Origin of the sequence: Pseudosporangium ferrugineum (assembly GCF_003002065.1) — a bacterium.
Lineage (GTDB): Bacteria > Actinomycetota > Actinomycetes > Mycobacteriales > Micromonosporaceae > Actinoplanes > Actinoplanes ferrugineus_A.
The window spans coordinates 1-113,223 of the sequence record NZ_PVZG01000015.1 but is presented as its reverse complement, the minus strand read 5'-3'; the positions used below and the strand labels follow the sequence as shown (position 1 = coordinate 113,223).

The following is a 113,223-nucleotide window of genomic DNA, read 5'->3' as shown; positions in this document are numbered from 1 at the left end:
CACCTGGCCATCGTCGAAGGCCAGCTCAGCCGCTTCCAGGCCCGGCGGGCCGTCCTGCGGACCGTCGTCCGGCAGGGCGGCACGACCGCGCAGGTGAGCCTCATGCACAAGTTGGTGTCCATGTCCGACGACGCCCGGCTCCAGCTCATCGAGGAATTCTGGACCGATGTCACCGCCGGCCTCGAAGCGCAGGATTTCTTCGCCGGCCACCTCCGCCCGTGGTGGCCCCGCCTGCCGCCCGAGCCGACCTCCGGCCAACTCGAGGCCTGGATCGAACTCGCCGACCTGGTCCAGGACGCCGACTTCCGGGAGGCCGTCCGCCGATTCCTCGCCGAGACCTTCGCCGGGTCCGCGGACCCCGAGCGGGAGACCCTGCTGACGGATGACGACGTCGAGCAACAGGTCGCCTTCCTCACGGAAGCCAGGGCAGCCGCCGAAGCCGGCGTACCGGTCGACTCGCCCCGGGCCCGCGACCTCGCCAACCGCTGGGTGACCTGGATGGCCGCGCGCGCCGGCAACCAGAACTTCGCCGAAGTCCGGCGCCGGCTCATCGACGCCGACCCGAACCCGCACCTGATCCGGCATGCCGAACTGCTCGGCAGATACAGCTCCTTGACCGCCACGGTCAACGGCGCCCTACCACCGCAACCAACCGCCGCCCCCGCCTCAACCTGGCTCCACGCCGCCGCCGCGGCCCTGCCCCGATGATCGTCACCAGCAAGGTCGCGGGGAAACGGCTGGGCCGGCGGTGCTTGATCAGCGCGGCGGTTGAGCCGCCGATGCTCGCCTGCGCCACTGCGGATGGCGCATTCTCGAGGCCGTAGCCGGATTCGAACCGGCGTCCACCGCTTTGCAGGCGGTCCCCTGACCAGACTCGGGCATACGACCGTGGTGCGTGCCCCCGGCCGGGATCGGACCAGCGGCCCCCGGATCCGGAATCCGGTGCGCTGTCCGCCCGGCTACGAGGGCAAGTGCGCGTCCCTGGTGCCGACCCAGGTCTGCCCGGAGGCGGCGGGTTTACAGCCCGCTGGACGTGCCGCCGTCCACGACGCGCGTGCGGGGGATGAGCATGACTGTTTGCGCGTGGACCCGGCCGGAGTCGAACCGGCCACCTCCGCTGTGCGAGAGCGGCGCTCTACCAGATGAGCTACGAGCCCGAGGGGTGGTGCTGCGTGCGTACCCGGAGCGCGATTCGAACGCGCACTGGCGCCGTCCTGAGCGGCGTGCCTCTGCCGTTGGGCTACCCGGGTGTAAAGCCGGCGGCGGACGTGGAAACCGCCGCGCCGGCACGTGCCCTCGGCGCGATTCGAACGCGCACTGGCGACGTCCTCAACGTCGTGCCTCTGCCCGTTGGGCTACGAGGGCAGGTGATGTGCCATCCGCTGTGGAGTTCTCGATGGACGGGCCGGTCCCGGGACGGAAAAGCCGCCCGTTCCCGGATGCGGGAGGGCGGCGCGACGATCGCTAGTGGAGAGTACTAGCTGCGCCACCGGCCCAGGTCACGGTGATAGTCACCGCCGGCCAGGAAGCCGGCGCACGCCACGGCGACCCCGCCGCGCGGCGTCAGCCGCTGCGCTGCGATCGAGGTGTGCCACAACATGGTTGGTCTCCTGACCGTGGTCGGTTCGTCTCGGTGCCGATCACTACGGTAGGCCGCCCCACCGCGTCGGCAAACCCATTTATGGGGCGGCGATCACCCAGCCTTGCGGAAAGCAGTCGTCACCGCGGCGAGATGGGTGGCGATCGCGTCGGCGGCGGCCGGGCCCGCGGTCGTCAGGGCGTTGTGGGCGGCGCCCGGCAGGGTGACCGACACGCCGCCGGCGAGGCGTGCCACCTCGGTACGCCAGGCGAGCGGCGCCACCGGGTCCCGATCCCCGCCGAGCACCAGGGTGGGGGCGGCCACCCGGCGCAGGTCCGCCTCGATCCGGTTGTGCACGGAGTGCCCGAGCGTCGCCCAGACCCGCCACGGCCGCGCGTCCCACACGTCGCGGGCCAGGATCGCCGCCTGCCGCGGATCCTCGGCGAGCAGGTCGGCGCACCACCGGCCGGCCAGGCCGCGGCGGCTGCGGGCGGCCGGGTCCGCGGTGGGACTCGCCAGCACCAGCGCGGCCACCGCGTCCGGGCGCAGCACGGCCAGGGCCGCCGCGACCTCGGCGCCGAACGAGTGGCCGGCGACCGCCACCCCGGAGAGGCCGTGGTGGTCCAGCCAGGCCGAGAGGAACCGGGCGTGCAGGGACACGTCGAAGGCGATCGGCGGCTTGCTGCTGAGCCCGAAACCCGGCAGATCGGGTACGAGCACGGGATGCCGGCCGGCCAGCGCGTCCGCCGTGGGCATCAGGTAGCGGTGCGACACCGCCAGCCCGTGCAGCATCAGTACGGGCAGGCCGGTCCCGGGCTCGGCGGGGACGCGGGTGTGCGTGCGTACCCGGGCGACCGTGGACCACCGGCTCACCCAGCCTCGGCGGGATACGGCAGGGTCCTGGCCCGGCCCCGCAGGCCGGAGCAGGGGTCTCGGCGCGGACAGGGCGAGCGGCAGCATGCGCCGCTATTACCCGGCGCGGGGCGGATCAGACGTCGGCCACGACCCGGTCGCGGCCCTCGCGCTTGGCCACGTACAGGTTGCGGTCCGCCAGCGAGAGCAGCGACGACGGCGACCCGCGGCCGTCGTCCGAGGTCGTCACGCCGATGCTGGTGGTCACCGGGAGCGCGCCGGTGATCGGCTCCCACGCGTGCGCCCGGATCCGCAGCCGCAGCCGCTCGCACCGCTCGGCCGCCTCGTCCGCGGTCAGCCCCGGCATGATCAGCAGGAACTCCTCGCCGCCCATCCGCGCGGCGATCATCGGCCCGTGCACCGCCTCGAGCAGCAGCTGGGCGATCTGCTGCAGCACCACGTCGCCGGTGTGGTGGGACAGGGTGTCGTTGACCCGCTTGAAGTGGTCCAGGTCGAGGATGGCGAGCGACATCGGCGTACGCCGGACCAGCGCCTCACCCAGCAGCGCGGGCAGCCGCTCGTTGACGTACCGGCGGTTGTAGAGGCCGGTCAGGGCGTCGCGGTGGGCCATCTCCCGGAAGTGTTCGCTCGCGCGGCGCGCCTCCGTCGCCTCGAACACCGCCTGCAGCGCCCGGGCGCGGGCCTCCCGCTGCGCCGAGTGCAGGGCCGTCGCCGCCTTGTGGAACGCGCGGTGCTCCTCGTAGGCCTCCCGGAACCGGCCCGTGGTGGCGTAGAGGGCCGCCTGCTCCTCGCGGGCCTGTGCCCGTACGCGATCAAGACCGCGCTCCTCCGCCCACCGGACCGCCGCGTCCAGGGCTTCCTGGGCCGCCGCGTAGCGGTGCCCCAGGCGCCGCGCCTCGGCCAGGGTGAGCAGGCACACGGCCGGCGCGTCACCCTCGTGCATGTCGACCGTCGACTGACCGACGTCCAGCATGACGTGCAGCGTCTCCTCGGCCGCGTCGTAGTGACCGCTCATCATCTCGATGCGCGCGATGGTGTCCAGCTCGAGCGCGCTGAAGTTGCGCGGCCCGCGGGCCTGCACCTCGCGCATGTGCGCGACCAGTGCACGGGCGCCGGGCTCGTCCTCGTTCTCGTACGCCGTGTACGCCATGTTGTTGAGGATGTTGATGGTCAGATCGAGGTCCCCGAGGGCGGTGGCGATGCTCAGCGCCTCCCGGAAGCGCCGATCGCCCTCCGCGGTGGACCCGCTCTCGTCCAGCGCGACGGCGAGGGTCATCAGGTGCCGGGCCCGGATGCCCGGCGGCTCGTCGTCGGTGAGGTGCGCGACGCCCTGCACGGCGTGGGTGAGTCCCTCGGAGATGTCACCGACCTGGCGGTAGAAGTTCGACAGGACCCGGTGCGCCCGCGCCAGCAGGAAGGGGTGCTCGTGCTCCTGGGCCCAGGCGAGCACGTGGTGCGCCCACTGGCCGCCGCGCTCGGACCGGCCCGCGCGCGTCAGCACGTCGGCGCGCATCAGCTTCGCGCGCATCGCCAGGTCGTCGAGGCCCAGCGCGCAGGCCCGGCGCTCGACCGCCGCGGCGGGCGCGGCCACGCTGCGGAACTTGGACGCGGGCCGGGACTCCAGCTCGGCGAGGGTGGCCTCCAGCTGGGCGCGCTCGTCCACGACCAGGGCAGGCTCGGTCCCGGCTGCCGCCTCGGTGGTCACAAGCGCCCCGCCTCTCCCCGTCGGCCCCGGCGGGGTCCTCTGGCATCCGTCCCCGATCGGGTGGTGGCCGGAAACATTGAGGTGTTGCCGGGTTGCAGCTTGGTTGCCCGCACTCAGCGCCGGTTCGTGCAGGCCGGCCGGGAGGCGGCCACCTTGTCGACGGTGTAGACCACGGCGACCGTGAAGCAGTAGTCGAGCCGCTCGTTCAGCCCGTACACGACGTAGTCGGTGGTGCCGGCCGGCAACTGCTGGAACGCCCGCTGCTCCTGCCCCTCGCGGCCGCCGGAGATCAGCACCGGGCCCTCGGAACCTTTCGGGTAACGCCAGGTCAGCGACACGCTGTCGCGGTTGTCGCGCAGTTTGACCCCGATCGGGGCCAGCGGGTCGACGCTCACCTCCGGACTCGGCGCGGCGGTCGCGGCGGAACCCTGCGCGGGGCTGGTGGCCGCGGCGGGCGGTCCGGCCACGCCGCCGGCCCGGTCACCGCGGGGCAGGGTCACCGCGACGACGGCCGCCGCGGCGGCGACCCCGGCCACGACCACGGCGGCCAGGATGAAGGGCTGCCGGCTCGCGGGCCGGTCAGGAGCCTCGACGGGTACGGGCGGACGCTCGACGACCGGGGCGCTCGCCCGGTCCACGGGCAGCCGGGGGCCGGGCGGATACGCGTCCGGCATCGACGCGGCGACCGGCACGGAGTCCGGCGGGTACGGCCCCGGCGGCTCGGCCTCCCGCGGCGCCGCGTGCCCGTGGCCGGCCGGGCCGTACTCCTCCGGCGCCGCGGTCCCGTAGCCGGCCGGGCCTTGGTCTCCCGACGCCACCGTCCCGTGGCCGGCCGGGTCGTGCTCCTCCGGCGCCGCCGTCGCGTGGCCGGCCAGGCTCTGGGCCACCTGCCCCCGGGCCGGCCATTCGGCGGGGGGCGTCGGCAGCGCGCTCTCCTGCGGCGGCGCGGATCGCTGCGCCGGGGGGAAGTACACCGTGCCGGCCTGCGGCTCCGGCTCCTCCGGGTCGGGCGGCGCGGGTGCGGGAGACGTCAGCGGGAGCGGGACCGGCGGCTCCGGCCGGGCATGCCGTCCGGTCAGGTCACCGGGCGCCAGGTCGTCCATCGGCGGCGGCGTGCCGGGCGCGCCCCGGCTCGCGGGCACCCAGGGCTGCGGCACCGCGGGTGCGGCCCCCGCCGCCGGGGCCGGCTCGCGGCTCACCCCGGCGGCGGGGCCGTCCGGCAGCGGGCCCGCCGAGCGCTGCACCCGGCCGCACTGGTGCCGCCCGGAGACGGGACCGGTGGCGAGCCGCGCGATCTGCTGGGCCAGCGAATGGTCCGCCGGCAGGTAGCGGGCGCACAGCTCCTGCGCCAGCGCCAGGTGCTCCCCCGCCTCCCCGTCCCGCGCGCACTCCCGCTCCATCGCCCCCAGCCGGGCCAGCATCTTGATGCCGGCCGCGGAGTCGTCGCCGTGCACCTCCCGGTGCCGGGTCCAGGCGTCGGCGAGCCGGGCCCGCGCGGCGGTGCAGTGCCCGGCGGCGTGCTCGGCGGTCGCCAGGTCGGCCTCGGCGGCCAGCACCCGCGTCGACAGCGGCCCGTCCAGCGCCGTCAGCTCGGCGACCAGATCGTGGTAGAGCTGGGCGGCCCGGCCGAAGTTGCCCACCCGGTGCAGGACGGCGGCGTGCGTCGCGGCGGCGGCGATCGTCCGCTCGTCGTGCGGGCCGTGCAGCCGCTCCTCGGCCGCGTGCGCGAAGCCGGCCCAGATCCGTGCGGCGTGCGCGTCGCCGAGCGCGATGAGGATCCTGGCGTGCAGGGCCGCGGCGAGGGCGAGGTCCGGCGAGGCGCGTTGCGGGTCGGTCTCGGCCGGATCGAGCACGCCGTCGAGCACGGCCCGGGCGCCGGCGAGGTCGCCCTCGGCCGTCAACGTCTGCGCCTGAGCGGTGAGCGCGGCGAGCTGAGGGGGCACGTGCCTCATAGTGTCTGCTCGGACACCGTAGGTACAAGTCCTACGCCGCGTACCCTTTGTGCCCTCGCACACGGTAGAACACCGATATGAGCGCCAACAGCGTCGCCGCGGTCAAACGCGAAATTCTCGTCCGCCATCTCGAGGCCTGGGCCCCGGCCGCCCTCCACCGGGCCCGCCGGGCCGTCTACGCCCACGGGTACGCCGAGAGCACCCGCGAGCTCGCAGAGGCGGCCCTGGGTGTCTTCACCGAGCAGTCCGACCTGGTCAGGGGGCGGGAGCTGGCCATGGTCACGGTCGGCGCCGAACTCCGCACCGACGGAGACGGTGGGCTCGCCGCCGGCCTCAGCGTGCTGGGAGTGCCGGGGCCGACCGAGGCCACGTGGGCGGCGGCGCTGGGGGCGGCGGGTGCTCTGCGCGTACCCGTGCTGGGTTTCCTGGATTGCAGCGCCGCCGGCGGACCGCCCGGCCCGGACCTGCTCGCCGTCCTGGCCCGCGGAAAGCCGGCGGAGGCGCTGCTCGCGCTGCCGGGCGCGGTGCCGGTGCCACCGACCCGGGCCGCGCTCGCGGAGGCCGGGTTCCCGCTGGTCGCCGCGGTCGAACTCGCCGACTCGGACGCGCCGGGCGAGACCGTCGTGTACGCGACGACCCACAGCAAGAACCTCGAGGCGTTCAAGGACCTGCTCTGGGCCGTCGACGAGTACGCGGGCGTGCGCTACCGCGACCCGGGCGACCCGGAACGCCACCTGATCGACATCTCGCTCAGCCCGCACCCGGGGCCGCTGCGCCGCGAACTGCTCGCCCACCTGGCCGAGGTGGGCGAGGCGACGGTGACGGAGCTGCGCACGTACGCGCTGACCGAGACGGTGTACCGGGCGGCGGACGCCACCCGGGTCCTGCACACCCTGCTGGACGCCGGGACGGTGACCCGGCGCCCGGAACACGGCCGCCTGGGCGGCGACGTGACGATCTCGACCTGACCGCGCCCCACCGGCCGGGCCCGGCGGGGCCGGGTCACTGAGCGGGCCGGCTTTGCGCCGGCCGGCTTTGTGCCGACCGGCCTTGTGCCGACCGGCCTTGTGCCGACCGGCTTCAGGGCTGTCGGAGGGCGGCCGGTCGGGTGACGGTCAGGAGCGGGAGCTGGACTTGTCCTGCTTCCACGACAGCGGGCCGGGCAGGTCGACGCGGTGCGCCTTCGCCTTCGAGTTCCAGGACCAGCGGCCGATCTTGATGGTCCAGGAGGAGAGGCCCCGCTGCGTGAAGTTCAGGATCAGCGGACCGAACTTCTTGCGGCTGCGGTACATGATGCCCATCGGGGGCTCCTTCCGTGGATACGCCAGATGATCCAGGGATTCCCGATGACCGATTTTCCGAAACTCACCGCGGCGGCCGGGCGTTCCCGGCCGGGGCCGCCGGGCGTTCTCGGCCGGGGCCGCCGGGCGTTCTCGGCCCGGGCCGCCGGGCGTTCTCAGCCCGGGACGCCGGGCGTTCTCAGCCCGGGACGCCGGGCGTTCTCAGCCCGGGACGCCGGGCGTTCTCAGCCCGGGCCGCCGGGCGTTCTCAGCGGGGCTGCCAGGCGTCGGGGCGGGTGGTCAGCTTGCGGACGTGGGCCGGCATCCGGCCGCTGATCAGCTCGGCGAGGCTCACCTCGTCGACCACTTCGCGCACGGCGGAGCGTACGGCGACCCACAGGTTGGGGAGGTTCTCCGCCGCGCCCGAATACTGGGTCTCCTCCGGTCGCAGGCCCCGGACCCCCGCCAGCGGCCCGTCCACGGCCCGCAGGATCTGACCGATGGTCACGTCACGAGGGGACTGTGACAGCGTGTAGCCGCCTTCGGCCCCCCGCTGGGCTCGCACCACACCGGCACGGCGAAGATCCGCCAGGACGGCCTCGAGGAACTTCCTGGGCATGTTCTGGTCCTGGGCGATGGCCTGGGCGGACATCAGGGCCGGGTAGGCGTTGGCCAAGCTCAGCGCCGCCCGTACCGCGTAGTCGCCGCGCGCGGAGATCTGCACCCCACCATCATGCCGCGTCCGTGCTCGTGTCCCTCGTCCACCCCGGGAAATATGGGAATTCGGGCATCACGGAGCGTCAGCGTACGGTGGCATTTTCAGTCTTCCGGGGGTTGCGGAGCCGATTCGCCGGACTTCGGCGACCCGCCGCAGGGGCAGGCCGGCCACGACGGCCCGGCTTCGCGGGGCGGGGGCGGCCCGCCGGAGGGGCGGGCGAGCCACGACGGCCTGGCTTCGCGGGGCGGTGGCGACCCGCGGCTTCGCGGGGCGGTGGCGGGTCAGTCGGCGGCGAGGCGCTGGGTCGGGACCCGGGCGCCGATGTCCGGGGCGTCGTCCGCGGCCTCGGCCGACATCGGGCCCGCCGCCTCCGCGCGGAAGGCGCCCGGGCTCATCCCGGCCTCGCGGTGGAAGAAGCGGCCGAAGTTCGTCGGCTCCCCGAAGCCCAGCCGCCGACCGATCTCGGCGACGGACAGGTCCGTGCAGGCCAGCAGGCGGCGTGCCTCCAGGGCGACCCGGTCGTCGACGACCTGTTTCGCCGTACGCCCGGTCAGCGCCAGGCTCGCCCGGGTGAGGGTGCGCACCGAGCAGCCGATCCGGGCGGCGTAGTCCTCGACCCGGCGGCTCTGCGGATGACCGCCCTCCAGGTCGTGCTGGAACCGCGCGAACGTGCGCGCCTCCGAACTCGAGGTGAGCCCCCGGTCCTCGGCGCTGATCAGGGAGATCCGGAGCAGCACGACCGCGAGCTGGTGCCGCAGCAGCCCGGCCGCCACGGCGCCCGACGTGTGCCGGGCGCAGTCCACACCGAGCTGCGCCACCTCGGTGATCACCGCGTCCTCGTCCTCGCCGGCCAGCTGCCAGCGGGTCGGACCGGGAAGATCGTCCACGGGTACGCCGCTGACCTCGGCCGCCGACAGCAGGTCCCGGCTCCAGGTGACCAGGGACGCGTCGAGTCCGGGCTCCACGCCGAAGCGGAGCGCCTGACCCGGCCTGATCCACAGCAGCGTGCCCGGCCGTACGCGATGGGCGGTGAAGTCGATCTCCACCGTCCCGTGTCCGGCGGTGGTCAGGGCGAGCAGGTGGTACGGCAGCCGTCGCGGCCTCGGATGCTCTGCGGCAAAGTCGGTGCCGGACAGCGTGCACGTGCCCACGCCGGCCCATTGCGGGGCGGGCGCCGACCGGGTGCGGTGGTGTCCGGAGGTGACCATCGAGGGCGACGGTATCCGGCCGTGACCAGCGATGCACGTGGGAGACCCGAGGTCAGCGGATATCCGCCAGACGATCGGGAAATCGAGCATTGAAACGGGCAAAATAGACTTCAATGCGGAACGAAAAAGCGACCCGCGCGGACCGGCAGTGTCCGCACGGGTCGCCCCGTGAATTCCGTTGTCGCTATCGACCGGCCAGCAGCCGGTTGACCGCCGCGTCCACGTCCAGATGATCGGACTCCCGGCCCCGCGGAACCACCACATAGGTGCGCCGCAGGAACCGGACCAGAACGCTGCGTGGTACTTCGAACAGCGCATTGCCGTCGGGTGACGACAACGCCAGGGCCACGAAGTCGCCCCGCGGCGTGGCCCACGGCCACACCCGGACGTCCCCGATACCCGCGGGCTCGTCGAGCCCGGTCACGAGGAGTTCCCGCGCGAAGGACCAGCTCACGGCTTCCCCACCGGCTGATTCTGCGTGGAACAACACGTGGACCGCGTACGGGTCGGCTGGGTCGTACCGCAGGCTGGCACGCACGGGCAGAGCCGTGGCATCAGGCGCTACGAGCCGCAGCGATGTTTCGACCTCGACGGTCGTTGGACGAATGGTACTCATGGACGAACTCCCCCCGGCACCGCTGCGAGGCTGGTGAACCCCGCGTTTCCCATACTCAGGTGATCCCTGTCATTACGCTCCGCCATACGCTGATCTCACCCAGTAGTGGGAAGACGGTTCCGATAAGCTCTCCGAACGAGCCGGTAAACGGTATCTTGTCCTGTTCTGCCCAAGTACTCGGTTCCGCCCGGCGTCGGGTGGTCCAGCAGTTGACTCACTCCGGTAACGTCCATTCCTCCCGGGTAGTGACGGGGGAACGGAACACTGGGGGATGAAATGACCGGGAGCTCGAGATCTTTGCCGGGAAAGTGAATGAGATGTCCCAATCCGACCCCATGACCGATTCCCGCCCGCCGGGAGCTTCCGGTCCTGCCGCCGGCCCGCCCGGCGTCGCCCCCTCGGGCGCCGTCTCCGCTTCGGCCGGCGCCCCGGATGCCGCTTCGGCCACGCCTGACGCTGCTCCGGCCACGCTGGCCGGCGGTCACGGCCGCGTCAGCGGCTACCTCGACCGGATCCGCGCCAACCCCACCGGCCGGCTGGCCCTGCGCGTAGGCATCGGCATCCTCGGCGGCCTCGTCGTGGCGATCGGCATCGTCCTGATCCCCTTCCCGGGACCAGGCTGGGCCATCGTCATCCTCGGCCTCGCCATCTGGGCGGTCGAATTCGTCTGGGCCCGCCACCTCCTCCACTTCACCAAACGCCACGTCCAGTCCTGGACCCACTGGGTGCTCCGGCAGTCACTGCCGCTGCGAGCCCTGATCGGCCTGGCCGGCTTCATCTTCATCTCGGCGGTGGTCTGGCTGTCCGTCAAACTCACCATGGGCATAGACCTGGCCGTGAAGATCCGCGACTTCCTGACCGGCTGATGACCCGCCGACCCCGGATTCGCCCCCACCCCGGGTGGTCCGGTACAGTCTGTCGCGGCAAGGGCGATTAGCTCAGCGGGAGAGCGCTCCGTTCACACCGGAGAGGTCACTGGTTCGATCCCAGTATCGCCCACGAGCTTGGGGCGCCCCTGTCCGCGGAAAGCGCGGACAGGGGCGCTCGTTTTGTTGGCTCCGGGGGCCGAGCCCCCGGAAGCCCCGCGGTGCGGGGGTTGCGGGGGCGGGTCGCGTTGCGGTGGGGTGCGCGAGCGCTTCGCGCCGCGCTGGTGCGGGGGTGCGCGAGCGCTTCGCGCCGCGGAACGCGGAAGTGCGCGAACACTTCACGCGAGCGCCTTGCGCCGCGGTGACACGGAAGCACGCGAACCCCTCGCGCCGCGGAACGCGGGAGCACGCGAACACTTCACGCGAGCGCCTTGCGCCGCGGTGACACGGAAGCACGCGAACCCCTCGCGCCGCGGAACGCGGGAGCACGCGAACACTTCACGCGAGCGCCTTGCGCCGCGGTGACACGGAAGCACGCGAACCCCTCGCGCCGCGGGACGCGGTGGCGCGTGGGCGCTTCAGGGGAGCGGTGCGGGGTGCGGGGGCGCGGGGTGGGCGGTGGGGGCTTATTAATGGTCGTCTCAGATTCGATCGATAGGAAGCAGGCATCTGATTGGCGATGTGATTCGTGTGTAGGAGGCTTGTTATGGCAGTCGACGCAGCGCCGCCTGGGGACGTGCAGGGCGGTCGGTTGGCGGGCCGGTGGGTGCCGTGGGTGGTGATCGGGCTGTGGTTGGCGTTGGCGGCGGTCATGGTGCCGCTGAGCGGGAAGTTGAGTTCGGTCACGACCGACAGCGCCGTGGACACTCTGCCGGCGAGTGCCGAGTCCACCAAGGTCGCGATGCTGGAGGACAGTCTCCCCGGTGGCGAGGACAACATGTTCGTCTTCGTGTATCACCGCGCCGGCGGTCTGACCGCCGCCGACCGCGCGACGGTTGAGCGCCACTTCGAGACCCTGACCAAGCGGTACCCGCCGAAGACGGCGGCGGCCGGCGACGAGGACGACGAGGGTCCGGCGACGAGGGCCTCCGCCGACGGCAAGGCGATGATGTTCACCCTCGACGTGAGCACGACCTACGGCCCGCCGGAGGAAATCGTCGGCCCGCTGCGGGACACCGCGAAGGACCGCCCCGCCGGTCTGGAACTGGAGGTGACCGGCCCGGCCGCGGTCGACGGCGACATGGACGCCATCTTCGACGGCATCGACCTGCAGGTCTTCCTCACCACCGTCCTCGTGGTCACGGTCCTGCTCATCCTCACCTACCGCAGCCCGCTGCTGTGGTTCATCCCGCTGGTGGTCGTGGGCGCGGCCGCGCTGACCTCGATGGCGACCGTCTACCTGCTCGTCAAGGGCTTCGGCATCGTGGTCAACGACCAGAACTCGGCGCTGCTGACGATCCTGGTGTTCGGCGTCGGCACGGACTACGCGCTGTTGCTCATCGCCCGGTACCGGGAATCGTTGCACCACCACGAGAACGTCCGGGTGGCGATGGTCCACGCGCTACGGAGCGCGGCGCCGGCCATCATCGCGTCCGCGGCCACCGTCGTCGCCGGCCTGCTCTGCCTGCTCGTCGCGGACCTCAACAGCACCAGCGGGCTGGGCCCGATCGGTGCCGCCGGCATCCTGTGCGCGCTGGTGGCCATGCTGACGCTGTTCCCGGCGGTGCTCGTCGTGCTCGGCAGGCGGATCTTCTGGCCGGCCATCCCGCGGTTCAGCACGGCCATGACGGAGAAGCCCGGTCTGTGGGGACGGCTCGGCACCGCCATCAGCCGCCGCCGGTGGGTGGCGACCATCGGCTCGTTCGGCGTCCTCGGTGTGCTCGCCCTCGGGTTGGCGGGCAACACCGGCGCCCTGCGGGAGCAGGACCAGTTCCTGTCCGCGCCGGAGTCGGTCACCGGCTTCACCGTTCTGCGCCAGCACTTCCCGGAGCTCGGCGGCCAGCCGATGACGATCTTCGCCCGGCCGGCGCACCAGGATCGGGTGCTCGCCGTCGTCAAGGACACCCGCGGCGTGGCCATGGCCGTCCCGGAGCAGACCAGCGGTGGCTGGGCCAACATCTCCGTGTTCCCGACGGACGCGCCGGACACCGTCGCGGAGTACGACACGATCAAGCGGGTGCGTGCCGCCGTGCACGCGGTGAGCGGGGCCGAGGCGATCGTCGGCGGGCCGAGTGCGGAGAACCTCGACACCGAGGTGACCACACGCCGCGACGAGAAGCTGGTGATCCCGCTGGTGCTCGCCGTCGTCCTGATCGTCCTCGGGCTGCTGCTGCGCGCGATCGTGGCCCCGCTGATCCTGATGGCCACCGTGATCGTCTCGTTCGCCGCGGCCTTCGGCGGCAGCGTGTTCGTCTTCGACACGATCCTCGGGTTCGAGGGCATCGACTATTCGGTGCCACTGCTGGCCTTCATGTTCCTGGTGGCGCTCGGCGTCGACTACAACATCTTCCTGGCCAGCCGGGCCCGGGAGGAGACCGTACGCCTCGGCACCAGGGAGGGCATGCTCAAGGCCCTCTCCGCCACCGGTGGCGTCATCACCTCGGCGGGCCTGGTCCTGGCGGCCACGTTCGCGGTCCTCGCCACGCTTCCGCTGGTGATGCTGGTCGAGGTCGGGTTCCTGGTCGCCTTCGGCGTGCTGCTCGACGCCCTGCTGGTGCGGTCGGTCCTGGTGCCCGCCCTCACCCTGCTGATCGGCCGGCGGATGTGGTGGCCGAGCCGGCTGTCCCGGCCCGCGGTGGAGCCGCCGACCGGACGGCACTCGCTCGCCGACCGGGAGGAGCCCGTCCTGCAACGGTGAGCACGGCAGCACGACGAGATCCGGTACGGGCCAGGCGCCCGTACCGGATTCTTCATGGGCTCGCCGGGGCCGCGGCCGGAAGGTCGAGCCGGAGCAGCGCGCCACCGCGTGCGGAGCGGGCGACGGTTGCCCGGCCGCCGTGGGCGTCGACGACCCGCTGCACGATCGACAGCCCGAGGCCGGATCCCGGCAACGCCCGGGCGCTGTCGGCACGGTAGAACCGGTCGAACACCCGCGGTACGTCGGCGGCGTCGATGCCCGGCCCGCCGTCGTCGACCTCGACCACCGCCGACGCGCCCTCGGCCCGGAGCCGTACCTGGACCGGCTGGTCCGCGGGGGACCACTTGCCGGCGTTGTCGATGAGGTTGAGCACCGCCCGCTGCAGCGCAGCGGGGCGCCCGCTCACCCACACGGAGGCCACGTCGATCGCGATCTCGATGTCGGGTACGCGGGAACGCGCGCGCGTCGCGGCGGCCAGCACCACGTCGGCGAGGTCGAACAGTTCGGTGCTCTCGTCGGTGACGTCGCCACGCGCCAGGTCCGTCAGCTCAGCGGCGAGGGTGCTCAGCTCGGCCACCTGGGCGCCGAGGTCGTTGAGCAGCCGGGTCCGGCTCTCCGCCGGCAGTGCGCTGTCCAGGGTGCCGCGCCGATCGAGCCGGATCAGCAGCTCGACGTTGAGGCGCAGGCTGGTGAGCGGGGTCTTGAGCTCGTGGGCGGCGTCCTCGGCGAGCAGCCGCTGGGCCCGCCGGGAGTCCCGGAGCGCGGCGAGCATGTCGTTGATCGCCTGGATCAGCCGGCGGATCTCCCCACCGCCCTCATCGGGGATGTCGGCGTCGAGGTCCCGGGTGCGAGCGACACGCACCGCGGCGGCGGTCAGCCGGTCGATCGGCGCCAGCCCGGTCCGTGCCACGGTCCGCCCGACGAGGGCGCCGCCGCCCGCGCAGAACAGCCCGATCAGCAGCATGCCGAACCCGAACTGGTTGATCGGGCCGTCGTCGGCGAGGTCGGCCACCTGGACCGCACCGTCGGCCGCCCGCAGCGTGTAGACGCGGTAGCCGTCGTCCCAGTCGGTCGACTCCAGCAGGTCGGCCGGCCCGCCCTGCGCCACGCGCCCGGCGCGCTCGCTGACGGAGGGCAGAGCGGGTTGGCCGGCCGGCGTCCGGGTCGAGCCGTCGGGCAGGATGATCCGCACCAGCCGGCCCGATCCGGGGTACGGCGGCAGCTCGACCCGCGCCAGGCCGGTGCGCTCCGCGGTCGTCGCCAGCACGCGGGCGTCGGCGCGCAACTGAGTCTCGGCGGTGTCCCGCAGCTTCCGGTCCATCAGCTCGCTGGCCACCTGGAAAGCCACGAACACGCTGGCCGCGATGGCCGTCGCCGCGATCACCGTCAGCCGGGTACGCAGGGACTGCCGGCGCCACCACCGGGTCAGCCGGCGCGGTTCCCGGCCGCCGGCCCGGCTCACGGAGGAGTCTCCCGCAACGTGTATCCCAGGCCGCGCAGCGTGTAGATCAATCGCGACTCCCCCTCGGCCTCCATCTTGCGGCGCAGGTAGCTCACGTACACCTGGAGGTTGTTGGCGGTGGCGCTCATGTCGAAGCCCCAGATCGCCTCGAACAGCGCGTCGCGGGTCAGGACCCGGGTCGCGTTGCGCATGAGGACCTGCAGGAGGGAGAACTCGGTCCGGGTCAGGCGCAGCGGCCGCCCGCCACGCCACGCCTCGAACCTGTCGGGATCGAGCCGGACGTCGGCGAACGAGAGGATCTGCGACTCCCCCTCGACCGGCGTACGCCGGCGCAGCAGGGCCCGCACCCGCGCCAGCAACTCCTCGGTGGCGAACGGCTTGGGCAGGTAGTCGTCGGCCCCCGCGTCCAGCCCCGCGACCCGGTCGGAGACCTGATCCCGGGCGGTCAGCATCAGCACCGGCAGGTCCCGCCCCGCGGCCCGCAACCGCCGGCAGGTCTCCAGCCCGCCGAGGCGGGGCATCATCACGTCGAGGATCAGCAGATCCAGCGCGTCACCGGCGGCCCCGTCGACCGCGTCGAGCACGGCGAGACCGTTGGCGACGGCGCTGGTGTCGTAACCCTCGACCTGAAGCACCCGCTCCAGCGACTCACGGATGGCCCCCTCGTCGTCCGCGATCATGATCCGCACGCCGGCCCGCTCCTTCCCCGTCGATGAATCAGCCGCCCATCGTCCCCGGTGAACCTGAGACCAGCATTAAAGCGTCGCCGCGCCGGTCCATCGGCGGACATCGGATCGCCAGCATCGCACGCGGCAACCGGACCCGAGATTCTTTGCGTGAGCGCACGACCGCTGGCGCTAGATCATGCGGCGTCGTACCCGCAGGACCACGACGGCGATCAGGATCGCCGCCACGGCGACGAACACGGCCGCCTCGATGAGCTGGAACGTCCAGAACCGGTCCGCCGGGTGGTAGACACCGAACTGCTGGATGCCGCGGGCGTGCAGGAACTGGTTGAGGTTGGTGCCGGCCCGGTCGGCGGCGGCCTCCAGCTCGGCGAACTCGGCCGAGGTCAGCCTGCGCCCGGTGGCGTCCGCGTACCCGTGTTCGATCGTCCAGTCGGCGAAGCCGGTCACGGGCCGGCGCCCCGCCTGGGCCTGCGAGCCGCCCGCGGGAACCGGCTCCATGGCGGTGAGCGGGGTGGCGTACGCGGGACGGGCCAGCAGCGCCACCGACATCCGGGCGGCGAGGAACGCCCCGAACGCGACGCCGAACGCGGGCAGGCCGCGGCGCAGGATCGCCCCGGCGGCGGTGGCGAGGCCGAACGCGAACAGCGCGTACGCCACCGGCACCAGCCCCTCCAGGTCGAAGGCGTCGTACTGGAACCGCCCCTCCCACGCGTCGAACGGCTGGCGGAACCAGGTGAGGACCGCGGTGAACACCCCGGTGAGCACGACGGTGACGCCGGCCAGCGCCGCCAGTTTGGCCGCCAGCCAGCGCATCCGTGGCACGGCCTGCGTCCAGGCGAGCTGCCAGGTGCCGTCCTCCAGTTCGCGGGCGAGGAGCGGGGCACCGAGGAACGCACCGATGACGACGGGGACCAGGTAAAAGGCCGCCAGGAGGTTCTCGACGTACCCGTAACCCTCGTCGAGCCGGCGGAAGGAGGCCGTGCAGGCGTCGCTGATGCCGGCCTCTCCCGCACACCGGGCGGGACCGCCGGGGAACAGCTCGTGGGCCTGCGTCCCGAGCGCGAGCAGGGCCGCGCCGAACAGGCCGACGAGCAGGCCGAGGGCGCAGACCTCGGTCCGGTGCTGGCGCCAGATCAACCACGTCATGCCTTCACCCCCGGCGCGACCGCGGCGCCCGGCCCGGGCGGCCGTCGCAGGTACGCCAGCACCAGGTCCTCCAGCGCGACCGGCCGGGCCTGCCACCCGGGCGCGGCCGGGAGAGCACCGTCGCGTACGAGCAGGGTCGTGTGCCGGTCGCTGTGGACGGCCTCCACGACGGTGCCGGCCCGGTCGAGGTCGGTGGCCGTACGCGGACCGACGAGCAGCCGGTGCTCGGCGAGGAGCGTGTCGATGTCGCCGGTGAGCGTGACCCGCCCCCGGTTGAGCACGACCAGGTGGTCGCAGACGCGCTCGAGCTCGTGCACGACGTGGGAGGAGAACAGGACGGTGACCCCGCCTTCGGCCACCGCGCCCATGAGGACCTGAAGGAACTCGTGCCGGGCCAGCGGGTCGAGGCTCGCCACCGGCTCGTCGAGCACGAGCAGGTCCGGCCGCTTCGCCAGGGCCAGGGCCAGCGCGACCTGCGCCTGCTGCCCGCCGGAGAGCGTGCCGGCCCTGCGGTCGAGCGGGATGCCCAGCCTCGCCAGCCGGTGCTCCGCCAGCTCCTGGTCGAACCGCAGGTTGCAGGCCCGGCCGAAGCGGAGCATCTCGGCGACGGTGAAGCGCTTGTACAGCGGGTGGTCCTGGGCCAGGAAGCCGATCCGGGAGAGGGTCTGCGGGGTGCTGGCGGTGACGTCGTGGCCGAGGACCTCCACCGTGCCGGTGCTCGGCGCCAGCAGCCCGACGATCAGGCGCAGCAGCGTGGTCTTGCCCGCGCCGTTCGGCCCGACCAGGGCGATCACGCCGCCCGCGGGCAGGGCCAGGGTGCAGTCGCGCAGGGCCCAGCCCTTCCGGTACCGCTTGCCCACACCGTCGGTGCGCAGCGCGAACCCGGCCGCTGTCACGCCACGTCCTCGTTCTTCGCCTGCTGGTGAACGGACGTGAACAGCGCCTCGATCGCCTGCTCGTCGAGGCCGGCCGCGTAGGCGCGGCGCAACCAGGTCGCCAGGCCGCGGCGCAGGGACGTGTACGTCGAGGCCGACATCGCGGCCGACTGCTGCTCGTCGACGAACGTGCCCTGCCCGGGCCGCCCGGTGACCAGGTTCTCCTGCTCCATCTGCCGGTACGCCTTGGCGACGGTGTTCGGATTGATCGCCAGGTCCTCGACCACCTCGCGGATGAGCGGAAGCCGGTCACCGGGTTGGAGAAAACCCAGCAGCACCGCCTGGCGGACCTGCTGGACGAGCTGCAGGTACGGCGGCACGCCGGAGTGGGTGTCGAGCCGGAACACGAACATGACGAAGCCTCTCTGCTTTCCTAGTAACATAGTAAAGCAGGGGCCGCTCAACGCGGTTTCGAGAGCTCCAGGTCGACCGCGAGGGGGTAGTGGTCCGAGGCCCACTCCGTCTCGTCGCCGCGGATCACCCGGGCCCGGGACGCGCGGGCGGCGAGTTCCGGGCGGGCCATCAGGTAGTCGAGGCGCATTCCGGCGTTGGAGAATTCGTGGCCGCCGCCGCGGGTGGTCGGCACGGTGAGGCCGTCGCCCTCTCCCGCCGTACGCCAGACGTCGACGAAGCCGGCCGCCCGCAGCGCGCCGATCGCCGCGGTGTCGGGGTGGCCGTCGCGGCCGAGGTGGCGGCGGCGGTAGGGCTCGGGGAGCCGGGCGAGGCGCTCGGCGTGGGCGGTGTCCGGGTCGAGCGCGTTCAGGTCGCCGGCGATCAGGGTGAGCGGCGCCCGGTAGCGGTGGGCCAGCCAGGAGGCCTCGCGCCGCCGGCGGTGCGGGCGGAACGGGTTGAGGTGGGTGCTGACCACGGTGAGCGGGCCGGCGCCGGTGGGCACCTCGGCGACGGCCGCCGCGTGGTGCAGGCGCCAGCGGACCGCCGCGCGGCGCGCGATGGTCAGCGGCGGGCGTACCAGGACGGCGACCGGCTGGCCGAAGACCGACGGCGCGAGGTGCGCGACCATGCCGAGGGTGTCCGCGACCTCGCGCATCCGGCGGCCGTCGTGGCGCTGGAAGTCACGCAGTTCCTGGAGGGCGGCGATGTCCGGGCGCTCGCGGGCCAGCAGGGACACGATCGCGTCGAGCCGGCCGCCGCCCCCGCCGGTTCTGATGTTCCAGGTCAGCAGCTTGAGGGTCATGCCGCCGGTCCCCGCGAGGGTTGGTCGTTCGGGCGGATCGCGAAGTACAGCGCGGTCAGCCAGGCGGCGGTGAGCACCCCCGCGCCCAGCATGTCGGTCGGGTGGTGCATGCCGCGGTACATCCGGGACACGGCCACGCCGAGCGGCATGATGACGGCGAGCGCCACGAAGATCCAGCGCCACCAGAACTGCCGCAGGCGCGGGACGAGCAGGATGGCGATGGCGACGTAGAGGCACATGGTCGCGGCGATGTGGCCGGACGGGAACGACGAGGTGGGCAGCTTGCCGTCGAGCTGTTCGACCGGGGGACGCGGGCGCCCGACGGCGGCGGCCGTGCACAGGAAGAGGGTCAGCTCGCCGAGCATGGCCAGGACGATGTAGAGCACCATCCGCCAGTGCCGCCAGACGGCCAGCGCGATCGGGCCGAAGACCAGGGAGACGAGCAGGATGGCGTGTGTGTCCCCGGCCTTGCTCCAGGCGTAGCTGACGTCGTCCCAGACCGGGGTGCGGAAGCCCTGCAGCCACCGCGGCACGCCGTCGTCGAGGTTCCGCAGCCCGGCGGGCAGGTGATGGGTCAGCGTCCAGCCCAGCGCGTACAGCACGCCGAAGGTGAGGGCCCAGCCGACCACGATCTGCATCGCGCCCGCCCACGGGTGGGGCAGCAGCCGCTCGGCCGGGTCGCCGGGCCGCACGTCGGCGGCGGCCTCCGGCTCCAGGCCCTCCTCCAGCGGCACGTCCGGCTTCCCGGTCTCGCGGCGCCAGACCCGGAAGGCGTACGCGGTGACGCCCAGCCACGCCGCGCCGAGCAGCCAGCCGGCCAGCACGTCGGACACGTAGTGCACGCCCAGCGCGATCCGGGTCAGCCCGATCGCGGCGACGAGCAGCGCCACCGCGCCGATGAACCATTTGCGGCGCCTCGCCGAGACGGCCGGGAGGAAGACGAGCAGCAGCGCGCCGTACACGATGGTCGAGCCGAGGGCGTGGCCGCTCGGGAAGCTGTTGCCCGGCGCCTGGGCCACCGGGAGGTCGACGACCGGGCGGACCCGGGCCACCAGCGCCTTGAGCGACGGGTCGAGCAGCAGCGCGCCCACGCCGGTGATCACCAGGTAGACGGCGAGCCGGATCCGGCGGCGGATGAGCAGCGCGACCACCGTGATGGTGACCAGGCCGAACATGATGGTCCGGCCGCCGAGGCGGGTGACCGACTCCAGCGCCGAGACCAGCCCCGGGCGCGGGGCGACCAGCCGGTTGAGGCCGTCGGCGACCCCGTGGTCGAGCCGTTCCAGCGGACCCCAGTTCAGGCGTACGAGCAGCAGGAGCACGCCGAAGCCGAGTCCCAGCGCGATGACCACGAGCAGGCCGGCCACGCTGCGCCCGGCGAAATGCGCGAGCGGGCGGCGTACGGGTGCCTCGGCGGCCGTTCTCTCCTGCTGCTCGATCACCATGCGGGGCTCCTGGAACTCGGGGGTGGGCCCGATTTACCCCGCGCGCTGCTCCGGTACACCGGCTTCCTTCTCGCCGGGCTCCCATTCGTCCTTGAGCGCCGGTCGGGTGACGCCCACCCGCTGCGCCTCCAACTGGGCGGCGAACGCCAGGCCGAGGAAGAGCGCGATGCCGGTGAGGTTGGCCCAGAGCAGCAGCGCCATCATCGCGGTGAGCGGCCCGTACGTGGCCCCGAAACCGTCGCTGACCAGCACGTAGCCGGCGAGCAGCAGGCTGGCGACCCACCACAGCACGGTGGACAGCGTGGCACCGAACAGCAGCCAGGTGAGGCCGGGCTGGCGGCGGCGCGGCGAGTGCCGGAACAGCAGCCCGACCGCGAAGACGATCAGCAGCAGGCTCACCGGCCAGCGCACGATGTCGAACGTGAGGTGGGCGCCGTACCCCCAGTCGAAGTGGCGGGCTATCGAGTTGCCGGTGGCGTGGCCGGCGACCAGCAGCAGGAAGCCGAAGAGGGCGGGCAGGCCGGCCACCACGGCGAGCACGGCGGCGCGGGCGTACTTCTCCAGGGCCTTGCGGTCGCGCTCGACGCCGTAGATGCGGTTGGCGCCGCGCTCGATCTGTGCCATCGCCGTGGTCAGCGCGAACAGCCCGGTGAGCAGGCCGAGCCCGAGGGCGAGCTCGCCGGCGTCCTCGGTGCGGTCGTCGTCCTGGAGCAGTTCCCGGACCAGCGGCTCGCTGGCGCCCGGGGTGAGCGCGAACACCGTGTCGGCCACGACCTGGCCGCCCTCCTCGACGCCGAGGTCGGTGGCGAGGCCGGAGAGGGCGATCATGAACGGCACGATCGCCAGGCACAGCTGCAGCGCGAGGGCGCGCGAGTGGCTGAAGCCGTCGCCGTAGCGGAACCGCACGAACGCGTCGCGCAGCAGGTGCCAGCGCCCGTAGTGCCGCAGGGCGAGGAACGCGTCGTCCGCGGAGAGCTCGTCCCCCGGCATCATCTTGGTCTCGGGGACCGGAGACGTGCTGCTCACTTCTTACCCTTCGCGGCGGCGCGCACCTCCTCGGCGGCCTTCTCGGCGGCGCCGCTGTCGTACGCGAGGTCGGGATCGCTGTCCGGCTGGGGCACGCACAGCAGCAGGGCCCGGTGCCGGACCCCGATCGACATGCTCGTACCCGGTGCGATGAGGTCGCCGTCGAGCTGGCGCGGCTGCGGCCGGATGCTGCGGATCTCGACGCGTTCCGCGGTGTACGTCTCCATCCGCGGCACCCGGTCCCGCCGCCGCAGCACGGCCCAGCCCAGCGCGGCCCAGTGGGCGAGGTTGCGCGGGCTCAGGATCGCGACGTCCAGGCGCCCGTCGGCCGGGTCGGCGTCGCTGAGCAGCCGTACGCCGCCCTGCAGGCGCCCCACGTTGCCGACGATGACCGTGCGCGGGCGGCGCCGCAGCGGCGGCTTGCCGTCCAGCGAGATCACCATCGGCATCGGCTTGTCCCGCAGGTGCTTGAGCGCGCCGCCCACGTACGCGATCCAGCCGATGTGTTTCTTCGCCGTCTCGGAGGTGCCCTCGAGCATCTGCGCGTCGAAGCCCATGCCGGCCATCACGGCGAAGCTCTGATCACCGCAGACGCCGACGTCGATGCGGCGCCGGCCACCCTCGAGGGCGACCTCGACGCCGGTGGCCGCGTCGCTGCTCAGGCCCAGGTTGGCGGCGAGCAGGTTGCCGGTGCCGGCCGGGATCACGGCGAGCGCGACGTCCGTGCCGGCGAGCGCGGAGATCACCGCCATGACGGTGCCGTCGCCGCCGCAGACGAACACCAGCTCGGCGCCGTTCTCCATGGCCTGCCGGGCCTGGCCCCGGCCCGCGTCCTCGGGCGTCGTCTCCAGCCACTCGGGCTCGGGCCAGCCGGCCGTGGCCAGGCCCTCGACGATGGTGCGCCGGAGCAGGTCGAGGTCGGGGACCTTGACGGGGTTCACGACAACGGCGGTACGGGGTCCTGTCACGGCGCCAGTGTGCCGGACACATCTCACATCGGCGACCCGGGCACGGACGGGTTACAGTGGGGGCCGCACTTGAACACGTTCAAAGACGGGGGATCGCCATGCGGGTGCTGGTCAACCTGCTCGTCGCGGTGGGCATGCTGGTCGTCGTCCCGGTGGGGCTGCGGCTGCTCGCCGATCCGGCCGTCGGGCTCGCCCGGCGGCTCTGGCCCTACGGCGCGGCGGCCGGGGCGGTCAGCCTGTGGCTGCCGCGCGGGACCGTCGCCACCGCGCTGGCCACCGGGTATGCGATGGCGGCGGCGGTGCTCTGCGCGTACGCGATCAGCAGACCGGTCCGCCCCCGCCGCGAGTGGCCCGCCGAGGCCGCGGTGCTGACCGCCCTGATCGGCCCGGCCGTCGCGGCGAGCGCCCTCGTCGCCGAGCGCAGCGGATACCACCTGTTCGGCTTCGAGCTCGGGGTGCTGACCCTGACCGTGGCGCACTTCCACTTCGCCGGCTTCGCCGCCGCCCTGATCGCCGGCCTGCAGACCCACGTGCGGCCCGGGCCTGCCGCCGACGCCGCCGCGCTGACCGTTCCGGCCGGCACCCTGCTGGTCCTGCTCGGCTACTTCACCGCCGAATGGGTGGAACTGGCCGGCGCGCTCGTGCTGACCGCCGGCATGTGGACCGCCGGGTGGCTGACCTGGCGGCACGCCCGCACCCGCAGCCTCGACCGGCTCACCGCCACTCTGCTCGGCGGCTCGGCCGTGGTCCTCGCCGGCTCGATGGTGCTGGCGGTGAGCTGGGCGCTCGGCGAGGCCACCGGGCTGCCGCACCCCTCGCTCGCCTGGATGGCCGCCACGCACGGGGTGGCGAACGCGCTCGGCTTCGCCCTGTGCGGCATGGTGGGCTGGCGCCGCGCCGGAGCACTCGTCTGAAGGGAAGAACGATGACCGCATTCACGTACGCCGAGGTCGGCGCGACCCGCCACGAACCGCTGCCGGCCGGCTACCGGCACCTTCGCTACCGCACGTACGTGGGCGGCTCCGAGGTGTTCGACCGCGCCGCCGAGGCGATCCTGACGTTCGGCATGCACCGCGCGACCGGCGCGACCATCCGGGCCACCGCCGGCCGGGCCGCGCCGGGCGTCGGGGTCACGGTCGGCCTGGGCCCGCTGCGCGTGCCCTGCGAGGTGGTCTGGAGCGCCGACGACCGGGACCGGGCCGGATTCGGGTACGGGACGCTGCCCGGTCACCAGGCCAGCGGCGAGGAGGCGTTCACCGTCGAGCGCGACGCCCGCGGCCGGGTGTGGTTCTCGGTGACCGCCTTCAGCCGGCCCGCCCGCCCGCTCATGCGGCTCGGCGGCCCGTTCGCGGTGGTCGCGCAGCACGCGTATGCCCGGATCTGCGGCCGAGCCCTCAAGAAGCTCTGTGCGTCGTCCCGTACGGTTGGTCCGTGAGCGACACGACCGTCACCTGGTGGGGGCACAGCACGATGTGGCTGGCCGACTCCGGGGTCACCCTGCTCACCGACCCGCTGCTCACCGACCGGCTGATCCACCTGCGCCGGATGGCCGGGCCCACGCCCGTGCTGCCCAGCGCCCCCGACGCGGTGCTGCTGTCGCACCTGCACGCCGACCACTTCCACCTGCCGTCGCTCAAGGCGGTGCCCGGCGAGCCGCTGCTGGTCGTGCCGCGCGGCGCCGCCGGGTTCGTCGCCAAGGGCCTCGGCCGCGCGTACGGCGACCGCTGCGTGGAACTGGTGCCGGGCGAGGAGACGCGCGTCGGCGGCGTGACGGTCCGGGCCGTGCCCGCGGCGCACGACGGCGGTCGCGGACCCTGGTCCCGCCTGCGCTCGGTGGCGATGGGCTTCGTCGTCGAGGGCGCCACCCGCACCTGGTACGGCGGCGACACCGGCCTGTTCGACGACATGGCGAGCCTCGGACCGCTCGACCTGGCCCTCGTGCCGGTCGGCGGCTGGGGTCCCACCCTGGCCGCGCACGGCCACCTCGACGCCGCCGACGGGGCCGAGGCGCTGCGCCGGGTCAAGGCCGCCTGGGCGGTGCCGGTGCACTACGGCACGTTCTGGCCGGCGGGCCTGGGCCGGGTCCGCAGCCACATGTTCCGCGAACCCGGCCCGGAGTTCGCCCGCCTCGCGGCGAGGACGTCCCCGGACACGCAGGTGCGCGTCCTGACCCACGGCGAGACCCTCACGATCGAGCCCCCCGCGTGATGCCGGAACTGGCCGCCCTGGGCTGGCTCTTCGTCGTGGTCTCCTTCGGCGCGATCGTGCCGATCGTCCCCACCGGCGCGGCGGTCAGCGGCGCGGCGGCCCTCGCCTTCCACGACAACCCGTTCCTCATCGTCCTGGTCATCGCCGCCGGCGCGGCCGGAGCCTACGCCGGCGACCTGGTCATGTACGCCATGTGCCGGGCGGGCGGCGAGCAGCTCGCCCGCCGCCTGCGCTGGCTGCGCGACGAGGAACACCTGGGCGCCGTCAAGGAACGCCTCCAGCGCACCCAGATCCCGGTGCTGCTGGTCTCCCGCCTGCTGCCCGGCGGCCGCGTGCCGGTCCTGCTGGCGGCGGCCTTCCTGGGCCTGAGCTGGCGCACGTTCGTGGTGGCCAACCTCCCGGCCTGCACCCTCTGGTCGGTCGTGTACGCCGGCATCGGCGTGGCGGGCGGCTCGATCTTCCCGGAGCCGTGGCAGGGCGTCGTCGCCGCGATCATCCTGGTCGTGGTGATCGGCCAGGTCGTCAGCCTGGTGAACAAGCGCCGCGCGGAACGCGCGGAACCGGGCGAGGCCTCCCCCTCCACCCCCGGCACCGGCGCCTCACCGGAAACATCGAGCTGATCGCCCAGGGGCCGGGACGAATTCTGACCCGAGGAGCGATGCTCCCCCGGCGCATCGAGGGCACGACCCCGCCGTAGCGGACTCCCCTCCGCCGGACCTGGCGCATCCTCGATGCCGCGCCTCCGGACCGGGCGACCGCCGCGGGTCAGTACTTGAGGTACTTGCGGGTGGCCTTGGCGACCTTCTCGACGAGCTTGATGCCCGCCTCCATCGAGGCGTTGTTGTGGGACAGGACGGCCACCGACACGTCCGCGCCGTCGCCGGTGGCGATGACCCGGCCGATGGTGTTGACCGCCCAGAGGCCGCCGTCCGCCGAGCGGGTGTCCCAGCCGTTCTTCACGGTGGCCTTCTCGGTGTCCAGGGCCACCGCCGGCACGCCCCAGTCCTGGCTCTGGTCGACCGTGCTCATCAGGGTGAAGGCCGTCTTGCGCGAGCCGGCGTCCAGCGGGCCCTTCGTGTCGACCAGCTCGGACAGCAGCTTCACCTGGTCGTTGACCGTCGTCCTGGTGAGGCCCCAGGCGGTGTTGACGGTGGTCTGGGTGAGGCCGAGGCGCTTGTTGCACCGGCCGATCGCGGTGCGGCCGCCGAGACGCTGGAACAGCGACGTGGTCGCGTTGTTGTCGCTGAGCCGGATCATCGGCTTGGCGAGGCTCATCTCGGACGCGCTCGGGTCGCGGCCGGCGTCCTGGCTCTTCAGCAGCATGCAGGCGAGGACCTGCACCTTCACGATGCTGGCCGTGTCGTAACGCTCGGTGCCGCGGTAGGAGTAACGCTCGCCGGTCTTCTTGTCGAGCACGGCGACGGAGAACTCGGGGGCGCTCGCGGCGATCTGCTTCAGCGCGGTGTCCAGTTTCTTGGCGCGGGCTGCCCGTTCGGCCCGGGCCAGCTCCTCGGGGCTGGGCCCGGTGGGCGACGGCGCGGCGGTCGCCTTGGGCTTGCCGCCACCGAAGGACAGGGCGAGGCCACCGCCGCTGCCACCGTCATCGTCGCCGCTCATGCCCAGGCCGATGAGGGTGCCGCCGCCGACGATGACGACTGCCGCGGACGCGAGGATCCAGAGCCGGGTTCTTCGCACCCATGCATAGTGCCGTGCTCGGCGCGAGATCCCAAACCGGTGAACTCTCGGCATGATCGCGTGCACGGTTCGTTACCCCCGATGTGGGCACAATGGTGGGCATGGCCCTGCTCCCCTCGCCCGCCGCCGTCGTCGAACTGTCCCGGTACGCCATCGGCCAGGTGGTCGAGACAGCCGCGACCGTGGCGACCGTCCCCTTCCGCCTGCTGGGCCTGCTCGGCCAGACGGAGCTGCTCGTCAGCCGGGTCTCCGTGCTCGCCGAACGCGCCGAGGGGCTGATCGACCGGGTGGAACGCGCGGTCGCCGAGGCCGAGTCGCTGATCGCCCGCGTGGGCGGCACCGCGAGCGAGGCGGACACGCTCGTCACACGGGTCGGCGCCACGGCCGGCGAGGCCGAGACCCTGGTCGCACGGGTGGGTGTCACCGCCGGGGAGGCCGAGACCCTCGTCGCGCGCGTCGGCGCCACCGCCGGGGAAGCCGGGAACCTGGTCGCGCGGGTCGGCGCCACGGCCGGCGAAGCCGAGACCCTGGTCGCACGGGTGGGTGTCACCGCCGGGGAGGCCGAGACCCTGGTCGCGCGGGTGGGTGTCACCGCCGGGGAGGCGGGGGCGTTGGTGGCCGGGGCCGGCGGGACCGTCGGGGACGCGGCCGAGGTCGTGCAGGAGACCCGGAAGATCCTCGCCGCGGTCGTGCTGGCGGTGGACGAGGTCGCCCGGGTCACGGGCGTGGCGACCGACGTGCTGACGCAGGCGAAGGACACCTCGGCGGACGCCAGGGAGCTGCTGGACGGCTACGCGCCGACGCTGCGCCGGGCGGCCCCGCTGGCGGCGCGGTTCGTCGAGGAGCTGACCCCCGAGGAGGTCACCGCGGCGATCAAGATGATCGACGAACTGCCGCGGCTGCGCGAGCACCTGACCAACGACGTCATGCCGCTGCTGGGCAAGCTCGACCAGGTCGGGCCGGACCTGCACGCGCTGCTCGAGGTCACCAACGATCTGCACCTGGCGATCGCCGGCCTGCCGGGGCTGCGGATGCTGCGCCGCCGCGGCGAGGAGCGCGTGGCCGAGGAGAACCTGCCCAACGCCCGCTGAGCGAGCGGGCACACGCCCGCAAGGGCGAGTAGGTCACGCCCGGGGGCGGGTAGGCCACGCCCAGGGGCGGGTAGGCCACGCCCGGGGGCGAGTGGGTGGACGGACACGGCACGCCGGGGCGAGCGGGTGGACAGCGGCCGCCCGCGGGGCTGGGGACGTCGCGGGCCGGGCGGGCACGTCGCGCAAATCGCGGCAAATCCGCCATGACCAGGTGCTATTCACACCTGTGAACATTGACGAAACAGATTGTGACGGCTAGCCTCACCGCACCGTGAGAGCGCTCTCACACCCCTCGCCGCGGTGTCCACCGCCGCGGCTCCGGGCGACCCCCGATTTCCCCCCGGAGGCACCTGACCATGCGTCCCCCGCTCCCCCGCCGCCGGCGCCGCCTCGCCGGTCTGTTCACCGCCGCCGCCGTCGCGCTCGGCGCCGGCGTTCTCGCCGTCACCGTCCCCGGTTCCGCCGGCGCCGCCACCGTGGGCGCCGGCAGCTACACCGAGACCCTTCCCGCCGGCGCCAAGCTCCCCTCCGGCTGCGGCTCCATCTCCACCAACCCGCGGCAGTACCTGACGTCCAACGCGCCCGCGGGCCCGGTGCCCACCAACGACTGGTGGTCGTCGCTGCTGTTCAAGAAGGGCGACGACTGCAACTTCTCGCAGCCGCTGTTCGCCGGGCCGGCCGCGTACCGGCCGGTGGCGGGCGGGCTGGGGCTCTCCTACCAGACCGACGCCGCGATCAGTGGGAGCGGCACCGGGCTGGGTGAGTACCACTACCCGTACGCGCAGCACGTGGTCGTCGGTGTCGCCGGCCTGAACGCGTCGCAGGCGCTGGTCGACGGGTGGAGCGACTGGACCGTCACCCCCTCGTGGAACGACGGCGCGCGCACCCTCAAGGCCACGATCGGGCACGGCCTGCCGATGTCCTACTACCAGGTGACCGGCGGCGACGCGCTGCTGACCGTCACCGGGCCGCCGACCGCGTGGCAGAACAGCGGCAACCGCATCGGGTTCTCGATCGGCGGCCACGACTACGTCGCGTACGGGCCCGCGGGTTCGACGTGGACGCTCAGCGGCACCACGATCCGGTCGAACCTGGCCGGCAAGGGCTACTTCTCGGTCGCCGTCCTGCCGACGCTGTCGAGTGCCGCCACGGCCGACAAGGTCGCGCTCGCCGACACCTTCGGCCAGTACGCGCAGAACCACGTCACCGGCACCCGCGTCGCGTACGCGTACCACCAGGCGGCGGGCACGGTGAACACGACGTACTCGTTCACCACGACGGCGCGGGAGGGCAGCGGCTCCGGCACGGTCATCGCGCTCTTCCCGCATCAGTGGCGCTACCTGACCGGCGCGACCCCGCTGTCGCGCACGTACGTCTCACCCCGCGGAGCGATGAAGATCGTCACGGGTACGTCGTTCAGCACGTCGATGAAGTACACGGGCGTGCTCCCGGAGATCCCGGCGGTCGCCGACTCCAGCGGCGCCGACCTGTCGCAGATCACCACGTTCCTCAACAACGAGTTGAACAACCCGGCCGACTTCCGCGGCGACGACACGTACTGGACGGGCAAGGGCCTGGGCCGCGCCGCCCGGATCGCGGAGATCGCCGACCAGCTCAACCTCACCGCCGTACGCGACTCCGCGCTCACCGTGATCCGCACGCGGATGACCGACTGGTTCACCGCCTCCGCCGGCAAGACGTCCCGGCTGTTCTACTACGACCGCAACTGGGGCACGCTGATCGGCTACCCGGCGTCGTACGCCTCGGACGAGGACCTCAACGACCACCACTTCCACTACGGCTACTTCGTCGCGGCGGCGGCCACCCTGGCCAAGTTCGACCCGGCCTGGGCGTCGAACAGCCGGTACGGCGGCATGGTCGACCTGCTGATCCGCGACGCGAACAACTACGACCGCACCGACACGCGCTTCCCGTACCTGCGGGACTTCGACATCTACGCGGGACACGACTGGGCGTCCGGCCACGGCGCGTTCGGGGCCGGCAACAACCAGGAGTCCTCGTCGGAGGGTCAGAACTTCGCCAACGCGCTGATCCAGTGGGGCCAGGCGACCGGCAACAACGCGGTCCGCGACGCCGGGATCTGGCTGCACACCACGCAGGCCGCGGCGATCAACGAGTACTGGTTCGACGTCCGCAACGAGAACTTCCCGGCGAGCTGGGGCCACAACTACACGGCGATCGTGTGGGGCTCGGGCGGCGCGTACGCGACCTGGTTCTCCGGTGAGCACGCCATGGTCGTGGGCATCAACATGCTGCCGATGACCGGCGGCCAGCTCTACCTCGGCGACTACCCGGCGGCGGTCCGGAGCACGTACGCCGAACTCGTCCGCAACAACGGCGGTGAGCCGACCACCTGGCGCGACATGCTGTGGCAGTACCTGGCCCTCGGCGACCCGGACGCGGCGCTCGCCAAGTTCCGGGCGAACAGCTCGTACACGTCGGAGGAGGGCGAGAGCAAGGCGCACACGTTCCACTGGATCCGCAACCTCGCCGCCCTCGGCCAGGTCGACACCGGGGTGACGGCCGACCACCCGCTCGCCAAGGTGTTCAGCAGGAACGGCGCGAAGACGTACGTGGCGTCGAACATCACCAACGCGGCGCTGACCGTGACGTTCTCCGACGGGAAGACGCTGAGCGTTCCGGCCGGCCGTACGGTGGCGAACGGCGCCGTGAACTGGACCGGCGGCAACGCGACCGGCGGCGGGGTCGGCCCGACGCCCACGGACCCCTGCACCGGCGGGTCCCTGATCTCGCAAGGGAAGGCCGCGACCTCCTCGTCGGTCGAGGCGGGCTACCCGGCGAACCTGGCCGTCGACGGCGACACCGGCACCCGCTGGTCCAGCGCCTTCGCCGACCCGCAGTGGCTGCAGGTGGACCTCGGTGCGGCGCAGGCGCTCGGCCGGGTGGAACTGAACTGGGAGGCCGCGTACGGGAAGACGTACCAGATCCAGACCAGCACCAACGGCACCACCTGGACCACCGCGGCGACGGTGACCGACGGCGCCGCGGGCGTGCGGAGCGTGCCGGTCTCCGGCACCGCGCGCTACGTCCGGATGAACGGCACGGAGCGCGGCACGCCCTACGGCTACTCGCTGTGGGAGTTCAGGGTGTACGCGAGCGGCTGCGGGTCCACCACCCCGCCGGCCACGACGCCACCGGCCACCACCCCGCCGACGACGACCCCGCCCACCACGACGCCGCCCACCACCACCCCGCCCAGCGGCACCGCCTGGGCGGCGAACACGGCGTACGCGACCGGCACGATCGTCACCTACGGCGGCGTGCGCTACCGCTGCCTGCAGGCGCACACCTCGCTGGTGGGCTGGGAGCCGCCGAACGTACCGGCACTGTGGACCGCCGCCTGATCACCTGAGCGACCCACGACGGCGGCCCTCCCGCGCGGGAGGGCCGCCGTTCTCACGCGCATTTGACGCGCGGACCGGCAGGGTGGCGGTCATGCGTGATCTTCTGACCCGGCGAACCCTGCTCACCGGCGGCGCGACGACGGCCGCCCTGCTCCTGCTCCCGAGCGCCGCGCACGCGAACTCCGGCCTGTCCGAGCTGGAGCGGGAGTACGACGCGCGCATCGGCGGGTTCGCCCTCGACACCGGCAACGGGCGTACGGTCCAGCACCGCGCCACCGAGCTGTTCCCGCTGCTGTCCACGTTCAAGGTGCTGGCCTCGGCCGCCGTGCTGCGCCGCGCCCGCACCTGCGACCCCGGCCTGCTCGACCGGGTGATCCACTACGACGCCGCCGACCTGGTCACGTACTCCCCGATCACCAGCCAACACGTCGAGGACGGCATGACCGTCGCGGCGCTGTGCGAGGCGGCGCTGACCTACAGCGACAACACGGCGGGGAACCTGCTGCTGCGCCTGCTCGGCGGCCCGCCCGCGGTGACCCGCTACGCCCGCGGCCTCGGCGACCCCGTCACCCGCCTCGACCGGTGGGAGACGGCCCTCAACGACTGGTCGCCCACCGAGCTGCGCGACACCACGAGCGCGAAGGCGATGGGCCGTAACCTCCAGGCGGTGACGCTGGGCCAGGCGCTGCACCCGGAGGACCGGGCCCGGCTGACCGGCTGGCTGCGGATGAACACCACCGGCGACGCCCGCATCCGCGCCGGGCTGCCCGCCGGGTGGGTGGTGGGCGACAAGACCGGATCCTCCGACGCGTACGGGGCCGCGAACGACATCGCCGTGGTGCAGCCGCCGTCCGGGGCGGCGATCGTCCTCGCCATCTACACCAACCGGAACGCCCCGGACGCCACCTACGACAACACCCTTGTCGCGCGTACGGCCACCGCGCTGGTCCGGGCCCTCGGGCGGCTCTGAGCCCGGCTCAGCCGACGGCCAGGCGCAGGTTCGTCAGCTCGTACGAGGCGATCTCGGGCCGGATGCCCACCGTCGGCGGCGTCACCATCCGCAGCCCCGGCATCGCGAACAGCCGGCGCAGGAAGACGTCGGTCTCCTGGATGGCGATGTACGCCCCCGGGCACCGGTGCGGCCCGTCGCCGAAGGACAGGGCCGCGTCGTGCACGCCGTCGGCGAGCGGCCGGGCCGGGCAGACCCGCCCGGCGTCCGGGCCGACGGCGCCGGGGTCGAGGTTCGCCGAGGCCACGCCGATGTCGACGCGGGCGCCGGCCGGCACGACCGCTCCCGGCACGCTGAGGTCCGCGGTGGCCCAGCGGGCGAGGTTGGCGACCACCGGCTCCAGCCGCAGGATCTCGTGCAGGATCGCCACCCGGTGCTTCTCCTCGCCTCCGAGATAGGCGGCCCGCAGCTCGTCATCGGTGAACAGGTGCCAGGCGGCGACCGTGATGAACTCCCGGGTCGTGACCATGCCGGCCGCCGCGAACGTCACGCACTCGCCGAGGATCTCGTCGTTGCGGCAGCCCTCGTCGAGCAGGTGGGAGATCAGGTCGTCGCGCCGCTCCCGCCGCCGGGCCCGGACGGCGGGGCGCACGTCGAGCCAGTAGAAGAAGCCGATGTTGGCGTTGCCCCGCGCCTCCCTGGCCAGCGCGACGAGGCGGTTGCCGGCGGCCTTCTCGGCGAAGAACAGTTCCAGCCGCTTCGCCATCCCCGGCCGGCGGCCGGTGAGGCCGATGACCTCGGCGGCGACCGCCACCGCCAGGGCGAAGGACAACCGCGACAGGTCCGCCTCGCCCCGGCGCCGCAGCTTCTCGCACTGCTCGTCGGCGAGACGTTCCATCAGCGCCCGGTACGCCGTGTCGACGCGCTTCGGCGTGAAGAAGCGGGCCGTCTGCCGCCGGTGCTCGCGATGCTCGGGCCCGTCCCGGAAGAGCACGGGCAGGCGCATCCGGCCCTGGAGCTTGACCGCGTTCTCGACGCCGAAGCCGGCCTGGCGGGTCTGCGTGCTGCGCAGCATCGCCCGGGCGGTGGCGAAGTCGCGGACGTGCCAGACCCCGTCGTCGTCCACGTACACCGGGCAGCCGGGCGCGGACTCGCCCCGCGGGATCTTGCGCTGGGATTCGACGGTCATCTTTCCATTCTCACCGATCGATGGCAGGCGGGAAGGCCCCGGCGCGGGCCGGGGCCTTCCTGTGGTGGTGGAGGGCTCAGTAGACGCTGACGCCGTAGGCGTTCAGCGCCTCGGTCACCGGCTGGAAGTAGGTCACGCCGCCGGAGGAGCAGTTGCCGCTGCCGCCCGAGGTCAGGCCCAGCGCGGTGCTGCCCGAGTACAGCGGGCCGCCGGAGTCGCCCGGCTCGGCGCAGACGGTGGTGCGGATCATGCCCGACACCGAGCCCTGCGGGTAGTTCACCGTGGTGTTGAGCGCGGTGACCCGGCCGGAGCGGGTGCCGGTGGTGCTGCCCCGGCGGTAGACGGTGGAGTTGACGGCCGGGGTGCCCGCGCCGGTGATGTCCTGCGAACCCACGCCGCCGGTCTTGGTGATCGAGGTGTTGGTGTACCGCACGATGCCGTAGTCGTTGCCGGGGAAGCTCGAGCCGGCCCGGGTGCCCAGCGTGGTGGAGCCGTTCGACCAGCTCGAACCGGCGTTCGTGCAGTGGCCGGCGGTCAGGAAGTAGTCGGTGCTGCCGCTGCGGACGTTGAAGCCGAGCGAGCACCGGGAGCCGCCGGTGTAGATGGCGTCGCCGCCGGAGATCGTGGTGCTCAGCGTGCCCGGCACCGATTCGAGGCGGGCCCGGTCGCCGAGCTTGGCCACGATCGCCTTGACCGCGGCGAGCCTGGCGCCGGTGACCGTGCTGTCCGCGGTGACCAGGATCTGGTTGCTCACCGGGTCGAGCCCGAACGAGGTGCCGGGCGTCTTGAGGGAGGCCTTGAGCGCCGAGTCGGCGGCGGCCAGGGCCGCGCCGCTGCGCTCGACGTAGCGGGGGGTGGCACCGGCGGCGGTCACGGCCTGCGCGGTGGCCGCGTCGGTCACGTTGACGACCAGCTTGCCGGCCTCGTCGACGTACGAACCGGCGGCCCTGTCACCCAGCCGGGTGTCGAGGCTGGTGGCGAGGGCGGAGGGGGCGAACGAGGGGTCGGCGGCGGGGGCGGCCGGGGCGGCGGACGCGGGTGACGCGAACACGCTGCCGGCGAGCAGGGCGGCGGCGAGGCCGACGATCGGTCGGCCGAGCTTGGAGCCGGGGTTACGCACGGAGGTCCTCCAGGGGGATGGGGAGGTACGCCGGGGGGCGTACCGGGGGGCGTGCCACCCGAAGTATTGAGAAGATTCAATATCGACTCAATACTCCCCGATCGCTGCGGTGCGTCACCTAGATAGCCGTCAAATCGCTCCTGACCTGGGGAAATTCCCCTTGCATATCATCGGGTTATCACTCAATCGGGATGTCTCACGCGGCGATCGGCACCGGGCGGGCCTGGAGGTCGGCGGCGAGGCGGCGCGCCTGCGCGCGAATCTCGGGCACCGCGGTCGTCTCCCACTGGGCACCCCGGCGCAGCGGCCCGATCACCCACAGCCGCTCGTGCGCCCGCCCGTCCGCCGCGACGACCCGCCCCGACGGGTCGATGTCCAGGCCGAGCCCGTGCGGGCCGACCCGGGCCAGCCCCGCGTCGAGCAGCCCGCCGACGAGCGGTCCCGCCGAACCGGGCAGCCGGCCCGGCCCCGCGCAGTTGACCACGGCGGCGTAGTCCGCCAGCCCCGGCCAGGCAGCCACGCCACCCCGGCGGATCTCCAGCAGACCGGCCTCGCGCAGCGCGACCACCCGGGCGGCGACCTCGGGCGCCATCCGGTGCCGGTGGCACTCCCAGGCGCGGGCCAGGTGCCGCAGGAACGCGTCCTGCTCGCCGGGGGTCAGGGCGGTCCAGAGCTTGTCCAGGTACGGCCGCATCCCGTCCACCACCGGCCGCCAGTCCCCCGCCTCGCCCGCGGCGGAACGCACCGCCCGGACCACGTCCCGCAACGTGGCGCAGTCGTCGAGCGCCGGGGCGGCGGGCGGCGCGGCCTCCGCGGTGTGGGTCAGCGGCAGCAGCCCGCGCCGGCTGACCGCGACCACCGGGGCCGTACGGCGACCGTCGGCGGTGAGGGTGAGGGCGACGTCGACGGCGGTCAGGCCGGTGCCGACGAGGAGCACGGGCCGGTCGGCGGGGAGCCCGTCCAGCACGCCGGGTGCCCACGGATCGTCGAGGTAGCGCGGGTGTTCCAGCCGCTGGCGGGCGGCGGAGGGGCCCCCGGTGGCCAGGACGACGTGGTCGGCGTGCACGGCCGTACCGTCGTCGAGGACCACCGTGCCGCCCTCCGCGCCCGGCACGATGCGGGTCGCCCGCGCGCGGCGCACGCCGGTCCGGCCCGGGTTCGCGGCGACCGCCTCGTCCAGCACCGTACGCAGGTAGCGGCCGTACTCGCGGCGCGGGCGGAACTCCGCGGGCGCCGCACCGGACCAGCGGACGAAGTGGCCGGGGTCGTCCGGATCGGCGCTCATCGCCCCGGCCCGCGAGTTCAGCACGTGCCAGGGCCGCGCGCCACCGTACGCGATCCCCCCGCCGAGCTCGCCGGGTTCGACGATGACGACCTCATCATCACTACATCGCAACAATTCCCGCGTCACCAGAACGCCGGAGCACCCGCCCCCGACCACCGCCACCGTGCGCCGCATGGCACCCCCTCATCTCCTACAAACACGATAGGCATAACAGGCTTGGAGAGCCAGGACCCGCACCGGTACGCGGGAAGGTATCTTCGGGGGCATGCAGAGGGTGACCCGGCGTTCCGCGCTCTGGCAGGCGGATCTCGACGCCGGCGTGTGCCCGGCCCCGGAGGAATGCGTGGAGGCGCTCCGCGTCCGCGAGCACGTCCCCCTCGTGCTGGAGCACCGCGAGCACGGCCTCACCCCCGTGCGCCTCGAGTTCGAGAGCACGCTGCGGCAGGACGTGGAGTGGCAGTTCGGCGGCATCGGGTGGCCGCCCGACCTGCGCCCGGGCGTCCTGGTCACGGTCGTGTGGCAGGCCGCCCGGGACGAGATCGTCGTGCGCACCGCGCCCCTGGACGAGCCGATGCGGGTGGACGGCGTCGACTACTTCCACGAGTACGACCCCAGGGTCGTCACCCGCGAGTTCGACGCCGGCGGGTCCAACCGGGCGAAGGTGCTGCACGCCGTCCGCAAGGCCGGCCGCATCTTCGAGGACGGCAGCGCGGTCCTGCCCGAGCCGGAACTCGCCGGCCACTGCGGCCTCGGCCGCGGCGCCCGCGGCGCGTTCCTCCTGCGCAACGCCGTCGACCAGCTCATCCGCGAGGGCTACCTCACGCGGGTGGACGGCAGCGTGGACAGCGCCGGCTACCCGTCCTACCCGGCGGTCGACGGCCAGAAGCCCGCGGAGATGCTCTTCTACGCCCCGCTGGTCGAGCCGGCGCCGTATCCGGGCGAGGAGGACGACGACGAGGACGGCCCCGACGGCGCGGACCGGCGCGAGCACTGGGTCCACGGCTTCGTCCGCCGGTTGCCGCCGGGCGCCCAGCCTTCGGAGCGCCAGGTCTCGCTGCACGAGCGGGCGATCGAGACCGAAGAGGTGACGGAGGGCCCGCTCGCGCCGGGCTACACCTTCGTCCGCAAGCACCACCGGCACGGCTGACCCACCGGCGCGGCGGGCCGGCCGCGCCGGGGCGAACTGTCAGGACTCGTTGATCGTGATGGTGGCCTCCTCGGCGAGGCGGTAGCCGACCCCGTAGACCGTGGTCACGATGTCCGGGTCGCCGAGCTTGGTGCGCAGCCGGCTCACGTGCACGTCGACCGTGCGGACCGTCGTGTGGGTGTGACCCCAGACGTGACCGAGCAGCTGGCTGCGGCTGAAGACCTGGCGCGGGTTGCGGGCCAGGAAGACCAGCAGCTCGTACTCGAGCCGGCTCAGGTCCAGGCTGCGGCCGTTCAGGGTGGCGCTGCGCGGGCGCACGTCGAGGCGCAGGCCCGCGGGGGCGTCCGCCGCGCGGGCCGCCGGAAGGTGCCGGGGCGCCTCCAGCGCCACGTCGGCGGCGGGGCCGGCGGCCTCGACCAGGTCGCGCAGCGCGGCCAGCACGCGGTCGCTCTCCTCCGAGCCGGGCGCCCCGAGCGTGATCGTGACCGTCACCGAGGTAGCCGGGCCCGCGACCGGTCGTAACCGGTTGACGCGGGGGCGGCCGGCCGGGCCGCGGCGGACGGGAGCGCTGCGGCTCAGGGACAGGTCGGCGACGGCGAGAACGGACATGTGGGCCTCCGGAGGGTGTCACCGCGGCCGGATCTCGGCGGCGGATGAACAATAGTTCTCCCATGTGCGGGATAGGTTTATAGGCGCATCGATGCGCGCGGGTTCACGCGAAAGAAGGAACGGCACCCGCCACCGGGGCGGCGGGCGGCCCGGTGGCCGCCCGGCTCCGGTCACTGCCGCCGGGGATCAACCCGCCGGGACGACCGTCAAGCGCAACACCGGGCACTCGCACACCGGAGGAGATCGATGGCGAGGCGGGACGTCAGTCGTACGTCGCGCAACCGCATGCCTCCGATCCTTCTCGGCGGGTCCACCCGGGTCAAAACAAATCCATTATGCGGGAGCATTTTCCACCAGAATTAAATGCGGCGAAAGGGTGACGACGCCCACAGATATTCATTCACGCGGCCGTCACCAACTCCGCCGCGTCGCGCCGGGCGATCTCCGCGCGGACCGCCGGGATCAGCTCCCGGCCGTAGTCGATCGCGTCGTCGAGCGGGTCGTAGCCCCGGATCAGGAACGTGGTGACGCCCAGGTCGTGATAGTCCAGCAGGGCCTGGGCGACGGTGTCCGGCGTGCCGACGAGGGCGGTGGAATTGCCCGCCGCGCCGCTGGCCTTCGCGGTGGCCGTCCACAGTGCCCGGTCGTGGCGGTCGCCGGCGGCTGCGGCGGCGAGCAGTCGCTGGGAGCCGACGTTGGCCGGGTCGTCACGGTCGCGGTTGCGGAAGAACCGGGGCGCGGTGACCGAGCCGATGCGGCCCAGAATGGCCTCGGCACGCTGCCACGCGAGCTCCTCGGTCGGCCCCAGGATCGGCCGGAACGACACCGAGAACCGCGGGGCCGGGCGGCCGGCGTCCGCGGCGGCCGAGCGTACGGCGGCGATCTGCTCCGCGATCTGGGCGAGCGGCTCGCCCCAGAACATGTACACGTCGGCGTGCTTGACCCCGGTGGCGTACGCGGCGGCCGAGGAACCGGAGAAGTAGAGCGGGATCGTGCCGCCGACCGGCCGGACCTGCGACACGAAGTCCTCGAAGCGGTAGAAGCGCCCGTCGAACGAGAACGGGGTGTCCGCGGTCCAGGCCCGGCGCAGCACGGTGAGGTACTCGTCGGTGCGGGCGTACCGCTCGTCCTTGGTGAGGTAGTCGCCGTCGCGGCGCTGCTCCACGTCGTGCCCGCCGGTGATGATGTTGAGGGTGACCCGGCCGCCGGTGAACTGGTCGAGGGTCGCGAAGGTCCGCGCGGCGAGCGTCGGCGCCACGAAGCCCGGGCGGTGGGCCACCAGGTACGTAAGCGTGGAGGTGTGCGCGGCCGCGTACGCCGCCACCTGCGCCCCGTCCGGGTACGCCGAGCTGTAGCCGAGCAGCACCTGATCGAACCCGGCGTCCTCGTGCGCGCGGGCGATCCGGGCCGTGTAGCGCGGATCGATCAGCGGGGTGGTCGCCGGGCTGCTCTCCGAGCCGTCCTGGGTGGCGATGAGGCCGATGAAGTCGACGGGCATGTCAGTCCTTCCGAAGCGAGGGCAGGTTGACGACGATGGCCTCCTGCGTGGTACGGGCGATGACGACGACGGCCTCGTGCTCCGGGTCGGGGTTCTCCTCGCGGTGCGGCACCCACGGCGGCACGAAGACGTAGTCGCCCGGCTCGGTCTCGATGCGCTTCTCCGCATCGGTCTCCGGGTCGTGGAAGACGAACACGGGATTGCCGCGTACGACGTAGATCGCGGTCTCGGACTCCCCGTGGTGATGGTTGTCGCTGGCGGTGGCCGCCGACACGTGGGTCTCCCCCATCCACAGGTCCCTGCTGCCCACGGTCCTGCCGCTGATCGCCTCGACCCGGGTCATGCCCGTGGTCTGCGCGGTGTCGCCGGAGAGGCCGGGCGGCGCGATGTGGTGCAGCCGCTGGTGGAAGTCGTCGGTCACGTGGTCTCCAGGGGTGGTTCGTAGGCGAGGACGGGTGGCACCGGCCCGGCATGCCGGGAGATCTCGACCCGGGCCAGCTGCCCGGTGCACCCCTGCGCCAGGCGGGACGTGCCGGCGTCTCGGGTCAGGACGTTCGGATTTCCGTGTACGCAGGAAGCGACGCCCGGCGCCGACGGGTCGAACCACGCGCCGGTGGACAGCTGCGCGACGCCCGGCATGCACGCGTCGGTGAGGCTCACGCCGGCGAGCAGGCTGCCGATGTCGTTGTGCACGCGGACCACGTCCCCGTCGGCGATGCCCCGCACCGCGGCGTCGGCCGGGTTCATCCGCAGCGGCTCGCGCCCGCGGATCTTCGACGCCGACGACACGGCACCCATGTCCAGCTGGGAGTGCAGGCGAGTGGCCGGCTGATTGCACACGAGCACGATCGGCGCGGGCTCCGGCGGGAAGTAGGTGGGCGAGCCGGGGCAGTCCGCGTACCCGAATCCGGCGACCGTCGCCGAGTGCAGCTCGATCCGGCCGCTCGGGGTGTCCAGCGGGCGGCCGGCGCGGAACCCGGCGAAGAGCACCGCGTCCTCGCGGCGGCCGGGCAGTGGCACCTCGCCGCGCGCCCGGAACTCGTCGTAGCCGGGCAGGCCGTGCGGCACCCGCCAGCCCTCGTAGAGGTGGCGCAGCCAATCCGCGGCGGTGCGGCCCTCGGTGAAGGCCTCGCGGTAGCCCAGCCGGCCGGCCAGATCGGCGAAGATGTCGTACTCGTCGCGGGCCTCGGCGTACGGGGTGTCGGCGGCCCGCATGGCGACGAGGTGGGTGTCGCCGCGGCCCACCCCGAGGTCGTCGCGTTCGAGGGTGGTGGTCACCGGCAGCACCACGTCGGCGTGCCGGGCCGTCGCCGTCCAGTACGGCTCGTGCACCACCACCGTGCGGGGCCGCCGGAACGCGCGGCGCAGCCGGTTCAGGTCCTGGTGGTGGTGGAACGGGTTGCCGCCGGCCCAGTAGACGAGCTCGATGTCCGGGAACGTGTGCCGGGCACCGTCGTAGTCGAATTCCTCCCCCGGGCGCAGCAGCAGGTCGGCGACGAGCGCGCACGGGACGAAGTCCGCGACCGGGTTGCGCACCTGTGGGAAGGCCGGCAGCCCGTACGGGACGGAACCGCCGCCGACGTCGCCCATCGAGCCGTACCCGTGCCCGAATCCCCCGCCCGGCAACCCGATCTGGCCGAGCGCGGCAGCGAGGGCGAGCCCCGCCCAGAGCGGCTGCTCGCCGTGCGGCGCGCGTTGCAGCGACCAGCTCACGGTGACGAGCGTGCGTCCCGCGGCCATCCGGTACGCCAGGTCCACGATGGACCCGGCGGGCAGCCCGCTCTCCCCGGCCGCCCACTCGGGCGTCCTGTCTCGCACGCCGGCGAGGAGGCGGTCGCCGCCGACGGTGTGCCGCCGCAGGAAGTCGAGGTCGGCCAGCCCTTCGGCCGCCAGCACGTGGATCAGGGCCAGCATCACCGCCACGTCGGTGCCGGGCCGGGTCGGCAGCCAGTCGCCGGCCAGCTCCGGCGACAGGTCGTCGCGCAGCGGCGAGACGGAGGCCACGCGCAGCCCGCGGGCGGTGGCCCGGCGCAGATGGCCGCGGAAGTCGTGGGTCGCCCGGCCGCCCGGCGTCACGTACGTGTTGGCGGTCCGGATGCCGCCGAACGCCACGATCAGGTCGGTGTGCCGGGCGATCACGGGCCAGTCGGTGCCGGCCCGGATCACGTCGTGGGCACCGCGCGCGCCGACCAGGTGCGGGAAGGCGACGAGCGACGCGCCGAGGCTGTAGCTGTTGCGGGAGGCCGTGTAGCCGCCGCCGAGGGCGAGGAAGCGGTGCAGCTGGGACTGGGCGTGATGGAAGCGGCCGGCGCTGGCCCAGCCGTACGAGCCGCCGAAGATGGCGCTGCGGTCGCGCACCGAGGACAGCGACTCGGCGACCGCGTCCAGGGCGGTGTCCCAGCCGACCTCCTCGAAGGAGTCGTACCCGCGCCCCGCCCGCGCCCGGCGCAGCGCGGGACGGGTGACCCGCGAGCGGTGCCGGTGCGCGGCGGGAATGTTGCCGAGCAGCGGCGACGGGTCCGGGTCGCCGGGGCGGGGTTCGACCCGCAGGCCGGTTCCCGCGCCGGAGACCCGGAACGCTCCCCAGTGCGAGCTGCTGGTGACCGTCATTGCTCGACGACACCCAGCTCGGCGAGCAGTTCCGCGCGCAGGGTCACGAACGCCGCGTCGCCGCGCGTCCGGGCCGCGGCGGAGACCCGGTGATCGGCGGCGATCCGGCCCTCGCGCATGGTCAGCACCCGGTCGGCCAGCAGGATCGCCTCGTCGACGTCGTGGGTGACCAGCAGCACGGCCGGCCGGTGCCGCGCGATCAGGTTCCGGACCAGGCCGTGCATCCGGATCCGGGTCAGCGCGTCCAGCGCCGCGAACGGCTCGTCGAGCAGCAGCAGCTCCGGCTCGCGGACCAGGGCCCGGGCGAGCGCGACGCGCTGCGCCTCGCCGCCCGACAGCGTCACCGGCCACGCCTCGGCGTGGTCGCCGAGGCCGACCTCCTCGAGCGCGGACCGGGCGCGGGCCCGGGCGGTGCCGCGCGGCAGGTTGATCGCGACGTTGCGCCAGACCTTCCACCACGGCAGGAGCCGGTGCTCCTGGAAGACCACCGTGGACGACGGCGGGACGGTCAGGTCGCCGCCGTCGAGGGCGTCCAGGCCGGCCAGCGTACGCAGCAGCGTCGTCTTGCCGCAGCCACTCTTGCCGATCAGGGCGACGAACTCCCCGCGCCGGATCTCCAGGTCCAGCTCGTGCAGGACGGTGCGGTCGCCGTATCGGCGGGTGACGGACCGGGCCCGGACCGCGGGCGCCTCGACCGCGGTGGTCACAGCTTCACCGAGTGCTCGGCGATGTCGATCTTCCCGCTGAGCACCTTGCGCTCGCTGAGCCAGTCCGCGCCGGCCTGGAGCTGGGCGATGCCGTCGTCGTTCATGAGGCTCCAGGAGATCTGCACGTTCTGGGCGACGATCTTGTCGACCACGGCCTGCGGATACTTCGACACCTCGTTGCCGATCTTCTGCGCCTCCGCCTGGTGGGCGTTGGCCCAGTCCGCCTCCGCCTTGTACGCGGCGATCACCTTGCGGATCGTGTCCGCCTCCTTCCTCGCGTAGTCCTCGCGGACCAGGTACGTGGAGAAGTCGATCTGGCGGTCGAGCTCGTCGCCGTCGGTGAAGATGCGCTTGGCGCCGTACTGCACCTCGGCCAGCTCCATCGGGCCGGACCAGATGCCCCACGCGTCCACCTTGCCGCTGCCGAAGGCCGGGGCGGCGTCCGGCGGGTTGAGGTACGTGAACGTCACCGAGTCGCGCGGTACGCCGTACTTCTCCAGCGCCGCGACGAGCAGGAACTCCCCCAACCCGGCCTTGTTGACGGCGACGTTGCTCCCGGCCAGGTCCTTGACCGAGGTGATGCCCGACTGCGGCCGGACGATGATCGAGGAGAGCCGGGGCTTGGACGACGCCCAGGCCACGTACGTGAGCTTGTTGCCGGACAGCAGCGCCTGGTCGGCCGGGGTGGAACTGCCGCCGAAGCTGAAGTCGGCGGTGCCGGTGGCCACGGCTTGCAGGGTCGGCGCGTGGTTCGGGAACGGCCCCACCCATTCCACGTCGATGCCCTGGTCGTTGAGGGTCTTCTCGAACACGCCGCGGGTCTTGGGCACCGAGATCGCCCCGTACGTGAGCCGGACCTTCTTGCGCCCGCCGGCCTCCGCCGCGTTGCCGCCGCAGGCCGCGAGCACGGGTAGGGAGAGTGCTGCTCCCAGCATCGAGCGACGGGACAGGGTCACTGGGATCCTCCGTGGTAATTGGGGTGCCAGGCCAGGAGGCGACGCTCCAGGAACCGGGCGAACAGGTCGGTGGTCAGGCCGATGAGCGCGTACAGGACGATGACCAGGACGATCACGTCGGTCTGCAGGAACTCACGGGCGTTGGTGGCCATGAAGCCGATGCCGGCGGGCGCGCCCACCGTCTCGGCGATCACCAGGGCCAGCCAGGCGTTGGTCAGCGCGAGCCGGACGCCCAGCAGGACGGACGGCAGCGCGCCGGGCAGGATCACCGTGCGGACCAGCCGCAGCTTCGGCAGGCCGACGACCCGGCCCATCTCCAGCAGCTTGGGGTCGACCTGGCGGATGCCGAGCACGGTGTTGAGGTAGATCGGGAAGAGCGTGCCGAGCGCGACCAGGAAGTAGCGCCCGCTCTCGCCGACCCCGAACCAGACCATCACCAGCGGCAGGATGGCCAGGAACGGGATGGCCCGGACGATCTGGATGTTGCGGTCCACGATGGCCTCGCCCAGCCGGGAGAAGCCGGTGAGGGTGCCGAGCACCAGCCCCAGGCTGCCGCCGATGGCGAGGCCGATCGCGGCGCGTTTGAGGCTCTCCCACAGGTGGGTGGGCAGCTCGCCGGTCTCGGTCAGCCGCCACGCCGTCGTCCCGACGGAACTGGGCGCGGGCAGCACGTTCGGCGCGATCACCCCGGCCCGGGCGAGCAGTTCCCAGGCGACGAGCAGGAGTACCGGGACGGTCCAGGAGATCACCTTGTACGGCAGCCCTCGGCGGCGCGGGGCGACGAGGGCCGGTGCGCCGGGATCCGCCGCCGGAGGGCTGACCGCGGCGGCGATGGTGGGGGTGGACATGGCGCCGACTCTCGCCGATGCAAGTTCCGCATGTCAACCGTATCCCATAGGTCTACTAGGATATGGGATCGGCATTGACATCTTCCCAGCAAGAGGCGCACGGTAGGGCTCATGCCCACCCCTTCGGCGAACGCTGAAGCTCTGCCCAAGACCCAATTATCCCAACTGGTGGACGTGACCGCCGCCCTCGCGGCCCACGCCGAGGAACACGACCGCAGCGCCGAGCTGCCGGCCGCGGGCCTCGCCCTGGTGCACGACGCGGGCCTGCTCACGCTCACCGTCGGCACCGGCCACGGCGGCCCGGGCGGCACCCTCGCCGACACCGTCCGGGTGCTGACCGCCCTCGGCCGGGGCGACCCCTCGGTGGCCCTGATCAGCGCGATGACCCTGTTCGCCCACGCCGCCCAGGCTCGGACCGGCGGCTGGCCCGCGGACCTCTACGCCGGGGTGCTCGCCGAGTCCGCCACCCGGCCGACCCTTATCAACGCCCTGCGCGTCGAGCCCGACCTCGGCACGCCGGCCCGCGGCGGCCTGCCCGCCACCACCGCCCGGCGCACCGCGGACGGCTGGGAGCTCACCGGCCACAAGATCTTCTCCACCGGGGCCGTGGGGCTGCGGTGGATGCAGGTCTGGGCCCGCACCGACGAGGATCCCGTACGCGCCGGGGCGTTCCTCGTGCGTACCGACTCGCCCGGCATCACCGTCGAGCGCACCTGGGACCACCTCGGGCTGCGGGCCTCGCGCAGCGACGACGTGACGTTCGACCGGGTGCGCGTACCGGAAGGTGCGGTGCTCGGGCTCGACGGCCGGGACGGCGGCGACCTGCGGGCCTGGAACGCGCTCGGGATCGCCGCCATCTACCTCGGGGTCGCGTACGCCGCCCGCGACTGGCTCGCCGGCTACCTGCGGGAACGCGTACCCACCAACCTCGGCAAACCGCTGGCCTCGCTGCCCCGCTTCCAGAACGAGGTCGGCGCGATCGAGGCCGCCCTGGCCTCCGCGCAGGCGTTCCTCACCGCCACGGCGGAGACCGGCGGCGTCACGGCCGCCGACCTGGCCAAGACGGTCGTGACGAACGCCGCGATCGACGCGGTGCAGCGGGGCGTCGCGCTCATCGGCAACGCCGCGCTGTCCCGCCGCAACCCGCTCGAACGGCACCTGCGCGACGTGCTGTGCGGCCGGATCCACACCCCGCAGGACGACGTGGTCCTCGGCTCCGCAGGTCGTTCCGTCCTGGAAGGGACCCACTGATGACCGTTGAGTTCGTCGGCATGATCGGCACGCGGGACGTGTCCGAGACCCGCGCCCCGTCCGGGCCGAGCGTCGACCCGGCCTACGTGCGCCGGTTCGCCCGCGCCCACGAGGACGCCGGCTTCGACCGCATCCTGATCGGGTACGGCTCGTCCACCCCGGACGGCACGCAGGTGGCCGCGTACGCCGCCGCGCACACGTCGAGCCTCGGGCTGCTCATCGCGCACCGCCCCGGCTTCGTCGCACCGACCACGGCGGCCCGCACGTTCGCCACCCTCGACCAACTCTCCGGCGGGCGCGTGGCGGTGCACACCATCACCGGCGGCTCCGACGCCGAGCAGCGCCGCGACGGCGACCACCTCACCAAGGACGAGCGGTACGACCGCACCGAGGAATACCTGCGCATCCTGCGCCGGGCCTGGTCCTCGCCCGAGCCGTTCTCGCACGAGGGCCGGTTCTACCGGTTCGAGGACTACTCGCTGCTCGCCCGGCCGGCGCACCGGATCCCGCTGTACTTCGGCGGATCGTCCGCGGCGGCGTACCGGGTCGGCGGCGCGGTGGCGGACGTCTTCGCCCTCTGGGGCGAGCCGCTGAAGGAGACCGCCGAGCAGATCGCCGCCGTCCAGGCGTCCGCCGCGGCGGCGGGCCGCGGACCGCTCGGCATCAGCGTGTCCTTCCGGCCGATCCTGGCCGCCACCGACGAGCTGGCCTGGGAACGGGCCGGGCGGATCCTGGCCACCATCGAGGCCAGCGCGGGCGGCAAGGGCTCCTTCACCGGCGACAAGACCCGGGTCCTCGGCGGGCCACAGCCGGAGAACGTCGGCTCGCAGCGCCTGCTCGCCGCCGCGGCGAAGGGCGACCGCCACGACCGGGCACTGTGGACCGCCACCGCACGCGCCAGCGGCGCCCAGGGCAACTCCACCGCGCTCGTCGGCTCGCCGGAGACGGTGGCCCGCGCCCTGCTCGACTACGTCGACCTCGGCGTCACCACCATCCTCATCCGCGGCTACGACCCGGTCGACGACGCCGTGGACTACGGCCGCCACCTCCTCCCGCTCGTCAAGCGGGAACTGGCCCACCGCTCGCTCGTCTCCGCCTGAAGGGGAACCATGACCGTCACCTCGCTCGTGGACGCCGACCTCTTCCGTACGCTGCTGCGGCGCCACGCCGCGGCCGTCGTCGTGATCACCGCGCCGGGCACCCCGCCGGCCGGCTTCACCGCCACCTCGTTCACCTCCGTCAGCCTCGACCCGCCGCTGGTCTCCTTCTGCCTCGCCCGGACCGCCTCGGCGTGGCCGGCGGTGCAGGCGGCGCGGACCATCGCCGTGCACGTGCTCACCCGCGAGCAGGAACACGTCGCGCGGACCTTCGCCGCCCGCGGCATCGACCGGTTCGCCGCGCACGGCGCCTGGCATCCCGGGCCGGACGGCGTGCCGCTGCTGGAGGGCGTCCTCGCCACCCTGGTCTGCCGGGTCACCCAGCAGGTCGAGGCGGGCGACCACACCATCGTGCTGGCCACACCGTCGTCCGGGGAGCACCACGCGGACGCCACGGTCACCCCGCTCGTCTACCACGACGGCAGCTACGCGCACCTGAAACGGACCGCGTAGATGCGGGTGCACTGGTTCCTGCCCACCGCCGGCGACAGCCACGGCATCACCAGCGGCGGGCAGGCCTCGGCCACGGTCACCACCGAGCGCCCGCCCGACCTCGGCTACCTGGCGCTGGTGGCCCGCACCGCCGAGCGGCTGGGCTTCACCGGGGTGCTCACCCCGACCGGCACGTTCTGCGAGGACTCGTGGATCACCACGGCCGCCCTGCTCGCCGAGACGTCGACCCTCAAGTTCCTGGTCGCGTTCCGGCCGGGGCTGATCTCGCCCACGCTGGCGGCGCAGATGGCCTCGACGTACCAGCGGATCTCGGGCGGCCGGCTGCTGCTCAACGTGGTGACCGGCGGCGAGTCCACCGAGCAGCGCCGCTTCGGCGACTGGCTGGACCACGACGAGCGGTACTCCCGCACCGCCGAGTTCCTCACCGTCCTCCGCGGCGCGTGGTCCGGCGAACCGTTCGACCACACCGGCGAGCACTACCGGGTGGCGGGCGCCACGACGCGGGCGCGGCCCGAGCCCGTACCCGAGGTGTTCTTCGGGGGTTCGTCCCCGCCGGCGCTGCGGGTGGCGGCCGAGCACGCCGACACGTACCTCACGTGGGGGGAGCCGCCGGACGCGGTCGCCGCGAAGCTGGCCGCCGTACGGGCCCTCGCCGAGGGTTACGGCCGCTCCCCGGCGTACGGAATCCGCCTGCACGTCATCGCCCGCGACACCGCCGCCGAGGCGTGGGCGGTGGCCCGGTTCCTGCTGGACCGGATCCCGCCCGCCGCGGTGACCGCCGCCCGCGAGCGCTTCGCCCGCACCGAGTCCGAGGGCCAGCGCCGGATGGCCGCCCTGAGCGCCGGCGACGACCTGGAGATCGCCCCGAACCTGTGGGCCGGCTTCGGCCTGGTCCGCCCCGGCGCGGGCACCGCGCTGGTCGGCAGCCACGCCGAGATCGCCGCACGCCTCACCGAATACCACGCGCTCGGTATCGACCACTTCATCCTGTCCGGGCAACCCCACCTCGAGGAGGCCTTCCGCTTCGGCGAGGGCGTCCTCCCCCTGCTGAACCTGGGAGCTGACACATGAGCGGAACCGTCGTCGTCTCCGGCAACCCGCGCGCCGGATCGCGAACCTCCACGCTGGCCGCGGCCGTCGGCGCCGCGCTCGGCGGGGCCTCCGCGGTGATCGAGGTCGGCGAACTCGGCGCCGGGCTGCTCACCCCGGGCGACGAGGCGACCGCCGCCGCGACCGCCGCGGTGCAGGACGCCGACGTGCTGGTGATCGCCACCCCCACGTACAAGGGCAGCTACACCGGCGTGCTCAAGGTGCTGCTCGACCGGCTGCCCGCGAACGCGCTCGCCGGCAAGCGCGCCGTACCCGTGGTGACCGCCGGGGTGGCCGCCCAGGCCGAGGCCGCCGCGGCGCTGCTGGCCCAGCTGCTGCGCGAGCTCGGCGCCACCGTCCTGCCGCCGCTGCCGGTGGTGGAGGCGGACCTCCCCGAATCGCAATCCATCGCCCACAAGTACGCGGCATCGCTGGCCGGCTGATACCTCCCGGCCCCGGAATCTGCGACGCGGGCACCGTACGCCGGGACGCGGTCGTCGACGGCGTCGAGCAGGTGAATCTGACCGTCAGTATCAGAAGCCGCACACGTTTCGCACGTCCTGGCGGATGACAATGCCGTCAGGCAGGTACATACCGCCCGATGTGTCAAGGCGATTCCAGAACGCCGGGTCGTTCAGAATATTCTGCGCCGCCCTCGGCACCTCGTGCTGCGTGTCCCCGTGCGACACCAATGTCCGCAGGTTCTCCCAGGTGGTCTGACCGTCGAGAAGCTCGAATGCCTTCGGGGCATCGAAGGTATCGAAGTGATTCGCCATCACGCGGCCGTCGGCCGGGCAGTCGGCGGCGGAGGCCGAAGGAGCCATGGCCATTCCGCCGACCACGGTGGCCGCAGCAGCGGCCGAAACGGCCAGCACTGTGGAGATCCGGCGAGTGTTCACGATGATTCCCCTCTCGATGTGACCGTCGGCTCGGCAACGGTCACGCGACGTTCCGGACTCGCCCTTCCTGTTCGAGGGCAACTCAGCTAATCGCAGATCATCGATTCACACCAAGGCATCCGCTCGCGCTTGGATTTGACGGGCACAAAGTCGGTCCGTGCGTCACAATTTCTGAACCATGTCGAATCCGATCACATATCGGGAGGAAATGGCTGGCGCTAGAGTCCGAGCTGGGTTCGCATCGTCAGCTTCCCCGGGCCGCCGGGCCCCGGCCCCGGTCGTCGACGGCGTCGAGCACTGGCTGCGGGACCAGGGCCTGTAGCGCCGCTCCGGCCGCCGGGTGGCCATACTGTCCGGCGTGAACGAGGTCGTGTTTCCCCGCGGTGCGGACGGTCGGCGCAGCAGTTCGGACCTGGGCCGCGAGGTGGTCGCCGACGCGCTGCGCGCCGCCGATCCGGCCGCCGCCGACGCCGCGTCCGCCGAGCGGGACTGGCGCACGGGCTATCTGCGGCACTTCCGGGCCCTGGTGGAGGCCGGTGACGGGTACGCGGTCGCCGAGGCAGGCCTGGCCTCGGTGCGCGCCCGGATGCGGGTGGACCGCGACGACGCCGGCGACGCGCCCCTGACCGGCATTTTCGCCGCGGACAGCCGCGCGCCCGGCACGGTCACGGCAGCCGGCCCCGGCGCGGACAGCCGGCCGCCCGGCACGGTCACGGTCGTCGGCTCCGGCGCGGACAGCCGGCCGCTCGGCACGGTCACGGTCGCCGGCGGGGAGAAGCCCGAACGGGAGCTCACCGTGCCGTACCGGGGCGAGCTCCTGCGCGGCGACGCCCTGCACCGGCAGCTCGACGCGTGGGTCGCCGCCGGCACCATCGAGGAGTCCTGCGCGGAGATGGTCCGGGCCGTCGCCGCCGAGCCCGGCTGGCTCGACCTCTCCGACCAGCGCCTCGTCGTCCTCGGCGCGGGCAGCGAGATGGGCCCGCTGCCCGCGGTGCTCGGCTGGGGCGGCACGGTCCTCGGCGTCGATCTGCCCCGGCCCGACCTGTGGGCGAGGATCGCCGCGACGGCCCGCCGCGGCGCCGGCACGCTCCTCGCGCCCGGGACGTCCGTGGAGACGGCGGGCGCCGACCTGCTGACCGGGCTGCCCGAGGTCGCCCGGTGGCTGCTCGGCGTCGAGGGGCGCCTGGTCCTCGGCAATTACGTGTACGCACCCGGCGCGGCGTACGCCCGCCTCTCCGCGGCCGTGGACGCGCTGTGCACCCACGTCATCGAGGCCCGGCCGGACACCGCGCTGGCGTTTCTGGCCACGCCGACGGACGTGTTCGCCGTACCCGGGGACGTCGTGACCCAGGCGACCGAGCGCTACCGCCACCGGTCCCGCCGCGCCCGCCTCGGCCACCTGCTCTCCGCGGAGCGGCTCCTGACCCCGAACTATCCGCCGGGCGCGAACCCCGGCATCGCCGACAGCCTGGTGCCGCAGCAGGGCCCGAACTACGCCCTCGCCAAGCGGATCCAGCGCTGGCGCGCGTCGGCCGCCCGCCGCGCCGGCACCACCGTGAGCTTCTCGGTGGCGCCGCCCACCCGCACCCGCTCGGTGACCGCCAACCGCCTCCTCGCGGCGGCGTACGCGGGCGCCCACCTCTTCGACGTGGAAATCTTCGAACCGGCAACCAGCAACAAACTGATGGCGGCGCTGCTCGTCCACCAACTCCGCAACCCCCGCCCGGCAGCGGCCGAAGCATGGCGCGACGAGGCGAGGGGCGCGGCCCACGGCGGCTTCTGGCGAACCCCGTACCAGCCGCGCAGCGTCCTCGGCCTGGCCGCCCTCCGCGGCCTGCCCACCACGCTCCGTTAACCCGGCCGTCGGCCGTGTCTGTCGGGCCGGCGGGCACGGATCCATTCCTCGACGTCGTCCCGCAGCCACACCTTTCCGTGACCGAGGACGGCGACAGGTTCCGGGAAGCTGCTGTGGTGGGTGAACCGGTAGGCGTCCCGCCTGCCGACGCCGAGCCGCACGCGGATCTCGTGCGCGCCCATGAGCTCGATGCGAGCGGCCGGCTGTCCCGTTTCAGCGGTCACTGGACTCTCCTTTGCGGGCCACCGCGCCATACGCGACGGCATGCTCGGCACTGATCTGTGGTCGCGGATGCCTGCGGCCGGGATTCGTCGATCCCTCCGCCGGGAGGTGGCGGGCGCTTCACGCTCAGAAGGCCGCGGTGGCCAGGTCACCGACGGCATCGCGGACGCCGCGGGCGAGCTCCGGTACGCCTGCCAGCGGCGCGCCGGGCCCGATGCGCGCCGGGATGCGCCCGGTGATCCCGGACAGGATCGCGTCGGCTTCGCCCGGCGTGTACGGCGTGAGAAGGGCGCGGTGGATGTTGAGTGCCCAGACCAGTGCGCACAGGCAGTCGGTGCCCGGGTCGGATTGCCGGCGGTGGTAGACGAGCCGGTGGTTGAACTGGCTCCGATGACGGGCGATCGTGTCCGGTTCGCAGAGCCGGTACCGCGTGGGTCTCAGCGTCCGGCGGTGCTCGATCAGGACGCCCGCGGCGACGAGCGTCGCCCGGGTGCGCGAGTAGAGCCGCAAGTAGGGATTGAACCGGGCGCTGACGGCGTCGGCGCGCGCTCCACGCAGGATCTCGCTCAACCGGCAGGGGCCCTCGGCACGGATTGCGGTCAGAATGCCCGAGGCGATCAGGTCCCCGGCCGGATCCGGGCCACGGCCGATGGCGTGAACGCGTCCTTCATGGACGGCTGCCATCCCTTGCAGCAGCAGGTCGGTCAGGGATGCGGCCACCAGGCCGATGCTCAGCGCGCGAACATCCAGATGGGGGCGGAGGCCCGTCTCGTCACCGTCGTCGTGGGCCAGGAGCCACAAGCGCTCCCGTACGCCACGAGCCGCCGGGAGCATCATCGGCGCACCTCGACGGCGCGCAGGCGGCGGTGGGCTCCGAGGTACGGCTGCGCCCCACCGAGCAGTTCCTTGTCGATGGCGGCGGCGATCGTGTAGTTCTCGTCCACGACGTTGCCGACATGCGCACGCCCCGCCTGGGAGACCAGCTGGTAGGCATCGAGAGCATCGAGGCCGGTCATCGCCGACACGTGCTCGACCAGGTCGCGATGCGCCGCCCGATACGTGTCCTCCAGCGGCCGTGCCACCCCGATCGACATGATCGCGGTGTCCGTCTCCAGGCGTGGGGTCAGGGTGGTCACGCCGGACAGCACCTCCACCGCGAGGGTGACGTCCATGGCGACTTCCACCGCCACACCACACAACTCGCCGTCGCCCTGGCGCGCGTGGCCGTCCCCGACCGCCAGCAGGGCACCGCCCCGGCCGACCGGCAGGTACAGCGTGGTGCCCGCCCGCATGAGGGGGGTGTCGAGGTTCCCCCCGTGCACACCCGGCACGACGGAGGGCCGGACTTCACCGTGGGCGGGCGCGACCCCGACGGTGCCCAGCATCGGCACCATCGGCAGATCGGCGGTGAACGCTGACTTCCGGGCCGTGTAGCGCACCGTCTGCCCCCGGTGGTCGAGCGCGTACTCCCAGACGCGTTCCTCCAGCGGCGGATGCAGCATCGCCGTGGCGGCTGTGCCGGTCAGCGCCCCGAAGTGCGGGAACGTGGACGAGAAGCCGACCTCGCCGACGGGCGTCAACGCGATCAGGTGCACCGCCAGGGTGTCACCGGCCTCGGCGCCCACCACGTGCAGCGGCCCGGTCACCGGGTTGAGGAAGGGAAACCGGCACACCCGGCTCGGCAGATCCGCCGTGGAGGTGACCCTGCCACCGAAGCAGTCCCGCGTGCGGAGCCGGACCGGCTCGCCCGGTCTGATCCGTGCGATCGGCTCACGGCCGCCGAACGTGTAGCCGATCGTCGCCTCGGTGGCGTCGAGGACCGTCAAGTCAGCCACGGTGACCTGCCAGGTGATCCGCATCCGCACCGGCGCCGCCGATCCCCGACAGCCGCGGGGCACGCCCGGTCGCCGCGAGCCAGGCAAGGACCAGCACGCCCACACCGAGCCACACGAACCCGACCGTCTGCGCGAGCGCGTTGGCATTCACGATGACGGCCACCAGGATCACCACCCCCGCCACCGGCAGAGCCCAGCAGCGGAACCATCCGGCAACCCTCGGCCGGTCCTTGCGCAGGCCACGAGCCAGCACCGACAGATGCACCACGATGAACGACAGCAGCGCCCCGAAGTTCACGAGGCTGGCGAGCACGGTGATGCCGTCCGCGCGTACGGCCATGGACAAGCCGAGCACCAGGGACACCGCCGCGGTGAGCAGGATGCCGTTGACCGGCACGGATCGGCTGACCGACACCTTCGCCAGGAACCCGGGCAGCTGCCGGTCGCGGGCCATCGCGTACAACAGCCGGGACGTCGCCACCTGGGCCACCATGTTGTTCGACAGCCCCCACGCGAGCGCGGTCGCCAGAGCGGTCACCGTGGCCAGCCACGGCCCGGCGGCGACCCGGGCCGCGTCGTAGAACGCCGTTCCGCCCGGGTCGCCGTCCGCGATCAGGGCATCGGGAGCCGGCACCAGCAGCGCCGCCAGGAAAGACTGCACGACGAACAGCACCCCGATGATCCCGAGCGCGGCGATCATGCCCCGGCTGACCTGCCGGGGGCCGCCCTTGACGTCCTCGGCCAGCGTCGACATCGCATCGAAGCCCAGGAAGCTGAGCATGCAGACCGACATCGCCGTCAGGATGGTGCCGGCTCTGAACTGCGTACCGGAAAAGAGCGGTTCCCACGAGAACCCTCGGCCCGCACCGGAGGCCAGCGCCATGACCGCCGCGACGATGAACAACCCGAGAACCGCGAGGGCGCCGACCAGGGCGATCGTGTTCGTCCGGCGGGTGGACCTGATCCCGGTCAGGTTGATCCCGGCATTGACCACCACGAAGACGACGATCCACACCCAGACCGGCACCGAGGGCACCACCGCCGTCATCGACACCGCCGCGACCAGCGACAACAACCCCGGAATCAGGGTGTAATCCAGCAGAATCGTCCATCCCGACAAGAACCCGAACCATGGAGCGATGGCCCGCCCGGCATAGGAGTAGACCGAGCCGGCCGTCGGATACGCGCGGACCATCACCCCGTACGACGACGCCGTCACCATCATCGCGGCCATTCCCAGCAGATACGCCAGCGCGACCATCCCGGAGGCAGCCTGGAACACACTGCCGAAGATCCCGAACGGTGCGATGGGCACCATGAAGATCAGCCCATAGGTGACCAGATCACGAAAGCTCAGCGAGCGCTGCAACTCCTGCCGATAACCGAACCGCTCCACACCAGCAGAGCGATCGAGGGCGTGCGTAGTCACCAGACCGACCTTTCATTTGTCCAGGGCAATGAGACGTCCGGCCTCAAGACCGGGTGCAGCCCCGATGAGCGGGGCGCAGACCGTTTCCGTTACCTCGGATTCTCGCGGTCGGAGCCGCCCGGAAGTGACACAGATCAGTGTCACCCTTTGATGCGGCCGGTCCGCACCGCCTGCCGGTTGCAGGGCGCGCGATGCACTACGGTTGAGTCTTCGTCCTCACTGGACAATGATCCTCGGCGAGGATGGGAGATCGAGACGTGTACGTGGTCGGTGGTCACGGTTATGTCGGTTCTCGCACTGTCGCGTACGCGAAGGAGAACGGGAACGAGGCAGTGGTGGTGAGCCGGGGTGGAGACACTCGCAACGGCGTGCCGAGCTTGGCGTGGGATGACTTCCTGAATGATCTACGGCATGGCGTCGGCGGCTCCATCTCCGTCGTCTGGATCCTCGACGGTGCCAAGCACGGCGAGTTGGAGCACCTCGACGCGCTCCTGAAGGTTGTCGATGAGTCGACCTACATAGTCGGGGTGTCATCGTGCACCGTCTACGGCGATCGGCATGGCGGGATGTGCGATGAACTCACTCCGCTGAGCCTGGTGACCTCCAACGCCAAACTGAAGGCGGCCTGCGAGGAGGCGCTCGGAGCAGCCCCGGTTGCCCGCGGCGTTCTCAGGCTCGGTGCGCTCTACGGGATCGATGATCGCGGCGTTCGCACCGACCGGATAGAGAGGTGGGTTGCCGAAGCGGCCCGAGCCGGAACGGTGACGGTTCCGGAACCCAGCCACTGGCGCGGATGGTTGCATCGCGACCAAGCGGCTCGGGCACTCTTCCGCGCCGCCCGGGACAGAGTCGACGGCACTTTCAATGTCACATCCTCGAACTACCGATTCGGTGACGCGGCATCCTTCGCTGCTATCCCGTTCGGCGCAACGGTGAAAGGCAACGGAAAGGAAGATCCGATGGATTATCGGATCGACTCGTCGCTTGCCGTCGAGCAGCACCTTCTCGATCAGCGGGATGGCGAGGATCTGCCCTCTGCCGTCGCCTCCTTCGCCGCGAATTACAGGGAAGGACGACGGATCCGGTGAAGAGATGATGGACCACGACGACGATTTCGGAATCGGTCGGCGAATCTCCGAGGCGCGCAAGATCCGTCGGATGAGTCAATATGAACTTGCCGCCAGGATCCCCTTCAGCCTGTCGATGCTCAGGAAGGTCGAGCAGGGAAAAAGGGACGCTACTCCGGCATTCACCGCGGCCGTGGCGAAGTGCCTCGCCACGGATGTCACCACTCTCACCGGTCAGCCTTACGACCAGCGCGGCAGAAGCCGCGACCGCATTCACACCGCGATGCCGGGCCTTCGGCAGGCGCTGACGTACTGGGACCTCAGTCCTCAACTCGACAGACCGATCGGATCCTGGGCCGCGCTTCGTGCCCAGACGGTGATGGCGGCCGAGCTACGCCGCACCGCCCAGCATCTCAAGCTGGTGCAGACACTTCCGGACCTGCTGCTGGAGGTCACGGCAGCCGCGCACGAGAGCCCCGAGGCAAAGAAAGCACGCTATTTCGAGCTGCTGGCGATTCTGCTCTTCGCCGCCCACTCCGTGACCTACAAGACGGGATATCTCGATCTGTCGAGCGTCGTGGAGGATCGGATCACCTGGGTCGCCTCACGATCGTCCGATCCGCTCATGGGTGCGCTCGCAGCCTGGGCACGCACCACCTCCATGCTTCAGAACGGCTCGTACCGTATCGGCTTGCAGCTGCTGGATCGCATGCAGGCGGAGATCCGCCCGACCCGTACCGACCAGGAGAAGACGACACTGCCGGTGTCAGGTTCCCTGCACCTACGTTCGGGCATGCTCGCCGCCCGCGCCGGTGACGACGAGACTGCCAACGCGCACCTGCGGGAAGCCGGTCACATTGCCGCACACCTCGGCGGCGATGATCACGACGGGGGTTGGCATCAACTCTCGTTCGGGCCTGCGAACGTCAGCATTCACGAGGTTGCGGCTCGGATCGAACTCGGCGACGGCGCCGGCGCGGTGTCATTGGCGCGGGATCTGAGGATTCCGCCGAGTTTGCCCCCGATCCGGGCGGGGCACCACTTCGTCGACCTTTCCAGGGCTCAGCTTTGGGAGGGCGAACCGGAGGCCGCTCTCAAGAGCCTCTACCAGGCCAGAAGGCTCGCACCTCAGCAGACACGGCACCTGCCGACCACGCGCGAAGTCCTGCGGATGCTGGTGAGAACGCACCGGCGAAGCAGCGAGCCGCTCGCGAAGATGGTCAACTGGATCGGCGGAGATCTGTAGGTCACGGGGGGTCGGGCTTGCCCCGATCCGGAGCCGACGGCTCCGCGTCCTGCAATGCGGCACGCAGAAGTTGCGCCTGGTAGGCGACCATCAGGCGTTCGACGATCGGGCCCGCCTCGGCCGGGTCGCCGTTTCCCACGCGGGAGAGCCAGGCCGCGACGCAGGTGAGGAGCAGGTCGCGCAGGCGGGCGACCATGCCGGTCACGATCTCCCGTAGCGCCGGGTCCGTCGTCGCCGCGCCCCAGGTTTGTACGCCGACCCGGGCGTAGGCCGGGTCGATGGTCGTGACCAGGCGGGCGAGCAGCTCGTCCGGGTTCGGTGGGGGGCTCTCGGCGGCGTACGCGCTCAGGGTTGCCGCGTGGCGGTCCAGGACCGCGCGCGCCACGGCCTGGAGGAGGTCTGCCTTGTTGCGGTAGTGGGCGTAGATCGAGCCGGCCGAGAGTCCCGATTCCGCGGTGATGTCGGCGATCGAGGTCTGGTCGAGGCCGCGCCGGCTGAAGCAGCGTACGGCGGCTTCGATGATCTGGGTCCGTCGCAGGTCACGACGGGCATCGGTGAGCCGGGGCACGGGCACAGCGTACAAGCGGGGGATCGATCCGGTTGACTCGCTCAAACAGAATGTCTATTTTGTTTGCGACATCGGACATCGAACCTCATTTCTGGAGAGTCATGCGGCCCCTGCCCTTTCCTGTCCTGGCGATTCTGCCGCTGATCTTCTTCATCCCGCCGGTCGTCAGCTTCGCGGTCGATCCTGGCGGGGTCTGGGCCGAGTATCCCGGCATCCTGTTCCACCTCGCGATGCTGCTGCTCATCTCGCGCATGAGGGCCCCGGAGTGGGCGCGGGCCGCGGGGTACGGCTGGATCACCATCGACGTGCTCACCGGCGTACTGGTGATCAATGCGGTGTCCGACGATCTGACCTGGGCCGTCCGGCTCGGCGGGCACGTGCTCGCCGGGGTCTGGATCGTGACCGCCGCGCTGCTGACCCGGTGGCTGCCGATCCGCATCGTGGGCGCGCTGTGCGGCAGCTTCCTGGCGCTCTACAGCTTCGGCAGCGCCTTCCTGCCCGAGCAGGTGCTCTACCCGGCCAGCCCGCTCATGCTCACCTGGCTGGCCCTGCTGGCGATCCGCCCGCAGGACGGCGGCAGCCAGGACAGCAGCAGCCAGGACAGCAGCAGCCAGGACGGCGGCGGCCAGGACGGCGGGTCGTCAGTCGGCCAGGTCCGGGTGGCCGAACAGGCCCGGTAGCCCGCCCGTGTGCAGGAAGACCACCTTGCCGTCCGGCGGGTTGGCGCGCAGCCCCGCCAGCGCCCGGCCCGTGTAGGTCGGGTCGAGGAACAGGCCCTCGGTGCGGGCCGCGAGGACCAGCGCCGAGCGGACCGGGTCGGTCAGGGCCGCGTACCCGGCGCCGACGTGCGACTCGTCGATCAGCAGCGCGGCCGGGTCCACCGTGACACCCATGCCGGCGAGCAGGTCCGTCACCGTCGCCCGCGGATCCGGGAGGGCGCCGACGTTCACGCCGTACACGCGTTGCGGGCCGAGGTGGGCGACCAGGCCGGCCATCGTGCCGCCGGAGCCGAGCGCGACCACCACCGTGGCCAGGTCCGGCAGCTGGGTGAGCAGTTCGCGGGCGCAGTCGACGTAGCCGAGGGCCGAGACCGGCGTCGTGCCGCCGAGCGGGATCAGGTAGCCGTCCTGGGCGGCGGCGACCTCGTCGAGCGGGGCGTCGCCGGCCCAGACGACGGACGCGCCGGCCAGCTCGTCCAGGATCAGGTTGCCGCGCGGGGACTTCGGCGGGTCGCCGCGGAGCACGAGCGTGCACTCCAGGCCGAGCCGGGCGGCGGCAGCGGCGGTGAGGCGCGCGTGGTTGGACTGCGCGGCGCCCGTGGTCACCAGCCGGGTCGCGCCCGCCCGGAGCGCCTGGGCGCAGGTGTACTGCAGCTTGCGGACCTTGTTGCCGCCCCCGCCCAGCCCGGTGAGGTCGTCGCGTTTGATCCACAGCTCGTCCAGCCCGAGCGCCGCGGCCAGCCGCGGCGCCGGCTCGAGCGGGGTCGGCCAGCTGCCCAGGGGTATCGGCGTGACATCCACGGTGCCGAGCATAGGATGCCGGCCGTGCGACTGCGCGGTGTCCTTCTCGACCTGGACGGCACGCTGGTGGACCACGCCGCGGCCGCCGACGCCGGCCTGCGGGCCTGGCTGCCGACGATCGGCCTGGCCGCGACCGACGCCGCGGTCGCCCGATGGACCGAACTCCAGGAACCCCACCTCGCGGCCTGGCGGGCGGGCACGATCAGTTTCGCGGAGCAGCGCCGTCGCCGGTTACGCGATTTTCTCGGTACGGACGCAGCAGACCCGAGCCTCGACGAGACCTTCGCCGGTTACCTGCGGCACTACGAGGCTGCCTGGCGGGCGTACGACGACGTCACCGACGCACTGGAGATCATCGCCGCCGCCGGGCTGGCCACCGCGGTACTGACGAACGGGTCGAGGGTCCAGCAGCACAGGAAGCTCGCGCGTACGGGCCTCGCCGGGCGGGTCGGCCCGGTGTTCACCGTCGACGACCTCGGCGTCGCGAAGCCGGACCCGCGGGCGTACCGGCTGGTGTGCGAGCGCTGGGGCCACAATGCGTCCGAGGTACTGAGCGTGGGCGACGATCACGAGCTCGACGTGGCCGGGGCGCGCGCCGCCGGGCTGCACGCGGCCCACCTGGACCGGCCGGGCACCGGACCGGCGGACGAGGCGGTGCGCCTCACCTCCCTGCGCGACCTCGGACCGCTCCTCGCCGGCGGCCGGTGAGGCGCTGGACGAGCAGGGTCAGCACCCCCGCGGTCACGATCGCGGCGACGTTGACGAGCAGTTGGAGGGCCGAGCCGGCGGCCTCGTTCGTCACCCCGTACGCGAGGGCGACCGCCGCGTTGGCAGCGGCCGGCACCGTCGTCACCGAGATCAGCACGCCGACCAGCGTGCCGGACTTCGCCGAGGTCAGCGAGAGCATCCCGGCGATGCCGGCGAGGAAGCCGACGACCCAGCTGAGCGCGTCCGGCTGCCAGATGAAGCTGGTCAGCGGCCGGTCGTCCAGCAGCATCGACCTGTTCACCAGGCCGAGGGCGTCGAGCAGCCAGGTGGTGGCGACGGTGACCAGCATGCCCACCGCGAAGCCGACCAGCAGCGCGGTGCCGGCCCGGCGCACCAGCCAGGGGCGGCGGCGGACGACGCCCACGCAGAGCGCGGCGAGCGGGCCGAACTCGGGACCCACCACCATCGCGCCGACGATGAGGATCGGCTGGTCGAGCAGGACGCCGATGCCGGCGATCACGGTGGCGACGATCATGAAGGCGAGGAACGCACCGGAGATCTCGCTCTCCGCCGCGGTGGTGTGCTCGACCTCCTCCCAGACGACGGCGTCGACGCCGAGGCCCGGTACGCGCTTCTCCGCGCGCGTGGCGGCGGCCGACAGCGCGGTGTCCACCCGCTCCAGCATGATCGAGCCGTCCCGCTCGATGCCCAGGTCGCGCAGCCGGGCGATGAGGTCGCTGGCGCCCTCCCGGACGACGTCGCAGAGCACGAGGTCGCCGACCGGGTCGCGGGCCGAGCCGGGCAGCACGACCACGTGGGTGACCGCGTCGGCGCCGGTCAGCAGCCGCTCGACGGCCGGCGTGGTGTCCGGTGGCGAGATGATCCGCAGGTGCAGCACCCGGCCATCAGATCATCCCCCGGCCGTCGGCGGGCACGTCGAGGTCGGCGTCGTCCGCCACGTCGCCGACCTCGACGACCCGCACCTGGCCGGCGTGCGCACGCAGGTAGTCGCGGGCGCCGCGGTCGCCGGTCGCGGCGGCGGCCACCCCGGCCCAGTGGTCGCGACCGAGCAGGACGGGGTGCGAGCGGCGGCCGGCGTACCCGCCCATGGCCAGGGCGTCCGGGGCGGCGAGCGCGGCCACCCGGCGTACGGCGGCGGGGGTGACGCCGGGCATGTCGACCAGCAGGACCACCGCCGCGGTCGCCGTCGTTCCCGCCAGCGCGGCGAGGCCGGCGCGCAGCGACGAGCCCATGCCGCTCGCCCAGTCCCCGTTCTCGGTGCAGGTGAGGGCGGGCGCCGCCGCGCGGACCCGGCCGGCCTCGGCGCCGACCACGACGAGCGTCCGGGTCAGCCCGGCCCGGGCCGCCGTCTCCGCGGCACGCTCGACCAGCAGGCCCCCCTGCCACCGCACCAGCGCCTTCGGCATCCCGTAACGGCGGCCCGCGCCCGCGGCGAGGACGAGCCCGGCTATTTCCATGGCGGCAAGCGTAGGCGACCTGATTAGGTGCCGGAATGTCCTCCGTACGCATTCTGCCGCGGTCGGCGCCCACCGCGTCGCGGGCGGTGAACGCCCTGCTCGACCGGCTCGAGGCGCGGTCGCTCGAGTGTCACTCCCTCATGGTCGTGCGGCACGGTCACGTCGTGGCCGAGGGCTGGTGGGCGCCGTACTCGGCCGGGCGAGCGCACCTGCTCTACTCGCTGACCAAGTCGTTCACCTCGATCGCCGTGGGGCTGGCGATCGCCGACGGGCTCCTCTCGCTGGACGACCGGGTGGTGGACGTCCTCCCCGGGCACGTGCCGGCCGAGGTCCCGGAGCGGGCCCGCCGGGTCACCGTCCACCACCTGCTGTCGATGACCACCGGGCACCGGACGGACAGCCTCGGCGAGGCGTGGGAGCTGGAGCCGGGCGACCTGGTGAAGGGCTTCCTGCGGGTGCCGTTCCCCGAGGAGCCGGGGACCCGGCACGCGTACGACAACGCGGCCACCGGCGTCCTGGCCCGGCTGGTGGAGCGGGTGACCGGCCGGGGTCTGCCGGAGCTGCTCGACGAGCGCCTGTTCGCGCCGATGGGCATCGACCACGCTGACTGGGACAGGCTCGGCAGCGGCGACGTCTTCGGCTTCCACGGGCTGCATCTCACCACCGAGGCCGTCGCCGCGTTCGGCGAGCTGCTGCTGCGCGAGGGGCGGTGGGGCGACCGGCAACTCGTGCCGCGCGATTGGGTGCGGCTCGCGACCCGGCGGCACATCGGCACCCTGCCCGCGCAGGTCGGTGGCGGCGGCGCCGACTACCTCACCGGGTACGGGTACCAGTTCTGGATCTCCCGCCACGGCTACTTCGGGGAGGGCAACAACGGTCAGATGTGCGTGGTCGTACCCGGGCACGACCTGGTGGTCGCCGTGACCGCGGCGCTGATCGACTCCCAGGCGGTGCTGGACGCGATCTGGGAGTGCCTGCTGCCCCGCCTCGACGAGGCAGGCGGCCCCGGCGACGACGCGGCTCTCGCCGAGCGGCTGCGACGGCTGACGCTGGCGCCGGTGCCGGGCGGTGCCGGCCCGCCGCACCCGGTCGGGGCGACGGTCGCCGCCGCCGCGGATCCGCCGCTGCCCGACGGCACGGCCGTGTCCGTCGCACCGGCGGACGGCGGCTGGCTCCTGCGGCTCGGCACGTCGCTCACCGTGGCGGCCGGCCACGGCGGGTGGCGGGAGAGCGCGCCGCTCGGCCGCCCGGTCGTCGCCGCCGGAGCCTGGCAGGGTGACACGTTCACCGCCGACCTCTACGTCATCACCGGCCCGCACCGGGTCCGCCTGGTGGTCGACGCCGCCACCGGGACGGCCACCGCGACGTGGAACACCGTCCCGCTGACCACCCCCGACCTGGCCCTGCACCTGCGGGCGCCGCTGATGACCCGGCCCGACGTCGGATAGGCGGTGACGACATCCCGACTGATCGTCGTACGGCAGCAGGTCGTGGACGCCCTCGAGGCGGAGATGCCGGACGTGGCGGAGGCCATGCTGACGGCCGGCGCGGAGCCGGCGCTCGTGTCCGGGGCGAACGGGCGCCCGGCCCGGAAGGCCGGCCTGCGCTGCCGGCGGATCGTCTTCGAGCGGGTGCTGCGGGCCGCCGCGGCCGGTGAGCCCGGCGTACGCCTGGTCCGCGCCCACGCCGACGACGTGCTGAGCGAGCACGGACGCGCCGCCGGGCTGCGGGTGGACGGCGCCACCCTGCCGGCGGACCTGGTCGTGAACGCGTCCGGGCGGGCCGGGCGGATCGCCGACGGCCTGCGGGCACCCGAGGAGGGCGGCGACTGCGGCCTGTCCTACGTGTCCCGGCACTACGCGCTGCGGCCGGGCGCCGAACCCGGCCCGGTGAACGTGCCGCTCGGTCTGCTGTCGCTGTTCCCCGGCTACCTGGCCGGCGTGTTCCTTCAGGACGGCCGGACCGTCTCGGTGCTCATCGCGCGGCTCACCGCCGACCGGGAGCTGGCCGGGCTGCGCGCGCCGGAGGCCTTCGAGGCGGCCGTACGCCTCATCCCCGGCCTCGACGCCTGGACCGACCCGGGCCGCAGCGAGCCGGCGAGCCCGGTGCTGCCCGGCGCGCACCTGCGCAACACCTACCGCGGCCAGCTCGGCGCCGACGGGCGGGTGCCGTTGCCCGGCCTGGTCCACCTCGGCGACGCGGTCTGCACGACGAACCCGACCGCCGGCCGCGGCATCGCCACCTCGCTCATGCAGGCCTGCCAGTTCGTCCGTACGCTCGGCCCCGACGTCGAAGCGGCCACCGTCGCGTTCGACGAGTGGTGCACCGAGCGGATCCGGCCCTGGTTCGACGACCACGTGGCCTGGGACGCCGACGAGGTACGCCTCTGGTCCGGCGAGGACGTGGACCTGACCCGGCCGCTGACCTCCGGGCACATCGTCGCGGCCACCCAGGCCGATCCGTCGCTGATGCGCGTGGTGGCGCCGTACCTGATGATGGAGGCCCTGCCGGCGTCGCTGGCCGCCGCCGAGCCGCGCGCCCGGGAGCTGTACGCCGGCGGCTGGCGGCAACCGATGCCCGCCACCCCGTCCCGCGAGGACCTGGCCGAGCTCGTCCGCCGGACCGCCCCGCTCACCGTGTGAGCGGCCGGCGCTCACCGGGCCGGCGCCCCGCGGGAGCGCAGCCGGCGCAGCATCCGGGCGTCGCCGAAGCCGACGGCGCGGGCCGCCGCCTCGACCGTCGCGCCGTGCCCGATCAGGTGCTCGGCCCGCTCCACCCGCAGCAGCTGCTGGTAGCGCAGCGGGGTCTGCCCGGTGGCCGCCTCGAACCGGCGGGTCAGGGTGCGTTCGCTCATCCCCGCCGCCGCGGCGAGACGGGCCAGCGGCAGGGGCTCGGTGAACCGGTCGTCGATCCGGTCCTGCACCCGGTGCACCGCGTCGCTGAGGTGGGCGCGGTGCCGCAGCATCGTGCCGACCTGCTGCTCGTCGCCGTTGCGGCGGGCGTACACGACCATCTGCCGGGCCACCCGGGCGGCCGCCGCCGGGCCGTGCCACACCGCGATCAGGTGCAGGGCGAGGTCGATGCCGCTGGCGATGCCGGCGGACGTGATCACCCGGTCGTCCTCGACGTAGAGCACGTCGCGCACCACGACGGCCCGCGGGTAGCGCCGGGCCACCTCGTCCTGCACGTCGTGATGGGTCGTGCACCGGCGGCCGTCGAGCAGGCCGGCCCGCCCGAGCGCGTCGGCGCCCGCGCAGATGCTGGCCACCGTGCCGCCGGCCGCGTGATGCCCGGCGATCCGGTCGAGGGTGCGCCGCTCCAGGTGCCCGGTGCCGGCCAGTCGCGGCGAGTGCCAGCCCGGCACCACCACCAGGTCGGCCGGCGACAGGTCCGGCCAGGAGGTCTCCGCGCGCAGGGTGACGCCCTGATGGGTACGGATCTCGGGCCGGTCGGCGAGGTACGAGAGCGGGTGGTCGTGCCCGAGGTCGGCGGCGGTGGAGAACACCTGCGCCGGCCCCGCAAGGTCGAGCAGGTGCAGCCCCGGCACCAGGACGAACACGATGCGGCTCACGATCCGGTCAGCTCTCCCGTCAGTTGGCCCACGGTGGCGATGGTAGCGAAGCGGCCGGCCAGGACGTACTCCGTGCGGGCCACGACGTCCTCGGCGGCGAGCGTACGGGGATCCGCCAGCAACTCCTCGAGGCTCTGCCCGGCCGGGGCGGTGTGGTGCGGGATCGGGAACGTGGCGGTGGCGTCGGTGACGAACGTGACGGCGTACCCGAGGTCCGAGCCGACCCGGGTGGTGGTCTCGACGCACTGCTCCGTACGGATGCCGCAGACCGTCAGCCCGCGCACGCCCCGAGCGGTCAGCAACTGCTGAAGGTTCGTCGTGGTGAACGCGTTGTGCGAGGTCTTGGTGATGACCGGCTCGCCGGGGCGGGGCTCGAGCTCGGCGAAGACGCGGACGTGCCCGCTCTCCGGGTCGAAGACGCCGCCGCTGCCGGGCTCGGCGTGCAGCACCCACACCACGAGATCACCGGCGGCCCGGGCGGCCTCGGCGAGCCGGCGCACCTGGGCGGCGATGCCGGGATTGCTGACGGCCTGCCACAGCGGGCGGGCCCGGAAGGACTCCTGGACGTCGATGATGACGAGCGCGTTGGTCATGGCTCGATCCTGCCGCCCGTACGGCGGCCGGGGTAAGGCACGGACCCGACGCCCGCCGGAACGATCCGGTCAGCGAGCGAGATCCATGTCCGCCCGGAAGCGACCCGGCGCTACGCCGAACTCGCGGCGGAAGGCCCCGCCGAACGCGGACTCGGTCGCGTAGCCGACCCGCCGGGCGATGGCGGCCAGCGGGTCCCGGGTCTCGCGCAGGAGCCGGGCGGCGCAGACGAGCCGCCACCCGGTCACATACGCCATCGGCGGCTTGCCCACCGCCGCGGTGAACCGCCGCACGAACGCCGTCCGCGACATGCCCGCCACCCCGCTCAGCCGCTGCACCGTCCACGCCCGCTCCGGCCCGTCGTGGATGGCGTGCAGGGCGGCGGCGATGCGCGGGTCCGCGACGGCCGGCCACTCCCCGGACCGTTCCTGCCAGCGGCGCAGGGCGTGCACGAGGATGAGGTCGAGCAGCGCGGCCCGGCTCGCCCCGCCGCCCGGCCGGTCCTCGGACACGTCGTCGTCCAGCAGGGCGGTCAGGAGCCGCAGCCGCGCCTGCCCGTCCTCGTCGCGCGGGATCACCACCACGTCGGGCAGGTGCCGCAGGAATTCGTGGGCCCGGCCGCGGTCGAGCCGGTAGCACCCGCAGAGGAAGTCGAAGTCGGACGGACCGGCTGCCGGAGGCTCGCCGCTCATCGGCGCCATGGGCAGCGCGCCGAGCGGGCGCGGCGCGTGGCTGAGCCCGTGCTCCGAGCCGAACGGCGCCAGGACGACGTCGCCGGCCCGCAGGGCGGTGGTGGTGCCGCCGCGGCCGACCAGCCAGCCCGTGCCGCCGAGCACGACGTGGAAGCCGACGCCCACGAAGGCCGGGTAGCGCGCACCCCACGCGCCGGATTCGGTGATCCGGCGGGCGTGCGGGGTGCCGGTCCGCACGGCACCGATCACCGAGCTGATCAGGTCCACGGCCGCATGGTAGGCCGCGGCGGCACGGACGCGGATGAAGGTGGGCCGATCGCGCATGGTTCCGGCGCCGTACGCCTGGTTCAGTCGATCCACGTGACCTCCATCGACACTGACCTGGCCCGAGTCCTGCGCGAGAACGCCGCCCGTACCGAACGGCAGGGCCGCCCGGCCGCGGAGAGCCTCGACGCGGCCCGCGCCGCGGGGGCGTTCGCGCTCCGGGCCCCCGCGTCCGCCGGCGGGGACGGGGCGAGCGCCGTGACCGTCGCCGGCGTCCTCGCCGGGATCGGCCGGCACTGCCCGGCCACCGCGTGGATCGCCGGCACCTGCGCCACCTCCAAGACCTTCGTCACCGACGTGTTCGGCGCCGCGGCGCCCCCCGGCTACTTCGCCGATCCGAAGGGGCTCGCCTGCGGCTCCGGTACGCCGTCCGCGACCGGGGTGCGCGAGCCCGGCGGGGTGCGCGTGACCGGGCGGTGGGCGTACGTCTCGGGTTGCGAGGACGCCGCCTGGGCCGGGCTCGCCGTCCTGGTCGAGGGGACGTACTGCTTCGCGGCGGTCCCGGTGTCCGCGCTGACCGTCGAGCGGACCTGGGACACCGCCGGCATGCGCGGCACCGGCAGCCACACCCTGGTGGCCCACGACGTGCCGGTGCCGGACGGCCGGATCGCCGCGGCACGCCCGCCGGACCCGGCGACGCACCTCTTCTACGTCACCACGGTGCTCGCCCCCGTGGTGGGTGCGGCCCGCGGCGCCCTGGACGTCACCGAGGCGATGGTCGCCTCCGACCGCAGGCCGAGCATGACGGCGTACACCCGGATGGCGGAGTCGCCGGCGGTCCGGCACACGCTCGCCGAGGCGGCCCTGCTCGTGGGCCGCGCGGAGCGGACCCTGACGGCGGCCGCGGAGGCCGCCGACTCGGGTGACGTCGCGCCCGCCGGCCACGCCCGCCTGAGGTTCGAGATGGCCGAGGCCGCGCGGGACTGCCGCACCGCCGTCGAGCTGATGCTGGACCTGCACGGGGTCGGCGGCTTCGGCTCGGCGCATCCCGCCCAGCGGTTCTGGCGGGACGTCGCGGTCGGCTCCCGCCACGCCCACCTGCGGTCCTACCTCGCGGTCGAGGACTACGGCCACGCACTCACCGGGGTGACACCCTAGAAATGCGTTGTGGTCGCGGCGGGACGGTCCCTACTGTCCGCAGGATGCGTACGCGGCTGCTGGCGGTGACCTTCGAGGCCCGGGATCCGGCCCGGGCGGCGGAATTCTGGGGCGCCCTGCTCGGCCGGGAGACCGTCGCGGACGGCGCCGGTGTGCTCCTGCCGGGCGGGGACGCCCAGGCCGGTCTCCGGTTCGTGCCGGGGCGCGCGGGCCGGCTCGGCGCCAACCTCGTGCATCCGCACCTGACCAGCGCCGGGCCCGGCGACCGGGAGCGGACGGTGGAGAAGGCGCTGGGCCTCGGCGGCAGCCACCTCGATGTCGGGCAGCGGCCCGAGGAGGGGCACGTCGTCCTGGCCGACCCCGCGGGCTACGAGTTCTGCGTCATCGAGCCGGGCAACGCCTTCCTCGCCGGGTGCGGCTTCCTCGGCGAGCTCAGCTGCGACGGCACCCGCGCGACCGGGCTGTTCTGGAGCCGGGCCCTGGGCTGGCCGCTCGTCTGGGACCGGGACGAGGAGACCGCGATCCAATCGCCGGACGGCGGGACGAAGATCTCCTGGGGAGGCCCGCCGGTGCGGCCCCGGGAGGAGCCGGCCCGGCAGCGCTTCGAGCTCGTGGCGGCGGCCGGCGAGCTGATCTCCCTCGGGGCCACCCGGCTCGGGCCCGGCACGGACGGCGCGGACCTACTGGCCGATCCGGACGGCAACGAATTCCTGGTCCGGCGGGGCTAGCCGGCCCTCAGCGCAGGACGTCGTCGGTGGCCGAGGCGAGGGCGGCCAGGTCGGCGCGGGTCGGCAGGCCCTCGCAGTCGCCGGGGACCGTCACCGCCCACGCGCCCGCCGCGATCGCCGTCGCCAGCCGGGCCGCGGGCTGCGCGCCGGCCAGGCGGTCGGCGAGGTAGCCGGCCACGAAGGCGTCCCCGGCACCGACCGGGTCCACCACCGCCACGTCCGGCGCCGCGACCGCGTGCCGCTCGCCGTCGATCAGGGCGGTGCACCCGCGGGCGCCGTCCTTGACCACCACCTCGGCCGGGCCGAGGGCGGCGAGCCCGTCGAGCGGGGGTCCGTCCACGAACAGCGCCGCCTCCGCCGGGCCGGCGAAGACGATATCGGCCCGGGCCACCAGGTCGCGCAGGACCGGCGCGGCGTCGAAGCGCGACCACAGCTTGGCGCGGTAGTTGACGTCCACCGACACCGTCACGCCCGCCGCCCGCGCGGTCTCCACGGCCTGGAAGACCGCCGCCCGCGCGGAGTCGCTCAGCGCCGGCGTGATGCCGGTGACGTGCACGATCGCGGCCGCCCGCACCGCGTCGGCCGGGACGTCGGACGGCGCGAGGCGGGACCCGGCGCTGCCCGCGCGGTGGTAGTCGACGGTGAGCAGCGCCCCGGTGCGCCGATGCTTGACCATGAGCCCGGTGAACGAGGGGTCGCGGATCACCACGGCGGCGACGCCCTCGGCCCGCAGCCGGCGGGCGATCAGGTCGCCGCTGGCGTCGTCTCCGACCCGGCCGAGCCAGGTGACGGGCGCGCCGAGCCGGGCGGCGCCGATCGCCACGTTGCTCTCCGCGCCGCCGATGCCGAAGGTGAAGCCCCGGGCGTGATCCAGCGCGCCGATGCCCTCGGCGCTGACCACCCCCATGGTCTCGCCGAACGTCAGCAGGCCGCTCACGAGCGGGCGTACGCGACCGCGTCGGCGGCCCGGCGGGCCCGGTCGGCCAGCCGGGCCAGGCTGCCGCCCGAGGCGGCGTCGCCGAGCAGCGGCCCGCCCAGCCCGACCGCCGCCGCGCCGGCGCCGAGCCAGGCCGCCACGTCGGCGATCTCGATGCCGCCGGTGGGCATGATCCGCACGTCGGGCAGCGGCCCGTGCAGGTCCTTGAGGTAGCGCGGGCCGACCGCCGACGCCGGGAAGAGCTTGACCAGCGGCGCACCCGTCCGCGCGGCGGCGAAGATCTCGCTCGGGGTGAACGCGCCCGGGTAGAACGGCACGCCCGCCCCCTCGACGCCGGGCACGGCCACGGGCGAGACCAGGAACGCGGCGCCGGCGTCGATGCTCGCCTCGGCGTCGTCGGCGCTGAGCACGGTGCCCGCCCCGACGACGACGTGCGGGGGCAGCTGGCGGCAGAGGCCGGCGAGCGCCTCCAGGGCGCCCTTGGAGGTGAGGGTCACCTCCAGCGCGGTGATGCCCGACTCCACGAGCACGTCGGCGACCGCCGAGAACGCGTCGGCCGTCGGCGCCCGCAGCACCGCCACCACGCCGCTGCGCACGATCGCCTCAGTCACCGACATGTCCGGCATGGACGCCTCCCCGGGGTTCGTCGTCTCCCTGACGATCCTGCCCCGCCCGCGCCAAGATCACCCAGTGACGCTCGACTCCTGGGACGCCCCGCTGCCCCGCCGCAGGTACGTCCGCAGCGACCGCGGCGGCCCCTCCACCGGCATCGGCGGCGGCGTCACCTCGATGCCCAGCTCCTCCCGGATCGCCGCCTCCAACTGCTGCATCACCAGCGGCACGTGGCCGAGCATCTCGCGCACCGACTTCGCCGGGTCGACGCCGGGCGGCGGGGTCGGGCGGCTGCCGTACAGCTTCTCGAGCAGCAGGTGCACGGCCAGCGCGGCGCTGCGCACCTGCCCCGAGGCGAGCAGGCGGACCTGCATCAGCGCGGGACCCACCTCGTCGAGATACGTGAACGGCCCGGGCATCGGCTGCCCCGAATCCAGCGCGGCCCGCAACCGGTACGTCGCCCGTTCGAACTGCGCCAGCAGGGCGACGTAGGCGTCGCGGCGCTCGGCGTACCACCGGCGGGTGCGCTTGGCACGGCTGCGCAGATAGTTGTCGCGGGACGACACCAGCAGTGTCACACCCGCCCCGACCAGGGCGAACACGACGGCGATCAGGGGCAGGCCCCACCACGGGATCTCAGACACCCGACAACGGTAGCGATGCCCCGCCCGGCCGTACCGGCGTGCCCCCGATCGTGGACCGGGGCCGGCGGGGCAGGATCAGCCGACGGTGGGCCGGTGGATCAGCCCGGCGTGCTCCGCGGGGGTCCGGGGGCGCCCGTAGAGCCAGCCCTGCGCCAGGTCGCAGCCGTGGTCGCGGAGCCAGTCGCGCTGCAGAGCGGTCTCCACGCCCTCGGCCACCACCCGCAGGTTCATCGACCGGGTCATCGCCAGCACCGCCCGGACGATCGACTCGTTCGCCCCGTGCTCGCCCACCTCGGAGACGAAGGAGCGGTCGAGCTTCACGATGCCGACCGGCAGCCGGTTGAGGTAGCTCAGCGACGAGTAGCCCGTACCGAAGTCGTCGATGCAGAGGGTCACGCCCAGCTCGGCGAGGGCGTCGAGGGTCGCGAGCGCGGTCTCCAGGTCCTCCATCACGCCGGACTCGGTGATCTCCAGCCACAGCGCCCCGGGCGGCAGGCCGGTGCCGGCGAGCACGTCCCGGACCACGCCGACGAGCGCCTGGTCGCGCAGCTGCCGGACGGAGACGTTGACCGACACGTGCAGGGGCCGCGCGTCCGGGCCCCGCTCGGCACGCCACGCGGCGAGCTGGGCGGCCGCCTCCCGCAGCAGCCAGGCGCCGCTCTCGACGATCAGGCCGGTCTCCTCGGCGATGGGGATGAAGTCGAGCGGTGACACCGCGCCCAGCGTGGGGTGCTGCCACCGCATGAGCGCCTCGAAGCCGTCGAGCTCGTCCGTCGCCAGGTCGACGATCGGCTGGTAGTGCACCGCCAGCTCACCGCGGACGAGGGCGCCGCGCAGCGCCTGCTCCAGGTTCATCCGGTCGCGGACCTGATCGCGCAGGGACGTGTCGAACAGCGCGTACGCGTTGCGCCCGGAGCCCTTGGCCTTGTACATCGCGGTGTCGGCGTCGCGGATCAGCTCGAGGGCGTGCGCCCCGCCCGGCGACTTGGCGACGCCGATCGAGGCGGAGATGACCACGTTGCCGACCGACAGCTCGAACGGGCGGGCGAACTCCTCCAGCACCCGGTCGGCGAGCGACTCGGCGAGCGCCGAGTGCGACGGGCTGGCCAGGGCGATGACGAACTCGTCGCCGCCGATCCGGCAGACCAGGTCGGCGTCGCGGACCTGGGCGCCGAGCCGCCCGGCGACCGCGCAGAGCAGCTCGTCGCCGACCTCGTGGCCCCAGTGGTCGTTGACCATCTTGAACCGGTCGAGGTCGATGAAGAGCAGGCTGATCTCGAGCTGCTCGGCGACGGCCCGGTCGCCCCAGCTCGCCACGGTCTCGGCGAGCAGCTCCCGGTTGGGCAGGTCGGTGAGGGCGTCGTGGGTGGCGCGCCGCCGGGTGGCGCGTTCGGCGCGGGCCCGCGAATTGTTCGAGCGGACCACCCGGTAGAAGACCGTGACGATCAGCAGGACGCAGAGCGCGGCCCGGACCGTGCCGTCCACGATCCCGCCGACCGGCTCGAGCGTCGTGATGACCACGGGTACGACGACCATGAGCGCCATCAGCCCCGTACGCAGCTTGCTGAGGTCCTTGACCACGATCCGCTGCGGCGCGGTGAGGCTGCGCATCGACGGGTGCACCCCGGCCGCCCCGACGAACAGGAACGTGGCGGCGAAGAGCACGTCGACGGTGTGCTGCGGCACCTCGGCGAGGCCGCCGTCGCGCAGCATGAAGAGGAAGTCGCCGGCGAACATGGCCGCGGCGGCCGTGATGAGCAGCCAGAGCGAGAGCTGCCGGGCGCCCCCGGAGAGCCCCAGCTGCGCCGCGAGCACCAGCAGCATGACGTCGAAGATCGGGAAGAAGGAGTTGGCCACCCGCAGCGGCGAGAGGTCCACCTGCGCCATCGACGGGGCCATCAGGAACGTCCAGCACATGAACGCCGTCGCCAGCCCGACGAGCGCGGCGTCGACCCGGGCGGGGTCGTCGTCCGAGGCCTGCCGGCGGCGCAGCATGCCCCAGAAGGCCCAGCCCATGACCAGGTACCCGGGCAGCACGAAGATGTCCGAGACGAGCGCCATGGCCGTCGGCGGGGAGGCACCCGCGCCGGGCACCACGGCCCGCACGACGATGCCGCAGAAGAAGAGCAGCGCCGACGCAAGCAGGCAGGCCCACGGGCCCCGCTCGCCGGGCAGGGCCATGCGGCGCACGCCGTACACCATGGCGCCCAGCCCGCCCACCGCGGCGACCGCCGTCAGCGGGGTGCGCAGCCACTCCGGACCGGCGGCCAGCCAGGCCAGCACGATCCCGACGGCCGCCAGGTAGGCCCACGCCACCGCGCGTCCGCGCGCGGGATGCGCCGGCCCGGCGCGGACGACCGCGACGGGCGCGGCCTCCGGGCGCTGCGGGGCCAGCACGGAGGTCATGACCCTCCATCGGCATGACGGCCCGGGTCATTAACCATCCGTCCCGGACTCCGCCGAAACGGTCACGCGGCCTCCGGTTCCCACGTACGTTTCATCCTGATCTGGGCCGGTCCGAAGTCTTTCGCGGGGGGATACGCGTGAAGCGAACGCACAGCCGAGTCATCAGTACGGCATTGAGCACCACCGTCGCCCTGAGTGGCACCTTGGTGGTCCTGAGCAGCGGTGATCCGTCGACGACCGGGATCCGGGCGGCCCTGACCGCGACGGAACCGACCCTGCAGACCGTGGCGCTGACGGCCGACGGCTCGTCGCCGACCGGCCGCACCTTCTCGGCGCCGGCGGGGCGGGCCATGGCGCCGCGTACCACCGGGCGGTTCGCCCTGGTCGGCGCCACCTGGACCGACCCGGCCCGGCGGCTCACCGGCACCGTGCAGGTACGCACCCGCTCCGCCGCCGACGGCACCTGGACGCCCTGGCAGACGCTCGAGGCGGACGCCCCGAACCCGGCCGAACCGGGCTCCGCCGACGCCCGGGGCGCCCGCGGCAGCACCGACCCGCTGTGGGTGGGGCCGTCCGACGGCGTCGAGGCGCGGGTGGCGGACGGCTCCGGGGGAACCGCGGCGCTGCCGCCCGGGCTCCGGCTCGACCTCATCGACCCCGGCGACCCGGCCGCCGCCGAGGTCCCGGTGCCGAAGGCGTACGCGGAGGTCGAGGAGCCGCCCCGGCCGGTGCCGGACCTCGTCAGCCGGGCGCGGTGGGGCGCGAACGAGCGGCTGGTCGAGAACGCGCCCGAGTACACCACCGACGTGCAGGTGCTGTTCGTGCACCACACGGCCGGGACCAACAGCTACAGCTGCGCGGACTCCCCCGCGATCGTGCGGAGCATCCAGGCGTACCACGTGAAGAGCAAGCACTGGAACGACATCGGCTACAACTTCCTGGTCGACAAGTGCGGGACGCTGTTCGAGGGGCGGGGCGGCGGGATCACCCGGCCGGTGCTGGGGGCGCACACGCTCGGCTTCAACGCGCGCAGCAGCGCCATCGCGGTGCTCGGCAACTACATGTCGCGCGATGTTCCGGCTCGGGTGCGGACGGTCATCGCTCAGGTGGCGGCGTACAAGCTGGGGGCGTACGGGAACCCGCCCGCCGGCCGGGTCTCACTGATCTCCAGCGGCAGCGACCGGTACGCCCGCGGCAGCCGCGCCGTGCTCAACCGCGTCTCCGGGCACCGCGACACCGGCCGCACCGAGTGCCCCGGCGACGCCCTGTACGGCCGGCTCGGCGCGATCCGCTCGCTCGCCGCGGCGGGCCCGTCCGGCCTCGCGGTCACCAAGATCAACGGCGCCGTCCGGATCGGCGGCACCTGGTTCACCCGGGGCGCGGTCCGGCCGTACTGGCAGGTCGGCACGCCCGGCACCCTGATGCACCGCTACGACGTGTACGTCGACGGCGATCTGACCGCCTCCGTGCCCGCCACCGAGCGCCAGCAGTTGCTGCGGCTCGAGCCGGGGCGGCACACCGTACGCGTGCGGGCAGTGGCCCTCAACGGCCGCGTCGCCGTCACCGACACCCTCGTGTACGCCGACCAGACCCTCCCGGAGTTCACCGGCGGCCCGACGGTGACGCTGCGCCCCGGCTCGCTCGACGGCATCGTGCCGGTGCGGCTGCGCTGGGCGGTCCGGGACGCGGGCGGCCTGCGCACCGTACGCCTGACCACCCCCGCCACCGTGGGCCTGCCGATCACGGCGACCTCCTGGGCGGGCTCGGTCCGGCCGGGCGCGGCGACCACGTACGGCCTGCGCGCCACGGACCGGGCGGGCAACGCCCGGTCGGTGGCGGCCGTGCGCACCCCGGTGCTGGTCTCCGAGGCCCGGGCCGAGCGGCAGGGCACCTGGCGCGCCATCGGCAGCCCCGCCTACCTGGGCGGTTCGGCGCTGCGGGCAACCACCGCCGGCGCGGCGCTGAGCTGGTCGTTCACCGGCCGGTCGGCGGCGCTGGCGGTGAGCCGCACCGCGGTCTCCGGCCGAATCCGGGTGTACGTGGACGGCAAGCCCGCGGGCATCGTCGACCTGCGCTCGCCGGACGCCCTGCACCGCCGCGCGGTGTGGACCCGCTCGTGGACCGCCGCCGGCCCGCACACGGTCAGGATCGTCGCCGAGGGCACCGCCGGCCGCCCCGGCGTCATCTCGGACGGGCTGGTCTACCTGAAGTAGGGGTCGTCGCCGGTCTGCCGGTCGAGCACGACCCGCAGCTCCCGCATGGCGAAGTAGAGGCTCGACTTCAGGTCGCTCACCGGCACGCCGCGCGCCTCGGCCGCGGCCTCCAGAGAGACGCCACGGTAGAAGAGCTCGACGAGGACCTCGCGGTGCGACGCCGCGAGGTCCTCCATCGCCCGCACGATCGTGGTCTCCGGGCGGGGGGACGGCGAGCGCTCCGCCGGCACGACGACGGGGCGGTCGTCATGCCCTGCGGGAGCGGAGCGCTCGCCGTCGCGCAGCACCGTACGGGCCGTGAGCACCAGCCACGGCCGTACCGCGGAAGCCCGCGGGGGGTAGCGGGCAGGATCCTGCGCTGCGCGGTAGAAGGTCTCCTTGAGCACGTCCATGGCGGCGGCCTCGTCGCCACCGGTGCGGCGCAGCACGTACGCCTCGAGCGCCCGGCGGTGCGGCGCCACCAGGGCGTCGAACGCCTCGGCCGCCCGCTCCCGCGCCGCCCGCTCGGCAGAGCTGCCGGGCATCGGCGCGAAGAGGTCCGCGTGCATCGGCGGCCTGCCGGTCCGGTCCGCCGCGTGGCGGCCCATGGGTGCCCCTTCCCTTGATCGTGCGAAGGTCCCATCGTGATCCACCGGGCGGCCGGAGACACCGGGGAAAGTACCCACGTCCGCGGATTCAGGTATGACCCGGGTAGTTCCCCGGTGTCCCCCGGGCGTGTCGCGACGAACTCTTGCTGCCGGAAGGGAGCGAGATGCAGTGCAGTCACGTGCCGCCCTGCCCCCGGGCGGCGGACACCGACCATGAGGCCGCGCGCGTCGTGGCCACCCACCCTGAGCAGGGCTGGAGCCTGCTCTGCAACGGCGTGGTGACCTTCGACGACTGCGGCGAGCTGCTGCCCGACGGCCGTGCCGTGGCGGCGCCGGCGGGTCCGGTGCTTGCCCTGGCGCACCACAGCGGCGTCCCCGCGGGCATCCGGCGCACCGCAATCGGGGGTCGCACACACTAACGTGCTCCTATGAGCACCGCCACGACCGCGCGCGGTACCTCCGGGAACCTGCCCGCCGAGGTGACGAGCTTCGTGGGCCGGCGCCACGAGCTGAACGGCGTCCGGCGGATGCTCTCGACCAGCCGCCTGGTGACGCTGACCGGCGCGGGCGGGGTGGGCAAGACCCGGCTCGCCCGGCACGCCGGGCTGGAGCTGCGCCGCGCGTTCCCCGACGGCGTGTGGTTCGCCGAGCTGGCCGAGCTGCGCGATCCCGATCTGGTCGCGGTGACGGTGGCCGAGGTGCTGGGCGTACGGGAGGAAGCGGTCAGTCCCGACGCGCCGGGACTGGCGACGTTCCTGGCCGACCGGCAGGCCCTGCTCATCCTCGACAACTGCGAGCACCTCGTCGCGGCGTGCGCCGACCTGGCCGAGACGCTGCTGCGCGCCTGCCCGCGGCTGCGCATCCTGGTGACCAGCCGCCAGGCGCTGCGGATCGCGGGCGAGGCGACGCTGACCGTGCAGCCGCTGTCGGTCCCCGAGTCGGACACCGCCTGCACCCCGGCCGACCTGGCCCGTTACGAGGCGGCGAGCCTGCTCGTGGAACGGGCGACCGCGGTGCTGCCGGGCTTCGAGGTGACCGAGGCGAACTGCGCCACAGTCACCGCGCTGTGCCAGGCGCTGGAGGGCATGCCGCTGGCGATCGAGCTGGCCGTGGCGCGGCTGCGGGTCCTCACCCTCGACGAGATCCTCGAACGGCTGACCGACCGTTACCGCCTGCTCACCACCGGAGCCCGCAACGCGCCGGCCCGGCAGCAGACCCTGCGCGCCCTGATCGACTGGAGCTGGGACCTCTGCGCCGAGCCGGAGCGCCTGCTGTGGTCGCGGCTGTCGGTGTTCTCCGGCGGCTTCGAACTCGACGCCGCCGAGCGGGTGTGCGCGTTCCCGCCGCTCGCCGCGGACTCGATCCTCGACCTCATCGCGTCCCTGGTGGACAAGTCGATCGTCTTCCGGGTCGGCGACGGCCCCCGGGCCCGCTACAAGATGCTCGAGGTGGTCCGCGAGTACGGCGCCGCCCGCCTCGCCGAGGCCGGCGAGCAGCAGGAGGTCGCGCAGCGGCACGGGGACTGGTTCGCCGAGCTGGCCCGGTACGGCGACGTGCACTGGGCGAGCCCGGACCAGGCGGCGCTGATGCTGCGCCTGCGCCACGAGCAGGCCAACCTGCGGGTCGCGCTCGAGCACGCGGTCCGTACCGCGCCGCCGGAGGTCTCCCTGCGCTTCGCGGCGGACCTGCAGAACCACTGGTTCGTCCGCGGCTTCCTCTCCGAGGGCCGGCACTGGCTGGACCGCGCCCTGGCCCTGCCCCCGGCCCGCCACTGGACCCGGGTCCGGGCGCTGCGCGTGGCGTCCTGGATCGCCTGCATCCAGGGTGACCGGCAACGCGCCTCCGCCCTGCTGGCCGACGCGAAGGCGCTCAACGCCACCCTGCCGCCGTCGCCGGAGAACGCCTTCATCCCGGTCGTCGAGGGCAACATCGCGATGTTCGCGGGCGACCCCGCCGCGGCGCTGCCGCTGTTCGAGGAGGCCCTGGCCGGCATCCGCGCGCTCGGCTCCCCCAGCGGCGAGATGTGGTGCCTCTGCGTGCTCGGCATGGCCCGCGGCCTGTCCTCCCCCGACCCGTCCGCCGGCTACGCCGACCTGGCCGCCTGCCAGGAGCTGGCCGCGGAACACGGCGAGGTGTGGTGGCGCTCGTTCGCACTGTGGTCGCTGAGCGTGCTCCGCTGGCGGGCCGGCGACAACGCGGGCGCGGCCCAGGCGGCGCGGGAGAGCCTGCAGATCGACGCGCTGGTGGAGGACGAGCAGTTCACCGTCGGCCTGGCCCTGGAGTCGCTCGGCTGGGTGGCCGTCACCGAACGCCGGGACCAGCGCGCGGCCCAGCTGATCGGGGCGTCGGACCGCATGTGGAGCGCCATGCAGGCGTCCCTCTCCACCTTTCGCGCGATGCGCGAGTTCCACGACGAGGCCACCTCGCAACTCCGCGCCCGCCTGGGCGACCGCGCCTTCGAGACGGCCTTCGCCCGCGGCGTCGCCCTCACCACGGCGGAGGCGGTGGCCCTGGCGATGGAACGGGTGCCGGCCCCCCGCCCGGCGCCGGCCCCGGACGAGCCGGCCCGGCTGGCCGACCTCGGCCTCACCCGCCGCGAGCAGGAGGTGGCGGCGCTGGTCGCGGAGGGCCTGACCAACCGCGAGATCGCGGCCCGCCTGGTGGTGGCGCAGCGTACGGCGGAGGGCCACGTCGAGAACATCCTGAGCAAGCTCGGCTTCACCTCCCGCGCCCAGGTGGCCGCCTGGCTGGCCTCCCAGCGATGATCGCGTCCGGGACACGCCGCTGAGCCGCGGTTCCCGGGCGGGTTCGCGTAAGGTCGCCGGTCATGGGCCTGCTCACCTTCAGCCTCAACGTCACCCTGGACGGTTGCGTCGACCACCGGGAGGGCATCGCCGACGACGAGACGCACGCGTACTTCACCCGGCTCATGGACGAGGCCGGGGCGATGCTGTGGGGCCGCGTCACCTACGAGATGATGGAGAGCGCCTGGCCGGCCGTCGCCCGCGGCGACGTGGAGGCGCCGCCGGCCCTCCGCGAGTGGGCGGTCAAGCTGGAGACCAAGCCCAAGTACGTGGTGTCGGCGACACGCACGGACTTCCCGTGGGCCGGCAGCCACCACCTCGCCGGCGACCTGAGCGAGGGCGTGCGGAGGCTCAAGGACGCGACCCCGGCCGGAGTCCTCCTGGGGAGCGGCGCGCTGGCCACCGAACTCGACCGCCTGGACCTGATCGACGAGTACCGGCTGCTCGTCCACCCCATGATCGCCGGCCACGGCCCGAAGCTGCACGAGGGCGGCCTGCCCGCCACGCGCCGCCTCGAGCTGCTCTCGGCGAAGCCCTTCCGCAACGGCGTCGTGGCCCTGCACTACCGCCGCGTGCGCTGAATCACCGGAAGACCGGCATATCCGGGCAATCAACCTTCCCGAGCAGGCAGCCATGCCCGAATCCCGTAGGAAGTGCGATTGGTCCGTTCATAGAGTCGGACCGCAACTGATCAAGATCGTTTCCGGCCGCCGGAGCGATCGCGGGAAAATTGAGGTACGGCATGTCATCGAAGCGCAAGTTCAGCTCGCCAGCCTCGCCGTGACGGTGGGACTGGTGTCATCGGCGCTCGTGGCGCCCGCCGCCGCCCACGCGGCCTTCGCGGACTGCCCGCAGGAGATCTACTGCCTGTGGACGGAGTTCGACGGCACGGGCGGCGCCCTCTTCACCGCCACCGACCAGCCGGACCTCCGGGCCCGGAACCTGAACGACGTGATCAGCTCGGTCAACAACACCTCCAGCACGCGAGGCCTGTGCCTGTACCCGGACATCAACTACAAGTCGGTCACCTGGATGGGCTACGTCCCGCCGAAGACCTCGATGAACCTCGAGGCCGACGGCCTCGACAACGCCCTCAGCTCGGTCAAGTGGGCGCCGACGAACGACGCGGGCTCCTGCCGCTGACCTGAGTCGCCCGGGCCGCGAGGAATCACCTCGCGGCCCGAACGACGACGGCGCCGGGGTTCAGGCACGGACCGGGTTGCGAGCAGCAAGATCCTGCTCAGCACGGCCCGGTCGGGGAGCATCGTCGTACGGGCCGGCAACGCCGGGGGCGGGGTCAGTTGGCCAGCCAGATGGCGGTGTTGAGGGCGGTCGCGAACGTCACCCACGCCCAGTAGGGCAGCAGCAGTCCGGCCGCGAGCCGGGAGATCGGGCGGAACAGGAGGACCGTCGCGCCGATCGCGAGCCACATCAGGACGATGTCGATCAGGGCCAGGCCGTATTCGCCGAAGCCGAAGAAGATCGGGGTCCAGAGCGCATTCAGGACCAGTTGGATCGCGTACGCCGTGAGCGCCGGTGTCCACCCCGAGCGCCGCCACGCCAGCCAGCCGGCGACGGCGATCGTCGCGTACAGGAGGGTCCAGACCGGGCCGAACAGCCACGACGGCGGGGCCCACGGTGGCTGGTCGAGGCCCTGGTATTCGGCCGAGGTGCCGGCCACGCCGAGGCCGCCGATCGCGGCCGCCAGGGTCACCGCGGCGGCGAACGGGACGAGGCCCCACCGGGAGCCGGGCGAGCGACGGGGCCGGTACGCGACGTGACTGGTCATGGTCCCCAGCTACCCGGTGAGGCTGGCGATCATGCGCTCGGCGATGACCGGGAACGCCGGCGGCGGGCCGGAGCCGCCCTCGGCCAGCACCTCCGCCAGCCGCGGGTAGGCGCCGCTCGCCACCGCCTCCTGGAGCCGGTCGACCTGCGCCGCGACGTGTTCGCCGGCGGTGCGGCCGGCGCGGGCCTGGGCGAGCTCGTGGTTCACGTAGCCGGCGACGAAGCCGGTCAGGAGTGCCAGGACCTCCAGCTTGGCGGGGCCGGACAGCCGGGTGCCGGCGAGGGCCGCCAGCCCGCGTTCGAGGTATCCGATGGCGTTCGGGCCGCTGAGGCCGCGCCCGGGCAGCGCGGCCGGCAGCCACGGGTGGCGCAGCATCAGGTCGCGCTGCCACCCGGCGAGGTGGAGCAGCGTGGGTGCCGGCGGCCCGTCGTACCCGCTCACGTGCTCGATCATGTGGTCGACCAGCTCGTCCTTGTCCCGGACGTACGTGTAGAGCGACATCACGCCCGCGCCGAGTTCGGTGGCGAGCCGCCGCATGGTGAGCGCGTCGAGGCCTTCCGTGTCGGCGACGGCCACGGCGGCGGCCACGACGTCGGTACGGGTCCGGGCGGGCGGGCGGCCACGGGGCACAGCGAACCTCCGGCATGGGTTACCATTTCCAGTACAACGTACGGGAAATGAGGTGCGGTCATGCGACGACTGCCATTCTTCCTCCGCGTGTGGGCCGGGAGGCGACGGCCACGGGGGTCCTACGAGGTGCGCCGGGAGACGGCCGTGCCGGTTCCGGGCGCCGACGGCAGCATCCTGCTCACCGACCACTACGCCCCGGTCACCGACCGGGAGGTGCCGACGCTGCTGGTGCGCAGCACGTACGGCCGCGGCTTCCCCTGGAACCTGCTCTACGGCGTGCGCTTCGCCGAACAGGGCTTCCACGTCGTCCTGCAGAGCCCCCGGGGCACCGGCGGCTCGGAGGGCGACTTCCACTTCTGGCGGCACCACGCGGAGGACGGCAACGCGACCGTCGACTGGCTCCGCAAGCAGCAGTGGTTCACCGGCGCGCTCGGCACGGCCGGCCCGAGCCACCTCGCGTACGTGCAGTGGGCGCTCGCCCTCGACCCGCCGCCCGAGCTGCGCGCCGCCACGATGCAGGTGCCGATCCACGATCCGTACGACGCCCTGCACCCGGGCGGGCAGTGCGCGTTCGGCCTGGAGCTCGGGCTGGTCAGCGGCGCCATCCTGCTGAACCGGGGCGCCGGGACGGCCGGGTACACGCGGGCCGTCCTGCGGCTGCTGCGCCACCTCCGGCGCGTCGTACGGGCGGTGCCGCTCCTCGACTCCTACCGCCGGGCGTTCGGGGGCCGGCGGCAGGAGTTCGAGGACTGGCTCACCCACCCGTACCCGGATGACCCGTTCTGGGCCGGCGCCGACGCCGGGGCCGCGGCGGACCGGCTCACCGCGCCGGTCGCCCTCGCCACCGGCTGGCACGACCTGGCCCTGGACCAGACGCTGCGGCAGTACGCCCGCCTGCGCCGCGCCGGCCGGACCCCGGGGCTGCTCATCGGTCCCTGGACGCACAGCTCGGCGCTGGAGGAGGGCTGGAACGAGGTGTTCACCGACGCCGTCGCGCACCTGCGGGCCCATCTCGGCGACGGGCCCGAGCGACCCGGCCGGGTCCGGGTGCATATCGGCGGCGAGTGGCGGGAGTTGCCGGACTGGCCGCCGCCGAGCGCGCCGACCCGGTATCACCTGGGCGACGGCGGCGAGTTGCACGCCGGCGGGCCGGGCGACGACGCGCGCACCACGTTCCGCTACGACCCGCGCCACCCCACGCCGTCGCTCGGCGGCCAGGGGCAGTCGCGGCCGGGCGGCGCGGTGGACAACCGGCGGCTGGAGGCGCGCCCCGACGTCCGCACGTTCACCACCGCGCCGCTGGACGAGGCCGTCGAGGTGATCGGCCACGTCGCCGCCGACCTGCACGTCGGCGGCAGCACCGGGCACTTCGACGTGTTCGCCCGGCTCTGCGACGTCGCGCCGGACGGGCGTTCGGTCAACGTCTGCGACGGCCTGGTCCGGCTCACCCCGGACCACCACGACGGTGATCCCGTACGGGTGGAGTTGAGCGCCGCCGGCCACCGCTTCGCCCCGGGGCACCGGATCCGGCTCCAGGTCAGCGGGGGCGCGCACCCCCGCCGGCTGCGCAACTACGGCACCGGGGAGCCGGCCGCCACCGCGACGCGCCTGGTCGCGTCGGACACGACCGTGCACCACGGCCGTACCCGCCCGTCCGCGCTGGTGCTGCCGGTGGTGTGACGGGCCGTCACCGGCCTGCCGTGCGCCGGTAGACCACCACCTGCCAGGGCTCGAGCTCGAGATCCTCCGGCGCCGGGGCGTTCGTCAGCACCAGTTCCGCCGACGACCACGCCCCGGCGTCGTCCAGGCCGGCCCGGGCCCGCTCCCCCGAGAAGTTGCCGATCACCAGGAGTTCGGTGTCGCCGTGCCGGCGGGTGTACGCGTACAGCCGCTCGTCCTCCGGCAGCAGCATGGTGAAGTCGCCGTACACGACGACGGGGTCCTCGTGCCGCAGCTCGATGAGCCGGCGGTAGAAGTGGTAGACCGAGTCCGGGTCCTTGACCGCCGCCGCCGCGTTGATCTCCGTGTGGTTGGGGTTCACCGCCAGCCACGGCGTACCCGTCGTGAAACCCGCCTGCGGCGAGGCGTCCCACTGCATCGGCGTACGGGCGTTGTCGCGGCTCCGGGCCCGCAGCACGGTGAGCACGTCCTCGGGCGAGCGGCCCTCGTGCTCGACCGCCTGGGCGTAGTGGCCGAGCGCCTCGATGTCGCGGAAGTCGGCGATGGACCCGAACGGCGCGTTCGTCATGCCGAGCTCCTCGCCCTGGTAGACGTACGGCGTCCCGCGGTGCAGGTGCAGCACGGCACCGAGCATCTTCGCCGACCGTACGCGGAACTCCGCCGAGTCGTCACCGAAGCGCGACACGACCCGGGGCTGGTCGTGGTTGTTCCAGTAGAGGCTGTTCCAGCCGGCCTCGGCCAGCCCCGCCTGCCACCGGCCGAGGGTGGCCTTGAGCCTGGTGAGCCGCAGCGGGTAGAGGGTCCACGGGTCCGGTCCACGGTCGACGAAGACGTGCTCGAACTGGAAGACCATGTCGACCTCCTGCCGTGCGGGGTCGGTGTAGCGGATCGCCTCCTCGATGGTCACGCCCGGCATCTCGCCGACGGTCAGCAGCCGGTCGCGCCCGGCGAAGACGCGCTGGTACATCTCGTGCAGGAACTCGTGGTTGCGCGGCCCGTTCATGTAGTGCGGGGCGCCCTCGCCGTAGATCGAGCCGGGGCGTACCGCGCCGTCGGGCAGGGCGGTGTCCTTGGAGATGTGGTCGATGACGTCCATCCGGAAGCCGTCCACGCCCCGGTCGAGCCACCAGTTCATCATCGCGTACACCGCGTCGCGGACCTCGGGGTTCTCCCAGTTGAGGTCGGGCTGCTTGCGGCTGAAGATGTGCAGGTAGTACTCGCCCGATCCGGGGTCGTACTCCCACGCGGAGCCGCCGAAGACCGAGCCCCAGTTGTTCGGTTCGGCGCCGGGCGTGCCCGGTTCCATGCCTTCGCGGGCCGGGCGCCACCAGTACCAGTCCCGCTTGGGGCTGCCCTTGCCGGACCGGCTCTCGACGAACCAGGGGTGCTCGTCCGAGGAGTGGTTGACCACCAGGTCCATGACCAGGCGCAGGCCGCGCGCGTGCACCTCGGCGAGCAGCTCGTCGAAGTCCGCCAGGGTGCCGAACACCGGGTCGATGTCCTGGTACTCGCTGATGTCGTAGCCGTTGTCGTCCTGCGGGGAGCGGTAGACGGGCGACAGCCAGATGACGTCGGCGCCGAGCCCGGCGATGTGGTCGAGGTGCTGGATGATCCCCCTCAGGTCACCCATGCCGTCGCCGTCGGCGTCGGCGAAGCTGCGCGGATAGATCTGGTAAACGACGGCACTGTGCCACCAGGGGTTGTCCATGGTCCCTCTTTAACACGCGAACCCCGGACGAAACACCGGATCGGCTCCCATACTGGTGATCATGAAGGTGGCGCTGCTCGGGCCGGTCGCGTGGCGCACTCCGCCCGTCCACTACGGCCCGTGGGAACTGGTGACGAGCCTGCTGGCCGAGGGGCTGACCGCCCGCGGCGTCGACGTGACGCTGTTCGCCACGCTCGACTCGGTCACGAAGGCCACCCTGGACGGTGTCGTCGTGCGCGGCTACGAGGAGGACCCGGAGATCGACGGCCGGGTCTGGGAGGCGCTGCACGTCGGGTACGCCCTCGAGCGCTCCGGCGAGTTCGACCTCGTGCACAACCACCTGGACTGGCTGCCGCTCGCGTTCTCCGGCCACTGCCGGGCGCCGATGCTCACCACGATCCACGGGTTCTCCGGGCCGCACATCCTGCCGGCGTACCGCCGGGCCCGGTCCGCCTTCGTCTCCATCTCGGACGCCGACCGGTCCCCGTACCTGGAGTACGCGGGCACCGTCTACCACGGCGTCGACCTGGACGGGCTGCCGTTCGACCCGGACGGCGGCGACGGGCTGGTGTGCTTCGGGCGGATCCACCCGGACAAGGGCACGCACGAGGCCGTCGAGATCGCCCGCCGCGCGGGGCGCCGGCTCACCCTCTGCGGCATCGTGCAGGACGAGCGGTACTTCCAGGAGCGGGTCGAACCCCACATCGACGGCGACCGGGTGGTCTATCTCGGCTCGGTCGGCCCCGCGGACCGGGCGCGGATCCTCGGCGGCAGCGCGGCGCTGCTGCACCCGATCGGCTTCGCCGAGCCGTTCGGCCTGTCCGTGGTCGAGTCGATGATCTGCGGTACGCCCGTCGTGGCGTACCCGAAGGGATCGATGCCGGAGGTGGTCGACGAGGGCCTCACCGGCCGGCTGGTGGCGGACGCCGACGCGGCGGTGGCCGCGGTGGCGGGGATCGGGAGCCTGGACCGGGCGGCGTGCCGGGCGCGGGCCCGCAGCCGCTTCGGCGCGGACCGGATGGTCGACGACTACCTGCGGATTTACCGCGAACTGGCCGGTTGAAATCCGCTTACTTGTTAACGTCCTACTACCGGTTTGCGGCAATTTCTCGGAAGTGATCCCAGGCTGCGGGGAGGCAGCGACCTGAGCAGAAAGGGCCTGTCATGCCCGCCACGTACGGCTTTCTCAGTACCTATCCCCCGACCCAGTGCGGGTTGGCGACGTTCAATGCGGCACTGGCGTCCCACCTCACCGGTGGCGCGCCCGGCAGCGGCGTGGTCCGGCTGCTCTCCGCGGACGCGACCGGGGGCGGGCTGGAGGGCGGCCGTACGGCCCCGCGGGTCGTGCACACGTGGCACACCGACACGCCCGGCGGCTGGGCCGCCGCCGCGAACGCCCTGAACCGCTTCGACGTCGCCGTGGTCCAGCACGAGTACGGGATCTACCCGGGGGTGGACGGCGACGAGGTCCTGCCGCTGCTGCGCGCCCTCAAGGTGCCGGCCATCGTGGTGCTGCACACCGTCCTGAGCACGCCGTCGCCGATGCAGCGCTCGGTGCTCGAACGCGTCGTGGCCACGGCCGACGCGGTGGTGACCATGACCGACACCGCGCGCCGCCGCCTCGCCGAGGGCTACCGCATCGACGCCCGCAAGGTCACCGTGATCCCGCACGGCGCCGGCAGCCACACCAGCGCCCCGCGCGAGACGCTCGCCGTGCCGCACCTGCTGACCTGGGGGCTGCTCGGGCCCGGCAAGGGCATCGAGTGGGCGCTGCGCGCGCTGGCCCTGCTCGGCGACCTGGACCCCGCGCCGGTGTACACGGTCGCCGGGCGAACCCACCCGAAGGTGCTGGAGCAGCACGGGGACGCGTACCGGGAGTCGCTGCGGGCGCTCGCCGGCGACCTGGGCGTGGCCGAGCGGGTCCGGTGGGAGGACGTCTACCTGGACCAGGGCCAGCTGAGCCGGCTGATCCGCTCCGCCGACGTGGTGGTGCTGCCGTACGACTCCACCGAGCAGGTCACCTCCGGCGTGCTGATCGAGGCCGTGGGCGCCGGGGTGCCGGTGGTCGCCACGGAGTTCCCGCACGCCGTCGAGCTGCTCGCCGACGGCCCCGGACTGCTCGTGCCGCACCAGGACCCGCAGGCCATGGCCGCCGCCGTCCGGCACGTGCTGGCGGCGCCGTCCGGGCCGAACCTCCTCGCCGGGCTGACCGGCGGGCCGACCCTGCGCTGGCCCGCGGTGGCCGCCCGCTACCAGAGCCTCGCCGGCCGGCTGGTCGCGGACCGTACGCCCGTCGCCGCGTCCGTGCCCGCGTGAGCGTCTCCCTGCGGCTGGTGCCGTCACCGCCCCGCGTCGACGCGCCCGCCCCGGACTGGTCGCACGTCGCCCGCCTCTCCGACGACACCGGCCTGCTCGAGCACGCGCGCAACGCCACCGTCCGCCGCGAGCACGGCTACTGCGTCGACGACGTCGCCCGCGGCCTGGTGGTCGCCAGCCGGGAACCGCAGCCCACCGCGCGGGTGATCGGCCTCGCGGAGCGCTACCTCGCGTTCCTCACCCACGCCACGGCCCCCGACGGGGGCGTCCGGAACCGGCTCACGTACGACCGCCGCTGGCTCGACGAGCCCGGCACCGGCGACTGGTGGGGCCGGGCGGTCTGGGGGTTCGGCACCGCCGCCGCCCGCAGCACGGTGCCGTGGATCCGCCGGGAGGCCCGGGAGGCGTTCGCGGTCGCCGTACGCCGGCGTTCGCCCTGGCCCCGCGCGATGGCCTTCGCCGGCCTCGGCGCCGCGGAGGTGCTGCGCGCCGACCCGCGCGCCGGCGACGCCGCCCAGCTGCTCGGCGACGCGGCCACGGTGATCGGCCTGCCCGGCCGCGACCCGGGCTGGGTCTGGCCGGAACGCGAGCTGACCTACGCCAACCCGGCGCTGCCGGAGGTCCTCATCCAGGCCGGCGACCTGCTCGGCGACGAGCCGCTGCTGGCCGACGGGCTGCGGATGCTGGGCTGGCTCTGCCGGATGCAGGACCACGACGGCCACCTCTCGACCGTGCCGGTGGGCGGCTGGCGCCCGGGGGTCGAGCGGCACCGCTTCGACCAGCAGCCGATCGAGGCCGCCGCCACCGCGGACGCCTGCGCCACCGCGGCGGCCGTCACCGGCGACGACTCCTGGGAGGGCCCGCTGGTCGGCGCGATCGCCTGGTTCCTCGGGGACAACGACGGCGGCACCGTCATGTACGACCCCCAAACAGGTGGAGGTTACGACGGACTGACCCCCGATGGCCCTAATCTGAACCAAGGTGCCGAATCCACTCTCGCGCTCGTCTCCACGTTGCAGCATGCCCGCACGTTGGCAGGCCGGGGCGCGACCCGACCGTGAGGCGGCGCAGCATGACCGCAGCTCTCGAACCGCTCTCCCTCATGCAGCGCCACCCGGTCGTGATGCAGCCCGACGGCGGCCGCGTGGTGATCAAGCTGTTCGTCCCCGGCGAGGACGCCCAGCTCGCGCAGAGCCGCGCGTCCAGCCTCATCGAGCGCATCCTGCAACTCGACGAGGACGAGATCGGGCGGCTGCTCGAGGAGGTGCTGGCCCGCTTCGCCGGCCGCCACCTGGACCTGCTGGACACCTTCCAGCACCACTACGACCTGGTGCACCACCGCGTGCCGCCGGACGTCGAGCTGTCGCCGAACGCGCGGTCGCTGATCGGCGCTTACTTCAGCCACGAGTTCGCGGTCGAGGCCGCGGCGCTGTGCAACCCGTCGATGGTGCCGCACCCCGACCAGGGCGGCCTGGAGGCCGGGCAGCTGCGGGTGGCGATGAGCCTGCGGCAGATCGGCGAGGGGCACATCTCCTCGATCGGCTTCTGCTCCGCCGTGCTGGGGCCGGGCACCGACTTCCGGCTCGAGGACCGGGCGGGGCCGCTGGTGATCGGCGAGCGGACCGGGGCGCGGCACCAGCGCGACCTGCTCGCGGCGGGCCTCGCCGAGCTGGACATCGACAACGAGCTGACCTGTAGCGTGCTGGGGTCGCTGCCGGAGCGCTACTCCGACGAGGAGTTCGAGGACGTGCTCGGGCACCTGCCGGGCGCCCTGCTGGCCCGGCCCACCACCGGCGACACGCTCGCGGTGCTGCGGGAGATCGTGGCGACCGACTACGCCGTCACCTTCCCGGCCGCGGTGCCGCTGCACCAGCGCGTGCTCTGGCCCGCCACCCCCGCCGAGAGCAACGGCATGGAGGACGCCCGGTTCGTGCAGGTGGCCGACGAGGACGGGCGGACGGCGTACCTGGCCACGTACACCGCGTACGACGGGCGGCAGATCGGCGGGCGCATGCTGCACTCCCGCGACCTGCGGCACTTCGAGGTGACGGCGCTGCGCGGACCGGCGGCGCGCAACAAGGGCATGGCGCTCTTCCCGCGTCCGGTGCACGGGCGGCGGCTGGCGCTGTGCCGCTCGGACGGCGAGACGCTGGGGCTCAGCGAGTGCGACGGCTCCAACCGGTGGCAGGAGGCGGTGCCGCTGCTCGTGCCGCACCGCGGGTGGGACCTGATCCAGGTCGGCAACTGCGGCTCCCCGGTGGAGACCGAGGCGGGCTGGCTGGTGCTGACCCACGGCGTCGGCCCGATGCGGCGGTACGCGATCGGCGCGATGCTGCTCGACCTCGACCACCCGGAACGGGTCCTCGCCGACCTGCCCCGGGGCCTGCTGGAGCCCGACGAGGTGGAGCGGGAGGGCTACGTCCCGAACGTCGTCTACTCGTGCGGCGGCGTGCTGCACGACGACCGCCTCTGGTTGCCGTACGGCGCCAGCGACGTCCGGGTCGGCTTCGCCAGCATCTCGCTGGACCGCCTGCTGGACGCCATGGTGGTCACGCCCTGACCCGGGCCGTTCAGCCGAGCGGATTCTTGTCGCGCAACGCGTCCAGCACCGGCGCGTACATCCGGCCCTTGATCGTGGCGAGCGTGGGCCCGGCCTTGCCGGCCTGGGCCGCGGCGAGCTCGATCGCCGCCGTGCGCACCTCGCCCTCCGGCACCACGCGGTCCACGATCGCCGCCGCCAGCGCGTCCGGCCCGCCGTAGCGGCGGGCCGTGGTCATCGCCTCGTGCGCGGTCTGCGGCGCGAGCCGGGCCAGGATCAGCGCCGACATGGCCGGGCTGAACGGGATGTCGATCTCCGCCTCGGGCAGGCACCAGAACCCGCGGTCGGCCCGCATCACCCGGAAGTCGTGGGTCAGGGACAGCATGGCGCCCGCGGCGAACGTGTGACCCTGCAGCGCGGCGACGGTGATCATCGGCAGCGCCAGCACCCGCGCGAACAGCTCCTGCACGGAGACGACGTAGTCGGTGAACCTGCCGGGGTTGTCGCCCAGCCACTCCAGGTCGAGGCCGTTGGAGAAATACTTGCCCGTGGCGGCGGTGACGAGTGCACGCGCACCCTCCGCCCGCTCCACCTCGTCGAGCGCCGCGCCGACCCCGGCGACCCAGTCGGGATGGAAGCGGTTCTCGCCCTCGCCGAGGTCGAGAACGAACACGTCGTCGTGGCGCTGCAACGTCGGCATGGCGACCCATGCTATCGGTCGGAACCGTCGATCACACTGTGCCGGTCGCCACCCAGATGGTGAGCACCGCGAGGAAATCGCCGCGCGCGCCGGCGGTGTCGACCTGGGCCAGCCACTCGTCGCGGACGCCGGCCGGGGTCATCCAGCTCTCCTCCGGCACGTCGTGGTTGACCATCGGCAGCACCACCGCGGCCGACGCCGGGTCGGGGAAGAAGCAGGTCACCGGCGTCGCCCGGACGTCGGTGAGGCCCCGATCGAGCAGCCGGCGGCGCAGCGTACGGCCCATGTCCCGCTGCCGCGGCGTGAGCCGCCCGTGCAGGTGGCCGAGCACCGTGCCGGCCAGCGTGCCGTCCACCCCGTCGAACGCCAGCGAGGCCCAGTCGGTGTCCAGCAGGCAGATCCGGCCCCCGGTACGCGTGACCCGCGCCAGCTCCGAGATCGCGGCGTCCGCGTCGTCGACGTGCTGGAGCACCCGCTCGCACCACACGCCGTCGAAGCTGCCGTCCTCGAAGTCGAGCGCGCCGACGTCGCCGGTCACGTAGCGGATGGCCCCGCCGGCGTGCCGGGCCCGGGCCTCGGCGAGGGTGGCCGCGGAGTAGTCCAGGGCGACCACCTCGCCGCCGGGCGCCACCGCCGCCGCCAGCTCGCGGGCCATGTCCCCGGCGCCGCAGCCAGCGTCGAGCAGCCGCTGCCCCGGCTCGGGACGCAGCGCCTGCCAGGCGATGTCCCGCACGCGGCGGATCTCGGGGTGGCGGGACATCGCCTCGAGCGCCGCCACGAGCATGGCGAGCATGTCGGGCGGCATCCGGTCGAGGTCCGCGAAGGGTGTGCGGTCCAGCTGTGCGGGCTCCATGGCGCCATGTTTGCTCGGCGCGGGCCCCGGCGTGGGCGGTCGTCAACCTTCCGACACGGCCCGCTCACCTTTCGTGAACGACCGGACGGAACAGCCTGCCCGACCGTCCCGGACCAGGGTTTGTAAGATCCGCAACATGACGGCAACACGAATCGGTCTCGTCGGGTACGGGTCGGGCGGGCGAATCTTCCACGCGCCGCTGCTGGCATCGGCGGAAGGCGTCGAGTTCGCGGGCGTGGTGACGCGCTCCCCGGAGCGGCGCGACGCCCTGGCCGGGGCGCATCCCGAGGTGCCCGCGTACGACTCGATCGCCGACCTGGCCGCGGCCGGCGCGGAGGCCGTCGCGATCTCCACCCCGGCCGCCACGCACGCCGCGCTGGCCCGCGAGGCGATCGCGCAGGGGCTGGCCGTGGTGGTCGACAAGCCGTTCGCCCTGGACGCGGAGGCGGCCCGCGAGGTCACCACGATCGCCGCGGACAAGGGCGTGCTGCTCAGCGTCTACCAGAACCGCCGCTACGACTCCGACCTGCTCACGGTGCGGCGCCTGATCGGCGAGGGCGCCCTGGGCGAGGTGCGCCGCTTCGAGTCCCGCTTCGAGCGCTGGGACCCGGACCGCCAGCCGCCGGCCGCCGGCGGCGGCACCCTGCTGGACTTCGGCGCGCACCTCGTCGACCAGGCCCACCTGCTCTTCGGCCCGGTCTCCCGGGTGTACGCCGAGTTGCACGCGGACGGCGACCTCGACAGCGACGTCTTCGTGGCCCTGCACCACGCGAGCGGCGTCGAGTCGCACCTGTGGGGCAGCTGGCGGCAGGCGGCGCCCGGCCCGCGCTTCCGGGTGACCGGGACGACGGGCACGTACATCGTCGACGGCATCGACGGGCAGGAGGCCGCCCTCAAGGCGGGCCGCTCCCCCGCCGCCCTCGGCGACCGCTGGGGCGTCGAGCCCGAGCACGCGTGGGGCCGCCTCTACCGGGGCCACACCGGCGCGCCGGTCCGCAGCGAGCGCGGCCGCTGGGACAGCTTCTACCCGGCGTTCGCGGCGGCGGTCCGCGGCGAGGGCCCCCTCCCGGTCGACCCCTGGGACTCGGTACGCGCCATGGACGTCCTCGACGCCGCCCGCATGAGCGCCACGACCGGCGAGACGGTGGATCTCTAGAGGAGGCGGCCGAGCAGGGCGAAGACGGCGGGCGGGTCCAGCGTCTCGGTGTTGCTGAGCAGCACGATGCGCCGGTCCGACTCCGGGAGGCAGGCCGCGAAGGTCTTGTAGCCGGCGTTGTGGCCGTCGTGGTGGAACCAGGGCTCGCCCTCGTACGTGCCCACGAACCAGCCGTAGCCGTAGCCGCGGGAGTGGGCCCTGGTGTCGCCCGTCGCCGCGCGCTCGGTCAGCATCAGCGTGCGCCACGGATCGCGGAGGACGTCGCCTGCCCACAGCCGGCGCAGCCACGTGACCATGTCCCCGGTCGTCGACCAGACGTCGCCCGCGCCCATGCCGAGCACGTCCAGGTCCCACGACGGCAGCGGCGCGCCGTGCTCGTCGTGGCCCGGCGCCACCTCCGGGCGCTGCCCCGGGGAACCGGCGAACGTCGCCGTCAGGCCGGCCGGGCCGAAGACCCGCTGATCGAGGAATTCCCGGTACGGCAGGCCGGCGACGCGCTCCACGACGTGGGCCGCGAGCACGTACGCGGGGCTGCTGTAGCGCCAGGCCGCACCGGGCGCGGACACCACCGGCACCGACCGGAAGGTCTCGAGCAGCTCGGCGGGCTCGATCCGCGTCCCGAGGTCGAGCATCGGGTAGTCGTGCCAGTGCCCGAGGCCGGAGGTGTGCGCGAGCAGGTGGTGCAGGGTGACGCCGGGCCACCCGGGGATCCACCGGTCGAGCGGGTCGTCCGGGCTCAGCCGCCCGTCCTGGGCCAGCAGCAGGACCGCCGCCGCGGTGAACTGCTTGCTGACGGAGGCCAGCTGGTAACGGATCGGCGACTCCTCGCCGATGAGCGTCTCGTCGCCGCGTTCGAGGCGGACCATGCCCCCGTGTCTCATCGATCGACCATAGTGGGCACTCCGGCCTCAGCCGGCCTGGCGGGGCCGGACCTCCGGGCCCAGGACGCGCGCGGTGGCCAGGGACCCGGCGAGCCGGTCCGGCTCGAGGTCGAGGCCGCCCGGGATCCAGCTCAGCTCGGGGCGGCCGGGCTCGGTCATCGCGGCGAGCACGTCCGCCGGGGCGAGGCCGGCCTCCTGGAGGGCGCCGATCTCCCGGGCGTTGATCGCCGGGGGCAGCGGGCCGTTGCCGAGGTCGGTGCCGTAGCGCACTTTTCCTCCGTACTCGAGGAAACGCCGCAGGTTGGCGAGCGCGACCGCGCGCCCGGGGGTGGGGGTGCCGTAGCCGTGGATGTCGAGCGTGCTGATCCAGGTCATCCGGCCGGCGCAGGACCGGACCAGCCCGGCGTCGAGCTCCTCGGTCCACGGCGTGTGGGCGAGCAGGTCGGCGCCGGAGTCGTACGCGGCGGCGACCGTGCCCGGCCCCTCGGCGTGCACGACCACCGGCAGCCCCCGGGCGTGCGCGGCCTCCACCGCGGCGGCCATCGTGGCGGGTGCCGGCACCGGCCCGCCGGTGTGCGCCGTAACCTTGATCAGGGTCGCTCCCCCGGTGTGCGCCTCCGCCACCGCCTCCGCCGCCTCGGCCGCCGACCCGATCGCGCGGCAGCTGCCCGCCGGCGCCCACGCCCGGTCGCCGGGATAGCCGCCCGGCGCGGTCAGGAACGGCCCGGCGAAGCGCAGCCACGGATGGCGGGCGGCCACCGCGGCCACCGCGCCGGGCTCGCCGCCGAGATCCCACGCCCACGCCACCCCACCGGCGTGCAGCGTGGCCAGGTCGACGAGGGCCGAGTGCACGTGCGCGTCGCCGAGCCCGGGCAGCACCGTCCCGGGCAGCCTCAGCCGCTGGTCGCCGGCGGGGAGGTCGCCGGCCGCGGCGGTCACCCCGCCGCGCAGCGCCTCGCCGCGCCGGAGCCGGCCGTCCCACCACAGCGAGTCGGGCACGAGCCAGGTCATGACCGCTTCTCGAGGAGCTCCCGCACGATGCCCAGCCCGCGGTGCACCTCGGCGAAGCCGGTGCTCAGCGGCGCCGGGCCGATCCGCAGGCCGTCGGGGCGCCGGTAGTCGGGGATCACACCCCGGTCCCACAGCGGTTCGAGCAGTTCCTCGAAGCCGGGGCGGCGCAGCGTCACGTGCCCACCGCGGCGGGCCGGCTCGCGCGGGCCGGCGACCTCGACGCCGTACGGCGCCAGCCACCGGTCGGCGAGCTCGATGACGTAGTCGGTGAGCAGCAGCGACTTCTCCCGCACGGCGTCGATCCCCGCCTCGGCGAGCAGGTCCAGGCTGGCGTGCAGCGGCACCATGCCCAGGATCGGCGGGGTGCCGCTGAGCAGCGCGCGGGCCCCCGGCGCCGGCTCGTGCCCCGGTCCCATCTCGAACGAGGCCCGGTGACCCATCCAGCCCCAGATCGGCTGCCGCACCTCCTCGTGCAGGTCTGCCCGCAAGTATCCGAAAGCCGGCGCTCCCGGCCCCCCGTTGAGGTACTTGTACGTGCAGCCCACGGCGAGGTCCACACCCCACGCGTCCAGCTCGACCTCGACCGAGCCGGCCGAGTGGCACAGGTCCCACAGGGTCAGCGCCCCGGCGGCGTGCGCGATCCGGTTGATCTCCGCCGCGTCGGCCAGCCACCCCGACCGGTACGCGACGTGGCTGAACAGCACCAGCGCCGTGTCCTCGTCCACCGCGGCGGCGACCTGCTCGGGCGTGATGCCGGCGGCCGGGTCGGTGTCGATCCAGACCAGCTCCGCACCGCGCTCGGCGGCCACCGCCTCGCACACGTACCGGTCGGTGGGGAAGTTGTCGGTGTCGAGCACGATCCGGCGGCGGCCCGGCCGGGCGTCGACGGCGGCCCGGACGAGCTTGTAGAGCAGCACGGTGGTGGAGTCGGCGACGACGATCTGCCCGGGGGCGGCTCCGAGCGCGACCGCGCCGAGCCGGTCGCCGAGCCGCTGCGGCCAGTCCAGCCAGCCGTCGGTCCAGCCGCGGATCAGCCGGCCCGCCCACTGCCGCTCGATGAACTCGCCCATCAGCTGCCCGGTGGCGCGCAGCGGGCGGCCCAGCGAGTTGCCGTCGAGGTAGGAGACGACGTCGAAGTCGTCCGGGGCGAGGAACCTGTCCCGCAGCGGTCCCAGCGGGTCGGCGGCGTCCAGCGCCTCGGCCCGTTCGAGGAGGTCGTCGCTCACGATGCCACCCCGATCTCGGTGCGGACCGCGTACAGCTCCGGGAAGAACGTCAGGTCGAGGGCCTGGCGCAGGAAGTTCACCCCGCTGGAGCCGCCGGTGCCCTGCTTGAACCCGATCGTGCGCTCGACCGTCTTGAGGTGCCGGAAGCGCCAGAGCTGGAAGTTCTCCTCCAGGTCGACGAGCTCCTCGCAGGCCTCGTACGCCTCCCAGAACTCGTCCTTGTTCTCGTAGATCTTCACGAAGACCGGCACCAGGTCGGCGTGGAACTTCCACGGCAGCGTCACGTCCCGCTGGAGCAGCTCGACCGGTACGTCGTGGCCCTGCCGGGACAGGTAGCGCAGGAACTCGTCGTAGACGCTCGACGCCTCCAGCGCCTCGACCAGCATCGCCCGGGCGGCCGGCTCGTCGTCGAAGATCGACAGCATCCGCCGGTCCTTGTTGCCCAGCGTGAACTCCACCGCGCGGTACTGGTACGACTGGAAGCCCGACGAGGTGCCCAGGAAGCTGCGGAACTCCGCGTATTCGCTGGGGGTCAGGGTGGCCAGCACGGACCACTGCTCGGTCAGGCAGCGCTGGATGTGCTTGACCCGGGCCAGGCCCTTGAGCGCGGGGCGCAGGTCGTCGCCGGCGAGCTGGCGCCGGACCGCGCGCAGCTCGTGCAGCATCAGCTTGAGCCAGAGCTCCGAGGTCTGGTGCTGGAGGATGAACAGCAGTTCGTCGTGGTGCTCCGGGACGCTGACCGGATGCTGCGCGGTGAGGATCCGATCCAGATCCAGATACTTCCCGTACGACAGGTTGACCTTGAAGTCGCGGACGATGCCCGACTCCAGCGGCCGCTGGTGCGACGACACGATGCCCTCCTAGTGATCTCCCCGAAGGAGATCACACCAGGTCAATGGTTGGCGAGGGCGCCTCCGGTAAGGATCGGACCCCAGTACACCCACTGACCGTCGTGGCGTACGAAGCGGCTGCGCTCGCGCATGTCGCCGGGGCGCCCGCCGTCGCGGTAGTGGGCCCGGAACTCGACCACGCCCTCGGCGTCGAAGAGCCCGCCGCCGCTCGCGTCGAGCACGTCCAGCCCGGTCCAGCGCAGGCCGGGGTCGGCCTCCACGGACTCCGGCCGGGTCTGCGGGTGCCAGGTGCGCAGCACGTACGCCGCGTCGTCGAGCACGAAAGCGGTGTAGCGGGAGCGCATCAGCCCCTCGGCCGTCGCCGGCGCGTGCCCGTCGTGGGCGGGGCCGCAGCACTCGCCGTACGGCTGCCCGAGCCCGCAGGGGCAGGCGGCGGTCTCGTCGAATCCGGGAGCGGGCGCCGCAGCGCGCCGCGGTGCACGTCGGGCCATCCGCTCATTCTTCCCCAACGGGCACGTCCAGCGACCGGTAGTACCGGATCTTCTCGCGGATGTGCGCGCGCCGCAGGATCAGCTCGTCGATCCGCCGGGTGATCGCGTCGTCGTGCTCCTCGAGCAGCTCCCGGCGCTCGGCCGCGGTCGACGGGTCCCGGCTGAGGTCGGCGTAGCGGCGCATCCGCGCGATCGGCATGCCGGTGTCGCGCAGGCACCGCAGGATGTTCAGCCACGCGACGTCGTCATCGTCGAAGATGCGCTGCCCGCCGGCCGTCCGCGCGATCCCGTCGAGCAGCCCGATCCGCTCGTAGTAGCGCAGGGTGTCCAGGCTGAAGCCGGTCTTCTCGGCGATCTCGCCCGGGGTGTAGGTCGGCATCCCCCGATTCTGCCGCGGATCGCCCGCGGCGGCGGTACCGCTCAGCCGGCCTGCTGCTCGGCCACGATGCCGCTGATCACCCTCTGGCAGCGGTCCAGCTCCTCGATCAGGCCCTGCATCTCCTCGATCGCGGAGACCGCGTTCTGGGTGTCCGTACGGATGCCGCCCACCTGCCCGCCGATCTCGTTGGTCGCGGTGGCCGTCTCGTTCGCCAGGTCCTTGACCTCGCTGGCGACCACCGCGAAGCCGCGGCCGGCCTCGCCCGCCCGGGCCGCCTCGATGGTGGCGTTCAGGGCGAGCAGATTGGTCTGCTTGGCGATGGTGGCGATCAGCTGCACGACCTTGCCGATCTCCGTGCTGCTCGCGTCGAGCCGCTGGATCACGGCGACGGCGGTCTCGGCGGCCCGGACCGCGGAGCGGGTCGCGGTGGCCATGTCGCTGCTGACGTCCGCGAGCCGGTGCACGGAGTCGCGACCGGTGTCCTGCTGAGCAGTGCCGGACCAGTCACCCGCACCGGTGTCCCACTCACTCATCGCATCCCGCCCCACGTTGAAAAAGATTCACTCTTCGCCCTGACCAACATCGCATCCCGCCCCGGGAGTTCGCGGGGGTTTCACGGCGATCGGCCCGGCTGCAAGCGAGAACCGGCGTCATTCGCAAGACGCGGCAGGGATTCGTCCGCCACTGCAAGATTCAGTTCAGGTTTTGCAATGTACTGACGTAGGATTCCGGGGTGATCAAACGTCTGGCCGAGGTGGCCAAGAAAGCCGGCGTCAGCGAGGCGACCGTGAGCCGGGTGCTCAACGGCCGCAGCGGCGTCTCCGAGGCGACCCGGGCGTCCGTGCTCACCGCGCTGGACGTGCTGGGCTACGAGCGACCCACCAAGCTGCGCGGCGAGCGGGGCCGCCTGGTCGGCCTGGTGCTGCCCGAGCTGCAGAACCCGATCTTCCCGGCGCTCGCCGAGGTGGTCACGGCGTCGCTGGCGCAGCGCGGCTTCACGCCGGCCCTGTGCGCGCGCACCATCGGCGGCGTGCCCGAGCGCGACTACATCGAGATGCTCCTGGACCACCAGGTGTCCGGCGTCGTCTTCGCCGGCGGCTCGTACGCGCTGGCCGCCGCCGAGCACGGCCACTACAAGCAGCTGCTCGACCGCCGCATGCCCGTGGTCATGGTCAACGGCGGCGTGGCGGACCTCGGCTTCCCGCACATCTCCACCGACGACGCGGTGGCGGTCGAGCAGGCGTACGGCCACCTGCGCTCTCTCGGGCACGAGCGGATCGGCATGGTGCTGGGCCCCGAGGACCACGTGCCGTCGCGCCGCAAGCTGGCCGCGGTCGCCGAGGTGGCCGGGTGGACGGAGCCCACCGCCGAGTGGCCGGTCGAGCGCACCAACTTCTCGATGGAGAGCGCGCGGCTGGCCGCCACCCGGCTCATCCAGCGCGGCGTGACCGGCATGATCTGCGCCAGCGACGTGCTCGCCCTGGGCTCGATCCGGGCCGCCCGCCGGCTGGGCCTGGACGTGCCGGCGGACGTGTCGGTGGTGGGCTTCGACGACAGCGCGCTGATGACGTGCACCGACCCGCCGCTGACCACGGTGCGCCAGCCGATCGAGCTCATGGGACAGGCCGCGGTGGACGTGCTGGTGAACCAGATCGAGGGGGCCGCGGCGACCACCGACGAGCTGCTCTTCGAGCCGGAGCTGGTGGTCCGCGGCTCCACCGCGCCGGCCCGGCCCGCCCCGTGACGGGCGGCTGACCAGCACATTCACGTTCATGGAAGGGCGGGCCCGGCGGGCCCGCCCTTCTTCGTGTGCCCCACACCACAGGCGTCGCGTTTTTTCTACTGACGGTCGACTTCTTGCGAGACCTCGTTTGTCTTTGTATCGTCATCGCCACGAAACATCGCAGCGAGAGCCACGTCACATCTCTGACTCACCCATAGGCGCGCACACCTTCAGGAAGGGCTCCCCCCATGTTCAGAACCAGGCTGCGCAGTGCCCTCGGGCTACTGCTCGTCGCCGGGGTCGCCATGTCGGCCGCGGCGTGCGGCGGGGACGACGGCTCCACGACGTCCAAGGACGGCAAGGTCACGCTCGTGATCAACGGCCTGCCGCCGGGCACCGAGAAGGCCACCCACGACCGCTTCCTCGCCAACGTCGCCGAGTTCGAGAAGGCGAACCCGACCATCAGGATCGACGCCCGCGAGGGCAAGATGGACCCGCAGACCTTCCCGGCCAAGCTCGCCGGCGGCCAGCTCGAGGACGTCTTCTACGTCTACTTCACCGACCCGGCCAGCCTGATCGCCAAGCGCCAGGTCTCGGACATCAGCAAGTACCTCAAGGACTACCCGATCGCCTCGCAGATCAAGCCCGAGGTGCTGCGGGTCTTCCAGGACGACAAGGGCAACACGTACGGCCTGCCGTACAAGAACTACTCGATGGGTCTGCTCTACAACCGCGACCTGTTCAAGAAGGCCCAGCTGGACCCGGACAACCCGCCGAAGACCTGGGCGGACGTGCGGACCGCGGCGAAGAAGATCGCCGGCCTGGGCAACGGCACCGTCGGGTACGGCGACTACAGCAAGAACAACACCGGCGGCTGGCACTTCACCACCGAGCTGTTCTCGGTCGGCGGCGAGGTGGCGGTGAACGAGGGCGGCACCTGGAAGGCGGTGTTCAACAGCCCCCAGGGCAAGCAGGTCCTCCAGCAGCTCAAGGACATGCGCTGGACCGACAACTCGATGGGCCAGAAGCAGCTGCTCGAGTGGGCCGACCTGCTCCAGCAGATGGGCTCCGGCAAGCTCGGCATGTACCTGGCCACCGCCGACAACATCCCGACGATCGTCAACCAGTACAAGGGCAAGTACGAGACGTACGGCCTGGGCCCGATCCCGGACGGCAAGGGCACCCTGGGCGGCGGTGAGGGCTACATGTTCAAGGCGGGCCTGAGCCCCGAGAAGATCCAGGCCGGACTCAAGTGGCTGACCTTCTGGTTCACCTCCGCGGACCGCTACGAGGCCGAGAACAAGTGGTCGAGCGAGACGAAGCAGCCCGTCGGCCTGCCCGAGCCGGCGATCTTCACCGGCGCGGCGGCGCAGACCCAGGCCGCGGCCGACAAGAAGTACGCGAACGTCCCGCAGGCCAACTACGCCCCGTTCGTCGCCGGCATGGCCTCGATCCCGGTCAAGCTCGAGCCGCCGAACGCGCAGCAGATCTACGCGACGCTCGACGTGGCGATGCAGAAGGTCCTCACCGACAAGAACGCGAACGTCGACCAGCTGCTGGCCGACGCCGAGAAGCAGGTCAACCAGATCCTGTCCACCGTCAAGTGAGCAACCGGGCCGCCGGCGGACCCCCGCCGGCGGCCCCGTCAGACAAGGAACGACGATGGCGGTACTCTCCGCGGCCAAGGTCCGGCGCAAGATCTCCGACAACCTGCTGGCGTACGCGTTCATGGCCGCGGGCCTGGCCTGCTTCGCCTTCTTCTCCTGGTATCCGCTCGTCAAGGGCGTGATCCTGAGCTTCCAGCAGGACAACTTCGTGGTGCCGCCGTACTGGGTGGGCCTGGACAACTACAAGGCGCTCTTCGACGATCCGCTGTTCTACACCGCCTGGAAGAACACGCTGCTGTTCACCGGGCTCGCCCTGGTGTTCGGATTCGTCCTGCCGTTCTTCATCGCCGTCCTGCTCAACGAGTTCCGCCACTTCAGCGGCTACTTCCGGGTGCTGGTCTACCTGCCGGTGATGCTGCCGCCGATCGTCGCGGTCCTGCTGTGGAAGTACTTCTACGACCCGGGCAACGGCCTGTTCAACACGGTGCTGCGCGGCGTGGGCCTGCCCGAGTCGCAGTGGACCCAGTCGTCCGGCACCGCCATGATCTCCCTGGTGCTCGTGTCCACCTGGGCCAACCTGGGCGGCGCGACGCTGATGTACCTGGCCGCCCTCCAGGGCATCCCCGGCGAGCTGTACGAGGCCGCCGAACTGGACGGCGCGAGCATCTGGCAGCGGCTGCGGCACGTCACCCTGCCCCAGATGCGCTTCATCATGCTGGTCCTGCTGCTGCTCCAGATCATCGCGACCATGCAGGTCTTCATCGAGCCGTACGCCCTGACCGGCACCTCCAACCCGGACACCATCACGGTGATGGTGCTGGTCTACCGCTACGCGTTCACCGTCAACAACGACTTCGGCCTGGCCGCCGCCATGAGCGTGCTGCTCTTCGTGGTGCTCGGCGCCTTCTCGGCGCTGTACCTGCGGCTGACCCGGAGCGGGGACTGAGGAGAGCCCGATGACCCTGACCGCCCCGCCCCGCACGCCGCCCGGCGTCGCCCCGGCGCCCGCACCGGCCCGCCGGCGCCGGATCTCCACGAGCGGCACGGCGAGCCGTACGCTCATCTCCGCCGTGGACCTGCAACGGCACCGCAAGCTCTACTTCACGGTGCTCGGGCTGACCCTGCTGGTCTTCACGCTGGTGTTCCTGTTCCCGCTGTACTGGATGGTCACCGGCGCGGTGAAGTCCCCGGCCGAGTTCGCGCGGAGCACCCCGACCTTCATCCCGGAGTCGTGGCACCCGGAGACGTACGCGACCGCGTGGACGAACATGCGGATCGCCAAGTACTTCACCAACACCGTGTTCTACGCGACCGGCGGCTGGCTCATCTCGCTGCTCGTGGACGTCGGGGTCGCGTACGCCCTCAGCAAGCTCAAGCCGATCTTCGGCAAGGTCGTCCTGGGCCTGATGCTCGCCAGCCTCATGCTCCCGGCCGCGGCGCTGCTGGTGCCGGCGTACAAGACGGTCGTGGACGTGCCGCTCTTCCACGTGAACCTGCTCAACACGCCGTGGGCGCTGTGGTTGCCGGCCGCCGCCAACGCGTTCAACGTCTACGTGCTCAAGCGCTTCTTCGACCAGATCCCCGACGACCTGCTCGACGCCGCCTCGATCGACGGCGCCGGCAAGCTGCGCCAGCTGTGGTCGATCATCCTGCCGCTGTCCCGGCCGGTGCTCGGGGTGACGTCCATCTTCATCATCGTCGCGATGTGGAAGGACTTCCTCTGGCCGCTGCTGGTGTTGCAGGACCCGGAGTCGCAGACGCTGAGCGTGGCGCTCGCCCGGCTCTCCAACACCAGCCAGGTACCGCCCACGGAGTTCATGGCCGGCCTGGCCATCGCCAGCCTCCCCATGATCGTCGTCTTCCTGATCTTCCAGCGCAGCATCATCGGCGGACTCTCCGCGGGCTCGATGAAGGGCTGATCTCCGCCGGTCACCGGGCGATCAGCGCCGATCGCCGGGGACCGTGCGCCCGGATTCGCTCGCCCAGACAGACAGAAAGCAGGTCAAAGTGGCTATTTCCGCTCCGGGTCCCTGGTGGCGCGACGCCGTCATCTACCAGGTGTATCCGCGCAGCTTCGCCGACGGCGACGGCGACGGCATCGGCGACATCGACGGGATCCGCAGCCACCTGAGCCACCTGGCCGACCTGGGCGTCGACGCCATCTGGATGAGCCCCTGGTATCCGTCGCCGATGGCCGACGCCGGCTACGACGTGGCCGACTTCCGCGACATCGACCCGGCGTTCGGCACCCTCTCCGAGGCCGAGGCCCTGATCAGCGAGGCCCACGCGGCCGGCATCCGGATGATCGTCGACATCGTGCCGAACCACCTCTCCAGCGAGCACGTCTGGTTCAAGAAGGCGCTGGCCGACCCGGCCGCCCCCGAGCGCGAGCTGTTCTGGTTCCGGCCGGGCCGCGGCGAGCACGGCGACGAGATGCCCACCGACTGGGTCGGCGAGTTCGGCGGCACGACCTGGACCCGCACCACCGACCCGGACGGCACCCCCGGCGACTGGTACCTGCACCTGTTCACCCCCGAGCAGCCCGACCTCAACTGGGAGCACCCCACCGTCCGGGCCGAGTTCGAGGACATCCTGCGCTTCTGGTTCGACCGCGGCGTCGACGGCATCCGGATCGACTCGGCCGCCCTGCTCTTCAAGGACCGCACCCTCCCGGCGGTCGTCGAGGGCCGCCCGCACCCCTTCCACGACCTCGACGAGGTGCACGACGTCTACCGGGCGTGGCGGCGGGTGTCCGACAGCTACCCGGACCGGGCGCTGATCGGCGAGGTGTGGATGCCGGAGGTCGAGCGCTTCGCGAACTACCTGCGCCCCGACGAGCTGCACGCCGCGTTCAACTTCGACTTCCTCGGCTGCGCCTGGGATCCGGAGCTGATGCGCGCGTGCATCGACCGTACGCTCGACGCCCACCGCGCGGTCGGCGCGCCCGCCACCTGGGTGCTGTCCAACCACGACGTCACCCGGCACGTCACCCGGTACGGCCGCACCACCACCACCTTCAGCTTCGAGAACAACCTCGACGGCACCCCGGTGGACCTCGAACTGGGCACCCGCCGGGCGCGCGCCGCCGCGCTGCTGTCCCTGTCCCTGCCCGGCGCCACCTACGTCTACCAGGGCGAGGAGCTGGGCCTCTGGGAGAACGAGAACATCCCGGTCGACCGGCTCCAGGACCCCATGTACGCGCGCCGCGGGCACAGCCGCGACGGCTGCCGGGTGCCGCTGCCGTGGAGCGGCGACGAACCGCCGTTCGGCTTCTCCACCGCCGAGCCGTGGCTCCCCCAGCCGGCCGAGTGGAAGGACCGCACCGTCCAGGCGCAGACCGGCGACCCGAGCTCGATGCTGGAGCTCTACCGGTCGGCCATCGCCCTGCGCAGGGCCGAGGGCGGGCTGCACGAGCCGCACATGACGTGGCTCCCGGGCGCGCCCGGCGTGCTCGCGTACGCGCGCGGCGCCGCCTTCGCCTGCGTCCTCAACATGTCTCCGGCCGCGGTCCCGCTGCCGGCGCACCGATCCGTCCTGCTCACCAGCAGCCCCCTCGACGGCGGGGACCTTCCCCCGGACACCGCCGCCTGGCTGCGCCTGGCCACCTGACGAAAGGCATCCCCATGGCCGCTCGCACCGTCCCCCGCTCCCTGGCCGTCCTCACCGCCGCCGCCGTGGTGGCCGCCGCCGCCACCGCGGTCGTCACCACCGCCCGGCCCGCACAGGCCGCCGGCCTCTCCCCGTTCGACATCCCCGGGCGCGGTGCCACCGTGCCGTTCACCGAGCACGAGGCCGAGAACGCCACCACCAACGGCACGAGGACCGGCACCAGCCGGCTCTACGGCCGGCTGTCGTCGGAGGCGTCCGGCCGCGAGGCGGTCACCCTCGACGGCGTCGGCGAGTACGTCGAGTTCACGCTCACCAAGCCCGCGAACGCCGTCACCTTCCGATACAGCATCCCGGACGGCAACAACGGCGCCGGCCGCGACGCCTCCCTGGACCTGCGCGCCAACGGCACCGTCGTGAAGTCCGTGCCGGTCACCTCGAAGTACGGCTGGTTCTACGGCGGCTACCCGTTCAACAACAACCCCGGCGACTCGAACCCGCACCACTTCTACGACGAGGCCCGGACCATGTTCGGGACCACGTACGCGGCCGGCACCAAGATCCGCCTCCAGGTCTCCTCCACCGCGCAGTCCCCCTCCTTCACCATCGACCTGGCCGACTTCGAGAACGTCCCGGACCCCGTCGGCAAGCCCTCCGGGGCGATCGACGCGGTGGCCGACTACGGCGCCGACCCGACCGGCGCCACCGACTCGACGGCGAGGCTCCAGGCCGCGGTCAACGCCGGGTCGTCCTCCGGCCGCACGGTCTACCTCCCGCGCGGCACCTACACGCTCTACAGCCACGTCATCGTCGACCGGGTGACGGTGGCCGGCGCCGGGCCCTGGTACACCGTCCTCGGCGGGCGCCACCCCACCCAGCGCAACCTGGCCGCGGGCATCTACGGCAAGTACGTCCCCGACGGCGGCCCGAGCCAGAACGTCACGGTCCGCGACCTGGCGATCATCGGCGACATCCGCGAGCGCGTCGACGACGACCAGGTCAACGCGTTCGGCGGCGCGATGAGCAACTCCACCATCGACAACGTGTGGATGCAGCACACCAAGGTCGGCGCGTGGATGGACGGGCCGATGGACCGCTTCACCATCCGCAACAGTCGCATCCTCGACCAGACCGCCGACGGCGTGAACTTCCACATCGGCGTCACCAACTCGACGGTCACCAACACCTTCGTCCGCAACACCGGCGACGACGGCCTGGCCATGTGGGCCCAGGACCGGCCGAACGTCGGCAACTCGTTCACCCGCAACACGGTGGTCGCGCCGATCCTGGCCAACAACCTCGTCAGCTACGGCGGCCGGGACATCGTGATGACCGACAACGTCGTCTCGGACACGGTCACCAACGGCGGCGGCATCCACGTGGCCAACCGCTACCCGGGCGTGCAGGGGCCGACCGCGGTCGCCGGCACCTGGACGCTGGCCCGCAACACCCTCATCCGGGCCGGCAACTCCGACTACAACTGGAACTTCGGGGTCGGCGCGATCTGGTTCTCCGGCCTCAACACGCCGATCACCGGCGCCACGATCAACATCACCGACACCGACATCCTGGACAGCTCGTACGCCGCCCTGCACTGGATCGAGGGCCAGTCGAGCGGCATCCGGCTCTCCGGCGTCACCATCGCCGGGGCGGGCACGTACGCCCTCCAGGTCCAGGCGCCCAGCCAGGTCACCTTCGACAACGTGCGGGCCACCGGCATCGCCCAGCCGAAGCCGATCCACAACTGCGTGGGATCGGGCTTCCAGATCACCCGCACCGGCACGAACACCGGCTGGTACACCGACACCCCGGACTGCGGGCCGTGGCCGGCGCCGCAGTGGGGCAACGGGCCCACCACCCCGCCCAGCAACGACCCGACCACGCCGCCGCCGACCGGCAACCTGGCGGCGGGCCGCCCCGTCACCGCGACCAGCCAGGTGGACGTCTACACCCCCGCCAACGCCGTCGACGGCAACGCCGCCACGTACTGGGAGAGCGCGAACAACGCCTTCCCGCAGTCGCTGACGGTCGACCTCGGGCAGAGCCGGCAGGTGTCGCGGATCGTGCTCAAGCTGCCGCCGGCGGCCGCGTGGGCGACCCGTACGCAAACGCTGTCGGTCCTGGGTTCGACCGACGGGTCGGCGTTCAGCACGGTCAAGGCGTCCGCCGGCTACACGTTCAACCCGTCGTCGGGCAACACCGCCACCCTCTCGTTCGCCCCCACCACCCAGCGCCACCTGCGGCTGACGTTCACCGGCAACACCGGCTGGCCCGCGGGCCAGGTCTCCGAGCTCGAGGTCTACGGCTCCTAGGCAGGCCTCGTGGCAAGTCGCGGGGAGGGCGGCGCCCCACCGATCGCCGTCCTCCCCGTCCCCCGCTCCCCCCGTACGGAAGAAGGCGCGCCCTGATGTCCAGACTGCGAAGAATCATGGTGGCGGTCGCCGCCGCCTCCCTCACCACCGCCGCCCTCCAGGTCGTCTCCCCCGCCGCCCCGGCCGCCGCCGCGGGCCCCAACCTGGCGGCCGGCAAGGCCTTCAGCGCCAGCAGCTTCGCCGACGTGTACGGCGCCGGCAACGCGGGCGACGGCAACGCCAGCAGCTACTGGGAGAGCGCCAACAACGCCTTCCCGCAGTGGCTGCAGGTCGACCTCGGCCAGTCCGTCTCCGTCAACCAGGCCGTCCTGAAGCTGCCGCCGGCCACCGCCTGGCAGACCCGGACCCAGACGCTGTCGGTGCAGGGCAGCACCACCGGCGCGAACTTCAGCGACCTCAAGGCGAGCGCCGGCTACACGTTCAACCCGTCGTCGGGCAACACCGTCACCATCGACTTCGGCGCCGCCACCACGCGCTACGTGCGCCTGAACATCACCGCGAACACCGGCTGGCCGGCCGGGCAGATCTCCGAGCTGGAGGTCTACGGCCCGGCCACGGGCGACACCCAGGCACCGAGCGCGCCGTCCGGGCTGGCGTACACCCAGCCGGCGGCCGGACAGATCCGGCTGACCTGGAACGCCTCGACGGACAACGTGGGGGTGACCGGCTACGAGATCTACGCCAACGGCTCGCTCAAGACCACGGTCGCCGGCACCGTGCTCACGTACCTCGACGACCAGCCGGACAGCGCCACCGTCCAGTACTACGTCCGGGCCCGCGACGCGGCCGGCAACGCGTCGGCGAACAGCAACACCGTCACGCGTACGGGCACCTCGGGCGACACCGTCGCGCCGACCACCCCGGGCACGCTGTCGTACACCCAGCCGCAGGCCGGGCAGATCCGCCTCGCGTGGGGCGCCTCCACGGACAACGTCGGCGTCACCGGCTACGAGGTGTACGCCAACGGCTCGCTCAGGACGACCGTCGCGGGCAACGTCCTCACCTACACCGACAACCAGCCGGCGAGCGCGACCGTGGCGTACCACGTCAAGGCGCGGGACGCCGCCGGCAACGTCTCGCAGGCGAGCAACACGGTCACCCGCACCGGCACCGTCACCGACGGGACGAACCTGGCCGTCGGGAAGCCGATCACCGCCTCGTCGACCGTCTTCACCTTCGTCGCGGCGAACGCGAACGACAACGACACGGCGACGTACTGGGAGGGCAGCGCGTACCCGGCGAACCTGACCGTGTCGCTCGGCGCCAACGCCACCACCAGCTCCGTCGTGGTCAAGCTCAACCCGTCGAGCGACTGGGGTACGCGCACCCAGACGTTCTCGGTCCTGGGCCGCGAGCAGAGCGCGTCCGGCTTCACCACGCTGGTGAACCCGGCGACGTACACGTTCAACCCGGCGAGCGGCAACACGGTCAGCATCCCGGTCAGCGCGACCGCGGCCGACGTGCGGCTCAGCTTCACCGCCAACACCGGCGCGCCCAGCGGGCAGGTGGCGGAGTTCCAGGTCATCGGCGTACCGGCACCCAACCCGGACCTGACGGTCACCGGCCTGACCTTCGCGCCGTCGGCGCCGGTCGAGACCGACGCGGTGACCCTGTCGGCCACCGTCCGCAACGCGGGCACGGCGGGCAGCCCGGCCACCACGGTCAACTTCTACCTGGGTACGACCAGAGCCGGCAGCGCGAACGTCGGTGCCCTCGCCGCCGGGGCGTCCGCCACGGTGACCGCGAACATCGGCGCGCGGGACGCGGGCACGTACGCCCTGAGCGCCGTCGTGGACGAGGCGAACACGGTCATCGAGCAGAACGACGCGAACAACTCGTACACCGCCCCGAGCAGCCTGGTCGTGGCGCCGGTGTCCAGCTCGGACCTGGTCGCCTCGGTGGTGACCTGGTCGCCGTCGAACCCGTCCGCGGGCCAGACGGTCACCTTCAACGTGACGCTGCGCAACCAGGGCACGGCCGCCTCCGCGGGCGGCGCGCACGGCGTCACCGTCACGATCCTCGGCGACAACGGTGCGCCCGTACGCACGCTCACCGGTTCGTGGTCGGGCACGCTCGCGCCCGGCGCCTCCTCGCCGTCGATCAACGTCGGCACCTGGACGGCGGTCAACGGCAAGTACACCGTACGGACGGTGATCGCCAACGACGGCAACGAGCTGCCCGTGAAGCAGGGCAACAACACCGGCGAGAAGCCGTTCTACGTGGGCCGCGGCGCCAACATGCCGTACGACATGTACGAGGCCGAGGACGGCACCACCGGCGGCGGCGCCCAGGTCGTCGGCCCCAACCGCAAGATCGGTGACCTGGCCGGCGAGGCGTCCGGCCGCAAGGCGGTCACGCTGAACGCGACCGGCGCGTACGTCCAGTGGACCACCCGGGCCGCCACCAACACCGTGGTCGCCCGCTTCTCCATCCCCGACAACACGACCAGCTCCGTCAACGTCTACGTCAACGGCTCGCTGAACAGGACGCTGCCGCTCACCTCCAAGTACGCCTGGCTCTACGGCAACGAGGACTCGCCGCAGAACTCGGGCACCGGGCCGCGGCACATCTACGACGAGGCGAACATCATGCTGACCGGCTCGTACCCGGCCGGCACGGTGATCAAGCTGCAGAAGGACGCGGCGAACGGCGGGAACATCGCGATCGACTTCATCAACACCGAGCAGGTCGCGCCGATCGCCAACCCGGATCCGTCCCGGTTCGTCGTCCCGAGCGGCTTCGACCAGCAGGCCGTGCAGTCAGCGCTGGACGCGGCCCGGATGGACGGCAGCAAGGCCGGCGTCTACCTTCCCGCGGGCGACTACCAGACGTCGAACAAGTTCCAGGTGTACGGCAAGGCGATCCAGGTCGTCGGCGCCGGCCCCTGGTACACGCGGTTCTTCACGCCGCAGAACCAGTCGGAGACGGATGCGGGCTTCCGCGCCGACAGCACCGCGAACGGCTCGACGTTCAAGAGCTTCGCGTTCTTCGGCAACTACACGATCCGGATCAACGGCCCGGGCAAGGTGTTCGACCTGGCCAACGTCGCCAACATCACCATCGACGACATCTGGGTCGAGCACACGCTGTGCCTCTACTGGGGCGCGAACACCGACCGCATGGTCATCAAGAACTCGCGCATCCGGGACATGTTCGCCGACGGCGTCAACATGACCAACGGCAGCACCGACAACCTGATCGACAACAACGACGCCCGGTCCACCGGCGACGACGCCTTCGCCCTGTTCTCGGCGATCGACGCGGGCGGCTCGGACGAGATCAACAACGTCTTCTCCAACCTGTCCACCACCCTCACCTGGCGCGCCGCGGGCATCGCCGTCTACGGCGGGTACGCCAACACCTTCAAGAACATCTACATCGCCGACACCCTGGTCTACTCGGGCATCACCATCAGCTCGCTGGACTTCGGCTACCCGATGAACGGCTTCGGCGCCGACCCGCCGACCGTCTTCGACAACATCTCGATCGTCCGCGCGGGCGGCCACTTCTGGGGCGCCCAGACCTTCCCGGCCATCTGGGTCTTCTCGGCGTCGAAGGTCTTCCAGGGCATCCGGGTCAGCAACGTCGACATCGTCGACCCGACGTACCACGGCATCATGTTCCAGACCAACTACGACCGGGCCGGCAACCCGGAGAACCCGGTCAAGGACACCATCTTCACCAACGTGTCGATCAGCGGCGCCCAGAAGAGCGGCGACGAGTACGACGCCAAGTCCGGCTTCGGCATCTGGGCCAACCCCTCGGCGGAGGCGGGCCAGGGCCCGGCCCGCGGCTCGGTCACCTTCAACAACCTCCGCCTGAGCAACAACTGGCGCGACATCGAGAACACCACCTCCACCTTCACGATCATCCGCAACTGACCCCACCCGCCCGAAGGGCCCGCGCCGGATCCCCGGCGCGGGCCCCGCTGTCCCCACCGCGGAGCCGCTCGTTGCCCATGGCGTCGCCGATGCCCTCGCGAGTTCACGGCCTTCCCTCACGGCTATCAGCAGTCCCGCGCCGAACTGACCGCGACGGTCCGCACCGCCACCAACCGCACGAGCAGGCCGGCTCGCGGCCGCGGCCCGGGTGAAATCGTCCCGCCCGGCCTCGTCCCGGCCATCCTCACGCCTGCAATCACCTGCCCGTGGCCGGACAGGTGCGCGCGCCGGCGGTCGCCCGCAGCTACGAGCCGATACGGCTTCCCACCGGCAGGTTCACCCGGCGCCCCATCCCGAACTGCGGGGCATCGGTGGTGGTGACCATGGCGAAGGCACCCGCGGGCACCCCCTTCCGGGTCGCCACCCTGGATGCCGCCGCCAGCAGCGTCCTCTCGCTCGCCCCAGCGATGAAGAAAATGTAGACGTCGCCGTACTGCTCGCCGTCGTCATACTCCTCGAGCCCGAGCTCATCCTCCAGGTCGATGAGGTAGTCCCCGATATCATCGATCCACTCGATGTCGTCGGTCATCGGAACGTGGATCTCCACGAGAACGGCCATGAGGCCAATACTCCAGCAACGATCATCGGCGACGGCACGCAGGGCAGGCATGGCCTGCGAGCACGGTCCGGAGACTCTCTTGGTGGCTCCATCGGCGGCCAGGGCCCGCGTTGCCTTGGGGGTGCGTTCAATCGAGTTCCCAATCGGCGGTCGTGGCCGACCGATGGCCGTTGGCGGGGGTACGGACGAGGGCCGGTCGGGCGTCGGCGCGGATCTGGAACACCACTTTCTGAATGACTTTCTCCCGGTTTTCGAGTCGATCGTCGCCCGCGAGCATCCGCGTCATCGCGAGATCATGCTGATACCAGGTGCCCTCCGCGTCGCACAGCCAGGTGTAGTTCCGTACCTGCGCAATGATCGTCAAACGCCCCATATTGCGTTCCTGCAACGACACCGACACGAGCCGCCTGCCGTCCGCCGGCCGCAGGTCGGCCGTCGGCTCGAGGTCGTCCGCCCCGAGCACCGAGACGTCATGCCTGCTTTCAGCGTCATGACCCAGCTCCAGCAGATCCCCCACCTTCATCAGTCTGCCGGGAGCGGGTAGATCCTCGACCAGGATCTCGCGCGGCATCCCGTTCACGTATTCGTTCGCGGAGTCTGGATACACCGCCGGGCTCGACAGGCACGCGGAGCCATCGGGCCTGGTCAACACGAACGCGGTAGCGCCGGACACGACAACCAGGACCACCACCACGGACGCCGCCACCCATCGCCGTGACAGGTGAAAGCGGGACCTGGCGGGTGCGGGTTCGTCCGCGGGCTCAGAGACCACCTCGGGCGAACCGTCCAGCGGTGCCCCCACCCGCCCGCGGCGGACGGCCAGTACCACCGCAGAACAATGCACTGAATCTGTGAGTCACGCGCAAGCGCGTGTAATTGTCTCCCGCCGCCGGACCAGCCTCGCAAATAAGCGCCTCAGTGAGGTTCGAGTGCGGTGCGGACGGGCGCGAGGACTGCGATGACGTCGTCGAGCCGGTCCGCTTCCTCCCATAGCTCGCGCCAGTGAGAGTCCTCGGCTATTACTCGATCGATTGCGCGGAGGGAGAGGCTGATGAGGTCGGCTGGTATGTCGAGTGGGCCGTCCGTGCGCAGGCAGTCGGGGCTGTATACAGGGTCCAGTGTTGGGCCGCCGGGTTGATGGGCCGCCACGATCGCGGCGGCCGCTATCGCCTCGGCGGCTTGGATGTAGTCGAGATAGCCGGTCTCATCGGCTGCCGCGGTCAGGGCCTTGCGCAGGACCGCGGGTCGCCCACTCAGGATGGCGTCGTTGAGTTCGTAGCCCCAGTCGCCGGCGGTGTCGTTGTCGAACGGGCCCAATCCCCAGGCACCCACGCAGATCTCCGCTGTTCTCGTGTCGGCACGCTTGGACGGTGAACAAGATACCTCGCCCGGCACTGGCACCTACGACTCTGCCGGCAACTCGTCGACGGAGCTGGCCCCGAGAGGGCCTGCAACGCTTCGCAACGAGCGGATCGCGGAAGAGGAAGCCGCCACGGAGGACGTCGCCTCCCCGACTACGGTGACGGATGTGCAGATTCCTGGCCTCGGTATGGTCGTCGAGGATGGCGACCTCGGTTGGTACTACAGTGCGCCGATACCAGTAGCGGTGCTCGGTGGAACAGCTTGCAGATTCGTCCTCGACGGCTATGACAACGACCCCGTGCCAGAAGACTTCCACGCGGCGATCCGTACCTTTCGTGCACTCGACCGATCAGCATTGGGCGCCGCCACGTCCTCGATCTTCGCCTACTACCGCGACGTCATGGACGAGGCCCGAGCCGATGGTGGTGACCAGTGGTACGTCGAGGTGGACAGCCCGCACGAAGTTCTTGACCATGTCCGGCTCGGAAACGAACCGACAGTCAGTCGGGACCCCTACGGCGACCGGCACGTCTACATCTCGGTCGAGTGCGAGTGCGATTGGGAACCAGAGCACGGCCTACAAATCGTGTTCCGTGACGGCGCTACGGTCACCAAGGTAGGTCCGTACGACGACCACCTCACCAACTCGGCGGCGTACGGCGACGATCAGCTCGACGGCGTGGTGAACCGGGCTCACTGAATAGGGGCACGGGCCTCGTTACACGTCAACCACAGCCAGCCTATGCGCTTCGGTCCGCGGACGAGGAAGGCGGCTACAGAGGTTGAAAAGCTGAGGTCCGTCGGCGTGTCTACGTGATCGATGTCGATGGGTTCGGTAGGCCGGAGGGATGAGGTATCCGGCTGGTGGTGGCATGAACGCGGCAGCCCGGGTCCGGCGTGAGAAGGTCCGGATCCAGGCCGCGACCATGTTCACCGAATCCAAAACGACCGCGCAGATAGCGTCTGAGCTGCGAGTCTCCGAGAAGTCTGTACGCCAGTGGCGTCGGCAGTGGACGGCCGGCGGGACGGCAGCCCTGGCGTCGACCGGCCCGGGCGGCTCGGACTGCAAACTCTCCGCCGACCAGCAGAAACAGCTGGCCGAGATGCTCGATGACGGCCCGGTCGCGCACGGCTGGGACGACGCTCGCTGGACCCTGGCCAGGGTCGCGGAGGTGATCGAACGCCACTTCGCGATCACCTACACGCTGCGCGGAGTGTCGTATCTGCTGCACCGCATCGGCTACAGCCAGCAGGTTCCCGCCCGCCGGGCGATCGAACGCGACCCTGCGGCGATCGCCTCCTGGCACCGGCGGCGGTGGCCGTCGGTAAGAGGTTAGCGGCGGCACGCGGGGCCTGGATCTGCTTCCAGGACGAAGCGGGTCAGGTGCTGCGGCCGCCGGTGGCCAAGACCTGGGCCCGGCGCGGGCACACACCGGTGATCTCGGTGTCGGGCAAGGGATCCGGGCGGGTCTCGATCGCCGGGCTGGTCTGTCTCAAGCCCGGACACCGCGGCCGGTTGATGTGGCGCACCCGGTTGCACCGCAATCGTAAAGGCGAGCGTGGCAGCTTCAGCGAGGACGACTACATCGCCTTCCTCGACCAGGCCCACCAACGCTTGCGGGCACCGATCGTGCTGATCTGGGACAACCTCAACACCCACATCAGCGTGCGGATGCGCGAGCTGATCGCGGCCCGGAGGTGGCTGACCGTGATCCGGTTACCCGCCTACGCCCCCGACCTCAACCCGACCGAGGGCGTCTGGCGGTGGATGAAACGCGGCCTGACCAACATCGCCGTCCGCGGCGTCGACCACCTCGCTGACCTCGTCAAACGCCGGCTACGCGCCTGCCAGCAACGCACCGACCTCCTCGCCGGCTTCTTCGCCAGCACCGGCATGACCCTCGACCCCGAGCCGCCCTAACGACCGAACCTCAGCCTTTCAATCTGGCTCTTCGAAGTTGAGCGGGGTTCGTGACTGAAGCCGACCCGTGTGTGAGGGCTCGCAGCTCATCAGTGATCATCTGAGTGTCTAGATCGGACG

Annotated in this window: 107 protein-coding genes and 6 tRNA genes (1 of these 113 only partly in view); 48 read left to right on the top strand and 65 right to left on the bottom strand. The window is 72.7% G+C overall.

Annotated features, from left to right (window positions below):
* Positions 1-708, top strand: the 3' portion of a protein-coding gene (locus CLV70_RS28035) for a MerR family transcriptional regulator (RefSeq protein ID WP_106129599.1). Its footprint begins 249 nt before the window's first position; 708 of the gene's 957 nt are visible here — the last part of the coding sequence; its start codon lies beyond the left edge, outside the window; its stop codon occupies positions 706-708.
* Between the two features lie 107 nt (positions 709-815).
* Here the strand turns inward: CLV70_RS28035 and CLV70_RS28030 are convergent.
* From CLV70_RS28030 to CLV70_RS28000, 9 genes are all read right to left on the bottom strand, one after another.
* Positions 816-888: transfer RNA gene (locus CLV70_RS28030), tRNA-Cys, on the bottom strand.
* 8 nt (positions 889-896) lie between these two features.
* Positions 897-969 (bottom strand) — tRNA-Arg (locus CLV70_RS28025).
* A 115-nt stretch (positions 970-1,084) separates the two neighbouring features.
* Positions 1,085-1,157 (bottom strand) — tRNA-Ala (locus CLV70_RS28020).
* Between the two features lie 20 nt (positions 1,158-1,177).
* Positions 1,178-1,250: transfer RNA gene (locus tag CLV70_RS28015), tRNA-Leu, on the bottom strand.
* Positions 1,251-1,291: 41 nt separating this feature from the next.
* Positions 1,292-1,365 (bottom strand) — tRNA-Leu (locus CLV70_RS39840).
* 112 nt (positions 1,366-1,477) lie between these two features.
* Positions 1,478-1,600 carry a hypothetical protein gene (locus CLV70_RS41810; RefSeq protein WP_281260495.1) on the bottom strand — a complete coding sequence of 41 codons (123 nt, stop codon included), beginning with the start codon at positions 1,598-1,600 and terminating at the stop codon, positions 1,478-1,480.
* Positions 1,601-1,693: 93 nt separating this feature from the next.
* Positions 1,694-2,452, bottom strand: coding sequence for an alpha/beta fold hydrolase (locus tag CLV70_RS28010; RefSeq protein WP_245908504.1), 759 nt, complete (start codon positions 2,450-2,452; stop codon positions 1,694-1,696).
* Positions 2,453-2,567: 115 nt separating this feature from the next.
* Positions 2,568-4,157: a GGDEF domain-containing protein gene (locus tag CLV70_RS28005; RefSeq protein WP_106129597.1), complete on the bottom strand. Its 1,590-nt coding sequence runs from the start codon at positions 4,155-4,157 to the stop codon at positions 2,568-2,570.
* 113 nt (positions 4,158-4,270) lie between these two features.
* A complete protein-coding gene (locus CLV70_RS28000) occupies positions 4,271-6,109 on the bottom strand; it encodes a fibronectin type III domain-containing protein (RefSeq protein ID WP_158277836.1) in 1,839 nt (612 codons plus the stop codon).
* Positions 6,110-6,186: 77 nt separating this feature from the next.
* On the opposite strand from CLV70_RS28000, the gene CLV70_RS27995 reads away from it, so the two are divergent.
* Entirely contained in the window at positions 6,187-7,077 is an 891-nt protein-coding gene (locus CLV70_RS27995; RefSeq protein ID WP_106129595.1) for a hypothetical protein, read from the top strand.
* A 147-nt stretch (positions 7,078-7,224) separates the two neighbouring features.
* On the opposite strand, the gene CLV70_RS27990 is transcribed toward CLV70_RS27995, so the two are convergent.
* The 4 genes from CLV70_RS27990 to CLV70_RS27975 form a co-directional block, all read right to left on the bottom strand.
* Positions 7,225-7,410 carry a DUF4236 domain-containing protein gene (locus tag CLV70_RS27990; protein WP_106129594.1) on the bottom strand — a complete coding sequence of 62 codons (186 nt, stop codon included), beginning with the start codon at positions 7,408-7,410 and terminating at the stop codon, positions 7,225-7,227.
* A 247-nt stretch (positions 7,411-7,657) separates the two neighbouring features.
* The gene (locus CLV70_RS27985) at positions 7,658-8,113 is read right to left on the bottom strand and encodes an RrF2 family transcriptional regulator (RefSeq protein WP_106129593.1); all 456 of its coding nucleotides are present in this window, start codon (positions 8,111-8,113) and stop codon (positions 7,658-7,660) included.
* A gap of 275 nt (positions 8,114-8,388) precedes the next feature.
* On the bottom strand, positions 8,389-9,315 hold the full coding sequence (locus CLV70_RS27980) for a helix-turn-helix transcriptional regulator (protein WP_106129592.1): 927 nt from the start codon (positions 9,313-9,315) through the stop codon (positions 8,389-8,391).
* 184 nt (positions 9,316-9,499) lie between these two features.
* Positions 9,500-9,931, bottom strand: coding sequence for an SsgA family sporulation/cell division regulator (locus tag CLV70_RS27975; RefSeq protein WP_014446635.1), 432 nt, complete (start codon positions 9,929-9,931; stop codon positions 9,500-9,502).
* Positions 9,932-10,266: 335 nt separating this feature from the next.
* Here CLV70_RS27975 and CLV70_RS27970 point away from each other — a divergent pair, with 335 nt between their 5' ends.
* From CLV70_RS27970 to CLV70_RS27960, 3 genes are all read left to right on the top strand, one after another.
* Positions 10,267-10,797 (top strand): TIGR02611 family protein, encoded by a 531-nt coding sequence (locus tag CLV70_RS27970; protein ID WP_106129591.1) that lies wholly within the window; start codon positions 10,267-10,269, stop codon positions 10,795-10,797.
* A gap of 61 nt (positions 10,798-10,858) precedes the next feature.
* Positions 10,859-10,930: transfer RNA gene (locus tag CLV70_RS27965), tRNA-Val, on the top strand.
* Positions 10,931-11,503: 573 nt separating this feature from the next.
* Entirely contained in the window at positions 11,504-13,654 is a 2,151-nt protein-coding gene (locus CLV70_RS27960; RefSeq protein ID WP_106129590.1) for an MMPL family transporter, read from the top strand.
* Between the two features lie 52 nt (positions 13,655-13,706).
* Here the strand turns inward: CLV70_RS27960 and CLV70_RS27955 are convergent, their stop codons facing one another.
* From CLV70_RS27955 to CLV70_RS27915, 9 genes are all read right to left on the bottom strand, one after another.
* The gene (locus CLV70_RS27955; protein ID WP_106129589.1) at positions 13,707-15,116 is read right to left on the bottom strand and encodes a HAMP domain-containing sensor histidine kinase; all 1,410 of its coding nucleotides are present in this window, start codon (positions 15,114-15,116) and stop codon (positions 13,707-13,709) included.
* Positions 15,113-15,796 carry a response regulator transcription factor gene (locus tag CLV70_RS27950; protein ID WP_211303920.1) on the bottom strand — a complete coding sequence of 228 codons (684 nt, stop codon included), beginning with the start codon at positions 15,794-15,796 and terminating at the stop codon, positions 15,113-15,115. Before CLV70_RS27950 ends, CLV70_RS27955 begins: the two co-directional genes overlap by 4 nt.
* Before the next feature lie 177 nt (positions 15,797-15,973).
* Positions 15,974-16,951, bottom strand: coding sequence for an ABC transporter permease subunit (locus tag CLV70_RS27945; protein ID WP_106129587.1), 978 nt, complete (start codon positions 16,949-16,951; stop codon positions 15,974-15,976).
* Complete coding sequence (locus tag CLV70_RS27940) at positions 16,948-17,847, bottom strand: ABC transporter ATP-binding protein (RefSeq protein WP_106129586.1); 900 nt, start codon at positions 17,845-17,847, stop codon at positions 16,948-16,950. The genes CLV70_RS27945 and CLV70_RS27940 overlap by 4 nt, the downstream gene beginning before the upstream one ends.
* Positions 17,844-18,239 carry a GntR family transcriptional regulator gene (locus tag CLV70_RS27935; RefSeq protein WP_106129585.1) on the bottom strand — a complete coding sequence of 132 codons (396 nt, stop codon included), beginning with the start codon at positions 18,237-18,239 and terminating at the stop codon, positions 17,844-17,846. The genes CLV70_RS27940 and CLV70_RS27935 overlap by 4 nt, the downstream gene beginning before the upstream one ends.
* Positions 18,240-18,286: 47 nt before the next feature.
* Entirely contained in the window at positions 18,287-19,081 is a 795-nt protein-coding gene (locus tag CLV70_RS27930) for an endonuclease/exonuclease/phosphatase family protein (RefSeq protein WP_106129584.1), read from the bottom strand.
* A complete protein-coding gene (locus CLV70_RS27925) occupies positions 19,078-20,526 on the bottom strand; it encodes a phosphatase PAP2 family protein (protein WP_106129583.1) in 1,449 nt (482 codons plus the stop codon). The genes CLV70_RS27930 and CLV70_RS27925 overlap by 4 nt, the downstream gene beginning before the upstream one ends.
* Positions 20,527-20,559: 33 nt before the next feature.
* Positions 20,560-21,552 (bottom strand): YihY/virulence factor BrkB family protein, encoded by a 993-nt coding sequence (locus tag CLV70_RS27920; RefSeq protein ID WP_106129582.1) that lies wholly within the window; start codon positions 21,550-21,552, stop codon positions 20,560-20,562.
* Positions 21,549-22,520: a diacylglycerol/lipid kinase family protein gene (locus tag CLV70_RS27915; RefSeq protein ID WP_211303908.1), complete on the bottom strand. Its 972-nt coding sequence runs from the start codon at positions 22,518-22,520 to the stop codon at positions 21,549-21,551. The genes CLV70_RS27920 and CLV70_RS27915 overlap by 4 nt, the downstream gene beginning before the upstream one ends.
* A 98-nt stretch (positions 22,521-22,618) precedes the next feature.
* Here CLV70_RS27915 and CLV70_RS27910 point away from each other — a divergent pair, with 98 nt between their 5' ends.
* From CLV70_RS27910 to CLV70_RS27895, 4 genes are read left to right on the top strand one after another with little or no spacing between them, the layout of a single operon-like run.
* Entirely contained in the window at positions 22,619-23,434 is an 816-nt protein-coding gene (locus CLV70_RS27910; protein WP_106129580.1) for a YndJ family protein, read from the top strand.
* A gap of 11 nt (positions 23,435-23,445) precedes the next feature.
* The gene (locus CLV70_RS27905) at positions 23,446-23,955 is read left to right on the top strand and encodes a DUF1990 domain-containing protein (RefSeq protein WP_106129579.1); all 510 of its coding nucleotides are present in this window, start codon (positions 23,446-23,448) and stop codon (positions 23,953-23,955) included.
* Positions 23,952-24,728 (top strand): MBL fold metallo-hydrolase, encoded by a 777-nt coding sequence (locus CLV70_RS27900; RefSeq protein ID WP_106129578.1) that lies wholly within the window; start codon positions 23,952-23,954, stop codon positions 24,726-24,728. Before CLV70_RS27905 ends, CLV70_RS27900 begins: the two co-directional genes overlap by 4 nt.
* Positions 24,728-25,348, top strand: a complete 621-nt coding sequence (locus tag CLV70_RS27895) for a DedA family protein (protein ID WP_106129577.1) — start codon at positions 24,728-24,730, stop codon at positions 25,346-25,348. The genes CLV70_RS27900 and CLV70_RS27895 overlap by 1 nt, the downstream gene beginning before the upstream one ends.
* A gap of 145 nt (positions 25,349-25,493) precedes the next feature.
* Here the strand turns inward: CLV70_RS27895 and CLV70_RS27890 are convergent, their stop codons facing one another.
* Positions 25,494-26,423: a serine hydrolase gene (locus CLV70_RS27890; RefSeq protein ID WP_342750422.1), complete on the bottom strand. Its 930-nt coding sequence runs from the start codon at positions 26,421-26,423 to the stop codon at positions 25,494-25,496.
* A 101-nt stretch (positions 26,424-26,524) separates the two neighbouring features.
* Here CLV70_RS27890 and CLV70_RS27885 point away from each other — a divergent pair, with 101 nt between their 5' ends.
* From CLV70_RS27885 to bla, 3 genes are all read left to right on the top strand, one after another.
* Entirely contained in the window at positions 26,525-27,514 is a 990-nt protein-coding gene (locus CLV70_RS27885; protein WP_106129695.1) for a hypothetical protein, read from the top strand.
* 356 nt (positions 27,515-27,870) lie between these two features.
* Positions 27,871-30,900 carry a glycosyl hydrolase gene (locus tag CLV70_RS27880; RefSeq protein ID WP_106129576.1) on the top strand — a complete coding sequence of 1,010 codons (3,030 nt, stop codon included), beginning with the start codon at positions 27,871-27,873 and terminating at the stop codon, positions 30,898-30,900.
* A gap of 91 nt (positions 30,901-30,991) precedes the next feature.
* Positions 30,992-31,870, top strand: coding sequence for a class A beta-lactamase (bla, locus tag CLV70_RS27875; RefSeq protein ID WP_106129694.1), 879 nt, complete (start codon positions 30,992-30,994; stop codon positions 31,868-31,870).
* Between the two features lie 7 nt (positions 31,871-31,877).
* Here bla and CLV70_RS27870 read toward each other — a convergent pair whose 3' ends face one another.
* The 3 genes from CLV70_RS27870 to CLV70_RS27860 form a co-directional block, all read right to left on the bottom strand.
* Positions 31,878-33,038, bottom strand: a complete 1,161-nt coding sequence (locus tag CLV70_RS27870; RefSeq protein WP_106129575.1) for a cytochrome P450 — start codon at positions 33,036-33,038, stop codon at positions 31,878-31,880.
* 76 nt (positions 33,039-33,114) lie between these two features.
* On the bottom strand, positions 33,115-34,158 hold the full coding sequence (locus CLV70_RS27865) for a S1 family peptidase (protein ID WP_106129574.1): 1,044 nt from the start codon (positions 34,156-34,158) through the stop codon (positions 33,115-33,117).
* 196 nt (positions 34,159-34,354) lie between these two features.
* Entirely contained in the window at positions 34,355-35,617 is a 1,263-nt protein-coding gene (locus tag CLV70_RS27860) for an FAD/NAD(P)-binding protein (RefSeq protein ID WP_106129573.1), read from the bottom strand.
* Positions 35,618-35,708: 91 nt separating this feature from the next.
* On the opposite strand from CLV70_RS27860, the gene CLV70_RS27855 reads away from it, so the two are divergent.
* Positions 35,709-36,590 (top strand): hypothetical protein, encoded by an 882-nt coding sequence (locus tag CLV70_RS27855; protein WP_106129572.1) that lies wholly within the window; start codon positions 35,709-35,711, stop codon positions 36,588-36,590.
* A gap of 39 nt (positions 36,591-36,629) precedes the next feature.
* Here the strand turns inward: CLV70_RS27855 and CLV70_RS27850 are convergent, their stop codons facing one another.
* From CLV70_RS27850 to CLV70_RS27820, 7 genes are all read right to left on the bottom strand, one after another.
* Positions 36,630-37,199, bottom strand: a complete 570-nt coding sequence (locus CLV70_RS27850) for a winged helix-turn-helix domain-containing protein (RefSeq protein WP_106129571.1) — start codon at positions 37,197-37,199, stop codon at positions 36,630-36,632.
* Between the two features lie 400 nt (positions 37,200-37,599).
* Positions 37,600-38,697, bottom strand: a complete 1,098-nt coding sequence (locus tag CLV70_RS27845; RefSeq protein WP_106129570.1) for an LLM class flavin-dependent oxidoreductase — start codon at positions 38,695-38,697, stop codon at positions 37,600-37,602.
* A gap of 1 nt (position 38,698) precedes the next feature.
* Entirely contained in the window at positions 38,699-39,118 is a 420-nt protein-coding gene (locus tag CLV70_RS27840; protein WP_106129569.1) for a cupin domain-containing protein, read from the bottom strand.
* Positions 39,115-41,307 (bottom strand): molybdopterin-dependent oxidoreductase, encoded by a 2,193-nt coding sequence (locus CLV70_RS27835; RefSeq protein WP_106129568.1) that lies wholly within the window; start codon positions 41,305-41,307, stop codon positions 39,115-39,117. The genes CLV70_RS27840 and CLV70_RS27835 overlap by 4 nt, the downstream gene beginning before the upstream one ends.
* Entirely contained in the window at positions 41,304-42,014 is a 711-nt protein-coding gene (locus CLV70_RS27830; RefSeq protein ID WP_106129567.1) for an ABC transporter ATP-binding protein, read from the bottom strand. Before CLV70_RS27830 ends, CLV70_RS27835 begins: the two co-directional genes overlap by 4 nt.
* Positions 42,011-42,970, bottom strand: a complete 960-nt coding sequence (locus CLV70_RS27825; protein ID WP_106129566.1) for an ABC transporter substrate-binding protein — start codon at positions 42,968-42,970, stop codon at positions 42,011-42,013. Before CLV70_RS27825 ends, CLV70_RS27830 begins: the two co-directional genes overlap by 4 nt.
* Positions 42,967-43,818: an ABC transporter permease subunit gene (locus CLV70_RS27820; protein WP_106129565.1), complete on the bottom strand. Its 852-nt coding sequence runs from the start codon at positions 43,816-43,818 to the stop codon at positions 42,967-42,969. Before CLV70_RS27820 ends, CLV70_RS27825 begins: the two co-directional genes overlap by 4 nt.
* Positions 43,819-43,929: 111 nt before the next feature.
* On the opposite strand from CLV70_RS27820, the gene CLV70_RS27815 reads away from it, so the two are divergent.
* From CLV70_RS27815 to CLV70_RS27795, 5 genes are read left to right on the top strand one after another with little or no spacing between them, the layout of a single operon-like run.
* The gene (locus tag CLV70_RS27815; RefSeq protein ID WP_106129564.1) at positions 43,930-45,069 is read left to right on the top strand and encodes an acyl-CoA dehydrogenase family protein; all 1,140 of its coding nucleotides are present in this window, start codon (positions 43,930-43,932) and stop codon (positions 45,067-45,069) included.
* On the top strand, positions 45,069-46,169 hold the full coding sequence (locus CLV70_RS27810) for an LLM class flavin-dependent oxidoreductase (protein ID WP_106129563.1): 1,101 nt from the start codon (positions 45,069-45,071) through the stop codon (positions 46,167-46,169). Before CLV70_RS27815 ends, CLV70_RS27810 begins: the two co-directional genes overlap by 1 nt.
* 9 nt (positions 46,170-46,178) lie before the next feature.
* Complete coding sequence (locus CLV70_RS27805) at positions 46,179-46,679, top strand: flavin reductase family protein (protein ID WP_106129562.1); 501 nt, start codon at positions 46,179-46,181, stop codon at positions 46,677-46,679.
* A complete protein-coding gene (locus CLV70_RS27800; RefSeq protein ID WP_106129561.1) occupies positions 46,680-47,750 on the top strand; it encodes an LLM class flavin-dependent oxidoreductase in 1,071 nt (356 codons plus the stop codon). It begins immediately after the preceding gene.
* Positions 47,747-48,211, top strand: a complete 465-nt coding sequence (locus CLV70_RS27795; protein ID WP_106129560.1) for an NAD(P)H-dependent oxidoreductase — start codon at positions 47,747-47,749, stop codon at positions 48,209-48,211. Before CLV70_RS27800 ends, CLV70_RS27795 begins: the two co-directional genes overlap by 4 nt.
* 90 nt (positions 48,212-48,301) lie before the next feature.
* On the opposite strand, the gene CLV70_RS27790 is transcribed toward CLV70_RS27795, so the two are convergent.
* Entirely contained in the window at positions 48,302-48,667 is a 366-nt protein-coding gene (locus CLV70_RS27790) for a hypothetical protein (protein ID WP_146164186.1), read from the bottom strand.
* Positions 48,668-49,025: 358 nt separating this feature from the next.
* Between CLV70_RS27790 and CLV70_RS27785 the strand changes: the two genes are divergently transcribed.
* Complete coding sequence (locus tag CLV70_RS27785) at positions 49,026-50,522, top strand: hypothetical protein (RefSeq protein WP_245908503.1); 1,497 nt, start codon at positions 49,026-49,028, stop codon at positions 50,520-50,522.
* On the opposite strand, the gene CLV70_RS27780 is transcribed toward CLV70_RS27785, so the two are convergent.
* From CLV70_RS27780 to CLV70_RS27765, 4 genes are all read right to left on the bottom strand, one after another.
* On the bottom strand, positions 50,519-50,746 hold the full coding sequence (locus tag CLV70_RS27780) for a helix-turn-helix transcriptional regulator (protein WP_342750421.1): 228 nt from the start codon (positions 50,744-50,746) through the stop codon (positions 50,519-50,521). The two genes, CLV70_RS27785 and CLV70_RS27780, sit on opposite strands and share 4 nt — an antisense overlap.
* Before the next feature lie 124 nt (positions 50,747-50,870).
* Positions 50,871-51,581, bottom strand: coding sequence for a GOLPH3/VPS74 family protein (locus tag CLV70_RS27775; RefSeq protein WP_106129557.1), 711 nt, complete (start codon positions 51,579-51,581; stop codon positions 50,871-50,873).
* Entirely contained in the window at positions 51,578-52,579 is a 1,002-nt protein-coding gene (locus tag CLV70_RS27770) for an acetamidase/formamidase family protein (RefSeq protein ID WP_245908502.1), read from the bottom strand. The genes CLV70_RS27775 and CLV70_RS27770 overlap by 4 nt, the downstream gene beginning before the upstream one ends.
* The gene (locus CLV70_RS27765; protein WP_245908501.1) at positions 52,572-54,008 is read right to left on the bottom strand and encodes an APC family permease; all 1,437 of its coding nucleotides are present in this window, start codon (positions 54,006-54,008) and stop codon (positions 52,572-52,574) included. The genes CLV70_RS27770 and CLV70_RS27765 overlap by 8 nt, the downstream gene beginning before the upstream one ends.
* Positions 54,009-54,250: 242 nt before the next feature.
* On the opposite strand from CLV70_RS27765, the gene CLV70_RS27760 reads away from it, so the two are divergent.
* Together CLV70_RS27760 and CLV70_RS27755 are read left to right on the top strand one after the other, a co-directional pair.
* Positions 54,251-55,096, top strand: a complete 846-nt coding sequence (locus tag CLV70_RS27760) for an NAD-dependent epimerase/dehydratase family protein (protein WP_146164185.1) — start codon at positions 54,251-54,253, stop codon at positions 55,094-55,096.
* Positions 55,097-55,100: 4 nt separating this feature from the next.
* Complete coding sequence (locus CLV70_RS27755) at positions 55,101-56,321, top strand: helix-turn-helix domain-containing protein (RefSeq protein WP_106129555.1); 1,221 nt, start codon at positions 55,101-55,103, stop codon at positions 56,319-56,321.
* A gap of 1 nt (position 56,322) precedes the next feature.
* On the opposite strand, the gene CLV70_RS27750 is transcribed toward CLV70_RS27755, so the two are convergent.
* Entirely contained in the window at positions 56,323-56,889 is a 567-nt protein-coding gene (locus CLV70_RS27750; protein WP_158277835.1) for a TetR/AcrR family transcriptional regulator, read from the bottom strand.
* Positions 56,890-56,990: 101 nt separating this feature from the next.
* Here CLV70_RS27750 and CLV70_RS27745 point away from each other — a divergent pair, with 101 nt between their 5' ends.
* On the top strand, positions 56,991-57,569 hold the full coding sequence (locus CLV70_RS27745) for a hypothetical protein (protein WP_211303907.1): 579 nt from the start codon (positions 56,991-56,993) through the stop codon (positions 57,567-57,569).
* Here CLV70_RS27745 and CLV70_RS27740 read toward each other — a convergent pair.
* Positions 57,531-58,409, bottom strand: a complete 879-nt coding sequence (locus CLV70_RS27740) for a pyridoxal-phosphate dependent enzyme (RefSeq protein ID WP_106129690.1) — start codon at positions 58,407-58,409, stop codon at positions 57,531-57,533. The genes CLV70_RS27745 and CLV70_RS27740 overlap by 39 nt on opposite strands.
* 24 nt (positions 58,410-58,433) lie before the next feature.
* Between CLV70_RS27740 and CLV70_RS27735 the strand changes: the two genes are divergently transcribed.
* Positions 58,434-59,117, top strand: a complete 684-nt coding sequence (locus tag CLV70_RS27735) for an HAD family hydrolase (protein ID WP_245908500.1) — start codon at positions 58,434-58,436, stop codon at positions 59,115-59,117.
* Here the strand turns inward: CLV70_RS27735 and CLV70_RS27730 are convergent.
* A complete protein-coding gene (locus tag CLV70_RS27730; protein WP_106129552.1) occupies positions 59,071-60,015 on the bottom strand; it encodes a DUF389 domain-containing protein in 945 nt (314 codons plus the stop codon). The genes CLV70_RS27735 and CLV70_RS27730 overlap by 47 nt on opposite strands.
* A gap of 7 nt (positions 60,016-60,022) precedes the next feature.
* Positions 60,023-60,595, bottom strand: coding sequence for a nucleotidyltransferase family protein (locus CLV70_RS27725; RefSeq protein ID WP_106129551.1), 573 nt, complete (start codon positions 60,593-60,595; stop codon positions 60,023-60,025).
* Between the two features lie 35 nt (positions 60,596-60,630).
* Between CLV70_RS27725 and CLV70_RS27720 the strand changes: the two genes are divergently transcribed.
* Together CLV70_RS27720 and CLV70_RS27715 are read left to right on the top strand one after the other, a co-directional pair.
* Entirely contained in the window at positions 60,631-62,043 is a 1,413-nt protein-coding gene (locus CLV70_RS27720) for a serine hydrolase domain-containing protein (protein WP_106129550.1), read from the top strand.
* A 3-nt stretch (positions 62,044-62,046) separates the two neighbouring features.
* Complete coding sequence (locus CLV70_RS27715; protein WP_106129549.1) at positions 62,047-63,237, top strand: NAD(P)/FAD-dependent oxidoreductase; 1,191 nt, start codon at positions 62,047-62,049, stop codon at positions 63,235-63,237.
* Positions 63,238-63,248: 11 nt separating this feature from the next.
* On the opposite strand, the gene CLV70_RS27710 is transcribed toward CLV70_RS27715, so the two are convergent.
* From CLV70_RS27710 to CLV70_RS27700, 3 genes are all read right to left on the bottom strand, one after another.
* Complete coding sequence (locus CLV70_RS27710) at positions 63,249-64,166, bottom strand: GlxA family transcriptional regulator (RefSeq protein WP_106129548.1); 918 nt, start codon at positions 64,164-64,166, stop codon at positions 63,249-63,251.
* The gene (locus CLV70_RS27705; RefSeq protein WP_211303905.1) at positions 64,163-64,759 is read right to left on the bottom strand and encodes a cysteine hydrolase family protein; all 597 of its coding nucleotides are present in this window, start codon (positions 64,757-64,759) and stop codon (positions 64,163-64,165) included. Before CLV70_RS27705 ends, CLV70_RS27710 begins: the two co-directional genes overlap by 4 nt.
* 69 nt (positions 64,760-64,828) lie before the next feature.
* Positions 64,829-65,809, bottom strand: a complete 981-nt coding sequence (locus tag CLV70_RS27700) for an AraC family transcriptional regulator (protein ID WP_245908499.1) — start codon at positions 65,807-65,809, stop codon at positions 64,829-64,831.
* On the opposite strand from CLV70_RS27700, the gene CLV70_RS27695 reads away from it, so the two are divergent.
* Complete coding sequence (locus CLV70_RS27695) at positions 65,810-66,871, top strand: acyl-CoA dehydrogenase family protein (protein ID WP_245908498.1); 1,062 nt, start codon at positions 65,810-65,812, stop codon at positions 66,869-66,871.
* Positions 66,872-66,915: 44 nt separating this feature from the next.
* A complete protein-coding gene (locus CLV70_RS27690) occupies positions 66,916-67,599 on the top strand; it encodes a VOC family protein (protein ID WP_106129546.1) in 684 nt (227 codons plus the stop codon).
* Positions 67,600-67,606: 7 nt separating this feature from the next.
* Here CLV70_RS27690 and CLV70_RS27685 read toward each other — a convergent pair whose 3' ends face one another.
* From CLV70_RS27685 to CLV70_RS27670, 4 genes are all read right to left on the bottom strand, one after another.
* Positions 67,607-68,536, bottom strand: a complete 930-nt coding sequence (locus tag CLV70_RS27685) for a sugar kinase (protein ID WP_245908497.1) — start codon at positions 68,534-68,536, stop codon at positions 67,607-67,609.
* The gene (locus CLV70_RS27680; protein ID WP_106129545.1) at positions 68,533-69,162 is read right to left on the bottom strand and encodes a bifunctional 4-hydroxy-2-oxoglutarate aldolase/2-dehydro-3-deoxy-phosphogluconate aldolase; all 630 of its coding nucleotides are present in this window, start codon (positions 69,160-69,162) and stop codon (positions 68,533-68,535) included. Before CLV70_RS27680 ends, CLV70_RS27685 begins: the two co-directional genes overlap by 4 nt.
* A 57-nt stretch (positions 69,163-69,219) precedes the next feature.
* Positions 69,220-69,792: a hypothetical protein gene (locus tag CLV70_RS27675; protein ID WP_106129544.1), complete on the bottom strand. Its 573-nt coding sequence runs from the start codon at positions 69,790-69,792 to the stop codon at positions 69,220-69,222.
* 75 nt (positions 69,793-69,867) lie between these two features.
* A complete protein-coding gene (locus CLV70_RS27670) occupies positions 69,868-72,198 on the bottom strand; it encodes a putative bifunctional diguanylate cyclase/phosphodiesterase (RefSeq protein ID WP_106129543.1) in 2,331 nt (776 codons plus the stop codon).
* Positions 72,199-72,371: 173 nt separating this feature from the next.
* Between CLV70_RS27670 and CLV70_RS27665 the strand changes: the two genes are divergently transcribed.
* Entirely contained in the window at positions 72,372-74,411 is a 2,040-nt protein-coding gene (locus tag CLV70_RS27665; protein ID WP_245908496.1) for an N-acetylmuramoyl-L-alanine amidase, read from the top strand.
* Here the strand turns inward: CLV70_RS27665 and CLV70_RS27660 are convergent.
* The gene (locus tag CLV70_RS27660) at positions 74,399-74,998 is read right to left on the bottom strand and encodes a sigma factor (RefSeq protein WP_106129542.1); all 600 of its coding nucleotides are present in this window, start codon (positions 74,996-74,998) and stop codon (positions 74,399-74,401) included. The genes CLV70_RS27665 and CLV70_RS27660 overlap by 13 nt on opposite strands.
* A gap of 164 nt (positions 74,999-75,162) precedes the next feature.
* On the opposite strand from CLV70_RS27660, the gene CLV70_RS27655 reads away from it, so the two are divergent.
* The 4 genes from CLV70_RS27655 (at position 75,163) to CLV70_RS27640 (ending at position 78,945) form a co-directional block, all read left to right on the top strand.
* A complete protein-coding gene (locus CLV70_RS27655; RefSeq protein WP_106129541.1) occupies positions 75,163-75,417 on the top strand; it encodes a DUF5999 family protein in 255 nt (84 codons plus the stop codon).
* 9 nt (positions 75,418-75,426) lie between these two features.
* Positions 75,427-77,763 carry an ATP-binding protein gene (locus CLV70_RS27650; protein WP_106129540.1) on the top strand — a complete coding sequence of 779 codons (2,337 nt, stop codon included), beginning with the start codon at positions 75,427-75,429 and terminating at the stop codon, positions 77,761-77,763.
* Positions 77,764-77,825: 62 nt separating this feature from the next.
* Positions 77,826-78,383 (top strand): dihydrofolate reductase family protein, encoded by a 558-nt coding sequence (locus CLV70_RS27645; protein WP_106129539.1) that lies wholly within the window; start codon positions 77,826-77,828, stop codon positions 78,381-78,383.
* A 214-nt stretch (positions 78,384-78,597) separates the two neighbouring features.
* Positions 78,598-78,945 (top strand): peptidase inhibitor family I36 protein, encoded by a 348-nt coding sequence (locus CLV70_RS27640; RefSeq protein WP_158277834.1) that lies wholly within the window; start codon positions 78,598-78,600, stop codon positions 78,943-78,945.
* 154 nt (positions 78,946-79,099) lie between these two features.
* On the opposite strand, the gene CLV70_RS27635 is transcribed toward CLV70_RS27640, so the two are convergent.
* Complete coding sequence (locus tag CLV70_RS27635; protein WP_106129537.1) at positions 79,100-79,591, bottom strand: TspO/MBR family protein; 492 nt, start codon at positions 79,589-79,591, stop codon at positions 79,100-79,102.
* 9 nt (positions 79,592-79,600) lie between these two features.
* On the bottom strand, positions 79,601-80,221 hold the full coding sequence (locus tag CLV70_RS27630; RefSeq protein ID WP_211303904.1) for a TetR/AcrR family transcriptional regulator: 621 nt from the start codon (positions 80,219-80,221) through the stop codon (positions 79,601-79,603).
* A gap of 60 nt (positions 80,222-80,281) precedes the next feature.
* On the opposite strand from CLV70_RS27630, the gene CLV70_RS27625 reads away from it, so the two are divergent.
* Positions 80,282-81,901 carry a CocE/NonD family hydrolase gene (locus tag CLV70_RS27625; protein ID WP_106129536.1) on the top strand — a complete coding sequence of 540 codons (1,620 nt, stop codon included), beginning with the start codon at positions 80,282-80,284 and terminating at the stop codon, positions 81,899-81,901.
* A gap of 7 nt (positions 81,902-81,908) precedes the next feature.
* Here the strand turns inward: CLV70_RS27625 and CLV70_RS27620 are convergent, their stop codons facing one another.
* Positions 81,909-83,609 (bottom strand): alpha-glucosidase, encoded by a 1,701-nt coding sequence (locus tag CLV70_RS27620; RefSeq protein ID WP_106129535.1) that lies wholly within the window; start codon positions 83,607-83,609, stop codon positions 81,909-81,911.
* 61 nt (positions 83,610-83,670) lie between these two features.
* On the opposite strand from CLV70_RS27620, the gene CLV70_RS27615 reads away from it, so the two are divergent.
* The 4 genes from CLV70_RS27615 (at position 83,671) to CLV70_RS27600 (ending at position 88,485) form a co-directional block, all read left to right on the top strand.
* Entirely contained in the window at positions 83,671-84,672 is a 1,002-nt protein-coding gene (locus tag CLV70_RS27615; protein ID WP_106129685.1) for a glycosyltransferase family 4 protein, read from the top strand.
* A 101-nt stretch (positions 84,673-84,773) separates the two neighbouring features.
* Positions 84,774-85,925: a glycosyltransferase gene (locus CLV70_RS27610; RefSeq protein WP_106129534.1), complete on the top strand. Its 1,152-nt coding sequence runs from the start codon at positions 84,774-84,776 to the stop codon at positions 85,923-85,925.
* Complete coding sequence (locus CLV70_RS27605) at positions 85,922-86,986, top strand: glycosyltransferase (RefSeq protein WP_106129533.1); 1,065 nt, start codon at positions 85,922-85,924, stop codon at positions 86,984-86,986. The genes CLV70_RS27610 and CLV70_RS27605 overlap by 4 nt, the downstream gene beginning before the upstream one ends.
* 11 nt (positions 86,987-86,997) lie before the next feature.
* On the top strand, positions 86,998-88,485 hold the full coding sequence (locus tag CLV70_RS27600) for a glycoside hydrolase family 130 protein (RefSeq protein WP_106129532.1): 1,488 nt from the start codon (positions 86,998-87,000) through the stop codon (positions 88,483-88,485).
* Positions 88,486-88,495: 10 nt separating this feature from the next.
* Here CLV70_RS27600 and CLV70_RS27595 read toward each other — a convergent pair whose 3' ends face one another.
* Complete coding sequence (locus tag CLV70_RS27595; protein ID WP_106129531.1) at positions 88,496-89,164, bottom strand: enoyl-CoA hydratase-related protein; 669 nt, start codon at positions 89,162-89,164, stop codon at positions 88,496-88,498.
* Positions 89,165-89,195: 31 nt separating this feature from the next.
* On the bottom strand, positions 89,196-90,017 hold the full coding sequence (locus CLV70_RS27590; protein ID WP_106129530.1) for a methyltransferase domain-containing protein: 822 nt from the start codon (positions 90,015-90,017) through the stop codon (positions 89,196-89,198).
* Between the two features lie 136 nt (positions 90,018-90,153).
* Here CLV70_RS27590 and CLV70_RS27585 point away from each other — a divergent pair, with 136 nt between their 5' ends.
* Positions 90,154-91,173 carry a Gfo/Idh/MocA family protein gene (locus tag CLV70_RS27585; RefSeq protein ID WP_106129529.1) on the top strand — a complete coding sequence of 340 codons (1,020 nt, stop codon included), beginning with the start codon at positions 90,154-90,156 and terminating at the stop codon, positions 91,171-91,173.
* Here the strand turns inward: CLV70_RS27585 and CLV70_RS27580 are convergent.
* The 7 genes from CLV70_RS27580 to CLV70_RS41805 all read right to left on the bottom strand — a co-directional run bounded on the left by CLV70_RS27580 (position 91,170) and on the right by CLV70_RS41805 (position 96,545).
* Positions 91,170-92,006, bottom strand: a complete 837-nt coding sequence (locus CLV70_RS27580) for a serine hydrolase domain-containing protein (RefSeq protein WP_425440237.1) — start codon at positions 92,004-92,006, stop codon at positions 91,170-91,172. The genes CLV70_RS27585 and CLV70_RS27580 overlap by 4 nt on opposite strands.
* Before the next feature lie 75 nt (positions 92,007-92,081).
* Positions 92,082-93,065 carry an amidohydrolase family protein gene (locus CLV70_RS27575; protein WP_106129527.1) on the bottom strand — a complete coding sequence of 328 codons (984 nt, stop codon included), beginning with the start codon at positions 93,063-93,065 and terminating at the stop codon, positions 92,082-92,084.
* Entirely contained in the window at positions 93,062-94,291 is a 1,230-nt protein-coding gene (kynU, locus tag CLV70_RS27570; protein ID WP_106129526.1) for a kynureninase, read from the bottom strand. Before kynU ends, CLV70_RS27575 begins: the two co-directional genes overlap by 4 nt.
* Entirely contained in the window at positions 94,288-95,142 is an 855-nt protein-coding gene (locus CLV70_RS27565) for a tryptophan 2,3-dioxygenase (RefSeq protein WP_106129525.1), read from the bottom strand. Before CLV70_RS27565 ends, kynU begins: the two co-directional genes overlap by 4 nt.
* A gap of 41 nt (positions 95,143-95,183) precedes the next feature.
* Positions 95,184-95,633, bottom strand: coding sequence for a YchJ family protein (locus tag CLV70_RS27560; protein WP_106129524.1), 450 nt, complete (start codon positions 95,631-95,633; stop codon positions 95,184-95,186).
* A gap of 4 nt (positions 95,634-95,637) precedes the next feature.
* A complete protein-coding gene (locus CLV70_RS27555; RefSeq protein ID WP_106129523.1) occupies positions 95,638-96,012 on the bottom strand; it encodes a MerR family transcriptional regulator in 375 nt (124 codons plus the stop codon).
* Positions 96,013-96,053: 41 nt separating this feature from the next.
* Positions 96,054-96,545 carry a methyl-accepting chemotaxis protein gene (locus CLV70_RS41805; RefSeq protein WP_106129522.1) on the bottom strand — a complete coding sequence of 164 codons (492 nt, stop codon included), beginning with the start codon at positions 96,543-96,545 and terminating at the stop codon, positions 96,054-96,056.
* 200 nt (positions 96,546-96,745) lie between these two features.
* On the opposite strand from CLV70_RS41805, the gene CLV70_RS27545 reads away from it, so the two are divergent.
* From CLV70_RS27545 to CLV70_RS27515, 7 genes are all read left to right on the top strand, one after another.
* A complete protein-coding gene (locus CLV70_RS27545) occupies positions 96,746-97,756 on the top strand; it encodes a LacI family DNA-binding transcriptional regulator (RefSeq protein ID WP_106129521.1) in 1,011 nt (336 codons plus the stop codon).
* Between the two features lie 227 nt (positions 97,757-97,983).
* On the top strand, positions 97,984-99,342 hold the full coding sequence (locus tag CLV70_RS27540; protein WP_106129520.1) for an ABC transporter substrate-binding protein: 1,359 nt from the start codon (positions 97,984-97,986) through the stop codon (positions 99,340-99,342).
* A 55-nt stretch (positions 99,343-99,397) separates the two neighbouring features.
* The gene (locus CLV70_RS27535) at positions 99,398-100,288 is read left to right on the top strand and encodes a carbohydrate ABC transporter permease (protein ID WP_106129519.1); all 891 of its coding nucleotides are present in this window, start codon (positions 99,398-99,400) and stop codon (positions 100,286-100,288) included.
* A gap of 10 nt (positions 100,289-100,298) precedes the next feature.
* A complete protein-coding gene (locus CLV70_RS27530) occupies positions 100,299-101,261 on the top strand; it encodes a carbohydrate ABC transporter permease (RefSeq protein ID WP_106129518.1) in 963 nt (320 codons plus the stop codon).
* Positions 101,262-101,355: 94 nt separating this feature from the next.
* The gene (locus CLV70_RS27525; RefSeq protein WP_106129684.1) at positions 101,356-102,951 is read left to right on the top strand and encodes a glycoside hydrolase family 13 protein; all 1,596 of its coding nucleotides are present in this window, start codon (positions 101,356-101,358) and stop codon (positions 102,949-102,951) included.
* 14 nt (positions 102,952-102,965) lie between these two features.
* Positions 102,966-105,260: a discoidin domain-containing protein gene (locus tag CLV70_RS27520; RefSeq protein WP_106129517.1), complete on the top strand. Its 2,295-nt coding sequence runs from the start codon at positions 102,966-102,968 to the stop codon at positions 105,258-105,260.
* Positions 105,261-105,355: 95 nt separating this feature from the next.
* Complete coding sequence (locus CLV70_RS27515; protein WP_106129516.1) at positions 105,356-109,201, top strand: discoidin domain-containing protein; 3,846 nt, start codon at positions 105,356-105,358, stop codon at positions 109,199-109,201.
* Positions 109,202-109,505: 304 nt separating this feature from the next.
* Here CLV70_RS27515 and CLV70_RS27510 read toward each other — a convergent pair whose 3' ends face one another.
* From CLV70_RS27510 to CLV70_RS27500, 3 genes are all read right to left on the bottom strand, one after another.
* Complete coding sequence (locus CLV70_RS27510; protein ID WP_106129515.1) at positions 109,506-109,820, bottom strand: hypothetical protein; 315 nt, start codon at positions 109,818-109,820, stop codon at positions 109,506-109,508.
* A 127-nt stretch (positions 109,821-109,947) separates the two neighbouring features.
* A complete protein-coding gene (locus tag CLV70_RS27505; protein ID WP_146164183.1) occupies positions 109,948-110,649 on the bottom strand; it encodes a hypothetical protein in 702 nt (233 codons plus the stop codon).
* 86 nt (positions 110,650-110,735) lie between these two features.
* Positions 110,736-111,152, bottom strand: a complete 417-nt coding sequence (locus tag CLV70_RS27500) for a DUF4259 domain-containing protein (RefSeq protein WP_106129513.1) — start codon at positions 111,150-111,152, stop codon at positions 110,736-110,738.
* Between the two features lie 19 nt (positions 111,153-111,171).
* Here CLV70_RS27500 and CLV70_RS27495 point away from each other — a divergent pair, with 19 nt between their 5' ends.
* The 3 genes from CLV70_RS27495 (at position 111,172) to CLV70_RS27485 (ending at position 113,103) form a co-directional block, all read left to right on the top strand.
* Complete coding sequence (locus CLV70_RS27495) at positions 111,172-111,882, top strand: DUF6985 domain-containing protein (protein ID WP_245908495.1); 711 nt, start codon at positions 111,172-111,174, stop codon at positions 111,880-111,882.
* Between the two features lie 172 nt (positions 111,883-112,054).
* Entirely contained in the window at positions 112,055-112,519 is a 465-nt protein-coding gene (locus CLV70_RS27490; RefSeq protein ID WP_245908494.1) for a winged helix-turn-helix domain-containing protein, read from the top strand.
* Positions 112,498-113,103: an IS630 family transposase gene (locus tag CLV70_RS27485; RefSeq protein WP_106129511.1), complete on the top strand. Its 606-nt coding sequence runs from the start codon at positions 112,498-112,500 to the stop codon at positions 113,101-113,103. The genes CLV70_RS27490 and CLV70_RS27485 overlap by 22 nt, the downstream gene beginning before the upstream one ends.
* Positions 113,104-113,223 lie beyond the last annotated feature (120 nt).

Coding starts and splice junctions, on each gene's coding strand:
- CLV70_RS27905 (WP_106129579.1), top strand. CDS start 23,446: ATGACCGCATTCACGTACGCCGAGGTCGGCGCGACCCGCCACGAACCG.
- CLV70_RS41810 (WP_281260495.1), bottom strand. CDS start 1,600: ATGTTGTGGCACACCTCGATCGCAGCGCAGCGGCTGACGCCGCGCGGC.
- bla (WP_106129694.1), top strand. CDS start 30,992: ATGCGTGATCTTCTGACCCGGCGAACCCTGCTCACCGGCGGCGCGACG.
- CLV70_RS27540 (WP_106129520.1), top strand. CDS start 97,984: ATGTTCAGAACCAGGCTGCGCAGTGCCCTCGGGCTACTGCTCGTCGCC.
- CLV70_RS27655 (WP_106129541.1), top strand. CDS start 75,163: ATGCAGTGCAGTCACGTGCCGCCCTGCCCCCGGGCGGCGGACACCGAC.
- CLV70_RS27515 (WP_106129516.1), top strand. CDS start 105,356: ATGTCCAGACTGCGAAGAATCATGGTGGCGGTCGCCGCCGCCTCCCTC.
- CLV70_RS27760 (WP_146164185.1), top strand. CDS start 54,251: ATGGGAGATCGAGACGTGTACGTGGTCGGTGGTCACGGTTATGTCGGT.
- CLV70_RS27645 (WP_106129539.1), top strand. CDS start 77,826: ATGGGCCTGCTCACCTTCAGCCTCAACGTCACCCTGGACGGTTGCGTC.
- CLV70_RS27880 (WP_106129576.1), top strand. CDS start 27,871: ATGCGTCCCCCGCTCCCCCGCCGCCGGCGCCGCCTCGCCGGTCTGTTC.
- CLV70_RS27705 (WP_211303905.1), bottom strand. CDS start 64,759: ATGACCAACGCGCTCGTCATCATCGACGTCCAGGAGTCCTTCCGGGCC.
- CLV70_RS27510 (WP_106129515.1), bottom strand. CDS start 109,820: ATGGCCGTTCTCGTGGAGATCCACGTTCCGATGACCGACGACATCGAG.
- CLV70_RS27530 (WP_106129518.1), top strand. CDS start 100,299: ATGACCCTGACCGCCCCGCCCCGCACGCCGCCCGGCGTCGCCCCGGCG.
- CLV70_RS27620 (WP_106129535.1), bottom strand. CDS start 83,609: ATGGACAACCCCTGGTGGCACAGTGCCGTCGTTTACCAGATCTATCCG.
- CLV70_RS27775 (WP_106129557.1), bottom strand. CDS start 51,581: ATGATGCTCCCGGCGGCTCGTGGCGTACGGGAGCGCTTGTGGCTCCTG.
- CLV70_RS27575 (WP_106129527.1), bottom strand. CDS start 93,065: ATGACCTGGCTCGTGCCCGACTCGCTGTGGTGGGACGGCCGGCTCCGG.
- CLV70_RS27870 (WP_106129575.1), bottom strand. CDS start 33,038: ATGACCGTCGAATCCCAGCGCAAGATCCCGCGGGGCGAGTCCGCGCCC.
- CLV70_RS27820 (WP_106129565.1), bottom strand. CDS start 43,818: ATGTCCACCCCCACCATCGCCGCCGCGGTCAGCCCTCCGGCGGCGGAT.
- CLV70_RS27925 (WP_106129583.1), bottom strand. CDS start 20,526: ATGGTGATCGAGCAGCAGGAGAGAACGGCCGCCGAGGCACCCGTACGC.
- CLV70_RS27755 (WP_106129555.1), top strand. CDS start 55,101: ATGATGGACCACGACGACGATTTCGGAATCGGTCGGCGAATCTCCGAG.
- CLV70_RS27815 (WP_106129564.1), top strand. CDS start 43,930: ATGCCCACCCCTTCGGCGAACGCTGAAGCTCTGCCCAAGACCCAATTA.
- CLV70_RS27725 (WP_106129551.1), bottom strand. CDS start 60,595: ATGGAAATAGCCGGGCTCGTCCTCGCCGCGGGCGCGGGCCGCCGTTAC.
- CLV70_RS27520 (WP_106129517.1), top strand. CDS start 102,966: ATGGCCGCTCGCACCGTCCCCCGCTCCCTGGCCGTCCTCACCGCCGCC.
- CLV70_RS27850 (WP_106129571.1), bottom strand. CDS start 37,199: ATGTCCGTTCTCGCCGTCGCCGACCTGTCCCTGAGCCGCAGCGCTCCC.
- CLV70_RS27610 (WP_106129534.1), top strand. CDS start 84,774: ATGCCCGCCACGTACGGCTTTCTCAGTACCTATCCCCCGACCCAGTGC.
- CLV70_RS27970 (WP_106129591.1), top strand. CDS start 10,267: ATGACCGATTCCCGCCCGCCGGGAGCTTCCGGTCCTGCCGCCGGCCCG.
- CLV70_RS27660 (WP_106129542.1), bottom strand. CDS start 74,998: ATGGGCCGCCACGCGGCGGACCGGACCGGCAGGCCGCCGATGCACGCG.
- CLV70_RS27805 (WP_106129562.1), top strand. CDS start 46,179: ATGACCGTCACCTCGCTCGTGGACGCCGACCTCTTCCGTACGCTGCTG.
- CLV70_RS27595 (WP_106129531.1), bottom strand. CDS start 89,164: ATGCCGACGTTGCAGCGCCACGACGACGTGTTCGTTCTCGACCTCGGC.
- CLV70_RS27615 (WP_106129685.1), top strand. CDS start 83,671: ATGAAGGTGGCGCTGCTCGGGCCGGTCGCGTGGCGCACTCCGCCCGTC.
- CLV70_RS27535 (WP_106129519.1), top strand. CDS start 99,398: ATGGCGGTACTCTCCGCGGCCAAGGTCCGGCGCAAGATCTCCGACAAC.
- CLV70_RS27690 (WP_106129546.1), top strand. CDS start 66,916: ATGCGTACGCGGCTGCTGGCGGTGACCTTCGAGGCCCGGGATCCGGCC.
- CLV70_RS27560 (WP_106129524.1), bottom strand. CDS start 95,633: ATGGCCCGACGTGCACCGCGGCGCGCTGCGGCGCCCGCTCCCGGATTC.
- CLV70_RS27625 (WP_106129536.1), top strand. CDS start 80,282: ATGCGACGACTGCCATTCTTCCTCCGCGTGTGGGCCGGGAGGCGACGG.
- CLV70_RS27960 (WP_106129590.1), top strand. CDS start 11,504: ATGGCAGTCGACGCAGCGCCGCCTGGGGACGTGCAGGGCGGTCGGTTG.
- CLV70_RS27720 (WP_106129550.1), top strand. CDS start 60,631: ATGTCCTCCGTACGCATTCTGCCGCGGTCGGCGCCCACCGCGTCGCGG.
- CLV70_RS41805 (WP_106129522.1), bottom strand. CDS start 96,545: ATGAGTGAGTGGGACACCGGTGCGGGTGACTGGTCCGGCACTGCTCAG.
- CLV70_RS27980 (WP_106129592.1), bottom strand. CDS start 9,315: ATGGTCACCTCCGGACACCACCGCACCCGGTCGGCGCCCGCCCCGCAA.
- CLV70_RS27995 (WP_106129595.1), top strand. CDS start 6,187: ATGAGCGCCAACAGCGTCGCCGCGGTCAAACGCGAAATTCTCGTCCGC.
- CLV70_RS27835 (WP_106129568.1), bottom strand. CDS start 41,307: ATGACGGTCACCAGCAGCTCGCACTGGGGAGCGTTCCGGGTCTCCGGC.
- CLV70_RS27885 (WP_106129695.1), top strand. CDS start 26,525: ATGGCCCTGCTCCCCTCGCCCGCCGCCGTCGTCGAACTGTCCCGGTAC.
- CLV70_RS27935 (WP_106129585.1), bottom strand. CDS start 18,239: ATGTTCGTGTTCCGGCTCGACACCCACTCCGGCGTGCCGCCGTACCTG.
- CLV70_RS27845 (WP_106129570.1), bottom strand. CDS start 38,697: ATGCCCGTCGACTTCATCGGCCTCATCGCCACCCAGGACGGCTCGGAG.
- CLV70_RS27930 (WP_106129584.1), bottom strand. CDS start 19,081: ATGACCCTCAAGCTGCTGACCTGGAACATCAGAACCGGCGGGGGCGGC.
- CLV70_RS27635 (WP_106129537.1), bottom strand. CDS start 79,591: ATGACCAGTCACGTCGCGTACCGGCCCCGTCGCTCGCCCGGCTCCCGG.
- CLV70_RS27585 (WP_106129529.1), top strand. CDS start 90,154: ATGACGGCAACACGAATCGGTCTCGTCGGGTACGGGTCGGGCGGGCGA.
- CLV70_RS27590 (WP_106129530.1), bottom strand. CDS start 90,017: ATGGAGCCCGCACAGCTGGACCGCACACCCTTCGCGGACCTCGACCGG.
- CLV70_RS27490 (WP_245908494.1), top strand. CDS start 112,055: ATGAACGCGGCAGCCCGGGTCCGGCGTGAGAAGGTCCGGATCCAGGCC.
- CLV70_RS27950 (WP_211303920.1), bottom strand. CDS start 15,796: ATGATCGCGGACGACGAGGGGGCCATCCGTGAGTCGCTGGAGCGGGTG.
- CLV70_RS27910 (WP_106129580.1), top strand. CDS start 22,619: ATGCGGGTGCTGGTCAACCTGCTCGTCGCGGTGGGCATGCTGGTCGTC.
- CLV70_RS27810 (WP_106129563.1), top strand. CDS start 45,069: ATGACCGTTGAGTTCGTCGGCATGATCGGCACGCGGGACGTGTCCGAG.
- CLV70_RS27895 (WP_106129577.1), top strand. CDS start 24,728: ATGCCGGAACTGGCCGCCCTGGGCTGGCTCTTCGTCGTGGTCTCCTTC.
- CLV70_RS27795 (WP_106129560.1), top strand. CDS start 47,747: ATGAGCGGAACCGTCGTCGTCTCCGGCAACCCGCGCGCCGGATCGCGA.
- CLV70_RS27745 (WP_211303907.1), top strand. CDS start 56,991: ATGCGGCCCCTGCCCTTTCCTGTCCTGGCGATTCTGCCGCTGATCTTC.
- CLV70_RS27860 (WP_106129573.1), bottom strand. CDS start 35,617: ATGCGGCGCACGGTGGCGGTGGTCGGGGGCGGGTGCTCCGGCGTTCTG.
- CLV70_RS27670 (WP_106129543.1), bottom strand. CDS start 72,198: ATGACCTCCGTGCTGGCCCCGCAGCGCCCGGAGGCCGCGCCCGTCGCG.
- CLV70_RS27975 (WP_014446635.1), bottom strand. CDS start 9,931: ATGAGTACCATTCGTCCAACGACCGTCGAGGTCGAAACATCGCTGCGG.
- CLV70_RS27555 (WP_106129523.1), bottom strand. CDS start 96,012: ATGCCGACCTACACCCCGGGCGAGATCGCCGAGAAGACCGGCTTCAGC.
- CLV70_RS28000 (WP_158277836.1), bottom strand. CDS start 6,109: ATGAGGCACGTGCCCCCTCAGCTCGCCGCGCTCACCGCTCAGGCGCAG.
- CLV70_RS27680 (WP_106129545.1), bottom strand. CDS start 69,162: ATGCCGGACATGTCGGTGACTGAGGCGATCGTGCGCAGCGGCGTGGTG.
- CLV70_RS27990 (WP_106129594.1), bottom strand. CDS start 7,410: ATGGGCATCATGTACCGCAGCCGCAAGAAGTTCGGTCCGCTGATCCTG.
- CLV70_RS27945 (WP_106129587.1), bottom strand. CDS start 16,951: ATGACGTGGTTGATCTGGCGCCAGCACCGGACCGAGGTCTGCGCCCTC.
- CLV70_RS27800 (WP_106129561.1), top strand. CDS start 46,680: ATGCGGGTGCACTGGTTCCTGCCCACCGCCGGCGACAGCCACGGCATC.
- CLV70_RS27600 (WP_106129532.1), top strand. CDS start 86,998: ATGACCGCAGCTCTCGAACCGCTCTCCCTCATGCAGCGCCACCCGGTC.
- CLV70_RS27650 (WP_106129540.1), top strand. CDS start 75,427: ATGAGCACCGCCACGACCGCGCGCGGTACCTCCGGGAACCTGCCCGCC.
- CLV70_RS27855 (WP_106129572.1), top strand. CDS start 35,709: ATGCAGAGGGTGACCCGGCGTTCCGCGCTCTGGCAGGCGGATCTCGAC.